Here is an 83,007-nt window from a genome sequence, read left to right as displayed (position 1 = left end):
GATCATTCTCCTCAATGTACTAAATGTTCTTTCTTTAATGTAAAGGGGTTTTGATCTATTTCATTGCTGACTATTTCAGCCAGATCAACAATCGTTAAACCAAGGTCTTTAAGGTCTTCTTCACTTAATTCATTTACTGATTCATATAAGAGCCAGGTCTTATCATTTTTAGTTCGAGTCGATAGATTCTCACGAAAACTCTTAACCTTCCTGGTTAAAGCTTCGTAACCTGGTGTGCTCACTTATTATCACCTCACGGTAATTTTTGTTATTATATCTGTGCCTTTGAAAACGTAAATTGATTTTCAGCTTTTTTGGCCATTTCTTTTAATATTTTTGTTTCAAAGGACTGTACCGACGTTTTATCAAGACCTCTGTTTGTAAATAGAACTTTTAGGTCTCCTTCGATCCAATATAATTCTCCATTGACCATATCATCATTAAAGAAATGGACCTCTAGGTATTCAGCTGGTCTACCGTAACACTTAATTTGTTCTTGCTTTTCTTTCTGATCTTTAGAATCCATATGTCTGTGATTTTTAATTTGAAGTGGAATAGAAATGTTGGAGTCTTTTAAATGAAGAACCGTTCCATCAATTTTCGAATTACGATCTTCTTTTGATGAGGGAATTTCAAACCAAAACATTAGGCAGCTGTTGACGAGGTTTCTAACGACAATCTCTTGAAAAATCGGCCGTCCTATTCTTTGAAAGAAATACTTGATGTAATTCCTTTCTACTTCGCCCCTATCTCCATAGTGTTTTGTTGCGTTATTGAGAAATCGGGTAATCTCTCCTGGATAGTAATGCTTCCAAATAAAATTTAGGATTTCAATTGGTTTAATAAATGGATCTCTTTCGATGAGTTTAAATGTAACGTACTTGGCCAAATAAAAATCAATGTGCCCTTTGCCATCTTTGCCTTTTATAACAGCATTATGACATTCTGCTTCAAGTCCATACTTAAACATAGATTCAGTCTCCTGTTCTCAATATTTTCTGATTCAAACGAAAAATACAGAGATCCTTAGACCTCTGTTTCTTCTGAATCGTATTTATCTCCAACTGCAGCGACCTTCTTAACAATACGATCGATTGTTCGAGATATTTTCATTTGATATGTGTTAAAATTCGCAGCTATTTCTTCTTGAGTTAATCCATTTTGGGTTTGTCTTAAGACTTCTTTTTCGAAGTCAGTGAGTTTAGCTTTTTCGATTGTCGATTTTAAGTCTAATAAGATGAAGCTAAAATCATCATTTGGATCAAAATCTGGTTTTAAGAATAATAATCCTTTAGCTGAGATGGTTTTTCCCGATTCCGTTTCAACTACATCACCTTTTAAGTGAAGAGGATTTGTGAAGTCAAACACATCAATATCGTATTCTGTACTCTGGGAGAAGTATTTAAGGTTATAACCGAACACGCCTAACAATGTATCTTTAGAATAAATCATATCGTGCTGCAGCTGACCTTTAATGCGAGATAAAATGAACCGGTTCCCTTCTTTATTCTTCAGTTTTTGTGTTACGAAATCATAGAATGGCTTATAACTTCTTAAAATTTCCCCCAACCAATCATCTCTTTCGAGATCTGAAGCTGTAATCGATTGAGGTCTAAGCAGAATTTTGTTTCTTTCTTCTTTTTTCAAGAAGTGAATAACATTCTCGGAAAAATCATTGCTATCTGAGTTCGTCAATGATTCTATAGATTGTTCTTTCTCAACTTTCTTTTGAAAGTACCGTTCATCTGAATAAAAAATGTACTCCGTTTTCTCTTGTTCTTCTTCTTTCTTAATTTCATCACTGGTTAATAAATATGTGGCCATACGATCTAGTGATTTGCAAACATTGTTTTGATGGGATAAAAAGTCTTTGGTTGTAATCCCTGTTTTAAAATAACCATCAAAATACTCGGAATAGAAATTAGTCTCATTTAGGATCTCTTCCACAACTTTTTTCCGTTCCTCTAATGTTGTTTTTTCAAAATCAATTTTTTTGTTAATTTCATGAACTGTCGTTCCATCTAATCTCCCTTTAAAGTTTCTCTGTGATGTAAAACTCATATATTTGTTCCTCCATAAATTTGTTCTATTTATTTTGAATTAATTTAATGTTCGAAGTTATATAACGATTATATCCGTAATTTTCCATATGTAAATTAATGGAAGGTAGAATTTATAAGTCTGCGAATCTTACACAATAACATTATGTAAAGTATTAAATCCCTTCATATCAATGTTTATAAGAGATGTCGACTTTTCATTGTTTTTGAATTTTACATAACATATAATTATCTTATAATATGTCATATTGGTTAGAAGGTGATCATTTTGAATATGGTTAGTCCCATTAGAGACAAAAAACAACTGGAATTACTAAAAATGTATTTGAGAGAAAAGAGCAAAAGAGATTACTTAATGTTCATGGTTGGAATAAGTTCTGCCCTCAGAATTAGTGATATTCTTAAATTGAAGGTTGGAGATATTTGGGATGGAAGGAAGCCGAAAGAATTCATTTATCTTCATGAAGAAAAGACAGGAAAGTATAAAAGATTTCCGATCACTGAGAACCTCCAAAAAGCAATTAGAGAATATATGAAAGAATATCAGCTTGACCAGGAATCCTATTTGTTTTTCAGCAGAAAAGGAAATAAACCCATCTCCCGTCAACAAGCTGCCCATATATTATCTTCAGCTGCAGATTACATTGGAATTAAAGAACCGGTATCAACTCATAGCATGAGAAAGACATGGGGATATTGGGCGTATAAAAAAGGATACTCTTTGGCTTTAATAATGGAAGCTTTGAATCATTCAAGTATTGCAATTACAAAGAAATACTTAGGTATTACACAGGAAGATCTTGATGATGTATATATGAGTATGAATTTATAATATATAATAGAAGAAACTCGGAATTATGAGGTGAATTATGGAGATTAAGAGAATAACAAGAAAAGAATTCGAAAGCTTTCCTAAATTTAAAAATGTTGAAGAAGCAATAAAGTTTTTCAAAGAAAAGTATGAGGATCATTTTATGGAACAAGGATTGGGCCCGTTTGAAGAATTTGAACTCGGAAAGTACTATCACCATTTGTTAATCCTTGATAAGGAAGGTTTTAAAAGGATGGGTGAATGGATGATAAAAAATAATCGGGCAACATTCCCTTCTGAATCATATTCTGAAACAAAAGGGATGAATGAAAGTGTTCAGCCGATATTTATTTTTGAAAACGGAAGGATCCAAGTATCTAGCTTAGCTGAGGATTAAAAAAGAAGCTGCCATTTTGATTTCCTCAACAACAATTAATAGCGAGGTAGAAAGTAAAATGGCAGCCTTTATTATTATTCCCTTTACTTTAAGATCTTAGCTTGAATATCTCTAACACCAAATTCTATACACTTGACATTAGCATTTAAATACACATCGATTTTATTCCCTTTAATAGCAGATCCAGTATCTTCAGCTGTATAAACACCATTAAGATGTTCATATCCTTTAGGAAATTTGATTTCTACTTTTGATCCTAAGGGGATTACATTCGGGTCCACTGCAATTGTACGTCCTTCTTGAACTTTCGTTCCTGTTGCTGTAACAGTACCCATTGAATAAGCTGTTGAAGTAAAATGCTTATATCCCTCATAAACCACCGATTGATGTTCTTTGACTCCAACCTTTGTGTTTATTTCCTGTCCCGGATAAATCAAAGAAAGATTTTTGATTTGTGGGTTAGCTTCGGCCAATTCTTGAAGAGAAATATTATTTTCCCTCGCAATTTTGGACATTGTGTCCCCAGGTTTCACTTCTTGAGCAAACGTGGGAGAAGCAATTAGCATCGATACTCCTAATGCTGAAACAGCAATTAGTTTTTTCATTGGGTTTTGCACTCTCCTAATATTTATTGATCCCTTATCTCTTTCTCGGAATCTTTTATTTTTATATCTCGGAAAAGAAAAACGTAAAATAAAATCCATATAAATTGCTATATAATTTAACGTCTGGTAATGTATCTTTAAAGCCAGTCATATGGTAGTCAGGAGTTTACCCCTCCTGACTTGTCGAAAGGACAGAGTATTGCATTTATTCCTTTCAATCATTCTCTCTTTTAGTCTGTTTTTTTCTGCAGACCAACCACCTATTATCTTAGGTCGGACGACTGAAATCGTAAGAGAGAAAAGATGAAGAGAGTCCTTCACCTCCTAAAGGTGAAGGATTTGATTCTCTTAAATAAAAAAAGCCCGACCTAAAGCCAGGCTCATAAATCTAAGAATAAGACACTTCATCTTTATCATCGCGAATTCTATTTAATGAAGGCTGCCGTAAAGATAAACCTCCATGTTCATTTTTGCTTTCTTGAAAATATTTAATCTCAACAATCTTCCCAACCACCAAGGATGGATCTTTCCAAAAATCAACTTTCCATTTCTCTTTTAATCCAGCTACGGCCACTCGATGTCCTTTGTAATCAACAATAATTGATCCACATTTACCACCACGTATGTCTTCCACAACATCTAAACAACGTAAATCTGCTTCTTCTTCTGGTTTTACTTTTAGAATGCTAGGAGATTTTTTCAATTCAAATATTCCATCCGATAAATGAATCATTAATCCTTCTTCCCCACGGCCAATTGCTTCAAGAAACAAGTCATCAATAACATCTTTGTCATTTCCAACATAGAATTTAGGAACAACCGAAATTAACGAATCTGCCGGCAGAGACTTCTTGATCGTTTCTTCTAAAAAAGAGCGTCTAGTTTTGTAAGGAACATCAAAAACACCTTTTTCATAATCATCAATTGGAATCATGTCGAACAACAAAAATCTAACGTCTTTTTTAATTCCGTGTTTCTTCAAACGACTTTGAGTTGCTCGGAATAAGTCCGATGAGGAAAGGTTATCTCTATTCACGTTTACGAGTTCTCCTTCATAAACAAATCCTGTCGGAAGTTTTTTCATTAACTCTTCGAGTTCAATTAATCCTTCGTATTTGGCACCGGTGGTTGTAATGAATTCGCTGCCTTCTTCCAAGTTCTTCGTTGTTGATCTGAAGCCATCGACTTTAAGTGAGACAATGAACTCTTCTCCTTTTGTAAGGTGTTTTTCAGGATTGTATTTTTGACCTTTCATAACCTTGTGTTTACTGATAAACCCTTTACCGTATACTTTATTCAAAGTAGTTGAAGAGATTCCAATCGGCAAATCTTTTGTTAATATAGATTTGGCCAGTTCCCGTTCTTCTTCTGTTTTAAGTTGCTTTAAAAAGATCTGAATTGATTGGATTATTTGATCAGATCCGGTATTGTAAAGAATTACGTAAGCCATAGCATCAAAGATGGTTTCAAGTTGAGTATAAGTCGGCAAACAAACTTCTTTTTCGATCTTCTTTTTTGCTAAACCCGTTTTAACAAGTGGGTCGTAAACAAACTTGAAAATCTCCTTTAAACCCTCCACATTTTCGTATTTTCTTAGTAATTCTTCTTTTCCTTTTCGGCTTGATTCGTTTTTAATCTCCTTAAAAATTTCAACATATTTCTTCATCATAGTAGTTGAGTCCTCCGATTTTCCTTTGGTTATTTCGAGTAACGAAATAATATTATCACTTCTTTTTTGAGTCGTACACACTGATTACAGAATATTGCAAAAATAATATCTAGATATTTGAATCTAGCTCTATACACATGCAGCCATTCTTTTTGCCATCCTTTTTCTTTTCTCAATAGCTTCATGGTTATTATTACGAGATCGTTTAATAACGGTTGTAAGTATCCAGTGATTTCTTTCTTTTACAAAGATGAATTCCTTACTATTTCTAGTAAAGATATGCCTCACATTACCGTTATTCACTATCTGCTTTATATTTAAGTTTCTTACATCACGCTTAATCCTACTTTCAATATTCTTACGGCATTCGCCTACTCTTTGTTCATATCGCTGTATTACGTGATTAGTAATAATAAAGTCTTCAAACATCCTATCTCCCTCCGATTAATGTATGTAGTAGTTGAGTGAAAGTGGTGCTGCTGAATTGGTTATCTAACAACACCACTTTAGAAATGTCTGATAATTGGTATGATTATATCTGGCTCTATTAAAACGTAAACCACATTAGCGAATTAATTTAATATGCCAATGCTAAAGCATTGTCTATTCGAAATTACTTACGTAATTTCTCATATGTTTATTTAATTTATTATTTAATATATTCATTAATAATTAATTGATATATAAAGACCATAGCTATTCGTAAGCATCCATGAAGATTAAGTTTAGAATTCTTACGACCACATCTAAACAACTATACGTTCTTCTCCAGTGTTGATTTATAAGTTAATTCTTATTGGCTCAAACACTTAAAGCACATGACAACGGATAACATTACTAATCAACTGCAAGTCAATGATAAGGATGATCAATGACGATTGATTAGTCTATCCATCGATCCCAGCGAAGATGAAGAATCTTCACCACCATTAATTGCTTAATGGTATTTGCAACGGCGAGATAACCTTGGAGTTATTTGATAAAGGAGTAAACTCTCAGCTTCAAATGTCTCCGTGATTATTGAGTTGTGCAATATATTTATATCTGAGAATGGTGAAACGTAAATTGGTAGGGAGAAATCAAACAAGAGTGAGGAAAATTCACACACGAAAAATTCGGGTGGAGTTGAAAATGATTGCCGCCTGCTCTGAGAGTTGGATCGAGGTTTGAAAAAGTAGCCGCCTACCCTTTCGGGAAAAAAATCGGTCTCGACAGGAATAACTGGAGGAGGTCCGTTCACACCAACCATCCCAAAACGCCCAAATTGTGTTGAAATTTAGGAGAAGGAACAAGAATTTTGTCATTCTTTGTTATAGAATAATAGTTAGATGGATATAATAAACATATAGAGAAAATAACCTATTGAGGGGGAAAATTTTTGTATTATAGGATTGGTACCATTAAGACAATAAAAGAAGGGGAACACAAAGTTGATATTAAAAGAGACTTCACTCAAGAAGAACAAGAAAAATATTTTCAGTACAGAAAGTACCTTGGGCTGCATATAAATAATAAGAATTTATATAATTTAATTGTAAGAAATGGAGAAGAACTTGAACATTTTTTAGATACGATTAAAGATAAAGACTCGTCAGAAATAGGCAGTCCAGATTATGTTGTATTTGAAGCGAATAGACTATTTATGAATTACTTATCGATGATTAGGACGTACATTGATCATATTCCTTCTTCGTTGTCTAAAACCTTTGATTCTAAAGTCAAAGATGAATTTGATAACTTTTTATCAGTTATATATGATAATTATTTTGAATATAGATTTTTATATAAATTAAGGAACCTGGCTCAACATTTCGGGATTCCAATTTCTAATTTAATCAGCAATGAACACGGCAACCATATAACCATGAGTCAAAGTTATTTATTAAGTTATAAAAAATGGGGTACTGTTAAAGATGAAATTAAAGATATGGAAGAAAGTATACCGGTTAAAGGATTAGCTCTCAGAATGAATGTAATCATGAATACGGTATACTTGTTTGTAATGAAGTTCTATGTTGAGGGTATTATTGAATCAATAGAATGGTTTGATTCATTACAAGGAGAATTAGGTGGTAGCACCATTCTTGCAGTTTCAGACTCAGCTGAAGAATATGGAAAAGGAAAATTTAATTTTCAACCTATGAATACTGACGAATTTATTAATGCAGTGCATGATTTAAATGAAAACCCAGGTATAAATATTAAATTGATAAAATAAAAACCCCATTGGACTTTCCAAATGGGGTTTTCCTTTATCATATTAAGTTGCTGCTCTATCTGCGACCTTATAAGTGGACTGCTCAGAAAGAGCATATGAAGCGCTAGATACTCCAACAATGCCAAGCAAGAGCGCTAAACAAATTGCAATTTTACATTTTTTCATTTAAATGTTTCCCCCTTTGAATTTGTTTGCGTGCTTCAATTGCCATTTGATAAAAATCGACCGCATCATGTCTGTCTTCTTTGTTGGTCAAAAAATCAGCAACAGCAACAGCGTATTCTTCCATATCACCATAAAGGTTTTTCTCTTCGAAGAACTTGAACACTTCTCTAAGTGTTTGTAAGTCGAATGATAAATAAAGGCCTTTAACCAGTTTTAATTTCTCGGTTACTTCCTGGTTGTTGTGCCGGGCAGCAACCTTCTGACCTTCCTGATATAATTCTAATGCAGCCTTTAAATCATTCTTCTTTGCTTTGACATATGCCAGATTAAAAATCGCTTTTGACTCATAAATGTGCTTTCGATCCTTATGAATTTCATAGGCGATTTGAAAATGTTTCTCAGCATTGTCAAGTTCTTCAAGGTTATTATAACATAATCCCACGTTAAAATGAGCTGAACCAATTAAATGTTGCTCCCCTATTTCTAGGGCATCTTTTAAAGCTTTTTCAGCTGTTTCTAAAGCGTCCTCATAACACATTTTATCTAGCCAGTTCCCGAAGATAACAAACTGACACTGGACCATTTCTTTTCCATATGTAAGATTACCCTGAGCATCTTTTTGTTCTTTAAATATAGAGTATGCTCGCTGAGCATAATTCATGGAGAAATGAGTCTCTTTCATATAGTAATAGACCTCTGATACTTTAAAATAGAACTCGGCCTTATCTGTATTTGCATTTGCATCTAATAAATCAAGATATTTTTCAGCTTCACGGTAATATGTTAGGGCAATAACTAAATCTCTTGTTCTGAAGTGATACATACCGGTAAAAAAATTATAATAGAACTCTATTGTATTCGTAAGAGATTCAGGGGCCATATTCTCCCTTGTCTTTTTAAGATCAGAATAAACACCATCTATATTTTTAACAGAGTCAGGTTCAAGATACGACAGCATTATTTCATGCCGCAGCTTTAATAGCTGAAGATAGACTGCTACTTTTTCATTTTTCTCCATCATATCGAATTCTTTTTCAACTTTTCTTTTCATTTCTTTTGCTTTCTCAACTCGACCCTGCTTTATAACAACATACCAATGATTAATGTCTGTGGTTACATAATGATATGGGATTAAATCCGAAACAGACAATCAAATACCTCCTTTTCTTTACATATATTTAATATTATACCACCAAAGGCTCATGCGAATAGAATCATTTTTTGAAAAATCCCTCAATTCAGATGAATACAAAGGTCAGAATAAGCATAAATAAGGACCATATCGTCTGATATGGTCTTTTAACTGGCTTTAGAATTTATGGTAAGTTGGTCTAAAAGGCTCCCAATGTCGTTTAATGACTTATAAATGACATCCAAACAGTTAATTATATGAGAATCAATCTCTCGCTCTTGAACATCTCCAAATACAAACTTCAATTCTTTATAAGACTTAGAGTACCTTAAATTAAAGAGATTTCCATCAATCACCTGAACAATTTCAACTTTCGGGTCCAATATTTGTTCATAAATAGTCTCCGGATGAACCACTCCTTCAACATTTTCAATGTAATTTAAGAACCCCAGAATCGTTTCAAGTTTAGAATAAGCTTCAGTTTTCATAACTTATCCCCTCCGATTTAGTAGTTGAGTAACTTACATTTAAAATTATAAAACGCAAACATAGGTTCGTACACTCTATTTAAGAAATTATTTAAAAAAATCAATAAAAACTGTTTAGAATTTTCGACTTGTGTACATTTATATTAGAGACATAAACAGTATTGTTCGAGATATTGAGCTTCAAAAAAGGAGATCAATATGAATAAATGAAAGATAATCGAACTAAATTAATCTGTTCTAAATGTAATTCTCCTATTATTACATATCGGAAAAAGAAAAAAGTCATTTATGAATGCTCTTATTGTGGTATTCAACCTGATGATTTAAACTTTGACGATCTTTCTCCAAACGATTGGGAAGATGATTATGAAGAAGAAAATATGTAATAATTGCGGGAAGATTATTGGTTCAAATGAAACTTGCTCTTGCAAGCAAAACAGAAATCGAAATCAATACCAACGCAAATATTATCAAAAAAATAAAGAATACTTAAAACCCCTTTCCACTGCACGTTGGAAAAAATTAAGAAGTCTCATCATCCACAGAGACAAAGGTTGCTGCCAACGATGTCTAATCAAATATAGCATCGTTAATTCTTCAGAATTGCAAGTTCACCACATAAAGCCTCGAATTGATTACCCCGAATTAATGTTTGAAGAAAGCAATCTTATTACCCTTTGTAAAACGTGCAACCTCCAATTAGGTACTTCCGGTGAACTTGATTTTAAACCAAACATTAATCTTGAAAATCACAATTATGACTTCAAACTTTAAGAGGTGATGTGATGGCTCGTCCTAGAAAGCCAGCTTCCCTCAAACAAGGACATTCAGAATCAAAAGCTCAATTGGAGGAAAGAGCCGAAGCAGAACAAGAGCTACTTGGAAATGATGATTTAGTGAATGAAATTCCTGAACATCTTGATGAATTAGCTCAAGAGTATTACAAATTCTTAACCACTGAACTAGAGATAAGTAATATCCTCTGCAATTTAGATATTCCTCTACTCGAACAAACTGCTGATTGTCTAAGTAAAATGAGGCAAGCAGATGAAATTATTAATAAAGAAGGACTTATTTTAAACACAATTGATAGGTATGGGAATGACTTAATAAAAGAACATCCCGCAGTTGCTACAAAACAGAAGTATCTTAATCAGTTTAGAGCTTTATCTACCCAGCTTGGATTATCTCCAGCATCAAGGGCTCAACTTGCGGGTTTGAAAATTGAACAAAAAAACGAAGAAGAAGATCCGTTACTCAAATTATTAAAAAGTTAATTATAATCCCTGCTGTTTTTTACTCCGATTTTCAGTGGGGATTTTTTCTATGTGCTCGTAGCTCAGGTGGTTAGAGCATCGGTCTGTTAAACCGAGTGTCGTAGGTTCGAATCCTACCGAGTACGCCATGAGGGTTTAGTTTAATGGTAAAACGTCAGTCTCCAAAACTGAAAATGTTGGTTCGATTCCTTCAACCCTTGCCAATAAATATAATACTGAGGGTGAGTGATAATATGGTTTCTTCGTATTTAAAAGCCCATCCCGCCTATCAGTATGCTAGAGATGTTGTTGAAGGTAAATTAACTGCCGGCAAGTACGTTAAAAAGGCTTGCTGCAAATTCATTTCTGACGTTCACAATCCTGATTGTGAATTTTTTATCGATGAAGATGAACTTAAGAAAATTGATGGCTTAACAAAGCTTATAAATATGGCCACAGGATTGAAAGCTGGAACGCCAACTCATGATGCTTTGGCTCCATTCCAATGGTTTTTCTTAGTCAATGCTTTATGTTGGAAGTATAAACAAAATCCAATTAAAAGAAGATATGAAAAGTCAGTACTCCTAATTGGTCGTAAATCCGGTAAATCATTCCTCGTTGCTTTAATTTTTATCCTCTTGCTCTTAATTGAACCAGAATACTCCGAGTTTTATTCCGTTGCCCCGGATAAAGAGCTTTCTTCGATAGTCAAAAAAGAAGTTGAACAAACAATTACAGCTTCTCACCCTTCTATCCAAAAACAGTTCCAAATAACAAGAAGTGAAGTACGGTGTTTACTCACAAAATCTAAATTCATTCCATTAGCTAACTCTGAGAACCGGATGGATGGAAGAAAAGCAAATGTTTTCGTAGCAGACGAAGTTGGAGCATTAAGAAACCGTTACCCTATTGATGCTATGCAATCTTCTCAAATGAACATGGTAAACCGTACCGGAATTCTTATTAGTACAGCCTATGAATCATTAAACAATCCTATGACTGAAGAAGTTGAATACGCTCAAAAAGTTCTGGATGATTTAATTGATGATCCCACTCTTTTCGCCCTCCTTTATAAACCTGATGATCCTAAAGATTGGCTATCTGACAAATCCCTCATTGAAGCAAATCCACTTGCTGAAGTTCTCGAAGATAACTTGGAATATTTAAAAAAGCAACGTAGAACTGCTTTAGATATGCCAAGTTCAAAAAAGAACTTCTTAACAAAGCATATGAATATTTTCGTTGATGGTGATGACTCAGAGGTTTATATCCCTTCAGATGAACTAAAGAAGAATATGATTACTACATATGATTGGACAGGTCGAGAAGTGTTTGTTGGTGTTGACTTATCTCAAACTACTGATAATACAGCTGTTTCAATGGTTACTTATGATCATGATAAAGATGAATACGTTGCTCAGTCCTGGGCTTTTATTCCGGAAGATAGTGCGGAAAATAAGTCCAAAGTTGAGAAGGTTGATTACTTTACCATGAGAGATAATGGTTATTGCTATTTCTGTGGTGATAAAGTTATCAGCCATAGGTTCGTTGAAAACTTTGTCTTAGATCTCGAAAAGAAATATGGGGTAATCATTAAGGGCATCGGTTATGACCGGTGGAACTGCGTTGCTTCAGCTAACCGATGGTACGAAGAAGGCTATGACACGATCGAAATTAAGCAGCATTCTTCTGTCTTGCACCCTGCTACTAAACTTGTAAAAGAACGTGTTTTGAAAGGCAGCTTTAAGTATCTACAAAACAGACTGCTGGAAATCAACTTTTCAAATGCTCGTGAGGTTAAGGATTCCAACCTCAATACTTACGTTAATAAGAAAAAATCCACAGGAAAAGTTGATATGGTTATCTCAATATTAAACGCTATGGCCCTATGGAATAAAGAAGTTGAAGAAAATTTAACCTCCAACTTTGAAGAAAGGGAACTAATTATTCTCTAAGAAAGGAGGATAACCAACCTAAATGGGGATTTTTTCGAGAAAAAATAAGCAGAAAGAAGACCGTTCCATGCAATATTCCTACGGTGGTGGATATTCTATTACTTCTTACTTTGGTGATGGTGGTCCAATAACAGAAGAAGAAGCTATGAGAATCCCCACTGTTGTTTCGGCTCTTGAGCTTATTACATCATCAATAGCATCATTGCCAATCTACTTATATAAAGAAGATCGCAAAGGTGCAGTAATTAAAATTCCTGATAACCGTGTTTCTCTTTTAAATGATGAACCAAATGATTTGATAAACGGCTATAACATGAAAAAGAGAATGGTTAAGGACTATTTACTGTATGGAGCTAGCTACATCAAGATCGAAAAAATTCGGAATGAGGTTACTAACTTCTATCCCTTGCCCATCAAATATATTTCAGTGACAACTTATAGTCAGGGATATAAAAAATGGGCTACGATCAATTATTTTTATAACAACAAAACTGGAACTTATGAATTTACTCCGGATGAATTGATTATTCTTACAAGAGACAGTGAAGATGGAGTTACCTCATCAGGAATCCTCCAGAATAATAGTAAGCTTCTTAGACTTGCCCTTGATGAAATCGAATACTCAAATGGAATCTTAAAAAACGGGGCCCTTCCTATAGGTGTTTTAAAAGCTACATCAAGATTAAGCCAAAAAGCAATTGATAACCTGCGATCTTCTTGGGAAAACCTCTATAGTGGACCAAAGAAAGCTGGTAAAACAATTATTTTGGAAGAAGGATTAGATTACAATCCAATTTCAATGAAACCAAGTGAAATGGATTTAACTAATTCTAAGAAAAACACGGTCTCAGAAATTGCTAGAGTCTTCAATATTCCAGAGTCCATGTTAAATTCCTCGGCCAATAAGTATGCTTCAAATGAACAAAATAACCTCTATTTTCTTCAATACTGTGTTGGCCCGATCATTTCTGCGATTGAATCTGCTCTAAATAAATCTCTCCTATTAGAAACAGAGAAAGAACAAGGTTATTATTTTAGATTTGATGTTTCTGAATTGCTCAGAACAACAGAAAAAGAAAAAATCGATGCCACTGTTTCTGCTGTAAAAGGAGGATTAATCTCTCTTAACGAAGGTCGTTCAAGAATTGACATGCCTGAAATTAAAGATGATTTCTTTATGTGGGGTCTGGGTCAAATTTTCTATAATCCTAAAACCGGAAAAATGACTATTCCAAACATGGGAGAAACGATTGATCCTAACAATCCACAACCTTCCGCACAAAATCAGAATCACCCCCCTACTCCATCTAATCTTGATCCAAATAAACCTCCAATTGAAAATGAACAAACTTCTGAAGATAAAGATGATTCAAAGATAAAAGATGAGCCAGTAGATCAATAGATTTATTGGCTTTTATTTTTTCAAGGAGGTGTAACTAACTTATGAAATTTGAGCTTTTATCCCGTAAGGTCGAGCTTCGAGCCAATAACGATAATGATTCAATGACTGTTTCTGGTTACGTCAATAAAACAGGAGAGTTAAGCGAAGTACTGGGTTCTGGAAAGAAGTTTGTTGAGAAAATTGCACCGGGTGCATTTACTCGAGCTCTGTCACGAAACCCCGACAATATTGACTTCCTTGCTGAACATAACAGCAAACATATTCTAGCTTCTACACGAAACGGTTCCCTTCGATTATTTGAAGACAGCACCGGTTTATATATGGAAGCAACAATCTCTCCTACTACATGGGGACATGATTATTACCAATTGATAGACGATAAAATCCTTCGGAATATGTCATTTGGATTTAGAACCTTAGATGATTCATGGGATGTTCGCGATGATGGTATTTACGAACGGACCATTAATGATCTTGAATTACTTGAAGTTTCCGTTGTACGAGACCCGGCCTACTCACAATCTACAATCTCAGCCAGAGGAATTGATGTAATTGAAGACATTGAAATTCCAACGAACTTAGAAGAAGGAGAGCAAAGAAATATGGATGAAATCAAAGAGCTCTTTGAAGGATTAGAAGAACGTTTATTAACTTCTCTTAAAGAATCAATCAATGAAATTCGTTCAGAACAAAAAGAGTTCATTGAACAAGCTACGGCTGAATTAAGAGAAAAAGTGAACGAACAAGATCCTGAAAAGGCTGCCGAAAATTCAGGCGAACAAACAGAAGTTAAAGATAATGACTCCGAACAAGATGAACCTGAAACAAAAGAAAAGTCTGAAAATGTTGATGAAACGAAACCAGATGAAAAAGATCCTAAAGAAGATAAATCTGATGAAGATCCTGATAAAGAGAAAAAACGTTCATTAGTCTCTGAAGAATTATCAGAATTGCGAAATAAATTAACTGGACTATCAAATTAATCAGGAGGTTTCTTATAAATATGAATTTGAAAGCGCTTAAAGAAAAACGAAATGCCCTGTTAGATGAAGCAGATGAACTACTAAAAAATGCTGAAAAAGAAGTTCGCTCATTATCAGCAGACGAAAAATCAAAATTTGATGAATTGACTGCTGATGTTACTGATTTAAACAACCAAATTTCCGAATTAGAAAGTCGCCAGAAAGATGGCGAGAAAAATGAAAAAACAATGGAGGAACGTAAAGTGGATAATAAAGAAAAAGAACTCCGCGGTATTGAACAGTATCTCCGTCGCCAAGATGGTGAAGAAGTTCGGGCTCTTCAAACAACTTCTCAAGGTGGAGCCGTAATCCCTGAGAATGTTGAAGGAACAATTGTACTTAAAATGGAAGAAACTTCACCGGTATTTGCTCGAGCAACTAAATTCCCATCTGTCGCTGGAACATTGAAAATTGCTAAGGAATCCCTTAACTCTGTTGCAGGATTTGTTGGTGAAGGTGAAGATGTATCCGAACTTCAAATCTCTTTTGATGAAGTTAAGCTTGCACAAAAACGTGTTGGTGCAGCAATCAGCCTATCTAATCAGCTGATTAATGATGCGGCTGTTAACATTGTTGATTACTCTCTTAACCTTCTCGGTCGCCGGGTCGGTAAAGCAGTTGAAAAATCAATTCTTGTGGGTGCAGGTGGAGAAGAATTCTCTGGTATCGTTAACGATGCTGAAGTTCAAAAAATCCCTGTCTCCAGCGCAGTTACTATTGATAACTTAATGGACCTCTATAACTCTATTCATCCTGAATTCCTAGCTTCATCTTCTTTCATTATGCAACGTGGTTTCTTCAACCAAATCGCTAAGATGAAAGATTCTATGGGCCATTACTACATGCAAAACGGTGTCGTTAACGGTAAATTAACCTATACCCTTTTCGGTGCCGAAGTCATTGTAACTGATCAACTTCCTGATGGAACTCCTGCGATCTTTGGTTCTGTTCAAGATGCTTATGCAGTATTGGTTAAGAAAGGATTCGCTCTTCAACACGTCACAGGTGATACAACACAAGCTATCCGTGGTTCTCAATTACTTGTTCTCGATGGTTACATGGATGGTGCAGTCTACAACCCACAAGCTATCTCTGTGTTAAAAGTTGATACTGCGACTACTTCTGCTTAATCATGTGAAAAACTTCACAATATAAGTGATTAGGAGCTCTTCGGAGCTTCTTTTCATTTATAAAATACTGATTTTATACATAACCAAAGGAGGTAATCCATATGCCAAAAGTTAAATTCCTACAATCTGCTTATCTCCCTTCTCATAAAACAGTCTTTAACCATAACGAAGTTGTTGAGATTGAGAATAAAGATTTGGCCAAGAGCCTTGTAAAGAATGGCCATGCAGAGGAAGTTAAAGAAACGAAAAAAGGCAAAAAAGAACCCAAAGTTATAGAAAAACCTGATGAATCACAGGTAGATAACAATGTTGAGTAATGTAAAAATCACTGAGTTAGACCTCGCCTTTGTAAAGAATTATCTCAAAGTCGATCATGACGCAGATGATGCTTTAATTTCGATGATGATTATTTCTGCACAGAATTATATTCAAACTTACCTCAATAAAAAGTTTGATGAATTCGATCCCCTTCCAGCTGAATTCACTATCGCAGCACTTAGCCTTATCTCCCAATGGTATGAACATAGAGAAATTCAGACTGCATCAATTTCATCTAAAAGTGAACTCTCATATGTATTTTCTGGTCTTCTTGACGTTTATAGAAATTGGAATGATGAATCATACGAGGTTGATGCTTAATGCCTTCTAAACGCCCCGATATTAGTGAATTAAATAAAAGAATAACCTTTTTAAAACAAACTCAAGGAAAAGATTCTTATGGGGCTCCAACTATGGTTTACAAGGAAGTTACATCATGTTGGGCCAGTGTTGAATCACAACAGCTGAAAGAATTCATAACTACTTACGGGACAGAACTTCAAAATATTATCACCTTCTTAATTCGGTCAAAACAAAGGGTCCCTATTACAGACGATATGATGATCTCTTTTCAAGGTCAAAAATACAAAATCGTTGAGATCCAGCCAGATCTAAAAAGTTCTATGTATGACTTAATCGTTGCAAAGGCGGTGTCTTAATGGGACTAGATATTGATACGTCAGGAATTGAATTAGCTTTGAAACAAATGGCTGGACGTGAAACCAAAGTTCGAAATCGAGCATTAAAAGCAGCTGCGCATGTTGTTGCAGAAAAATTAGAAGACAATACTCCAGTTTGGCCGGTAGATAAGCACAAACACTTGAAAGACGATGTAGTAATTTCCGGTGTTGATGCATTTGGCCAAATCAAAGTTGGATATAGCAAAGAAACTGAATGGAGAGCAAAGTTCGTTGAATTTGGAACAATGGGTGGATCAAGAATTGCTCCACAAGGTTTTATTCAACGGACTGAAGAAGAGTCTCGTTCAGAAGCCATGTCAGTTATGACAGACGAGCTCAAGAAAGGATTGGGATTGTGAGTTTATCAGTAAAAACAGTATATGACTTGCTGATGAATGATCAAGAAATTGGAAATCTCATGAACAAAGATATGATATTTTCAATCAACGTTCCTGAAGACTTTCAAAAAGTCGAAAATGCTCCGATTATTTGCATCACTCAAATAAGTGATTTCCAAAGTAGATTTGTTAGCAATAAAGCATTTTCTTCTGAAATTAGTGTTCAAATTACAGTTTGGGCTGCAGATCTAGCAAAAATCGATCAATTTAAAACTCGTTTAGACACTTTAATGGGTGAAAATAATTGGTCGCAATACACAGGAATGTTAGACAGAGATCCAACCATTGATTTGTTTATGTTAGCAAGACGTTATCGAACAACTGAAATATTAAACGATTTGAGCCTTCTCAAACATGAGTAGGCTTATTTTTTTTAAGGGAGGAAATCATTAGTGGCAACATTAGGTTTTGAAGAAGTCCAAATTGCTATTCTTAATGATCAAGAACAGGTAGTAAAAGTTCATAAAATTAACGCCCAAGTCGGTGGTGCTGTTGAAGCTAAAATTTCAGGTTTGGCTCCAACGACTAATACAGTCTATGCTTCCAACGTTCCATTCTATGTTTCTGCTGTCGGTGTTTCTAACCCTAAATTAGAACTTAATACAGCTGATTTAACAGAAGAAATGATCGCAGACATCTCTGGAGCTAAGACAAATGAAAATGGAATTACAACTCTTGGTGCTGATACAGTTGCCCCTTATTGTGCCGTAATTATGAAAACAAAAGGCCTGGCCAATGATGACATTTATATTGCCCTTGCAAAAGGTAAATTCGGTCACCCTGATGGATTCGATCTTAAAACAGGTGAGGACAAAGGACAAGAAGCTGATACAACCGATGGTGCTTTGACTGGTGAATTTGTTGCTCGCCATTCTGACGGTATTGTTTATGCTAAAGGCCGTACAAGCACTCAAGGCTTCACTGTGTCTGCATTTACTCAATTGCTCTTCCCCGGCTGGAATGGAACAACAGCTGAAGGTCAAACTTCAACTAACACTTCAACAACAACCCCTACTGAAACTTCTGATACTACTACTGCCTAATCACAAATAAGCTAGATGCCTTTGGCATCTAGTTTTTTATTTACATACCAAATAAACAAAGGAGAGAAATTTTCACGATGCTAAAAATTGAATTATATAACCCTGAACTAGACAAAGTTGAAACATTCACTGAAGGATTTGTCTCAGCCCGAGCATTACGTCGGGTAATCGAATTCGGAGTCAAGCAAGAAACAGAAGTTATGAATGAGCTTGAACAATTAGACGAATTGGTTGCTCTTGTCGCAAGCCTATTTAGAAGTGAAAAAGTCAATTTCGACACTATCTATGATGGTATTGCCTCTGACAAAATCGCCGAAGTTTTATCTGGAATCCTCCAAGATGTACTGGGTGGAGAAGCTAAAAAAAAGAAGGCACAGATGGAACTAGCGAAAGTGACGGAATAAAGTCATACCAAGATTACCTGGATAACCTCGATCAGATTTACAAAGATTTGATCGAGGCCGGTTGGTCTTATAAGGATATTGAAGAAATGGACATAAATGGCTTCTTACGCTTAATGGGAGACAAAAAGAAGAAAACAAAAACTGACGATATTGAAGAGTTCTTCAAATCGATTTAATGAAGTCATGGAGGTGGAGCGATGGCGACGACTGGAACCCCACTAGGAAATATGGTCATTCAATTATCAATGGATGGCACCCAGTTTTCTAATACTCTTCAAGGTATTAAGAGAGAAATTAGAGTTGCTCAAACAGCAATGAAAGCGAACCTTGAGATTCTTTCAAATGCTGGTGATGAATACGCTCTATTAGAGAATAAGATTAAAGATCTTACTCAAATAATGGATGCGAACAAACGTAAAATTGATGAGTTACGTAGACAACACCAGAATGCCATTCAAACTTATGGTGAAGGTTCAAAACAAGTTCAGCTATTAGCTTCACAAATCAACTCCGCAATTACCCGACAAGCTGCCTGGGAAAGACAGCTAAGAACTACCGAAGGTAGACTCGAAGATCTCAAATCTGGTACAGCAGATTTAAGACAAGAGATTAGTAACATTACTCGGGCTACTCAAGAGAATGTTGCTTCTTTAAATGCTAGTGGTAGGGTCTATTCGGCTCAACGTGCTAGAATTGACGGTTTATCCCAAACAGTTAACCATTACAATAACCTAATTGAAGCCCAAAGACAAAGAATCAATAATCTATCAAATACTTTTGGTGAGAATGATTCGAGGGTTGAAGCAGCAAGGCAAGAACTCCAAAGGTATACTGAACAACAACAACGGGCTCAAGAACGTTTAGACCAATTAAGAAACAGATTTGACCGTATCTCCCCTTCTGTTGGAGAACTTTCTGATAACCTCGGACAAGTTTCTTCAAGAATGAGAGAAGTTTCAGATCGAGCCAGAAAAACTGGAGAAAAGATTCACGATATTGGTTCAAATATTAAAGAGTCTGTAGTTCCAATGACAGGTGCCCTCACTCTTGGACTGGGGTTTGCGACTAAGAGTGCCATGGATTTTGAATCCCAAATGTCAGCTGTAAAATCCGTTATGGCCCCAGATGAAGTAAACAAGTATGGGAAAGCTCTTGAAGAACTTGCTGTTATCCAAGGTGCAAAAACAAAGTATAGTGCATTAGAAGCTGCCCAAGCTGAAGAAGAACTGGTTAAGGCCGGTGTTAGTGTAAAAGATATTATCAACGGGGGTTTAAGTGGTGCCCTATCATTAGCTACAGCTGGTGGTTTAGAACTAAAAGATGCTGCAGAAATTGCTTCAACAGCATTGAATGCCTTCAGGGATGATAATATATCTGTAGCTGACGCTGCCAATATTTTAGCTGGTGCAGCAAACGCTTCTGCAACTGACGTTGGTGAATTAAAATACGGTTTATCAATGGTTTCTGCAGTTGCTTCAGGTGTTGGTTTAAGTTTCAGAGATACCTCAACAGCATTAGCCGCATTCGCTCAAAATGGATTGAAGGGTTCAGATGCCGGTACCTCCCTCAAAACAATGCTCCTTAACCTTTCCCCTCACACAAAAGCTGCATCAGATATGATGGATTCTCTTGGATTAGCTACAGCTAACACGAAAGTGGCATATCAATGGTTAGTCGACCGTGGAATTAAACCGGCTTCAACAGAATTTAAAGATGTATCAGCAGCCGTTCAAAAATTAGCGAAAATCCAAGCTGGTCATGGAGCTTCAGCTGCAAAAGTAGCTAAAGAGTATGACAAATTAGCAACATATTCTGGTTTGGCTTCAAGTGCTTTCTACGATGAAAATGGTAACCTTAAAAGCATTTCCGAAATCGCTGCTTTACTCAAGGATAGATTAAAAGACTTGAGTAATGAACAGAGACAACAAGCTCTAAATACTATGTTCGGTACCGATGCAATCCGTGCTGCCAATATCCTTTATAAAGAAGGCGCTAAAGGCATGGATGATATGGCAGCTGCAATAGGAAAGATTTCAGCAGATGATGTTGCAAAAACTAAACTCGATAACTTAAAAGGAACAATTGAACAGTTAAAGGGATCAGTTGAAACTGCGGGAATTACGATTGGACAAAATCTTACTCCAGCATTAAAAGTCGTTGCTACAGTTATTCAAAAAGTTGTAGATGTATTCAATGCACTTCCTTCTCCTGTTCAACACTTTTTAGTTATTGGGGCAGCATTAGTCGCTGTCCTTGGACTAATTGCAACTGCAATCGGATTTACTATGATCGGTATTGGTGGAGCGATTAAAGGTTTCGGAGAATTCGGGGCCATTGTCGCGAGCGCCACACGGAAAATTGCTGAATCTGAAGCAATTATGGCAACTCTAGGTTCAGTCATGAACTTTGCTTTAGGGCCAATCGGACTCGCAATTGCAGCCATTTCAACCCTCGGAATTGCCTTTGCAGTTGCATATCAGAAATCAGAGACTTTCCGTAATTTCATAAATGGAATTGGAGCTTCTATTGGAACAGCCTTTTCAAAAGTGAAACAAGCTGTCTCCGGGATCTTTGCTTTATTTAAAGGTGATCAATCTAAAGGCAAAAGTCTCTTATCTTCTCTAATGCCTCCAGAAATGGTTAAAGTCATTGTCGATTCTGTAAATAAGATAAAATCGGCATTTTATAACATGACTGCCCCACTTACGAGCGCTTACGGCAAAGTTAAAACTGTTATAACTGGTATTTTCGCTTTATTCTCTGGTAACACCAAAAAAGGCACATCAATTTTATCAGGTGTCTTGAGTGCCAAAGACATTTCAAGTATCAGAAGTATGGTTGCTCAAGTTAGACAAGTAATCATGTCTGTTATAACTTATATCAAAGCGAAAACTACTGAGATTCGTGCTTTCTGGCAACAGAACGGTCCGATGATAACAAAAGCTTTTATCAATATCTTCTCAGGGATAGTTAAAACGGTTACAACTGTTATGACTACTATCTTCCAGATTGTCGGTCCAATCCTCAAATCCCTCGTAGCTCTTTTCAAAGTCTTACTTCCCCCAATTTCAGTCGTATTCAAATTGGTATTTACGGTAGCCTTGGCTCTTATTAAGTCAGTACTGAATAACATCAAAGGTGTTATTGATGGAACACTTAATATAATCATGGGTATCGCGAAAGTTTTTGGTGGTCTATTCACTGGAAACTGGAAGAAGATGTGGGAAGGTATCAAACAATTGTTCTTTGGAGCTTTCCAATTAATTTGGAATGCAATCCAATTAATGTGGTTCGGAAAAATGATTAAAGGCGCTGCCTTATTCATTGGATCCTTCAAAGCATTGTTTGTTGGTCTATGGAATATATTAAAGTCTGTTTTCAAGACTCCAATCAAGTGGATCGTTAATTTCTTGAAAGACAACTTTAATATCATGAAAAGAACAGCGAGTACAGTTTTTGGTGGAATCAAAACGGTTATCTCCAAAGTCTGGGGCGGAATCAAACTCGTGTTTACCACAGTAATTAAGTACATCGTTAAATTCTTAAAACTTGAATTTAACGGTATGAAAGTTATTGTGACTACAATTTTCAAAGTAATAAGCAAAGTAATCTCTACAACTTGGTCAGTGATCAAGAAAATCTTTGTTACTACTGCGAAATTTTTGTATAACACTGTGAGAACCCGATTTGGAAACATCAAAGACTTCATCGGAAAAGTTTTCAGCTGGATCTGGAATTTCGCTAAAAAAGCTTGGAGTGGAATTTCTAACGTAATCATCAAACCAGTTGTAAATGTCTTTAAAACAGTCGTTAAGTATTTCACCAATATTAAACAAAACGCCTTAAAAATCTTTGACGGATTAAAGAAAGGTGCTCAAAACATCTGGACCAAGATGGTTGACGGCATCAAATCTTTACCTCGTCGGATGGGTGATGGATTAAAGAATGGTGCTAAAGCAATCGGTAAGGGCGCCAAAGCCGTTGCTAAGATCTTGATTGAAGGATTGGCTAAAGGGGTCAATGGCGTAACTGGTGGTGTGAACTGGATCCTCGATAAAGTTCATGCCCCTAAGAAATTAAGAATTCCTAAATGGGATGTCCCAAAATATGCCCGTGGTACTGACAATCACCCAGGTGGACCAGCTATTGTTTCTGATGGTAAAGGCCCAAACAAACAAGAGTTAATAGCTCTTCCAAATGGCCAAATGTTCTTATCTCCTAAGAAAGAAACAATGTTGAATCTTCCTAAAGGAACATCGGTTCTTGATGGAAATAAAACAGCTGCTCTTCTTAAAATGGCACCTAAGTATTCAACTGGTATTGGTTGGCTTGATAGTGCATGGGATAAGACGAAAGAGTTTGCTTCTTCTGCAGCTTCTAAAGTGACGAATGCAGCAAAAGATATTTGGTCTTATGCAACTCACCCAACGAAGTTATTAGAAATGGCAATCTCTAAGTTCACTAAATTGGACGCTCTTAAAGATCCAACTCTCGGTATGGTTAAAGGCGCAGTTACATCTGTCAAAGACGGTGCCGTAAATTGGATCAAAGGTTTACTTACAGCTGATAACCCACCAGGAAAAGGTGTTCAGCGTTGGAAACCTTTAGTTAAGAGAGCATTAGAAATGAATGGTCTATCAACAAGTACTGAAATGGTTAATAAAGTTTTGAGACAAATTCAAACTGAATCTGGTGGAGATCCAAAAGCCGTCCAGCATGGTTATACAGATATAAACACGATTCGGGGCGATTTGGCTAAAGGCTTGATGCAAACTATCTCAAGTACATTCAATGCCTACAAGTTTAAAGGCCATGACAATATCTTTAATGGCTTCGATAACCTGTTGGCTGCCTTAAACTATGCAAAACATAGATACGGTCCAACTTTATCAGCATTAGGACAAGGACATGGCTACGCAAACGGAGGCATTGTTACAAAGGCACAAGTTGCGAATATTGCAGAGGGAAATAAACCTGAATCAATTATTCCACTTGATCCTTTGAAACGGACAAGGGCATTGCAGCTGTTATCTAAAACTCAACAGATTTTAGGTGTTCCTAACGGATCACAAGTAACAGTGAACAACGATTACTCTGAGGTTATTGCTCGACAAGATGCTCAGATTACCCTTATGCAGCAACAAATCACTCTGCTAACTCAATTATTGGCCAAAGATAACTCACTTTACTTAGATGGTAAAGAAGTTTACAACACCAATAAAAAGTATGCAGATCAAAAAACAAAATTAAGAAACTTAGCTAAAGGAGTGGTAACTACTTGAACGAAGTAACATTTAATTTTTGTGGTTTTAACTCCAGCACCGATCTTGACCTGATCGTAAATGACATCAAAAGAAATGTTGGCCCTGAAATATCAGAGAACGTCCAAGACGTTCCTGGTATGATGGGTAAGATTTTTCAAGGTAATAGCTATGGTCAAAGAGTATTTGAAATTGATGTTACGATCAAAGCTACTTCTGAGGCTGACAGGGTTGATAAGATTCAACGTCTATCAAATCTAATTACAATAACTGGTGATGGAGAATATCCAATGGTCTTTAGTGATGATGCTGAATACACCTATTACGGCCACTTCAGTCAAATATCTCAGGTATCAAGATTAAGCCAATCATCTTTTGATGGAACATTAACTCTCACTTTCTCCTGTTCTGACCCAAGAGGTTATGGTCAGTATATATCTCAAGATATAACTGAAAGCCCTGAAACAATCACCCCACAAGGTAACTCCGTAACATACCCTATCTTCACATGCATTCCTAAAAAGGACGTAACTAAAATCGCGATTTCTGATGAAGGTGACAATTACGTTTATATTGGTCAAGATGTTGATCCAGATACGGGTGATTCTCCAATCGATAAAGAACCAAGAGTTCTAAAAGATCCTTGTAATACTCTTGCTACTTGGACTGAAATCACTTCTTCTAATCTAACCTTCTATATTGAAAATGGAGTACCAGGTGGAACAATGACGAGTTCTCCTAACGTATTAAAACCTTCAAGTTTCGGAAGCAAAGTTGAGGGTAAATGGCATGGACCAGTTAGACAACAATGGCTTCCTGCAAGCTATAAAGATTTCCGGGTTCGAGCCAGAATGAAAATTGTATCTTACTATCCTCGAGCTATGGGAAAAATTGAAGTTTACTTACTAGATTCTAACGGAAAGCGTATCGGAAAACTTATGCTTAAAGATTTAGGGTCTACTGGTGAAATAACTATGGCTCAAGTTCAAGTTGGTTACGATTCAAACGGGGTTCATCATGAAATTTATGCTTCAAATGGATCCGTTAAGAAAAAGAAGAAAACCACTAAAACCATCAAAGTCAAAAATGGTACGAAAAAAGTGAAGGTTAAAGGAAAAACCGTTACACAACAACAATGGAAAACCATCAAATTGGATGTTGATAATAGCACAAGTACTTTTACTGATTTCTATGGTTACCTTCAGATGACTAAGATTGGAAACAAATATACAGCTGAGATTATGAAATTAGATGAGAATTGTAATCCAGCTTGGTCTAAGCCAATTAAAAAGACTTGGACAGATACAAAAAATACTTTTGGTGATGCTCTAGCTGGGGTCGCATTTTATACAGCTAAATACGATATTAAGGAAGACAAAGTAGATCCAGCTGTTTCATATAAAAATGACTACCTTGCTCTTTGTGATATTGAAGTATGGAATATTATTGATGGCGGAAATTCATCATCCTCAAAACCTGCAGTAATTGCTCGTGCAGGAGATGAAATTAAGATTAATAGTGAAGACAGAACAGTCTATAAAAACGGTGACTTGTTTATGGAAAACTTTTATATCGGTAGTAAATTCTTCGATATGGACGGTGGAGTTCCTAAATCTTTCGCCTTCGAACCGAATTTAGATGACGCAGAATGGTATATGGAATATACCCCAACAACTTTATAAAGAGGTGATAGCCTAATGTATACAATCCTGGATCCGGATCTTAGAGTTTGTGGGGTCCTTGATTTAGAAGGAAACCTTGGTTGCAAATTCTACAACGACTTGAGATCAACAAAGATTGCTGATGATCAAGGTAAAGTGTGGTTAGATACTTTACAACTCTCCGTACCCTATGGGTTTCCTCAAACAGATATGATGACATCTGGCTATCACCTTCTTGTAGAGGGTAATGACGGTTATCATTACTGCTATAGAATTTATAATTGGCAAGATGAAGCAGTAGGTCCCGTTCATGTCAAAACAGTTCAGGCATACAACCTTGCTATATGGGATTTTAACCATAAAATCGTTCCGGCGAAGACATTCAGTAATGCTAATAGTACTGATGCATTTTCTTATATCCTTCAAGGAACAGGATGGCAAATAGGAACAGATAACTTTTTTGGTGGAGACAAATCTTTAGAAATCGGTTCAGGAAACAATGCTCAGTATTGGTTAGATCAATTAATTAGCCAATATGAAGTAGAAGTTCGAGCTTATGTTCAAGTTTATAACGGCCAGGTTGTAAATAAACTCATTGATATTGTCCCTGAATTAGGAGAATCAAACGGCCGTAGATTAGAATACTCTCATGATTTAACAGGAATTACTCGTACCGGTGATGATACTCAATTGTATACCCTCCTCCATGTATACGGAGGAAATGATAAGAACGGAAATCCCACCACAATCTCTTCTGTTAATGGTGGTAAGGATTATGTTGTTGATGATGAAGCAAACGACTTATACAACAATGGAGGTCCTTACCTAGAAGGATATATTACAAACGATCAAATCCTCAACCCAAGTGGTTTGCTTGATTGGGGTAAAAAGCAATTAGCAAACTACAACCACCCTAAATACACCTACAATGTTTCTGTAGCCCACCTTGATTATGAAGTCTCCCTCGGAGATCATATCCGTGTTGTCGATTACTCTATGCAGCCAGAATTAACCTTATCGGCAAGAGTGATCCAATATGACGAATCGAAAGCAAATCCTGAAAATACTCAAGTTGTTATTGGCGAATATGTTGAAATTGCAGCTGTAACTCCCGCAGAAATTTGGGCGCTGCGAGCTCAAGCTTCTCAGGCCCAACAAGCTGCTGAAGAAGCAAAATCATATAAAGTAGAGTATTTCACTCCAGATGGTACCGATTTTGCTGATGGAACTAGCACAAAAAGAATCATTATTAGAGTCTATTCAGGAATGAAGGAAGTTACTACTTCAATTGATGATAGTAGTTACGTATGGCAGAAAATCAACCCCGATGGATCTCATGACTTAGAATGGGAAAGTTCGATGGTTGGGGTCGGAAACGTAATCACTGTAGGAAGTGAAGTTGCCGGAAGTACTATTAGATGCCAAGTTAATAATGGGATCTCAAGCCCTATTCTCTTTGCTTCTGAAGAAGACGCAGCTTATTTTGCTACTCTTCCCCTAACGAACAATAGTGGTGATGTTAATAAACGAGTAGCTCAATATGCACAAGTGGATGCTATCAACGGAAATATTTATTGGTCTCAGGAATACTCTGGGCCGAAAAAATCACAGTATGGTGGATGGCAATCTTACAACATAACAAGAACATCAATTGACGGAACATACAAAGATCAGATGTGGGTTATCGGTGGAGGTCATGGATCTCAATTTGGAATTGAACATGTTGGCAGTGACATTTACATTTGGTCTGCAATTATCGATACAAAAAGATCTACATTAAATGGCACTCACTACTGGGGTATTGCTAGATTTAAATACATCCCAAATAAGGTTATTCAATTTGGTGACTCTAATTTGCAATTCTATATGATTGGTTCCTCTACAAAGTACCACCGTATTAATTATGATGAAAAAAATCAATATATTTTCGCAAGCACCGGTGAAGTAGACTTCTATGTTTGTAAGCGATCAGATATTGAAAGAGACAAGTGGAAGCCAATCTATACAATGTCTGGCGACGATGTTGGATTTGACGGTAAAACTCAAACCTTCCAATCATCTGCCCTTGATTTTCCTTATGCTTACTTCTGCGCTGGCGATGTAAACGGTGAGGATCCAAGAATTATGTACTGCTGCGATATTCGTTCAAAATCGTTAGTCTATAGCATTAACTATACTTTCGATAAAGGAACAATTAATCAAATAGGTGAGTACGATGAACCGGAGTGCATCAGCTACTACTACGATACAGACGGTAAGAAATGGGTTATTCAAGGTTTTTCATGGGGAAATGAAGATACTTATGAGACTCAACGAACTAATCAATTGTATAGATTAAACGAGCATAAACGAGGTGAAGAGTCTTGATAATGGGAAGTGTTGATATTGCTTTTACAAATTCTTCTCAGGTTGCTCAGAATGCTCAAACCATTGCAACAACCACTCAAGAAAACCTCAATGAAGTTAAAAACAATATCGTTTATAAAATAGATATTTTATCTACGAACGGTACCTCTTTCAAGAACGGATTAATAGATACCACCCTCGTCGCCGTTGCATTCAAAGGTAAGGACAACATTACAAGCAGTTTGCCTTCTTCGGCATTTATTTGGACAAAAACAAATGCTGATGGTACATCTGATGACGAGTGGAATCAAGCTCATGTCGGAGTTGGGAATACCATAACGATCACATCTGAAGATGTATATAGTCGAGCAACATTTCAGTGTGATCTAGATATAGAAGATGAAGTGTAGTAAGGAGCGAATGTTTTATGGCTATCGTAGCAAGTGGTCAAACAACTATTATGGATATGAATGATGCAATTATTTCAGGTACAGCCCCCACCTCCCCCACTGTCGGTACCCTCTGGATTGATTCCTCTGTCTCTCCAAACGTTTTAAAAAGTTGGAATGGTTCATCTTGGGTAGTTCAATCCTTAGCATTATCAGGATTAGATCCAGCTGCCAATACAACTTTGACAAATACAACTAAGACAGCTAATGAGGCAAAATCTACAGCTGATGCAGCTAAAACAGCTGCGACAACAGCCCAAACTACAGCTAATGGGAAAAACAAAGCTTTCCGACAATCTACCCAACCAACTGGAACATTAACTGCTGGCGACTTATGGTTTGACACCGCTAACGGAAATAGAGTTAGCATTTACGATGGTTCGAAGTGGGTTTTATCGCAGTTTGGAAATGCTGCAGTTGATAATTTAGATGCTGGTTCAATTACTACAGGTACTCTAAAAGCAATTGATATTTCAGCTTCATTTGTTGATTCAAACGGTCAGGTGAATGGCACTTATTTTGATGGTGATGAATTTAGATTTATGAAATTTAAGTCGGGTGTTAGTAATCCAGATTTAAAGAACCCAAACACTTCAGATATTGAACAACTATCGAAAATATTTGTTGATGGGTTTGCTTATGCGACAAGTACTTCTGCTTATGGTCTCGGGTCTGCTGGTCTCTTCTATGAAGGTGTAGGAGAAGAAAATATAGGCGCATGGTCGATTGGTTCTAGCGCGGCAGGGACAATGACCGTAGTTTCTGATTCTAATATTGATATTGAAGTTGGATCGGGCCAAACCATTTCTTTATATGGAAATGTCTTTCTCGGTGGTGACTTGAACGCTAGCAATCACAATCTCAATAACGTCAACCATATTACAATCAATGACGCAGGTGGTGGCGAAGGCATTGAATGGCTTGGCGGTAACGGATGGAAAATCGTTGAGTCTGATAACAACCTATCTAATGTTTCAGCCGGAGCTTTACAGATTGCAAGTGGTGGTCAAAGAAGAATGTCTATTTCCACAGCTGGTAATGTGTATCTTTCCGGAACTACCTTCAAAGGAGAGTCGGGTGGGACTACTCATTTCGCTAGTCAAGGTGCAGCAAGACTGGTAAGTGATGGTGGTGCCGAATTCCTAGTCGGATCAGATGGTACAGGTTCACGTGTTTGGTCAATGGATATTTACAATAGAACCTATAGTTCGTCTCCAAACTTATATATCACAGGTGCTGGGACCCTAGGGAGAAGTACATCGGCTCGAAAATATAAATTATTAGAAGAACAGATTTCCGAAGAACTTCCTTACAACATCTTGAAACTTAATCCGAAGACTTGGTTTGATAAATCAGCTGTAGAACAATTAGCTGGGGCCATTGAGAGAAGTGAAGATCTCACTGACTCAGATATTCCTTACCTTGAAAGAATAGGTGGATTAATCGCTGAAGATGTTGAAGATGCTGGATTATCCTTATTTGTTCACTATAGTAATCCGGATGAAAATGGTCACCGTGAAGTTGAGGGCCTAATGTATGACAGACTATGGGTTTTGTTAATTCCATTGGTTAGAGAACTCTTTAATCGAGTCGAAACCCTTGAAGAAAAACTTAAAAGGAGATAAAAGCATACATGATAACAAGAATTGAACAACAAATGCTTGATAAAGGTATCTCTTCTTTTACTCAATATGATATGAACACTTTGATTGTAAGAATTGCCGACAAACTCGGAAAGCTCCCATATGAAATTACGGAAGATGTAATACTTCAACATCATAAAAATCTAAAAAATGATCTTCTCTCAGAAGCTTGTGAAGAAGAAATTATTAAAGGGTTCACAGCATCAAACGGTCATGTGTATAGAACTAATCGGGACGATCAAGTTAATATGATTGGTCAAAAGGACATTTTAGATGACACAGATTCTGCAGAACCAATTAAATGGAGAACAGAAGATGCTGGTTGGATAGATCATACAAAAGATGAATGGCTTCAGATATACAAAGAAGCTTTTGATTTTAAAAAATCCACCCTACTTAAATACGCTTCACTAAAGGATCAAGTAAACAACGCGACGACACATGATGAAATCGTAAAAATAACTGTCTGAAATAAAACTAAACTCTAGAAATATAGGGAGAGAATTCAATGAATGTAAACCCAATTGAATTACACCAGCTGATCATTGAGGATTTGAAGCAACAAAACTCTATTTTATCCGAACAAAGATCAACTCAGGTTGCTATTAATAAGTTGGCTCTAAAAAGAATCGAGGAATTACAAGGAACGGTTGCACAACTTGAGTTGAAAGTAAAAAATCTCGAAGAAGAATTAGGAAAATCAAGCAAAAAGTAAGGCACTCATTATTGAGTGCCTCTTTTTATGGAGGAAAACAGATGGAGCAAAAAGATTATGAAAGAATTGCTACGTTAGAAACACAACTAGAAACTCTATCTAAGGGACTTGAGAGAATTGAAACGAAGTTAGATGCTTACTCAACAAACTTTATTACAAGGCTTGAAGCAGACATCCATTTTAAAAATCTCGAAAAAGAAATTGATGAAATCAAACAAAACAAACGAGCAAATAGCGCACTAATAGTAAGTTGTTTATCAGTAATCCTCTCAACTGTTTTTGCGCTAATAAACTTAATTGGAGGTAAGTAAGATGATGAAGTATCTAAGTGATATTGAATGGTGGAAACACCTTGCAACTAATGTTGGTGGTGTTTTAACAGCGATTCTTGGATTTTTAAGCATTTTAAATCTTCACTTTGATTGGTTTAGTCCAGGATCGATTGATGCGTTTACAGCAATCATCATTGCTATTGGAACTCTATTTGTTGGTTCATTCTCGACAATTGTAAACACTTACCTAACTAAGCACAGCAAAGAGAAAGCAAAACAGGTTGCTGATAAATATGAAGAATTAGTTGAAAAAACAGCTCAAAAATCTAACTAAAGAGGCGATTAAATTGAATAAACTAATTAAAACCGTTAGTGCGCTAGCTCTTTCTTTAGGGCTAGCTTTTTCTTTTGTTGCTCCTAGTTATGCGTCTTCCCTTCCATCTGTTGACTTCATTGATGTATCACACCACAATGCCGAAAATGGGTTACCTCTATCATTTTATCAAACAATCAAAGGATCAGGAGTGCAAGGTGTAGTTGTTAAAGTTTCTGAAGGAAGCTATTACGTTGATCCTACTGCATCCGTTAATATTGCCAATGCTCGTCAAGCAGGTATGATTGTCAACGCTTATCACTTTGCTCGTTATACAAGCAATTTCGCAGCGAAGAAAGAAGCGATTTGGTTTGATAAAAAGCTTCAGTTGGTTGGATTTGATAAGAAAAAAGATGGCTATGTAACCATTGATGTTGAAGCTTCCGGTCTTGGCACAGCCTCACAAGTAACTGAGTACACCAATACTTTCATCAAACAAATGAAAGCTCTTGGTTATAGTCGTGTAGATTTGTATACCGGATCTTATTACTACAATGGGCAGCTGATACCTAGCAAACTCGTAGTAAATAAACCTTGGTTGGCTTCTTACCCAGCAAATCCAGTAAAGAACAAACCTACTGCCAAATTCATAAATGGAAAAGGTGCTTGGCAATGGGCTTCTGATTATAAATTTATCGGTATGTCTAGATACGGTAATTTTGACGTTTCAGAAGATTACGCAGGTAAGTACACAAAGAAAACGTCATCTACCCAAGTGGTTACAAACGGAGTTGGAACCATTAAGGTTGTTTCTTTAGTAGATTACATGAAATCTAAAGGAATGAATGCTTCTTTTTCTAACCGTTCCAAACTGGCTGCAGCTTATGGAATTGCAAATTATTCAGGAACTCAAGCTCAAAACCTCGCTCTTTTAGAGAAGATTAAAACTGGAACCCCAGTAGCAAAATCAAACACTTCTAACAGCAAGCTAACAACATCCACTTCTAAATCTTCTTCCTCATCTTCTTCTAAGACAACAACTTATAAAGTTAAATCAGGAGATACCCTTTCAGAAATCGCTGTGAAGTATAAAACTTCTGTTTCTAAAATCGTGTCTCTCAACAAATTAAAGAACCCTAATAAGCTTTATATTGGTCAGAAATTAAAAGTGCCGGTGAAAGCTTCTGTTGCTAAGAAAGCTGCCTCCAAAACTTATTACACAGTGAAAAAAGGAGATAGTGTTTCTAAGATTGCTGTTAAATACAAAACCACTGTTTCTAAAATCAAAAGTCTAAACAAACTTAAAAACCCGAACAGGATCTATGTTGGACAAAAACTTCGGGTTAAGTAATCAGTCTGGCTCCTACTTTTTGTAGGAGTCCTTTTTTTACTATGCTCCCCTCCCCTGGATCATCAGATAGACATAAAATTTCAATTTTATAATAAGGAGTCGGTCAAATGGCTAAAAGAAATGCGATTTATAGCGATGAATTATATGCTCAAGTTAATCGAGAAAATAAGGACCTCCTTGATGATTACATATTGGAAATGAAATCACGGAGAAAAAGTGAAAAGACCATTTATCAGTATACGGCTGATATTAAGATGTTTTATTGCTGGGCCGTAAAGAATCTAGGTAATAAATCGATCTTAAAAATGAAGAAACGTGATTTTCGTAGGTTCTTTCTCGAGCTTCAAGATTCAGGTACATCAGCTGCACGAATAAACCGTGTTCAATGTTCTCTTAGAAATATGCTTGAATTCGCAACGGAAGATGAAGACGAATATGATTATGAGATTAACGCCATGAGAAGCATTAAAGGACTTCAAAAAGAAGAAGTTCGAGAAATCTTCTTCCTTACAGATGAACAAATAAGGCTAGTCGTTGATTATCTATTGGAGAAAGGTAAATATCAGAAGGCTCTTTATTTGACTCTATCCTATGAATCAGCTGGACGGAGAAATGAAGTATACCAAGTTAAAAAGCACGGATTCCTTGAGAACTCTAAAACAAATGAGGTTGTTGGAAAACGAGGTAAGAAATTTAAACTCTTATATTTCTCAAAGTCTAAAGAGATTGCACGACTTTACTTTGATCAGCGTGGAGAAGATGATATTGACTCCCTTTGGGTTGTTGGGAAAGGAGAAAGTAAACGACCGGCCACATATGAAACCCTCTATAATTGGACCGTAAGCTTCAGATCAATTCTTGAAGAATTAACTGGAGAGTATATTGCTTTTAATCCCCACAGCTTTAGGCACTCAGCCCTCACTAACTACCATGACGGTAATCATTATGTCCTTAAAGAATTAGGCAAAGACAAATTTGATTTAAAGGTCCTTAAAACTCTAGCAAACCATACGAGCGTTGAAACAACAGAAGGTTACCTTCCTGACCGTGATCAAGAAATTCTTGAAGAAGCTTTCGGAATTTAAGAAATAAGTCGCAGGTCCAAATTATCATTTTAAGGATTAATTCTTCATGACCACCCCTTCTTAATTTTCCCATGGTAATATTTTGATATTAAACTATTAAGAAAGGATATGGTCATGAAGGTATTTGAAGCGAAAACACTTCTTTCAGAATCAGAAAATCGAGCAAAAGAATATAAAGAATTAAAAAGCAAAATGGTCAAATTAAAGAAGGCCTTTAAAGCTGTTGCTGACTTAGATGATAGTGAGTTTTCAGGAAAAGGTGCCGATAATATCAAATCATTTTATGAGGATCAAGCCGGCGTTGCTGATCAATGGATTGATCTGATTGAAATGAAAATTGCTTTTTTAACAAGTATTCCTGGTATCTTGGAAGACGCTAACTTATCTGATGCATACATAGAGGAATCCTTCTTAGAACATGAGTTGGTTAATGCTAATACTAAATCAAAGGCCATCATGTCTGAACAGAAAAAAGCAATCAAAGACATCTTAAATGATATACAAGACATCCTTCCCCTAGATGTTTTTTCAACAGAAGACTTTAAAGATAAATTATCTTCTGCTGATAAAGAACGAAAAAACACAGTCGAGAAAATAAGCGAAGTTGATGAAAACTTAACATCTGAATATGCTCTATCAGAATCCAATGAACAAATGATTCAGGCAGATTACCAGGCCTTGATTGGGGCAACTTCAAAAAGTAAAAGTGCTTCGCCCATCTATTATGATGCTAAAGCATATAGAGACAGTGAAGTCCACAAGATGGCTGAGGATGTTAAAAAACAATCGACTGATTATATCTCCTTTAAAGATCAACAGGCTGAGCAAAGAAGGATTGCAAAAGAACAGGAAGAGCTTGCAAATCGCCCATGGTACGAAAAGACATGGGATGTTGTTTGTAATTTTACAGGAGAAGTCTCTGGATATTATGATTATAAAAGGGCTGCCGATGGAGTTGACCCTGTAACCGGTGAAAAGCTAACTGAGGGACAACGAGTAGCAGCTGGGGCAATGGCTGCTGCAGGTTATGTTCCTATTGTGGGATGGGCCGGTAAATTAGGGAAAGGTGTAAAAGCTGTTTATTCAACAGGCAAAGCTATCTCTAAAGCCGAAAAGGCCCTGGAAGTATATAAAACGCCTAAAACATTCTATGCTCTTCAAAACTCGAGTAAAGGGCTATACGGACTTGCTTCGGCGAATGGCTTTAGTGAAGCTATAACCGGTCGAGATATGTTTGGGAATAAAATATCTGATGAACAACGGCAGAATAGTCTTAATCAGGCTCTCGGCGTTCTTGGTGGATTTGGATTACGTGGAGTGAGCAAAAAGTTAAATGCAACAAATTCTAGTGTTTCTAAAAGACCGTCCTGGCGACAATCTGAAATCGATATTGGCAAAGAGTATCCTGGATATAAAGATCAAGTATCTTTCAAAGATAGAACTGAAGTAAAACATGGGACAAAGAATAGTTCTCGACCAGACTTTTATGATACTGGGCATAGTATTGAAGTGAAAAATTATAAATTGACCACATCATCAGGAAGAAGCAATCTTGTTAGAATAGTCTCCAATCAATTTAACAAAAGATTAAAAGACTTGCCTGAAGGAACCAAACAAACTGTTATAATAGACGTACGTGGTCAAGCTGTATCAAGAGATATTTTAAGAGATGTTAAACGAAAAATAGACGAAAGAACAGATAGTAAAGCTGAAATAATATTTAAAATGGATTAGAGGTGTAAGATATGGCTGTAGGTTTTATGGTTGACTGTTTTTTCTATGAGGCCGGACATGGTGATTTTGTTCATTCATTCTTCTCAACAATCTCATATCACCTAGAAAAAGATGGTTGGGGAACAAAATACCCTCTGTTAATGAATAACTTATATCATGATAAATTAGAGTGGTCAGACGTTCCAGCAGCAAGAGAAAATTTAAAAGAAATCGAAGGAGAACTTTCAAAACTTTCTCCTGAAAAGGTTATTTGGGATATTGAAGACTTAACAAAAAACCCTCCTTGGGGAGATAACATAAGTCCAAAAGTAACCAACTTATCAAATTATTTTGCAACAAACGACGGCCAGACTTTCTTCGAGGTACTCTATAAAGCGATGGATGCTTCAGAAGAGGACAAATGTGATATGACTATCCGAAATGTATAAAGACCCTTTATTAAGGGTCTTTATTTTAATAAATATTTCTTCCAACCTTCTGGGATAGCTCTATCCGGCGGTCTGTTGGTATTAAAGTACTCTCAATATTAGCAGAATCACACTCGAAGTTAGAAATTTTGGAGTCTAAATCAATAAAGAAAGATATAGGTACAGTAAATTCCACCCGATATAAAGAAGCAGGAATAGGAATATCATGATAGATTGCTGATACAATATTTGTTACGCTTAAATCTGCTGAAATTAAAACTAAGTCTTCTACGATTAGTTTTTCTTTAATTATTAAATTACTTATATGGCCTTTAGTCGCGTGAACATCATGAATATCCAATGAAAACGGAGAAGTGGCGACTTTTGAATTGATTTTATTTAATGACTTTTTCATTTCATCTCTAACAATAAGCAAATGATCATATTCATTTAATAAGCTCAAAACGTCTTTATTATTCAATTGATCTTTAAATTTATTTAGTTGAAAATACGTCGTTTCATTTTCCATATTTTCTTTTATGTGATGGAAAATTTCATTATGCATCTCAAGGTGACTTTTAAATCTTTCATCCTGATTGACCAGATCTTTAATACTTCTATATAATACAAAATTATCGCAATCCTTTAATAACTCAGGATGTAGTACAGAACTAGAGTCTATACAAGTTAAGTCAAAAAAGTCATTTACATTATTAGTAATAAAATAACAATTTTCCAGACTATTTTCTTTTACAAAAGTTGAATAGGTTAACCAAAACACAGCATCTCTAAACTCGTTTTTTTTCTTTCCATCAAAGAACGGTGCTTTTCTGTTTATAGCTCTTTCAATCAAATCTTTCATAAGACTATCATAGGGTTCTAAAATTTCTATTATCCCTTCTTGTCGGAGTTCATCATAATATTGGTCAAATTGCTGTTGGCATTGTTCCTTTGTATAAGGAGATTTAACTTCTTTCTCTGTCCCCATGTAATCTTTAATTCCATCATTAAACTGCTCAAAATGAGAAAACAATTCATCGATTTTTTCAAAGTATTTATTTTTGGTTTCTGCGTAAACTACGGATGATATGTATATTTTGGATCTTTCATGTAAAAATTCTGAGTCATATCCAGTTTTCTCTATGAATTCTCTATCCATATGTAAACTCATTCTTACCATATCTATTAATTGTTTATTGTGGTTATTTCTTAGAAATGGATCACTAAATAAAATATTTGTATCTAAAAAGAAGTTCACTTCTGCACCCCCGATAACTGAAATAAACAAAAAGGACCTAAATGGTCCTATTAATTTTTAAATCTGTTTAAAATCATATCGTGTTTTCCAACCTGTTTAGAAAGGTAATCAATGTCTTTTGTAATATCATTGGTTTGTTTATCAATTTTCTTGAGAAGAACAATTACGTCTTCGTTAGTGTTACTTTCTTTCTCTGTCATCATTTCTAGACGCTGTTCGATATTATCAAGGCGTTTTTCAACAGAATCAAATCTCTTATCAATCTGCTCAAATCCCTTGTCGAACTTCTCAGATAGAGATTGCATAAGTTTTAAAAGTTCATCAGTCATGTAGATCACTCCTATAAAACATTATACATTAATTTGTAAGGTATCTCATGAAATAATTTACGGATTTTAATATTGAATATTCCGAAAATTCGAGAGCCACTTAATGTGACTCTCCTATTATGTAATTCACCACGCTATCAGTAATCCATTTCAATTGTTCCCCTTCAATTTTTCCAACTTTGAAGATCAATCGATTGGCATTGATCGTATAAAGTTTATTGGTTCTTACAATTGAAGGTTTGATTAGCTCGATCTCTTTCCAATTTTCTAGGACCAAATCAAATTTGGTTCGTGGTGGTTGGCTTGATAATTTTGCAATCGTAACATCAAATTCATTTGGACCAGAATAACCAACTATTATTCCAGGTCTTCGTTTACCACTGTCAGGATCATGATACATCCAAATATCACCCTTAGAGTGATTACTCATTAATATTCATCTCCTTCATCCAGGATCTGAATACCTTTATTAAAATAAAGATCATACATCAAATCGAGTAATTTCCATCTTTCAGCCGGTTCCATATTTTTAATTTTTTCAAGGAATTCATATGCTGTCTCTTCCATCGTTTTTCTCCTTTCATCTATCTCTTACATTATTAATTATACCATTTATTGGAAGTTTCGTACACTCTTTTTTGTAAGTTCTTGTCGAATTTTGTCAGTATAAGTCAATAAAAAATGGCAAAGCTTATTTGGCTTCACCATTTACGGATTCATATCTCTTAGCTCCTCCACCAAGAAAATATTCATCATAAACTTTATCCAAGACTTTTTTCTTTTCTTCTTCAGGTAACTCTTCAATAAGCTTCAACATTTCATCTGCTGTATATTGTTTCATGATAATCACCTTCAAATTAGACTGATTATCTTTATTATAACAAATGGTTGAACTTTGATTAATTAATTTTAAATTCTTAAAGGTCTGGTTACCCTCTTTCTTATTTGTTTCTTGTTTAGTTAGCATATTTGAACAAGTAGCCTCCTTCGCGATACTTATAACCTGCAGCAGTTTCTTCTCCAGTCTTAAGAGATCGCTTAACCCATCCAACGTTTGTGATTTTATTTTCAGTTACCCAATTAAAGGTTTCCATAAGACCATCAATGGTTTGAATTAGTTTGCCATCTTTGTAAACTTCAATTTTTCTCTTCTTAGCCCCACGTTTCTTATGAGAAGGTTTTTCTTCTACTACCATTATGTTTTTTTCTGCTTCAATCACCTTCTTAATTTGATCGTTGTTAAGCATTGCTGCAGTTTTAATTCCAAGATCTTTGGCTTCAGAAATCAATTGGGATCTTTCAATCGCATAAATCAATTGAGTCCGGTTCATATCCCAACGACCAGTAATGTTCATTTCCTTTGCAATATTACGTAGTTCCTTAACAGATTTCGCGGATAATTCAGTAGTTGTCATTTAAGTTACCTCCGATTTTATATAAAAAATTAATTTGATTTATCTCTCTTACATAAATTATTATACCATTTTATGGAAGATTCGTACATACGTTCGCACGGTTAAATTCTATTTTCATGGTCTTAAATTGGATAATTATAAGAAGGTTCGGATAAAAAATCATATTCCTTCACCAAAAAAAGATGCTTTACAGCATCCTTTCTATATTTATTCAATTAAACATGTTTATAACGATGCAGAACATCCAAGTGAATACACAGAACATAACAAAAATGATCATCCACATAACATCTGATTTTGTAGAGAGCTCGAAATAATCACAAACGGATTCAAAAGCTGATTGAATAAGAAATAGAAACGGAAAAGTTAAGGTTCCGATTTTCTTCCAAACTGTTACACTCTTTTTCTTGGAAATTTGTAAAATAAAGTCCATTATGGTATATTCTCCTTATCGACAAATCCTTATTAGAAGGTCAGGTGTGGGAACACCTGGCTTTTTATTTATTTATTTTAACGACTTTTAACTGGCCATACTTATCTTTGTAATAGAAGTAAGTGTAGGTTCTTCCTTCCTTCAGGTGTTTTCTGTACCATCCATTGTTTGACATTAAGACTTTATACTTCTTTCCAACTTTAATCTCAAAGAAAGTAGGATCGGCATATCCGTTAAACTTACCTTTAACATGGTAGACCTTTCTTTTCTTCGTAGCATCAGCTTTTTCTGGATGAACCCCAGCGACAGTTGTAAAAACAAGTCCAGCAGCGAGTACTCCAGCAATTAATTTTTTCATTTCTCATTTCTCCTTTTGTTATAAAATCAACATTTTATGTCTCTAAAAGCATTTAAATGGCTTCTGTGAGCTTCAAATCATTTTCAATATATTCCCCTTCAATAAAGTTTAAAATGAAATCTGAGGCTTTCTGGGCGTGTTGTGAAGCCGATATTATCAATCCCCTATCTTCTTTTATCCGGCATAACCAGTTATGTAAATAAGAAACGGAATTTTTTTGTTGATTTTGATCTTCAATTCCTAACATTGAGAGAATCATATTTGCTCCGATCTCAGCGACTAATTCTTCTTTGGAATAACTTTCACTTCCGAAAATAGTTTGGCCTGGGGCGTCCTCAAATCTCTTGAGTCGAGTAATATGTCCAGTGCTGTGAATCATTTCATGAAATACTGTTGAGTAATATTCAGTAACATTCTCATACTGGTTAATAGATGGCACAGTTATTGAATCAAGAGTTGGGTTATAATAAGCTCTATCTGAGCCTACTTTTATATTAATTTGGCACTCTCTTTTGTAAGCGCTTACAACTCTTTCAGCAGATTCAATCGGATCGTTTATAAAATCAGCAGTGTCATCTGCTATCCCATCGACATCTGAAGCATGGAAGACGTTATAATACCTGAAGATAAAGTTCGGACGATCTTTTTCACGATCTTTTTCACTTTCTTCGTCCTCTCCTCTTTCAACAGGCTTCCAAAAATATATTTTATAAGACTTGCTGCCTTTTTTCAGTTTGACTTCAGGATTTTTCCTTTGAAGTTCTTGGATCTGTTTAAAGGTTAAATAGCTGCCTCCTTCCAAGAGTAAAAGGTTTATTCCCTGATAAGGAATTTTCGTGATATAGTTTTTAGGCATTCCTCCTTTCCAGGGTTTTCTCCAAGGTGCTGGACCTCCATTCTCAATGGCTTCCTCCAAAGCCCGGATGATACGATCTTGAACATACTCATAAACCTTCGACACAATATGACCTCCAATAAAGTAGTTGAATTATTTATCTCTTACATAATTAATTATAATCCAACATATGGAAATCGTACATATTTTTTTGTAGAGATTTGTCGAATTTTGGCAAGAAAAAAGGGCAGCCTAAGCTACCTCAATTTTCTTAAGTTTCCTTGATGGAGAAGCATAAACACCAGTAGCGTTTCGGCCATTCGTTAAGTTGAAGTTTTTTGTATCAACGGTTAACTTTGATTTATCTGTCAGGAGATTTAGGCTAACATCATCCTCTAAAGTAATCATGTCTAACAGGTCTTGCTTTAAGCAGTATGAGTTTTTAAGGATCGTCCGGTTACCCTGGAATGCTTCTAGATTGATTTTTGCGATCCGGTTATTCGAATATGCTGCAATAATAAACTTATGAGTGCTATCTAAAATAGAATACGAAACAATAGTTATATTTTTATCCCGAATCATATTCGGCAGATACGTCCCAAGAGCATTGGCTCGTGTCTCGTCAATATCCTTAAGTTCGACTTTATGACAAACTCGGTCGGATCCAAAGATAAGGATCTCGGCTTTATTTTCTGTTTCAAAAACTTTTAAAACTTCATCCCCAGGTTTTAGATTAGGTTCCTGATTCCCTTTAAACTTGTAGCAATAACCTTCCTTAGTGAGATAGATTGTTACTGCATAGTTCGGTACCTCTTCTACAAGACGAACTGGTTTAACTTCTGTAAGTTCAACTATTTTTGTTCGTCTCTCTTTTCCGTATTTCTCCTTAGTTTCATTCAAACCCTTAATAATGATTTGATTTATTTTATCCTGGCTTTTGACGATCATCTTATAATTCTCGATTGTTTTCTCGAATTTATCAATATCCTCAATTTTCTTAATGATGTACTCTCTATTAATGTTTCTCAACTTCATGTTGGCCACTTCTTTAGCTTGTTCGAAGTCTATTCCAAAATGCTTTTGAAGATTTGGTTCAATCTGATCTTGGCTTGATCTTCTAATGATTTCAATGGCTTCATCAATATCCAACAATACCTTCTCAAGACCTTGGAGTAAGTGTAATTTACGAGTCATTGTTTCAATATCGTGAGACAATCCACGCTTAATACAAGTTGTTCTCCATTCAAGCCATTTATCAATTGTTTGCCAAACTCCTAAGACTTTGGGAAGATCATCAACAAGCATATTCATGTTCGCTGAAAATGTTGATTGCAACGGAGTGAATTTATAAAGCTTTTCAAGCAGCACATTCATATCTGTATTTCGACGGGCAGTTATAGTGATTAGCATTCCCTTCAAGCCTGTCAGATCTTTAACATCAGTTACTTCTTTTAGCTTGCCAGCTTTATTTAATTCAACGATTTTTTCAATGATTGCTTCTCGAGTTGTCGAGTATGGAATTTCAGTAATGTGTATCTCATTTTTTACAATTTCAGCTTTCCCTCGGATCTTAACTGTTCCCCGACCTTCCTCGTTCATTTGGCGAAATACATTATCTTCTTTAACAATTAATCCCCCAGTTGCAAAGTCTGGAACTAGAACCGTTTTTTCTCCCGTCTCAATATACTTAACAATAGCTTCGGTTAATTCTTTTAAATTGAATGATGGAATAGACGAACTAAAACCAACACCAATCCCTGAATTTGAGTATGCAAGTATTGAAGGGAACTTAACAGGAAGTACTTCAGGCATCTTCATTGTTCCATCATAGTTATCTATAAAATCAACAACATTCTTATCGAAGTTCTGCATCATATCAATTGAAATTTCAGAGAGTTTTACTTCAGAGTATCGATCAGCTGCCGGCATTAAATCTCTTGAAGTGTATTGTCCAAAGTTTCCTTTTCCTTCGAGCATGGGAATGATATGGCGATCTTTTTGGACCATACCAACCATACTTCCATAAGAACTACCATGAGGGTGTAACTTCATAACCTGTCCAGCAACATTTGCTGATTTCGTGAATTTAAAGGCTTTTTGTAAGTACATAGAATAAAGTATTCTTCGATGAACAGGTTTAAGTCCATCTCGAAGATCTGGTAGAGCTCGATCGAGTAAGATATAGGCAGAATACTCCATCATATTGTTTTCAATGATTTGTTCTATGTTTTTGTTTGTAGTAGTCAAGTTAAAGTTACCTCCTGGTTATTGAAAATTCTCATTACGTAATCTTTATATCTAGTCTTTCTAAAACGTAAATGAGAATAAAAAAGATTGGCAATTTAATTGCCAACCTTAGAAAAGCTATTAAATTGCTTCTTCAACATACTTATAAAGATTTTCTGAAATATATTCTCTTCTGTTATCAACGCTGCTACCCATCCAAGTTTCTAAGGACTCAATCATATTTTCAGCGTCTTCAACTGTCACTTTTATAAGGTTCCGTGTCTCTTCATTCATCGCTGTTTCAGCCATAGTAACTGCATCAAGTTCCCCAAGACCCTTACAACGAGCAATTGTGTATTTACCCTTTAAAGTGTTGATCTTTTGGTCCTTTTCACTTTCTGAATAGAAGTAGATCATTGAATCATCTTCCAATTTGATTTCATAAAGTGGTGTTTGAGCTATATAAACATAACCTTCTTCAATTAGCTTCGGCATTAGTCTATAGATCATTGTAATGATTAAACATGCTATTTGAGCTCCATCAGAATCTTGGTCAGTAGCAATAATAATCTTTCCATAACGAAGGTTATTAATATTAAACGTATCAAGGTCCTTGTTCTTTTTGTCAGTTTGAATACCACAACCGAGAACCTTAATCAGATCAGTGATAATTTGGTTTTTAAAGATAGTCGTATAATCTGCTTTAAGGCAGTTCAAAATTTTTCCACGAAGTGGATAAGCTGCCTGATAAACTGCATCTCGAGCTAAAACAATTGAGCCTAACGCAGACTGGCCTTCAGCAATAAAGATTTCAGAGTCTTTGCCATGCTTCTTACAGTCGACCAAGTTCGCCACTTTATTTCCAATACCATCGACCTTTTCACTCAGCTTCTTTTTGAGCTGCTGTTTAGCCTTTTGAGACTGAGTATTATGTTTTTGAACTTCAAGTAAGTGATTAACGAATTTTTTGAAGCCTTTTTCATTTTCTATTTGGAAAACTTCGAGAAGTTGGGTAGTATGCCTTTGGGCTAATTTTCGATAAAGCTTCTTATCAGTTGAAAGTTTGGTTTGGTTTTTAAATTCAACTTTATTTGATAAAGCCACCAAGACAAAACTAACGCTCGATTCAATGTCTTCTGTTGTAAAAGAATTAATTCCTTTAGGGAATAACTTATTTTCTCTCGCATATTTATTACAAAAGGTTTTTATCCCAGTTATAACGCCGTCATTAAAGGAACCCCCATCAGAAAGGTAGGTTAAGTTCAAATAAGACTCCTGGATTGGATCGGTTGTTGTTGAAAAAGTAAGCTTTATTTGAGTTCGTTCTCCATCTTCTTCGTATAAAGAATCTGGTGCTGTAATCACTGGAGAAGTTGTTGTGCTGCCAATCAGTTCCTCAAAATACTCTTCAACACTTTCATAATGGAAAGTCTCTTCTTCACCGTTATGAATGAAGATTAATTTAATCTTATGTGAGCCAATAGCAAACCTTCTTACAATTTCTCGGACGACATCTTTGTCATAAGTAACCACGGGATAAACTTCAGGATCCAATTTAAAAGTTATAACTGTACCGTGGCGGTCTTCACTTATTTTTTCTTTTGTTAAGTCCTGAACGAGTTCCCCACCATTTTCAAATTTTAAGGTGTGTTTATATCCATCGTAATAAGATTCGATATAAAAAAACAACGAAGTAAAGTTGAGAACTGTCGCCCCTACACCATTAGTACCAGTAGTAGTCTGTTCGCTCGTTTCATATTTTGTAGAGGCAAACAGGGTTCTAAACAATAATTCATAGTTTTTAACACCATCGGTTTCCCCATCAATGGGTATCCCTCGACCGGTATCTGTAACCCGAACAGTTTGAAGGTCATCAAACAATTCAAGGGTAACTATTCCTTCATCAAAATTATTTATAACTTCATCAGTTCCATTAGCAAGGATTTCTTTCAAACCATGATAATAGTTATCTGCTGATCCATACCAAATTGCAATTTTTTCTCTGGACTTCTCTCTATCGTCCAATCTTTTAATCTTGTCTTGATTAGTAGTAGTCAAGTTAAGCTTCCTCCTAAAATCTTTTCCCATATATTGGGACTAAGTTCTATAAACATTATATCCTTCGTTTATGAGTTCGTAAAACGATTTTAGGAGTATTTTTAGGTTAATTTTTAATTATCTAACCAATTATAAAACGGCACTTGCCCATTTATTTTCTTCCCTTTGAAATCAATATTTCCATACTTTAGATTTCTTTTATGAAGAGCATTATCAAGACAAGTTCTTAAATAGGCTCCAAAATTTTTCACATCTGGGGTCTTCTCTACTTCGTCTAAAACCATAATGCAAACTTCTTTAGGCAAACCTTTTTTCATATATTCAGAGATTAAATTATGTATAGTTTCTTCTCTTGTTAACAATTTGTTAACAAGATTATTCTCATTATTATTAAAGTTATTTTTAATAGAGTTATTATTATTAGTGGTTCTTTTTGAACTATCCGGATGGTTCAATTTGACCTCTCTTGATGGTTCAAAATGAACTTTCCCGGAAAGTTCATTTTGACCTATCCGTTCATTACTGGAAAGTTCATTTTGACCCATCCAGTTTTTATCTATGTTTTTGGCTGTTTCCTCTGCTTTAATTAAAAGGTCATCAACTTCATTGTTTAACCGATAAATATCTTCTTCGGTATACTCCAGCATTAGAGGATAGAGGATGTTCGACTTGTTCATCCCTTCCCTTTTTTCTTCTAACAGTTCGTATTTTGCTAATTCTTTCTTTGCTCTTTTGAAAGTTGAATCTGAGAATCCTAGAAGCTCTGAACCTTTTTCGATGCTTAAACGAACGTAATACCTTCCGAGTTCGTCTTTCCAATTGTTCATCATACTGAGCTTGATTCGGTCGATTAAAATTATGTAGAGTTTCATGGCATTCGGATTCATAGTTTTGTACTTGTCTCCGATCAGAAGAACTTTTGGAACCTGGTAAAATACCAGAGAGTCGAGGTTATTAGCTGTGAAATATTTACTCATTTTTGTTGCTCCTTTTTGTTGAAGTCCGAAGCAACACCTGATATAATTGAATTAAAAATAGCCAAAAGCAATGAAAAGGCATATATGTAGCCCTGTTAAACTTTGGTCGGTTTGCTCAGGTGCTGCCAAGCGAAAAATAGTCTAGCGCCAACTAGGCTATTTTTTATTATTATAATACTTTGTTGAACTTTCGTAAATGAGTATAAAAAAATCCTCCTTTATCGTCGAAAGAAGGAAGAAATGGTTGACATATTGGGTATGTATTAGGTAAAATGTGAATCAGTAGTTGAGTTAAAGTTATTTATCTCATAGTCCTACTCTTTTTCTCCGATTAGAGTGGGATTTTTTATGTTCAATTTTAGGATTCATAATCATCATCATCGAAAAATGCTTCTAAATAATCAGTCTTACCACAATTGGTACAAACTTTATCACTATTAGAGGTTTGATTGCAAAGCTCACAGTAGGCTTTTCCTTTTCTAACATCATCAATAACTTCTTCTACATATTCTTCCGGAATTCTAATTCCTTCTTTAGAGACCCCTTTAATCGGTTTAGTATTGAATTCATACTTGAATAAGGTTTCTGTATCAACTTCTAGAGTTTTCCCTGAAATTTTCTGAAGTCTATCTTCCCAAACAGGATCTCCAATGTATACTCCTGACAGATCAGTGTTTTCATTTCTATAAATGTCAGCAGCATTTCTTCTTATTTTGATTTTCATTTTATCCCCCACAGAGTAAAGCTTATTAATCTCTCTATATTTATTATAACATTTTATGTAAGAAAATAAATAAAAAGTGAGCGAAAAAGCCCACTTTTTCAATAAAAAATTAAATAATTTTTTCATCATTGTAATAGTGATCAGAACATAACGCAAGATAATAACTCTTTTCTTCTACAAATGTTTCTCCAGATCGAGAGACTTTTCCATCAACAATTCGAGCATTATACTGAGCTATCTTAGAGCACTTAGAAGCTTCGCAACCTCTTGAGATTCGGTTTATGTTTTCGGAGGGTAGGATGGTTAAAAGGTGACTAGATGAGTCAAATAACTCTCCTGTGAAGGTTAGATCAAGACCATAAAAATGAATAGGTACGTGGTAGCTTTCTGATAATGAAACAAATTCTTCAACGGTTTCTTTAGGAAGAAATTGAGATTCATCAATATAAATTGTTTGGGTATTTGTCATGAATATAATGATTTCTAATAAAGAAATATTTTGTTTGAATTGATCCTTGTTTAAGTTAATTGATCTTAGGCTGCGTCCATCTCTACTTTCAATTTTTCCTCTTGAAAAAGTATCTTCGGTTAAACTAACTGAAAGGGCAACTTTTTCTTTAGGATCAATTAAGTAATCATCTATTAACTTTTTAGACTTTCCAGAACCCATTAAACCAGTATTAAAAGTTATATCCATAGATAAAGTCCTCCATTGTAAGATTTAACTTTGTAATTATATCCGTACAATTGAGAACGTAAATGAAAAGACCAAAAAAGGTCCAGCTTAATAGCTGAACCCTTAATTAAAAACTTATTAGATTAAGATTGAAACTTTACGGAATGCTTCTTTGCTAGCACATGCTACAGGTTTATTCTTGATTTCTTCTTCAGAAAAATCATACTTAATATTTTCTAACATGCTTTCATAATCAATAGAAGAAGGATCAATTTCAACTCCAAAATCTTCTTTAGCCATCTCAATAGCTTTTAGAGTTTCTTCTTTAAGCAATTCGATAGTAAGTTTTTTCATGGTTAATTCCCTCTTTCTTAGTAGTTGATTTGTTATTTATCTCTCTTACATTATTAATTATACCATATATTGGAAGTTCTGTACATAAAAAATACAGAATTTAGGTAAAAATTTAATAAAGACAGCCTTTTGGCTGTCTTTATTCTTCGTTCCTAATTATCCTATCTATCTTGTGAACTGTCTCATACAACTCTTTTTCAAGTTCCGGAACAGGACCATCCTTTATAAAACTATAAGACCTCATAATGAGATCTTGAATCTCGAGTAAGTCTTTTTCTTTAATTTCAATTTTCATAAGAACCCTCCTGAATCATCTGGTAACTCAATTGTTTCAATTTTTGCTTTAGAAGGCTTTGGAGGATCGTTTTGGACTTCTTGATCAACTGTTTCATATACCGGAGTTGAACGAACAACCCCTCCTCGTTTTTCTTCAAGGTCTTTCTGAATCAATTCTCTTAAATACCAAGCAATCCCTCCGGTTCGGTTCTTAGCGTCCTCAAGAGCTTTACAAATTTCAGGGTACTTCTTCTTATTCCAATTGATCTGATACATGAAGTTATCTTCGCGACTCACGCAAACATCTCCTCAAACTTCCTACCGTATTTTAGAAGCAATCCAACTGAATTAACGTAGTAAGATGGTTTATCCTCACCCAGTTCGGCAGAACTTACAGTGGAATATCCAACATTCTCTAAGCATTCTTTCATTTCTTCTGCTTTACCACCTGTACAAACAATAGGGTAGTCATAATCGATATTGCTGCAAGTCTTAGCAAAAGTCTTCGCCAAATCCATTATTGAATTGTCGATCGTCCCACCATTAATAGTATGGCTATCCATTTTACTTATAGACCCATTGATTAAATAAAGGACGTTTAATGTCTTAGAACCAGCATCTACAATGACGCAGTTTAATGAATCTGAGAAGTTTAGGGCTCCTAATCCCTCTGCAGCCATCACGATATTATGTACAGTGAATTTGAATGACTTTCCTTCAACGATAACTTCTCTTTCTCCTTCAAAATGTTGAACGAAATATTTTTTATCTGTAACCATACTTTCATATGGGCAAGTTAGAATTAAGTTAAATTCTTTCTTTCCAGTCTCTTTAAAGATTGTATAGAGAGCATATACTAATCGAATTTGACCTTCCATATGGCCTTTTCTTGTATTGCCGAAATACATTTGTTCTTCACGGCCGAAATAGAAGTTCTTAACGGTTTCTCCAACATAATAATCAAGGCCGTTGTACTCTACTCTTTCCATTCCCTCGTAATCTTCTAAAGGCTTGTAGCTATGGAGAATAGAAGGGAAACTGCCGACCTTAATTTGTTTTTTGTCCTTATAAGCGTACTTCGTACTAAAATTCCCAATATCAATTACAGTAGTTAGTGTCAAGTTAAAGCATCTCCTTAGTTTTCTTTAGTTGGAACTCATTTCAATTATAATGGAAAGTTATTCATACGTAAATAATTTTTTAAATAAACTCTTAAATAAATTATTATCTAATCGCAAAATGAAAAAATGAACAGAAAAAATATTTTTTTTAATTCTTGACTAATTTAAAGAAAACCCTTTTATTTTTATTTCCCTTAACTTATAATGGACTTTGAATAGGATTTGGTCCATTTGTAGGATATTGTAAAAATTCGAAAAGTTGGTAATGTTTCTAAACTTCGTTTTAAAAATTTTACGAGGAAATAACATTAATTTAACGATTTTCGGATGTTTGTGTCCTATTCGTTTGTGTTATATATAATAATAAATAAAGATAATTAGTGAGCTTTAAGCAGAATCACTTTGGTTCTGTGGTAAGTTCTTACAAAAATTATAAATTATCGAAGAAATGCTATTTATTACCACTTCGTGTTATGTTATAATAATTAAAGCAAAATAAAAAGCCCTACCTTGTTGGCAGCAAGGTAAGACTTTGAATAAGATCTTTTTATGTTAAGCGATCTCAAGGTATTCTTTGGCGATAACAGAACGTAATTTTTTCTTAAGCTTTATGACTCTCTGGTTGGCAGCCTGACGAGTCAAACCATGCTTTTTAGCATAAGCATTAACAGGATTATTTTTTACGTCAATAATAATTTTAAGTAAGTCCATTTCGTCTTCTTTGACGTTTTTCAAAATGATTGAAAGAAGTTCGTTAGTGGCAATGTTATCAAAAGATGTGTCGTTGGCAGCGAGCATATCTTCTATCTTGAGATCGTCATCACCTATTGGTGAAGATATTGAAAAGACTCCATTGCTTTGATTCTTTTGAGCATAACGGGAATATGTAGCATTTCTTACCCCTTTTCTTAACTTCGGGTACAGATATGTTGTGAAACAGTATCCTGTGTCTGAATCATACGCTTCGTAGGCCCTCCATAATTCAAGCTCCAACTCTTGCTGAAAATCTTCCTCTTCAACTTGATTAAACATGAACTTTGAATTAGCTTGTTTCATAGTCTTATAGACCATCGGCAAAAATCTTTCCCTCACCTCTTCAAATGTCATTTGAATTGATAATCCATTTGAAAATAAGATTTCTTTCTTCTTCACTAAGTCTCGTCCTCTCTCTATATTGCTATTTCATGTTGGTGGATACAAGTAAAACCAAAATTTCCATATCCATCAGACTTAATGATTATATCTAGAGAAATAGAAACGTAAACGAAAAAAATATTATTTTTTTAACTTTTTGTTTGAGCCTTTTCACAGATTGGAAGTCTTCAGAATAGGTCTTTTTTGGTAGTACTTACAATAATTATTATATTACATAAGTACTAGATCGTACACCTATTTTTTTGATTATTCCCCATAGTCGAAGGATTATGAAAGTTTAGTTTGTTTTGTTGATATGACCTTTATTATGTTGACCGACACGTTAATATAATATCATAATACGGTGATCGAGGGAACATTTGTTCCTATTTTTTAGCGAATAAGAACGGATATATGAACATATAGACATGTAAGGCTCAAATGACCTTATTTAACATAAAATATTCATTTTATGTATATCTTTAACTTAATAAATGATACCCCATCATTTAGCAAAAGAAAAGGAGGTATTTACCTCCTTGCTAAACATTCCTTATTAGAAAGATTGAACTCTTGAACTACCCTATTGTCAATGATTCTCTTAAATATTGTACAATGGTCAGGTTTCTTCTTACATAGAGCACAGTTTTTGTCTTTGAAATCTTCAAGATCTTTTGGGCCATCGAAAACACCAATATTGGAAGCCTCATAAATCTCAAATTCCAGTCTCGGGTTTTGACTATCAATATAAACCCTTTCTGCAACTGGTAGAGCCACATCGTCATCAAGATAAACGCCGGCTTCCGTAAAAACATCGAATGGGACCTTCAAGAAATTGTTTGGGTCTTTTCTCTTGCGATCTAAGAAAAACTTGATTTTTACAAACACTAACTTTCCTTTTTCAGGTTGTTCCCACTCTTGTTCATTCATTTGGTCTTTTACATAATCAGTAAAGAAGGATTTGTATATCTTAGTCTCTTCTGATGGATATGCCTGAACAAATTTACGCCGGCCATTTGAAGAGACTTTGTAATTTAGATAGTTGTTAACTGATGGTGGTAATGGTGAAACTAACCGTAGGCTCTTCATTTAATGTCACCATTCATAATATTAAGAATGTCCTCGATAACCTGGTCCTTATCCACTGAAACAATAGTGTAATCAACTTCAAGTTCGAATCCTTCAAAATCTCTTTCATCCGCAGCTAATCTTCTTAAAAGCTCGTCTGAGTTATCTTTTCTATTCAATCCCCTGGCTAATCGAACATCGTAAGGAGTCATTAAATAGATTCCCACAACATTGTTCGAACCGTATTTTTCAGTTAGATCTCTATAACCAGAAGGCTCTGTAATCACGATTTGGTCTTCAAAGAGTTTTATATCTTGGCTATTGATTGCATAGCTCCAGATGTCTCCGAACGCACTTCTAAAGCTATTCTTTGCAACTAATAAACCTGATTCATCAAGCCACTCAAAATAATCTTGAGTAACGAAATGATAATCAACCCCATCAATCTCATTTGGGCGTTTTGGACGAGTTGTATAGGATATAACCATTTGATGACCTTGACGGATTAATGTCTCTAATGCTGTTGTTTTGCCAGAACACGTTGCTCCAAGTAGAACATATATCATGATTCCTCACCATTGTAATTAGCAACGTAATCGAAAAAATTCATCACTTTAATTGATTCTTCAAGTTCTTTGCTGTTAAATGGGCCGTCGTAGTTTGCAATTCTATCGCCTTCCCTATCAAAGAAAACCAATGTATGAGTCTTTTCAATTTCATATTCTTCAATTAGCTCAGGATGTTCGTCAATTGACAATTTCTCAAATTCGCTGCCTTGTAAATCTGCTGCGTTTATTTGTCTTTCCAAGAAATCATTGAGTGGATCGTTCACTTTATATATCCAAATAACCTTAACCATAGTGTATTCCTCCGATTAGTAGTTGAGTAAGGGATCCTCCGATCCCTTTATGAGCGTTTCATTAACTTGTAAATGAAGTAACCAATAAGAAAAATGATAAATAGGTTATAAGCTGTGATTAATGTACAAAATAAAGCAATAGCCAATACATACTTCATCTTATTGTTCAGTCACCACGAGGTCTTTATCTTTGTAGTACTCGACGGTAACTAAGACAATATAATATTCCACTTCTTTTTTAGTCTTCTTCGTGATCGTGTGGGATTTAAGGTATTCACCATGTTCCGCCTTCTGTTGGTCTACAATGGCTTCTGCAGCTACTTTAGTATCCGCAAAGTATTTAGTAGTGGTTTGCATAGTAGTTGTCATATTAATTTCCTCCGATTTATTTAATGATTTAAAGTATTAAAATGAAAAGATATGATGAAGGATCATATCTCCAAAATAGCCAAGAATAAAACCAAGACTGATCCATCCTAAACAAATCAGATAACCAATTGAATGAATTAAAAGTGTCTCTAAGATTTTTTTGATCACTAAGTTTACCCCCGGACATAACCGAGTTTTGGATCCTCTTGCCGGCGATAATTCAACCGGTTCTTTTCTTTATACAATTTTAAAATTTCTTCCTCTGTCATTTGTGCAGCAATGAGAATATTCGTAAAGAAATGCAAAGCATCAATGACCTCTTCCTTAAATAGCTGCTGCTGTTTTTCAAGATCATAATCTTCTTTTTCATACTTGCTGGACCATTCTTTAGCATAAGGAAGTTCATGAAGAGCTTCACTGAGTTCATCAATCGTCCAAAGCATCATAGTCTTGATGTATGTGGCTTTTTCCTGAAGAGTCATGTTATCAAGGTCATGACCCATACGTTTTTGAAACTCTTTCTGACTATCAAGAATAAATTGATTCATAGTAGTAGTTGAGTCCTTTCTCCAACTTAAATAATATTTTATTTATATTATTATTTAAGTTGTTATTTAATTCTTTATATTTATATCTGGTTATTGAAAAACGTAAATCATTTATTACATTATTTTTTAAATAAATTACTTATGACCGTCATGACTGAGGGTATTATATCGGTTATAACAGAAATGTAAATCATGACTGCGATATTTTGCATTTAGATGGTTGGTTATATTATTAAAGCAAACTAATTTCCTTGTAGAGCCCTGTAGAAGCAACAAAAGCCGCAGATTACTCTGCGACTTTAGCCATTTGAAGGTATAACTTCTCGGAGCCATAACCTTTGATTTTCATTGTGCTGTGCTTAAATTGAGTTCCTTTTGTCCGAAGGACGAATTCTTCTCCACGCCTAAAGCCAACCAGAACAAGTTTACTTCCTCGTTCGAACCAAGATGGATCAAGGACTTCTTTTTCTTTACCATGCACTCGAACGACCTTTTTATCATAGTGAGCAAACTGACCTTTAGAATATCTTACAGTTACAACGCCAGCATCTTGAGTTAGGACATGGACGAGAGACTTCTGCTTGTTTTTTTCAACTACAGTTCCAGCAATAACATCGATCTTGTATTGAGGGACATCATTTCCTCTTCTATTTTTTTTGTATCCAGTTATGACTGGGTTAGACGGCAGATCGTTAAAATTAGCAATATTAAAGTAGTTGTGTAATGGCATGTAATCTAACTCATGCTTTTTAGAGTAGAATAGTAATGTTTCCATTTCCCAAGCTTCAATTGTTCCTTGGCAGTGTTTGGCCCAGAACTCTTTCATTTTAATCTTGTTAAATTGTTCAGCAGCTTCAGGAGAAGTAACCCACATTCTTAATGGTTCGATAATCTCTTTGTAAGCTTTATCGAAGGTTTTCTGATCAACACAAAGTTTTCCGTCTTTAAATTCATAATCAACTTGATAAGGGTACGCCTGTAAGAAATCCATAAATTCTTGTTCGATTTCTCTTGTCATAGGGACTTTATTTCTTCCAAAAAGTTTATTTCTAAACTTATAGACTTCAAGCTCAGTTCCAAATCTTTGCTTATCAGCTAAGTGAATTATAGTTGGTAGTTGGACCATTGTAAGCTTTTCTTTTTTAGGGGTAATTGCCTTAACAAAGTCGATCATTAAGAGTCGCCTGTTTGGATAAAAAGAATCAAAGCAACCAGCTTTTATTAACGAAACAACTTTAGCTTCAGAAATTAGACCAGGATCGACTATCTTCTTAAAGAAGTCCCCAAAGCTCTTATAAGGCCGATGTTCAATGATTTTTTCTATTGCATCTGTTCCTAAACCGGCAATCGGCTTGAGACCGAATAAGATCTTATTCTCTTCCTCTAAAGGTGTGAATTCTTTATTTGAAAGGTTAATGTCCGGGTTTAAAATATCACCTTTCATATCTCCAACAGCTTTAGCAATTGCACCGTATTTTGTGCCTTTCTCAGTTTCACCTATCATCCCCGCGTTAACTGATAAGCAAGCTGTCTTCCAATAAATCGCTCCATATCTATGGCAGATATTCATTTCAATCATTAAGATCATTGTGTACCCAGCAATATGAGGTAATGAGAAAGAGTATCCAAACTGAGGTTTAAGTTCTTTATTCCAAACATAGTCCAGGAATACTTTACGAGCCCCAGTTTTTTCTCCACCTTCATAAAATTTAATTCTTTGATCTTCAATTAATTTTTGGTTTGCCTTTGCAACAGCTTTCCGGAATTTATTAGCTTGAGTTAGGCTGAACCCAGCAATTCTTTCATCCATAGCAAGCAACATTAGCCCTTCTTGAGTATCACAAATGCCATACCTATCAAGTAAATGTTCCTCAAGAATCTTAATTTCTTCCTCATTCAAACCGGCTGTTTTCATTTCTTCGTACCAATCTTGAATGTTGTTTTTGAAACGAACATATTTATCAAGTGGCTGCTCTCCATCAGTACTCAATCTCATTAAAGAGTTGCCAGCGCATAACTCATCAAAGGATCGAGGATTAATTTTAGTAAGTGCCTGTTGCCCAACAGCTGTCTCAAATTGAAAAGCATTCAAAACATGTCCTTCAAATAGTAAATCGAACATTCTTGGTGATTCCATTTCAAGAACATCTGGATGAAAATATTTATTGTAAGTTTCTCTCAATGAGCCTTGCCATTCAATTTTTCCATGTTCCAAAAGAAGATCTAAAGCTGTTCTAATTCTATCGAGAGCATTAATGGACAGGTAATCTAATTTGAGCCCACCCATATAGATACTGTCTTCTGCATCAAACTGAGTGATAGGCAGCCCAGAAGTTGTTTTCATCATGGCATTTTGTTTTATATATCCATCAGGGAAAATAATAACTCCTGAAGCATGTTGGCCACGGCCGGAAATTAATCCTTCAATAGAGAGCATTGCTTCTTTTAAACCTTCATACTTTTCAACTTCACGGCAGAATTCTTTAGCCGGTTTAGTTCCTTCTTTTGGGTTTCCGTAAAAGCATTCGTGCAAGCTCCAGATGCCACCCTTACGAGTAGGAATTAGGTTAGCAATATTATGAGCAATATCTTTATCAATTCCTAATCCACGGCAAGAAGTTAACACAGTTGAACGAGTACCCTCTGTTGTAAAAGTCCCCATGTTCAAGACGTTCTCTTCTCCATAGTGCTCTTTTGTGATTTGGATAATTTCATGGCGCTTTGATCCTTCAGAATCTAGGTCAATATCGGGGAGTTCTGGCCGTTCTTTTGATAAGAATCTCCAATGAGGTAGGTTAAATTTCATTGGATTCAGCTGAACAATGTCTAAAAGGTAATTCAGATAAAAGCAACATGCCGATCCACGGCTCACACCAACTAGCGAGACTTGCCACATCAAATCAACCACATCTTTTGAAAGGACAAAATAAGATGAAAGTGGCTGACCAAGATTTTCAGTAATATGGTAAAGCTCATCAAGCTCAGTATTTATTCTTGAAAGGTTCTCTTTATTCAGATCTTGTTTCTTCGCAACCATACCTTCGGCAATTAAATGAAGATAATAACGATCGATGTCGTATCTGCTTTCAGCATATTTTCTAATGTATTCGTATTCCATATAGTGAGGAACAAATAGTTGGCTCATTTCATATTTCGGAATATGAGCTTTCGGAACTTTAGTTTCTTGGGCAAATGTAATTGTTCCAAGTTTGGATCTTATCTCATTCGTATTATCAACAAGAACATCTAATAGTTCCTCGTCAAAGTACTCAAGCAATTCTTCATATCCCATAACGTAAGTTGTGGCGTAAAATTCATCAACTTCTCTCTCCCCTTCTGATGCTGTAAGGTATATTTTATGTGCCGGAGCATATTTTTTATTTAGATAATGGGCATCAGTAGAGACAATACATTTAACGTTGTAAGCTTCCGACACTTTTAGCATCATTTCATTAGCTACTAATTGGTCACGGTTTTTTGATGGCTGCAGTTCAAAATAAAGATCTTCTCCAAAAACACCTTTTAACCAAACAATGAAATCATGTACTCGTTTTTTATTTTCAGGAGTAGGATTATCATGATATGAAATTAGAGACTGAGGAAGTTCTCCACCAACACAAGCTGTACAAGCAATAATTTCCCCTTGGTACTCCTGCATTAAAGACAATAATTCATCTTTGTACGTAGGAACACGTTCCATTCCACGGTAGAAGAAAGAGTTGTACCAAGCTTTAGAGCTAAGTTTTTTCAGACCTTCATATCCTTTTTGTGACTTGGCGATTAATATAAAGTGGTGAAAACTAATCTTTTGGTTTAATGATTTTTTCTCCATGGTATCTTCTTTATCAACCAGGTAAATTTCATTGCCGAACCCTAGTTTAAAATCTCCAAGACGCTCTTTATTCTCTTCAACATACTTATGAGCTTTTACATGGGATGATAAAGTTTCGTGATCTGTTATAACTACTCCACTCAATCCAATCTCATGGCAGTAATCAATCAATTCTTCTGGTTTATTAATCGCATCTCTTAGTCGAAAATTTGATGCATCAGTGTGTGAATGAGTTAAGAAAGGTTTTTTCTTATACTTTTCTATACTTCTATTGATACTTCGTAGTAGTCGAGCCATTGTTAATACCTCATTTCTTTTGTATTACAAAGTATTTATATCTGGACCAGCAAAAACGTAAATTGGATGACTGAAAAATGTAAAAAAAATAACCACTCAGATGAGTGGCTATTTGTTAATCTTCTATTTTTTTATTTTTGTTTTTAAAGATGTGTGGCTGCGACACAAAGTATGTCAGCTTAATCTTCTTATGCCCTTTTAAGTACTTATCAATGAAGTAATTAAAGAATTGAACGTCATCTTCTAAATTAAACAAGTTAGAAGATCTTTGAAAAACGTTAATTCCAATTACTCGTTTCTCATTGTCGAATATAAAATGAACTGCTGAGATACATTCGTCACTTGATAACATAACTTGTCTTTCACTTGAGATCCACCCTTTATCATACTTGTAAAGTAAGTGTCTTAGTTGCATTTCGAGTGAAGTATAATAAGGTTCATCAGAGTCAGGAAAGGTATTCCTGGTCTGAGGATTAATCATCGTGAAGGATTCATACAAGATCATTTCATCATTTTCTTTTAAATATTCAAGTTCGCCTACAGATGGGATTCGAGGAAATTGTAACATTACTCATCTTCTCCTCGGCCTGCAAGGTGATCCATATACTGTTTTGAGGCAATTTTCCATTCTTCAAGTTGATTTTTATATTCTTGGAACATTTTTTGAAACTTAGTTGGCCCTTCTGGAGGGTTGGTTCCATTAATATTTTCACGGTAGTCTTGATAAATAAAGTCTTTTTCATTCCATTCGAATTTATCTGAGTTTTCTTCTGGGAAGTACAGGTTTGTGGCATGTCCATTTCGAGCATTCTTGATGTAATGGAAACTTGGCATTTCAAAGTCGATCAGGTCTAAATGAGCAATAGGATATGCCCGACACAGCTCAAGATACATTTGATATGCAATAATGTTATCTGACTTCGGTTGAATCTGGCGATCAATACGCTGCTTGCAGAATGCCAATAAATCTTTAACATTCATTGAAGCATAATAAAAGTTATCATGGTTTTTATTCAGAATAAGTCGAGCATCCATAATTGAAATCTTCCTAGAATCAATCATTTCAGCATAAAGCTCACGACATTGACGAGTAAGATCTTTGTATCTTTCTAAAAACTCAGGGGAATTTTCAATAGACTCAGGAATAACTGCAGTTGTATGAGATAACCAACGATCCCCTGTACATTGAGCCGAGAACGAAAATGTTCTATGACGAATTAAATGGGTTACGTCTTGGACTGAAATTCCTTCAATTCGGAATGTTAAACGAATCGTTTCAAGTATTGAAGGTAGCGTTTTAAAGGTAAAGGCTTTTTCAATATCATCAACCACCTGTGCCATGCTATATGTTTCTTCAGGTTCATCAGCCCAGGTAGCATTCACATATCCAGGGAGGTAATGAATGATGCTTTCCCAAGGAGTATAATCAACAAGAGTAACTTTAATATTCTCTAAATCATTTTTGAATTCAAAATCAGGCTTTTCACCAAAGCGAATTGGCATAGGCAATTTAACAGGCTCAAGGTTATTGTTTTTAGGCATAGTTTAATTCCTCCGATTTTTCAATATTTTTTTCAATAAGAATTACAATATATTTATATCTAAAAGTATGAAAACGTAAATCGATTTAATAATTTTTTATTGGTTTTTTTCAATAAATTTTAATTTCCCCTCAAAAACAACTTCGTACTTTGTAAGTAATCCTTCTTTATTAACCGAGAAAGCACTTTCCAGTTTTTTATCATCATGTGATGTTGCGAACCCCGCGACAAAAGATAAAGCGAACTCTTTACTTCGGAAAGTATCCATCCTTGATTCTTTAAATCCGAATTCATCCTCGTGCTCATAAACAATAATGAAGACTGATTCATTCATACGGCAGCACCTCTTGTAAGTTCATCCATTGCCTCATTTGCTAATCTATCAGCAAGTTCATTATCCGGGATTCCTGAATGGCCTTTAACTTTGTTAAAAGTGATAAACGGGAATTGTTCGACCAGTTCAATTAATTCAATCCATAACTGGCGATTCTCCACCGGCTTTTTACCAGCTGTAACCCATCCGTTATTCATCCATTTTTTATACCAACCTTGGTTCATACAGTTGCACAGATATGCAGAATCAGTATTGATTTCTACAGGGATATTAGTTGTTTTTAATTGTTTAAGGGCTTCAATAGCTGCACGAATTTCCATCATGTTATTAGTCACGTTTCTAAAGCCAGCCTTAATGGTTTTAACGTGGTCACCATATCGAAGAACTGCCCCAAAACCTCCGACATTGTTATCTTTTCCGTTATTTCTTGCTGCGCCATCGCAGTAAATTACTACCTTTTTCATTAAAGGACTCCCTCCTTGACAAGATCGTTGGCAATTTCCTCAGGAGTCTTATATGTTGTGTCTACAATGATCTTCTTCATTGGGGACTTATCAAAATAAAATTTATAAAAATGCTTATGCAAAGTATAATCAAGAATTTCGTGGCCGGTCTGAATGCATCGATCTATCAGGACCTTTGTGTCACAATCAAGGTAAATTACGAGTACGTCTTCCATCTTAGCTAGGTGTTTTTCTAAATCATCATAGTTATCCCATAATTGAGGATCCCGACTAAACAGGTCGCAGTATGTTTTAAAACCAATCGGTCCCCTATCGACTACAATATGTTTGTAGCAAGTGGCTTTATTTATAGCATGTTGTAAAGTTGATTTTCCCGAACGATCAACACCTTCAAGGATGATGATTTTTGGCTTAACAAATTCAGGCGTCGGCGCGACAACACAAGTAGTTGAGTTAGTCATAATTGTTATATCCTCCGATTTCTTTAATCTCTTTGCTTTACTTTGTATTTATATCTGGTGATTCGAAAACGTAAATTGAAATATAAAAAAGACTACTATAGCAGTCTTTATTGGCATAACTTTTATATCCGACATAACTTTTATATCTGCTTTATAAAAAACAAAAAAGGCTGGAGACAAATCTCCAACCTTTTATATAGCTAACAAATCTATTGATTTCATAAACTTTTCAATTCGAGTGATTACTTCATCAACTTTGTCTTCAGGGAACTCAAACCACTCTGGTTGCTTAGTTTGACCAGTCTTTGGTGGAAGTCTGTATTCTTCAAATTGAGAGTGAATCAATCTTTCAACTGCTTTACCATCCTTACAAGGGAAAGTAGCGACGACTTCCAAGTCTCTTGAGGTATATGTATTCATGTTTGCTTCAGCATAACGTTCTTGCCAAGGCCGGGTAGTCATACCAATTTTGAGTTCATTTCTAACTTTAGGGTGTCTAAAAATATATATCCATTGGAGACCCCCATAATCATCATTTTCGGGCTCGTCAGAGATTACTTCTGATGAATATATATATTTAATCAAATCGGATCTCTGTAGCTCTATAAGGGCCTTACAAACATAATTTATGCATTGCTCAGCATAGTAGGCTGAGTTAGGTGGTTCGATAGCTGAAACATCAACTTCTGAATCATAATATTTCAAAACAAGTTCATCTATAACTTCCAAGCCTTCTTTGTAGACTATTTTAGCTTGTCCAGCTTTAACTACCGTTGCTTTTATTCCATGCCTAACATGAGAGTGCCAATTAAAGAAGCCTTTCAAGCCAGGACATATAAAAGCAATGTACTTATAATCTCCAGACCTTGCACTCCTTCCAAGTATGTTTGTGGCTGTTAAAGCTTCATATTGGTTCATAGGAATATTGCCGTTTTCATTAAACAACCTGATCATTGAATTTGATAATTTTTCCGTATCCATAGCAGAATAATTTTAACATAAAATAGTGTTTTTATTATAGAGTCACTTTCTTGTTTTATTCTTCATATGCTGAAAGCATACAGTGGTGATAAGATATTTAATGACAAGGATGTCCATAAATAACGGTTCCATTTTTTGATGTTTTTTTGTGACATAAAATTAACGAATAATAAAACAAAGAATTGTGCTTTTAAATGTACAAATTTTTGATGCGACGATGAACAGCCGTACTGGACACACTATAACTTTGTTGATACAATCACTATATATTATATATATATTACGTAGTAATATTACGTGATTATATTACATGATAATCTTACACTGTTGCACTGTTGCACTGTTGCATTGTTGTACTGTTGTTTTGGTGTTTATTCGTTATCGAATGTATAAAAGATTCGTAAACGAATAAAATAAAATAAAAAAGACCGAAGATGTTGCCGCATCTTCGATCTGGTAATAGACTAGCTCCTGCAAGGGAGTGGGTTTACCAAAAGCCTTAATTCATGAGTAGGCATGCCCCAGACGACCAAATCTTGGCATGCCTACTTTTTTTCGTTAGAGTAAATTGTATAAGAAACATCTACGATCTGTACAACCACACCCACTATTTGGGCAACTAAAGCGATTATTGTAAGGGTATCTATTGACATATTCTCACCCCCTTTTTTCCAGACATGGAGGTGAACCTAATCCCTTACAAAAGCCGTATCTATTACATACTTATACTTTAGATGAAACCTAAGGAAATTACAATATAAATAGGTTTGTTTCCTAATTCGAATGCTTGTGAATTTTATTCAAGCAGATTTCATCTTTCGTATATGTGTACATTATATATAGGATCAAACATTTTGTATACTTTTGGTAGAAAAAACTTTCTATTCTTTCATTAAAAGAAAAAGAAGCCGAAAAATATCGACTTCTCAACCAGAAAATCAACAGGCAGAGTTAATTATCAATCTCTAGATTTGACCTCAATTGCTTTCTCCAACCTTTCAATTAAGTTTAAAACACGTTCTTGTGCCCCATCATTAATACTTTTCATTTGTTTTGTTTTATTTCCGAGTTCGATTTCGCTATTGGAATATTGAAGTACAGAAACCGTATCAGCAAGTTTAACGATTAGATAAGCAATCGTCCCCTCTTTTTCTTCTTTGAGGAATTGTTCATAAGCCTCAGCGTACTCAGGCATATTCTTTTTTAAGCTAGCAACTTCTGCTTGTTCAAGGATTTCTGTTAAGTCTGGATTGTCTACTTTCGTATCGTATGGTACATCTCCTAAGAAAATCTCTGGAATATCATGAACAGCAGCGAACTCTAAAGCCTTGAGTTTAATATAATCATCAATGTTGTACATCTGACAGATCTTCAGGACCGTTGTAATAACGTAAAACGTATGTTCAGCAACATTTTCGTGTTTGATTTTCGGCCGATTATTGTATCGGATAATCTCTCCAAGTCCTAAGATTTGTGTATCTCCTAAAGTCCGTACTTTTCCACGGTTGTAGTAAGTCATAACTGTTGTGTCTCCTTTTTGTGAGTAATTGAGTTAAGTTATATCTGTTATAAAAGTTACGAGGGAAGTTATCCCTCGATTTTTCCTGCTTTTAAGAACATATCTCGAATCAGATCTTGTTTACCGTCAAATCCAACGATTCTTTCAATCTCATTTTCATCATCATCAACAAGTACCAAGACTGGGGCTGCCATAATACCAAACTTCATAGCAGCATTTATTGATTCATCATCACCATTTGAAAGGTTATAAGTTATATCTGGCTCGACTCCTAGCTCAAAAGTATGGAAGTTCTCAAGCATCTGACAAGGACGGCAAGCATTTTGTTTAAATTTAATTACTTTCATGATTGGTTCCTCCATATGTACTGATAGGTGATTATTGAATAAAACCAATAAAAAATTATTTAATCAGCTATCTTTTGATATTGATTATTGAATTTATTAAATAAATTATTCAATTAAACCTTCATAATAGATTTCTTGACCAAGTATGGCAGCTTCCAATTCCTCAACCGTTTTACACGCAGCTTTTCCGGACTCAGCTAGCATTAAGTTGAACATTCCATCTTTACCGAGTGTGAAGGCCACATAAATTACTGGAACACCCGATGCATAAGCATGTCCGGCTTCAAAAATGGTTCCCATATCTTTATCATCAGTGATGGCAATAACAAGCTCTGATTCTTCAATTCCTCTTACATTCATATCAAAAGACTTTTTGCGAACTTCAGGCGATGATATTGGACCGATTGCTGATTGTTTTCTTGGTGAAAAGTAAGTTAATCCATGTTTTTCAAGTAATGTCTCAACCAAAGCAACACGAGTGATTTGATCTGGCTTGAAAAATGGCGCAGCAATATAAACATGTTGTTTCTTGCCTGTAGATAATGATTTAGTAGTTTGAGTCATAATTATTCCTCCGATTTAAATATGGTGTTTTCTCTTTATTTATATCTGGTGATTCGAAAACGTAAATTAATGTCGAAACTTTTATTACGTTTTTTCTAAAAAGCTATTTTGTCTATGATATGATTGTTATGACTACTATAATCGGAGGTTATAACTGTTATGGATGTTTTCGCTGGTGTCGATGATGTAGCCCGAGAACTTGGGTTATCTCCATCAACTATTAAGAAGTACTATCTCTTGATAGAAGAGAACGGATACAGATTTACGAGAAGTCGCACAGGAAAAGTAATCTTCTCAGAGAGAGATTTGGAGATTTTTAAGCGACTGATTCAGATTAAAAACGAAAAAGGAATAAAAGTTGTAGACGCTGTTAAGACAGTTATATCTTCTATAACTGATGTAACTGTGTGGAAAGAGTCGGCTGCCACCACTGAATTTGAAGAACCACCGGTGGATATAACAGTTATGAAAGAAACAATGGAACAAATGCATGAAATTATAAAAAACCAACAGAAACAAATAGACCAGCTGTTAGAAAGCCAAAATCAAACTCAAAAGCTTTTAGAAAGTGGCTCTACAGATAGAGACAAGTTATTACTGCAGTCAATTAGAGAAACCCAGGAATTAAAACAATTGATCTTAGAAAACAACAAGAAGAAAAAATGGTGGCAGTTCGGTAAATAAAGATAGCCATAACAATTACAACTACTGCTGTAACTGTTATGGCTGTCGTTGTGACTGTCATAACTGTTGTACCTAAAAAATAATAGTTTCTGCGGTAATTTCGTCAGGTACCTCAATAAAATCATATTGGCCAGATTCATTTCTTTCACAGTCAACCAATACTAATTGAAGAGTTCGTTTATTACCATAAACGTTCACAGATGGGGTACCAACGAAATCCATCGTGATTTGCCTGTCGAAATTATTTTTAAGACTCTCATATAATCCTTCGGGTGCTCCGTACATAACAAACTCAACACCATTTTCATAAAAGGTTAACATGGAACCTTTTTGACGGATAAAGTTCTTATTAATTTTAATTCCGACAAAGGCTAGTAGGGGTTCTTGAACTTTCCCACCAAATAAGTGTTTATTATCAGTAACATCTTCAATTAGAGACCGATCAACGTTTTCCTTTACTATGAGGTCAACCTCATAAACAAACTCATTCTGCTCAACTTCATGTGTTCTTTTTTTGAACTCCTCAAAGTTATCTTCAGGGATAGAGATACCAAAAGCATTGGCATGTCCTTGAGCAAACTCAACTAAGCCAGTTTCATTGCACCAGTCTTTAAGAGAAGACAAAACTTTTTCATCTCCACGTCCCGATCCAATATATTTCTTATCTTTATAATAGAGCACTAAAGCCGGCTTCTGATATTTTTTCGCAACTTTATTAGCGACTAAACCGGTAATCGCAGCTTCATCGGAAGAATCAAGTAAAGCAATTGAAATTCCACCTTCATTGTATGTACTGCTCCTAAGTTTTTCTAAAGACTTTTTAATCATTGAGTTCTGACGGCCCTTAACTTTTTTCATCATATCAAAGGCATATTCATATAGATCTTGCTCAACTAATATCTTATCGAATTTACCGGTCTTTTTATTTTTCTTCCGTTTCTCTACATTCCAAACTCGTCCATCACCGATCTTATTTAAGGCTCTGAACAGCAGGTCTTTTTCATCTTCCGTCCCAACACGAACAACAGCATTAATCATTGGAATGATAGAGAAAGAGAGATCTTTTGGTGCAATGCCTTCTAGGCTTCCGAAAACATCCATTACAGCAACTTTAACCAGAGGATTATTGATTGTCTCAAGACCACGGAAGACTAGATTTCTGACCTCATTTTCACTTATATCTGAAGTATCTCCAATTTGACCGATAGCAACTAAGTCGAGTAGATCATCTGCATAATGAGTATCTAAAATCCTATCTAAGGCCTGGCAAAACTTATAGGCCATACCTGCACCAACTAAATTCTTATTAGTGCTTTTATTCTCGTCTAATTGGTTATTAATTAAAATTCCGTGCGTCGGCATCTTATCTACTTCATGGTGATCTAGGACGATAATGTCAATTCCCATGTAATAAAGCCTTTGAAGTTCATCAACATCATTAGACGCTGCATCAGGAATAATAATTAAATCTATTGATGAGTCAGCAATCTTTTGAGAAATTTCATCGGTTAATCCATGAGCTTTTCGATCATGAAGAAAATATGAAACATGCGAATCTGGTTCGATTTTTTTTATATATTGATAGATTATTGATGCAGACGAGAATCCATCAGCGTCAGCATCAACTAAAATACCGATGTGGTCGTTTATAAGCAAATGAGCAAGAAGTACATTCGCTCCTAGTTCAATATTATGAAGATCAAAAGGATTAAGATCCTCGCTGCTGTTAGGATTAAGGAATGTATCAATATCCTTAATATTTCTATTCTTCAATATGGTGTCGATGATGTCTCCATTGTAAGAACTGATTTGTTTAATCTTCATTGGATTCACCAACAATTTTATTAGTGATTCTCAGGAATTGAGGGTGGATGCCTTCTAGCTCTAACATATCTTTGATTGCATAATTCATTCTTTTGATTTGCTCTTCCTTTTTTTCAGCTGATAATTTATTTACATATTCAATTTCCTCACTGTTTAAAGGACGATCGATCTCTATTTTTATAACACTTCTCATAAATTTTTCCTCCTAGTAGTTGAATCTTCGTTATTATATCTGGGGTTTTTAAAACGTAAATCAAGCTACTAGGATTCGGTTATGGAATAATTTCATGAAAGTTTCTGGGCCTTTATCTGAAGGGCTGTCTTTTAAATCGAGAAGACCTTCAACATCCCACATCACACTTGTTTCGAACCTGGAACCAAGCTTATTAATAAAAACACTATTGATTTTCTCTATGTAGTATTTTTCTTCGATACTCCCGACTTCTGTGAATTCTTTATCTAGTGCAATTATGACTCGTTCGATGCCTAAGTCATTTATTATTTCTAACTGAGTATCAGTGAGAGTCGACCCACTTAAAGCTACAGCAATAGACATATCAGGAAACATAGTATCTATCTGCATGACTGACTTTTCAGATTCACACAAGATGATTGCTCCGTAATCTGTTATTTGTTCCAGGTTAAAATTTAATCCATAAAGGCAAGCGCCGGTGGGGTGCTTTAAAAAACGATTTTTATAAAACACGGGCATATATTTTTTTCCGGAGTCCACTAATTCCTGATTTAAGTTCCTGGCTCGGACCCCAATAAGATTTCCTTTAAGATCATAGTGAGGTATGATTATTTGGTTATCTAAAACTGAGTACTTAATATTAAACTTCTTCATTGTCTTTGGAGAAATGTTGTCTTCTATCCAAGACTTATGATAGTAGTCATAATAAGAATCAAGGATTTTCTTATCTAACAGCTTAATTTCTGCTGCCATATCTTTTTGCTCAAACTTTTCAAAAAAAGACATATCCACTTTATCAGAGCCATATTTTGAATTTCTGTATGATAATCCAAATCTCTGACAAACAAATTTAAATGACTCAAAAAAAGTTAACCCTTTTATTTTCCCTATTAATCCGTACAGGTCCATGTGGCCGCATTCCGTAAAGCAATAAAATGAATGAGAGTTAGAATAGTAGGTAAGCTTATGGCTATGACCGTTATGACAGATCGTTTTGCATATAATATTTGAACCTTTTAATTTTGGTTGGGCTCCTAACTCTTGAAGTAAGGTGAATATGTCATTTTCACTCAAGGATTGTTTTACTTCGTTGGCATCCAAACCAATTCACCTCTTAACCCTGTTTAAGTTATTTTATCTGACTAAATAAAAACGTAAAAAAGAGAAGAATTATCTTCTCTTAAAAAACAGGCACTTCTTCAGCCGAATCTTCAGTTGCTTCGATAGCATATTCAATATCCATTGGGTGAACATCTAGCAAATTAAAATCGTAGTCTGTAACGAATAATGGTTCTTCTCTCATAGTTCCTAAATTCATGTAAGTCCAGATAATTACGTTACTGTACTTTCCTCCACGATTTTTATAAACCCAATGAGAGTAGTTTGGTTTTTTGTTAGTAAAACCGGATTGCAAAATATGCTTTAGATTATGGTGATCTGAAGCTCCCGCCCTAAATGTAAGAATGCCAAAGTCGACTTTATCTGCCGTGGCTTGTCCACCACGAAGAGCCGAAGGGTCTCTATTTTCAATCTCCTTCGAACCTCTGTTTAACTGAGTCGAAGAAGCAATAAAAATATCGTACTTCTCAGCAAGAATCTTTAATGATGATGAAAACTGATGAAGAATCTGGTCTTCCCGAAGATGATTCCCAAATGCGCTTGCCATTGTTCTGGAGAGTTTCGGGGTCATTTGAATATAGTCGAAGGCACACTCTTGAATATTGTTTTCAATAATATGTCGTTCAATAATTGTTTCAATATCTGAAATTGAGAAATCATTTACATATTCACAGAAGATAGGGGCCCTCTTTAAAATTTCGATTGCTTTTTTGAGCCTTCTTAAAACTACTTCAGAATACTTGCCATCTTTGATTACGTCTTCATCGACTCCAGAAATGAAAGCAAGCATAATTGTTTGAACTTCTCTTTTTACAAGCTCTGTTGATATGAATAGAGTAGGGATTGATGGGCCATTGCTTACATATTTGTTTTGGTCAATATCAAAAATTTCGTCACACGAAGCATTACACATATCAGCTAATGCTTGACGAGTTTTACCAGTACCCGTACCAGCTGAACGCAGCATAAGCTTTGTTTTCCGTTTTCCACGGAATATTGTGTTATAGAACTTGTTCGTGAATGGGTTCCCGTACTCGGGATCTTCGTCTAACTCATCTAGAAGAGTATCCAAGTCATCACCGGCCATAAAGCTTTTTGTCTCTTGGCCGATATTAAATTCATCTTTAATCTTAGTCAACTTAATTGTGTAATGGTCGATTATTTCATTAACAGTCATGTTGTCTATTTTTTTCATTCCATCATTCCGAACCTTTAAGTCAGTAGACTTCCAATCATAAAGGTCTGACACATCAATTCCATTTAATACGTAGTGTCTTAATAAAGAAATCTTTTTCAGTCGATCATAGCTGCTTTTAAAGGTATTTTCATTTGCATGAGCTATTGATTTTCTTATATAAGATAAACCATCATTTTTTTCCCAGATCTTATAGTGCTGAGGAAAAGAAGCTAGGTAATTATCGAGGTCAATTTCATCGATCTTAGTGACTTTATAATTTGAGTAAGCGATATTATATATCGAAGAAAACACAATTTGGTGAAATTCATGAGCAAAGTCTTTTTCTGTTATGATAATCTCGGAATCTCTTAAAAGATGAGGGTTCTTACAAAGAGAACCGATAACAGAATAGACCGCACGAGTAGGGTTTAAAGCTTTCATTACATTATCAGTAGTTGAGTTAACTTCTGTCATTTCAATAAATCCTCCATGTTTATTAATTTCTTGTCTCTATATCTGTTTTGAGACAGGGAGGGTGGCTTTATTTGAACCTTTTGGGTTTCTATTTTTTTAACCACCATATTCTCTCTTCTTCTTTTGAGATCTTTATAGTAGTCAATCATTTCATCATAATAGTGGGGGATAAGAGCTAAACCATACTTTGTTTCCAGCTGTATTTTTTTGATCCTTACTATGTAATCAAGAGCGAAGCCTATATTCTTATAAGTGTACCCTCGTTCCTCTTTAAACTGTTTGATTTGCCTAAGCATTAAACCTGTAGGAAAAGAGATACCAAAGACTTCTTTGCACTTGTTATAAAGGTTCTCTCGATCTTCGACTTCTTTAACTTTTTGCTTATAACATGCAGGGCAGTAGTTTTTGCTTTTGAATTTTTGCATAACAGATTGGGGATGTTTTTGTCCACATGTTCCGTAGCATTTAACTAATCTGTTGCTCATTTCAAACGCTCCTTTATATTTTTGTTATTATATCCGGGTCGCTTGAAACGTAAATTATGTAACAAAAAAGACGGCCATATATTGGCCGTCTAATTTATTAATACCTAGTTTTAACTTTTTTATCAACATATGATGATAATGTTTCAGCAAATAAATCGAGATTGTCTATAAGTTTATATAACTCTGTTTTGGAAAGCCTAATTCGATCTCGTATGCGTATTTTTTTCATTGTACTCCCATCAGTTACTACTTCAATTAAATCAGTATTCTTCAAGTTATGTTTTAATGAGTCCTCGTCTAATTGCCAATTATGATGTTGTATACAATTCCTAATGATTGTATGCTTTATTATTTCGTTTCTTAACTCTTTATCTTGTTTACTTAGCCTACTCATTTCATAATCTAAAGGTTTTGTTAGTCTAGATAATTTATCTGTAAAACCGGTTCGTTTGTAATCATCCCAAACATCACTAATAATATTATTGATTGTTAGCCAATCATCTCCATCCATATCCTCATAAACATGTTTATTAAAATCTAATTTGATGCTTTTCTTTGATAACTTCAGTTTGCTTTTGTTACCATTCTCTAATACTTCTCTTAACAGCTCGAAATAACAATTGTCCATAAAATCATGCAAAAGTTGAATTAACATACATTGATTGTAACCAAGTATTTTTTCTGCGATTTCTTCTTTTATTTTTTGGTTTGAAATTTCATCAATTGCTTTTAATTCTTTTTCAATATTAACTTTGTAAGAGTTGATATCCTTCTTGAAATCATCCACTGTATCCTGAATTATATTACGTCCTTCGGAATTCTTGGGATCACTTATATTTTCAGGTATAGGCAACTTTTGTTTTTGTTTGGTGTATTTTAAAGTATTCTGCTTTAAGAACGGCAAAAAGGGAAGGAGTAACCTTGACGCAATAAATGACGTGCCATTATTTTGTTGTTTTACATGATAAACCCAATGGCCATGGCTACTAACGTTATAATTATTGTAAAATAAGAAAGGAGGTAACCATATAGCCCCGATTTCTCCATCGCCTTCCCATCCCTCATTTTTAAATATTTTCTTTAATTCAGCTATCAATTCTTCCCCATTTGGTTTCTCCATAGGTATAGGCTCTATCATATCTAAATAATCTATATGTTCATACTCATAAACAAACCATTTTTCTAATGACTTCATAAATGTTCTCCTTCTCTAATTTTTCATAGCTCATGACCATACATATCCATTTTTCCTCGATTCTGGTTATGTTTATTTAATTATAAAATAAGTATTTTATAATTAAAAACCCCGACATCGGAATAATGTCGAGATTTTTGTCATAACCATATAGCATACATACACTGCTATGATTCTCATAAGATGGGGTCGGTAGAATCATAGCAAGAGATTGCTATTTTCTTAGGTTAAATCAGTCGATTAAAGTTGAATTATGACTGTTTCACTTCATAATTGTGATAAACCCAAACAGGGTTGGTTCCTAACAAAGCCAGTTTAAACTTGCTTAATATCTTTGTGGCTTCCTCGGTAAGACTGATTGTATCTCCGTCTTCATTACTTGAAGCAAACATAATATTCCCACAGATCACTACATCCCAATCGGTGATAGATGGATTTGGGGTGTTTTTTATAATAAGGGATGGCATTGAGGGCTCTTCCTTTAAAAGAAATCCATCGTCGTACCACACGTCTAACTCCTCAATGCTTGTCAAAGCAAGAGTTCCTTGGATTTCTTTCTTTAGAAGATCATAAGTGCTGCCCTCGCCCTCCTTAAAATTAATCAATTCTCCTGGCTTTAAAGTTGCGTAGTTGAGCATTTGTGTCTCTCTCCTTAAAGTTATTTATCTCTTACATTTAAATTATACAATATCTGGAATATAACGTACATATGTTCGTATTTAAAAAGCCAAACTTTTTAGGTTTGGCTCGTTTCAATGCTTTTAGATAAATATTTGAGGAGATCATATAGTTCATTTGGAGTTAGATCAATTCCTCTTACCTCACCGGTGATCCCAAGATCATTAGTAATTCCAAGGTGATCTAGAACATTAAACACTAACTCCGAGCAAATTAAATTGTTGGGATTGTTGAATAAATTCTTTCCTTTGAGGTGGAATAGGTTTTTAATGATATAACCAAAAATTTGTGCATAGTCATATTTCTTGCCTATATACGCTTTGCTAATCTCAACAACTTTTTCCTGTTGTTCTGAACTCAATCCTAAATCAAGAATCTCATAATAAGAATATTCTTTGGAATTAAACTTTTTAACTCTTGAAACAATATTTATATCGGCTTCAAGAATTTCAGTATCAGATACAGTAATGGCCACATGACTAAACTTTCCTCGATGATCAAATAACCTAATCAGTTTAGAAAGGATACCTTTTCTTCTTACAAAGATAATATTTCCTCTAGTCATTCTTTAAACACACTTCTTAAGAAATATAGTGCAATAAAGATAAAGTAAAGACCCCAGAAATCAATCTCGTAATTGAAGATTCGTGATATGCCAAACTGAATCAATACACTAGGAATGGCTAAATAAATAAGTAAAAGTAAAAGGTGAATAATAAACATAATTAGCTCTCCCTTCTGAAAATCTTTATTATTTTATCTGGCCGAATGAAAACGTAAATTACTTCAATAAAAAATTAAATAAAAAAGGAGCCGTTAACGACTCCAATATTTGATGCTGCCTATTAAATTATATAATTCTTGTTCAGTTAATTTTTGTTGATTGAATCGCTGTTCAAATTTAAAAGCAGCTATGACATCAGCGCCACAATCCAAACAAATTTTCTTTATTCCTTCAACTGCCCCACAGAATTTAGGATAAACTGAATTACCACTCCCAAATATAAAAATTTCTTTTCCATAAAGCTGTAAATGGTTTTCAATAAGATATTCTTTGAGTCTCTTAGGTATTTTTCCGTTACCCCAAGTATATGAGCCAATAGCCAAACGGTTGTTATTAGGGAAAGGATTGTTAAAGTCTTCAATGACTTGAAGATCCCTTTTAGTGTGCTCTTGAATAAACGAAATAAAGGTTCTAGTATTACCCGTATTTGAAGCAAGAATAATTGGAAGATACCCCATATCATAGGTCATCCCAATCATTCTTTTGCTCATTCGCTTTGCCATAGTTTACTTCTTTATCCTCAAAGAAATCTCTTTTTGTGTTATTCAAGTTATCGGGATCGAAGGCTGTTATCCAAGGCATAGGATTTTTCTTTGCTGCGAATATTTGGTCGAGTCCGAGGTTGTCTAGAATTAAATTCGCCCGGTACCCGATGTACTCTTTTACTTCTACAATATCAATATCAGGAGTGTTCTTATAAAGATCCTCACAGAACTCTCTTTCAAGTTGTACAAGTTTAGTGAAGAAATCATATACAAACTCAGAAAACTCTTCAGTATTAAGTTCAGGATATTGAGTTAGAATGTCACGTACCAAGATTGTTTGGAAGTAAGAGTGCTTCATTTCATCACGTTGAATATACTGAATAACAGTTCCGGTCCCAAACATTTTTCCGTTTCTATTAAAATGATAGAACGGTGTAAATCCATTTACGAAACATAAACCTTCTAGGCCACTCATTGCAACCAATCCTTTTGCAAAAGTCTCCGGAGTAGGATTTTGGATGAACTCATCAAACAGATCCATCATTAGCTTGTTTCTTCTAATCATGAATTCGTTCTTTTTTGGTCGTTCAAATACATCTAAAGAGACAGCTTTAGAGCTAACCGAACTTAGAATATATGTGTAAGATTCGTTATGAATTGTTTCCATTGCAGCTACAAAAGCCATAAGGGCTTTAATTGCAGAATCTCTAATATAATATGCAGCAACATTATCAAAATATGTAGCAATAGAATCGAGTACAGCCAAAATTCCGATAGCATTTAAAAACAACTCTTGTTCCATTTCGTTCATTTCAGTAGCCCACTGTACTTTATCCTTACTCATGGATACTTCATCCGGAATCCAGAATACTTCTCTCATTTCTTTAATAAGTTCGTAGTAGACTTGATTAATAATGTCATCCCAGAAGAGAATACCACTTACATCATCGAACATTCTCTCGCCTTTGTTAGGTAAATTCTCGTTAAAAACTCTCACTTGTTTCGTCAATTGTTCCATATAAGCGTTCCTCCGTATTCATAAAAATCTCTTAATATTTATATCTGGAGTATTAAAAACGTAAATCAAAAAAGGGAGCTTTCGCCCCCACTTCTTTAATATATTAAGCTGAACATGCCAGGCATGAACTTTCATGTTTTTGATCCCAAGATCGAGTGTAGTAAGAAGTTTTCACACCGGCTTTCCAGTTTTCCATATGAAGCTTATAGAAATTCTTAGCCTTAATGTCCTGAGGAATATAGAAGTTATGAGAAATAGCTTGGTCTACAAACTTTTGACGAGCAGCGTTGTGTTTAATAGCCCAAAGGTGAGCTAATTGTTTTTCATTTTCGTATTCCATTTTCATAGTTGGTTTGTAGAAGAACCATGTTTTTTGATTTAATTCCGGAACCAAAATAGGAAGGTGGAAGTCTTTTTTTCGTTCAAAGTAGATAACATCAAAGATTGGGTCGATTCCTGGAGTTGATCCAGCAATAACTGATGTTCCACCAGTCGGGGCAATAGCTCTTAGGTATCCATTTCTCATGTACTTAGAAGCCAATTCTTTAACTTCCAACCACTCGGGAGAGTTTAAATCACGTTCTTCAAACCATTCTCCAGTTTGCCATTTCGAACCTTCAAAAACAGGATAGCTACCTTTTTCTTTTCCTAATAAAGCTGAAGCTTTAATGCAATTCAACATGATTTTTTCTTCAAGTTTGGAGATATATTCAATAGCCTGTTCTGAATCCCACATGATTCCTTCTTGAGCTAATAAAGCAGCAATACCTTGTTCTCCTGCCCCAACAGCACGATACTTCATATTTGTGTATTGAGCTTGAGGAACAGGGACCTTTAAGAGAGAAATAACGTTATCAAGGGCTCTCATTTGAATTTTGATAACTCTCTCTGTTACTCCATCTTTTTCTGTTCTATTAACAACCAAGGAACTGAGGTTGCATGTTACTAGATCACCAATTTGTTTATGAATGATTACTTCTCCTGTTTCCCAATTAATCGTCTCTTGAGTTACAAACGAAGGTGACATATTTTGAGCGATTTCAGAACACAAGTTAGAAGAATAGATCATTCCTGAATGAGAGTTTGGATTATTACGGTTAACCGTGTCACGATAAAACATATATGGAATTCCAGTTTCTAATTGAGCCTTCATGTATCTCTTTTTCAATTCAATTGCTGGTACACGTCTCTTATCTAAATTGTTATTATCAACGCATAAGTAATAGTGGTAAGTCCAAGCATGATCAATTGGATTTGGTGTTTCTTTTTCACCAAGTTTTTTCTTATCGTAGAAGTCTTCAAGACTGAATCCCATCTTTTGTTTGATCTCATGAGGATCAAAAAGATAGAAGTCACCACGTTTTTCAACTTGTCTCATAAATTCATCCGGAATACAAAGACCAGTGAAAACGTTGTAAGCTCGTTTTGATTTATCACCAGTATTGAGACGAAGATCTATGAAGTCTTCAATATCTTTGTGCCATATATCTAGATACACAGCAACGGCTCCAGGTCTTTGTCCTAACTGATCAACGGAAACGGCCGTGTTATCAAGTTGTTTAATCCATCCTAGTATTCCACTGGCAGCGCCTTTATGTCCTCGAATATCTGATCCAGTTGCTCGTAATTTTCCAAAATAAATACCAATACCGGCACCATTTTTAGAGAACGTAGAAACATCAGTGTTATCATCAAAAATTCCACGAAGTGAGTCTTCAGTTGTTAGAACAAAACAACTTGATAAACCACCGGTAACACGGCCAGCATTCATTAAAGTTGGAGTAGCAAGTGTAAGGTAAAGGTTAGAAAGCGCCCAGTATAGTTCAATTGCTTTCTCCACTCGGTCTTTTTCCTCTGGCATCATCAGGTGAAGGGCAGCAATCATAAATCTTTCTTGTGGCAATTCATAAACTGATTTGTCAAAGTCTTTAACACAATAGCGACCAGATAGTGAATGAAGCCCTGCAAAATCAAATAATTCATCACGTTCGGGAACAATTGAATTTCCGGCCTTAACTAATTCTTCTCGCGTGTAATTAGCAAGAATATCGGGAGTATACAAGCCTTTTTCGGTGAGAGTCACGATAAGACCATAGAAATCACCATACTTCTCTTTTGAATCATAAGATCTATTTTTAGAAGCTCTTTTATATAACTCTTGGAGCTTTACATAACGGGCAAATCTATTCCAGTTAGTGTTTACAAGGTAATCAGGCGACACGTATCCAGAATCATTCTTAATGTCATTTGTAAGAACCAAAGCATTTTGAATGAGAATTTTCGTAATATCTTTTGATTCGATTTCTTCTCTTCTCTCGATTGTCCGGACCACTTTAGAAATGTAACTCTCTTTTGTGGTTGGATTAACCTCAATATTTTCGAATCCACGTTTAATAAATGAAATCAATCTTTCTCTATCAAATTCCATTCGTCGTTCACGTTTTTTATTCTTGTCTTTAATTACAACTGTCATAACCTATTTCCTTTCTTGCAGTAGTTGAGTTAAAGCAAGAGAGGACGACATAATCATCCCCTCGCCAATTATTAAAGAATTTCTTTCATTTTTTGAATTGCAACGAATAACGGCTGAACTTGTTCTTTGGAAGCATCGGTTAACTTATTGCCGGCTCCAAATACTTCATCTACAATTCTATTAACTTCATCCATACGATTTGCTTTATGGAACTGAACACCAAGCTCACGAGCTTCTTGCATCAGAGCATCATAATCCAGCTGTTCTTCTTGTAATCCAACTGATTCTTTTTCTTCTTTCAATTGAGAAGGATCAATTAGATTAATTGCATCAGTAACGGCTTTTTTATATGCTTCAGCATCCAAAGGAATTACTGGAGCAATACCTTCAAATGTTGAACCGGCTTGCCATTGAAGTGTTTCTCGAAGATGTATTACACGATGTTCATTCATGTGTTCATCAGTTGTAACTGTCATGAACAAGATGTTATCAACCATTTTGTTGATTGGAGCCATGACTTTATCTTTTAGATCTGGAACATACTTTTCAAATTGATAGTATTGTTCTTTGGTCTTTTTATCAGTTACAAGAGTCATAGTGTCGTTTACCTGTTCTTGAAGGACACCTGAAACAGGAATCTTAGTTGTGACTTGAGTTGCGTGAGCAATAAACACAGGAGTGTAGCCTAGTCGTTCAATTTGCTGAAGATTTTTCTTCCAATCATTTTTAAGATCAACCCAGTCTTTTCCCCATTCAACCTGGCCGAACTCTGTTTTGTCATACTTTGAAAGGATATATGTTTCAAGCATTGCGTAAAGGTTTTCTACCGTATCAATGCAAACAACATCGTATCGTTCTTTAATTTTTTTGTTCTGCAGCTGAGCTAAAACTTGAAGATATTCAATCCAGTTTGAAACGTACTGAACATTGGCACCAACAAGCACTTTATGCCGTTTTTCTGTGGCGATAAATAAAACTCGATCTCCATAGAGCTTATGAACAAAAGATGTTTTACCGATTTTAGGAACACCATAAATAAATGAAGTGTAGGATGCTAAATCCGTACTTGCCTTAATCGGCTCTAAATTTAATAAGTTAATTGCCATAGTTGAGTTCCTCCGATTTGTTTAATGTGATTACTTTTTATTTATATCTGGTGCTTGGAAAACGTAAATTAATTAATAAATTTTGCCGGTGTTTTTTTATTCTTCCTGTATTTTTTCTTTATCAATTCATATGGATAAAGCTCGTTGATTGAAACGTACCAGGTATTTTTCCCATCACTTGCTTGGAAAAAATCAGAATGACCAGCATCATGTAAGATGGTAACAATCTCACCTATCTCAAATTCATGGCCACAAAATTGTCTGATTATAATTGCTTTATCACCAACTTTATAAGAATTTTTCATCTATTAACCTCCGTCTTCTTTCAAGTCCTTTTGTATTCTATCTGGATAGTGAAAAACGTAAATTAAAGCACAAAAAAGAAACAAGGAATTATCCTTGTCTCTTGTCGTTTTCTTCATTAAACTTTTGCTTTAACCATTCAGCTGTAATTAATGCCTGGGGAACAACATATGAAGAGTTTTTTCTATATTTCAGAACCATGATCAACATAATTAAAGCAAGAGCTTCATTTAAGGCTTCAGTAATCATAGTCCCCCATGTACCGAACTTGATAAAGATCATAATGGCATTAACGAGCATAAAGATCAAAGCGACATTTAGAGAAAGCCAGAATAATACGCTCATACCATTTACGTCTTTTATTACATACGTTTTTCTTATTTGAGGTAGGTAACAAATTGTCAGGAACACCGTTCCTAGTACTGGCAGCCAATTCAATAGAAAGTTTATCATTGGGGAGCCACCTCTTTTTCAACTGATTTTTTTAATTCATCAGTTTTCTTTTTTAAAGCAGCTACTAAATCATCTACAGTAGAGAATATTCCACCATTTGTTTTCTTGATCAAGCCAATAACATAAAGATTACGATATTGGAATTGGTTTTCGGTAATATCATCAACTAATGTTAGAACCTTTTTAGCATTGTCATTTCCTAACTGCCGAACATCAGTATACAAACCAAGGATAGGTCGTCCAGTTGTTGAGAAAATTCCAATCTCTGCAGCAACACCAGAATCAATTTCTACCCCATCTAAAACGGCAACTAAAATATCACTTGATAGGAGGTGTTCTGTATCAGCATCGGCGATTTGTGTACTTGTTGCACTTGCTTTTTTATCATTAACAACAACATTCTCTTGTGGGAGATATACCTCAAGTTCAGGGATTTCTTCTCTGATTTTTGCTGCTAATGTATCGTTAAAATTTCGGTCTGCGATTCCAAATAAACCGTTAGCTAAGTATAGTTTCATTTTTATCAACCTCGTCTCATATTTGTTCAAAGAGAAGCCAACGAGAATTTCTTCTCATTGGCCTGATTAAAATATTAAAAATCTGGCATATCATCTGTATTTGGAGCATCACTAAATGGGTTATCATCTTGTGGTGGTTCCATTCCAGTTGGCAGAGATCCAGGAGGAAGATCATTTCCGTTCGAACCAAAACCACTTGGTGGTGTATCTTCAGCTGGTTGAGAAAGCTCCTGAAGCTTAAGTTTGCGGATTTGAAGAGCTGTTTCAATTTCTTCTTCTGTATAAGCTTTATCACCAAAGTAAGGAATTTCTCCACCGATTACTTCAATATTGTTTACATAGTTCGTTACCTGACGAACTTCTGCTTTTTCAGTAGATCCAAAGCCATGTGAAACTTGGCTTTCTGATTCTTTAACTTCGTCCACAACAGCATAGTTATTAATCTTGAAGTTTAATTGACCAGTAGAACCTGCAGGGTATAAATCCATAAATGCTTCAGCAAGTTCTGGACCAACAATCGTATTTTTAAGTTCAATAACTTCATTTCCCCAACCAACAGTGAAACCTTTAACTTTGTATTCTCCAGTTGGAAGGTCATTCTTAATAACTGGTTCAAATCCTTGAACAACTGTATCAATCGTTGCAATTGCTTTATCTGGTCGATCATTTGTTTCATCTAAACGGTTAAAGAAGATTCCTTTAACTTGGTTAAACTGAACAAGGTTTCCCTGTGCATTGTAGTATTCATTTAATGTAAGTTCTCCATTAACTTCAATTCGATCGGCTGCATCTGCCCCATCATCTTCAATAGTTTTGTATTCATTTTTTACAGTTTCAATGCCTTTAAAGAGTTTTGATGATTCCATCATAAACACTGAAATTTTGATTTCCTGAACATGGTTATCAAATTTTGAAAGAACAACCAGGTTACCAGACATATACTTATTGCCTTTTTTACTTGTTTTGACCTCTAAATCTTTTGATTTAAGGGTGCCGATTACTTGAACATTATTTTGAAGTTGTCTTAATTCTTTATTTTCCATGTAATTTTCCTCCGATTTTATAGTAGTTGAGTTATTTATTTTATAAGACTCCCATGAGTTACGAGAAAATTTCCTTCAATAGATTTTCAATTTCTGATGCTTCAGATTCCTCTGTAACTTCTTCCTGAACTTCATCAAGAATTGATTTAAGTTGATCCATAAGAATAAGAAATTCTAAATCACCGATAGCTTGCATAGCTTCATCTTGATCCATACCAGCTTGGCGAAATTGAAGATAAGCGTAGAGTTTTTCGATTTCATTTAACATAAGAATTTCCTCCGATTTGTGAGTGATTTTTATTACATATCTTTTATATCTTGGATTTTAGAAACGTAAATCAAAAAATAAATAATAAATTATTTATTTTTTAAAATAATATCTAACCCCAGATTTATTTTTTGTATTTATATCTAATCGACCGAATACGTAAACAAAAAAAGAGAACTCTTTCGAGTTCCCTTACAGCTTTCTGAAATCAACTGATTCAGAATAATATCCGTTAGATTCACCTAACCATCTTAGAGTTACATAACCATTGATTGTAGCAAATTTATAGAAGGTCCATGTTGCTGATCCCCAATCAGATTCACCAACTTGAGAAATTTCTTCAGCCATTGTTATTGGAGATCCAATTAAATCATCTAAATCACCAATAATCTCTTCTAAATAGACTGATTCGCAGCAGTCTTGCTCATGATACATTATATAAGATTCTCCATCCGAGGTATGAAAGATTAATTCTCCCACACCCTTTTGTTCAATTTTAGTAAGAGTTTTTCCGATAAGTACTTCAACGTCAGTATAGCTATCCCAATAAGACATATTAATTCCTCCGATTCGTTATCTATAGTAGTTGAGCAACTAAAAAAGAGCTCCTATTGAGCCCTTTAATTAGCATAAAATCTGAATTTTATATCTGAATTTAGCTTTAATCCTCTGATTTTCCGTCTAAATATCCAATACCATAGGATAAAAAGAAGCAAATAAACGTTATAATAAATGAAAGCATTGATCTTCTCCTTCGTTTACCAAGACTTCAGCATGAAATCCTAATTTTTCATCGTATTTCAACTCTACAACCGTCAAATCTGGATTGAAGTTGTGGTATTCCTCTAAGAACTGAATAATGCCTTCCGAGATCTGAGTTGTTCCAAGAAATTGTCTTCTTAAAGGTCCATAACGAACCTCAGCAATAAACCCTTTGTGATTGTTATATGTTAGTTCTTTTATTTCAACATCTTCTGGAGAAGTGGCTGCGTCATTTGAAATAAAAACACAAATTCCATCTACAATTTCTTGCTCATTTAATATTAATCTCATAATCAAAATCTCCTTTTGTAAGTCTTAGATGATTTGTAAGCACGGATGATAGCAATGACAATGATTAAAATAATGATCAAAGCGATGACATCAACGATCCAGGCAATAGGTGAAGCTCCATAGGAAACATAACCTGGTCCTCCGACTGGATGATAGGTGTAACCCCAGGGGTGCATCATGCTTGTCATGAACATTCCCATCGTAAAACCGTTATAATATCCAAACCAACCTGAAGGAGAAAATCCTGCATTGTAGTAATGATTAACAGAAACGGTTCTGCCACCAACATAAGCTTTTGTGGTTCTTCCACTATAGGTTTTTCCTTTTACCTTTGATGTAGCGCCTGAGAACGACCCTGATGATTTTTTAACAGAACTCTTCTTAGATAGTGTTGATTTTGTTTTATTTGAAGATTTTTTTGTTAAAGAAATTGATTTGGATTTTGATTTATCCGACTTTGTAGATTTTTTAGATGATCCACCAAAGAATGATTTAAAGCTAGAACTAAAGCTAGATTTCCTCGAACTTGAGCTTGATCCTGAGCTTGATCCTGAGCTCGAGCTAGAACTTGGTTTAGAATAACCGGATTTATAACTTCCACTATATGATGATCCAGAACTCCGACTACCACTACTGAAGCTGGATTTAGATGAAGAAAATGATGAAGAAACCCTAGCACTTCCACCACTAAAGCCAGCTGCTTCTGATATTGTAGGTGGCAACAGTAAACCGAAAGTAACGACTACTGCCAATAAGGATTTAACATATTTAAGTTTCATTTGTATTCCTCCAAGTAATGAGGCCGCCTAAGCGACCTATTATGCTGATTTTGAATCGTCAACGATAAACGTAAAATTCTTAACAACCGGTGATCTTAACATCGCTGCATCATCAGCCATCGCTTCACTCATGCTTTTCACAACTCTAATTCTTTCATTTTCGAATTCCGGATAAGATGTGAGAATAATATCTCCAATCTCTGGTTCCACAGGATTTTCAACTGTTAAGTACTTTGTAGGAACTTTTTTAGATAAAGCCCGGTATAAAGCGATCGCTTTACCAATATGCTCATTAAAGGTATCTCTCGGATCGCATTTAGCAATACCTTTTGCGTAAATTCTTCCAGACCTATAACCTTTTAATAGAACTGTTACGACACGTTTTTTTCTATTGATGTGGTATTCAGGAACAGTAGCATAAGATCCAACTTCATATCCATCGCACATAGTGGAATCTTTTAAGTTTTCAAGGTCTGACTTAGCATCTTCAATAACTTTCTTTCTAGCAGTAATAACTCTAGGTGACTTATTAGCTCTCTTAGTGAGTTCTTCTGCTGCTTTGGAAATAAATTCGTTTAATTCAGTAGTAGTCAAGTTTTTGAAATTTACCTTCTGCATAATATTAGTGTTCCTCCGATTTTTTGATTTGATTTTCAATTTCTGCTTTGATCTTTGGTTCAGGTTGTTGCCAACCTTCCGGTTTAAGTATCTTTCCACTATTGCCTAAGTCATATCTCGGTTTACCATCCGGAAATAACTTGGCCATGTTTGCGTCTTGAACAATATCAAAGAGTGGTTGTGGTTTAACTCCAGCAACGACAAATGATCCTTGAACAAAGTAATTAACATCAGTTAATGCATCCATTTGGTCAACAAGAATATCCTCAACCGGACCTTTCTTAATCACTTTAGATTCTGCAGCAGTAATTCCCCGGATTAACTCTGTTACCAACCCATAAAATTTTGTTTTGTTTCCACCTGCTGTTGCATATAAGAATTCAACTAACTCTTCAGCCGTCCAGATGGTTCTGGCCAAAGCAACATCTTCAGGAATAGATGTTGGTTTTTCTGAGATTGGGTGATGGAATGCTCGGTGAAACTCTTCAACTTGAGATTTGGCATAGTCTAAACCTTTTTCTTCTTTCAT

94 protein-coding genes and 2 tRNA genes are annotated in these 83,007 nt (G+C 35.1%); 33 read left to right on the top strand and 63 right to left on the bottom strand.

The annotated features are described in order from the left end of the window. Positions 1-11: 11 nt before the first annotated feature. The 3 genes from KXZ66_RS22105 to KXZ66_RS22095 are packed head-to-tail and all read right to left on the bottom strand — an operon-like array spanning position 12 to position 2,061. Positions 12-242, bottom strand: a complete 231-nt coding sequence (locus KXZ66_RS22105) for a hypothetical protein (protein WP_043940302.1) — start codon at positions 240-242, stop codon at positions 12-14. 29 nt (positions 243-271) lie between these two features. Continuing rightward, complete coding sequence (locus tag KXZ66_RS22100; RefSeq protein WP_043940301.1) at positions 272-970, bottom strand: hypothetical protein; 699 nt, start codon at positions 968-970, stop codon at positions 272-274. 56 nt (positions 971-1,026) lie between these two features. Continuing rightward, the gene (locus tag KXZ66_RS22095; RefSeq protein WP_043940300.1) at positions 1,027-2,061 is read right to left on the bottom strand and encodes a helix-turn-helix domain-containing protein; all 1,035 of its coding nucleotides are present in this window, start codon (positions 2,059-2,061) and stop codon (positions 1,027-1,029) included. A gap of 267 nt (positions 2,062-2,328) precedes the next feature. On the opposite strand from KXZ66_RS22095, the gene KXZ66_RS22090 reads away from it, so the two are divergent. Together KXZ66_RS22090 and KXZ66_RS22085 are read left to right on the top strand one after the other, a co-directional pair. Next, on the top strand, positions 2,329-2,892 hold the full coding sequence (locus tag KXZ66_RS22090) for a site-specific integrase (RefSeq protein WP_013603294.1): 564 nt from the start codon (positions 2,329-2,331) through the stop codon (positions 2,890-2,892). 37 nt (positions 2,893-2,929) lie between these two features. Continuing rightward, positions 2,930-3,268, top strand: coding sequence for a hypothetical protein (locus KXZ66_RS22085; protein ID WP_043940298.1), 339 nt, complete (start codon positions 2,930-2,932; stop codon positions 3,266-3,268). An 83-nt stretch (positions 3,269-3,351) separates the two neighbouring features. Here KXZ66_RS22085 and KXZ66_RS22080 read toward each other — a convergent pair whose 3' ends face one another. From KXZ66_RS22080 to KXZ66_RS22070, 3 genes are all read right to left on the bottom strand, one after another. Continuing rightward, complete coding sequence (locus KXZ66_RS22080) at positions 3,352-3,873, bottom strand: 3D domain-containing protein (RefSeq protein ID WP_052500196.1); 522 nt, start codon at positions 3,871-3,873, stop codon at positions 3,352-3,354. A 388-nt stretch (positions 3,874-4,261) separates the two neighbouring features. Then, on the bottom strand, positions 4,262-5,542 hold the full coding sequence (locus KXZ66_RS22075; RefSeq protein WP_043940297.1) for an ATP-dependent DNA ligase: 1,281 nt from the start codon (positions 5,540-5,542) through the stop codon (positions 4,262-4,264). Between the two features lie 129 nt (positions 5,543-5,671). Next, on the bottom strand, positions 5,672-5,971 hold the full coding sequence (locus tag KXZ66_RS22070; protein ID WP_043940296.1) for a hypothetical protein: 300 nt from the start codon (positions 5,969-5,971) through the stop codon (positions 5,672-5,674). Positions 5,972-6,920: 949 nt separating this feature from the next. Between KXZ66_RS22070 and KXZ66_RS22065 the strand changes: the two genes are divergently transcribed. After that, a complete protein-coding gene (locus KXZ66_RS22065; RefSeq protein ID WP_009968507.1) occupies positions 6,921-7,760 on the top strand; it encodes a hypothetical protein in 840 nt (279 codons plus the stop codon). Between the two features lie 151 nt (positions 7,761-7,911). Here KXZ66_RS22065 and KXZ66_RS22060 read toward each other — a convergent pair whose 3' ends face one another. Then, a complete protein-coding gene (locus KXZ66_RS22060; RefSeq protein ID WP_043940295.1) occupies positions 7,912-9,075 on the bottom strand; it encodes a response regulator aspartate phosphatase in 1,164 nt (387 codons plus the stop codon). A gap of 149 nt (positions 9,076-9,224) precedes the next feature. Beyond that, positions 9,225-9,545 (bottom strand): hypothetical protein, encoded by a 321-nt coding sequence (locus tag KXZ66_RS22055; RefSeq protein ID WP_009968675.1) that lies wholly within the window; start codon positions 9,543-9,545, stop codon positions 9,225-9,227. Positions 9,546-9,751: 206 nt separating this feature from the next. On the opposite strand from KXZ66_RS22055, the gene KXZ66_RS22050 reads away from it, so the two are divergent. From KXZ66_RS22050 to KXZ66_RS21910, 29 genes are all read left to right on the top strand, one after another. Continuing rightward, positions 9,752-9,931 carry a hypothetical protein gene (locus KXZ66_RS22050; RefSeq protein WP_009968676.1) on the top strand — a complete coding sequence of 60 codons (180 nt, stop codon included), beginning with the start codon at positions 9,752-9,754 and terminating at the stop codon, positions 9,929-9,931. Next, positions 9,912-10,319 carry an HNH endonuclease gene (locus tag KXZ66_RS22045; protein ID WP_052500195.1) on the top strand — a complete coding sequence of 136 codons (408 nt, stop codon included), beginning with the start codon at positions 9,912-9,914 and terminating at the stop codon, positions 10,317-10,319. Before KXZ66_RS22050 ends, KXZ66_RS22045 begins: the two co-directional genes overlap by 20 nt. Positions 10,320-10,330: 11 nt before the next feature. Next, positions 10,331-10,822 carry a phage terminase small subunit P27 family gene (locus KXZ66_RS22040; protein ID WP_043940293.1) on the top strand — a complete coding sequence of 164 codons (492 nt, stop codon included), beginning with the start codon at positions 10,331-10,333 and terminating at the stop codon, positions 10,820-10,822. Between the two features lie 51 nt (positions 10,823-10,873). Next, positions 10,874-10,950, top strand: a tRNA-Asn gene (locus KXZ66_RS22035). Position 10,951: 1 nt separating this feature from the next. Beyond that, positions 10,952-11,025: transfer RNA gene (locus KXZ66_RS22030), tRNA-Trp, on the top strand. A gap of 30 nt (positions 11,026-11,055) precedes the next feature. Beyond that, the gene (locus KXZ66_RS22025) at positions 11,056-12,756 is read left to right on the top strand and encodes a terminase large subunit (protein WP_043940336.1); all 1,701 of its coding nucleotides are present in this window, start codon (positions 11,056-11,058) and stop codon (positions 12,754-12,756) included. A 22-nt stretch (positions 12,757-12,778) separates the two neighbouring features. Then, positions 12,779-14,158: a phage portal protein gene (locus KXZ66_RS22020; protein WP_052500194.1), complete on the top strand. Its 1,380-nt coding sequence runs from the start codon at positions 12,779-12,781 to the stop codon at positions 14,156-14,158. A 41-nt stretch (positions 14,159-14,199) separates the two neighbouring features. Beyond that, positions 14,200-15,141: an HK97 family phage prohead protease gene (locus KXZ66_RS22015; RefSeq protein WP_052500193.1), complete on the top strand. Its 942-nt coding sequence runs from the start codon at positions 14,200-14,202 to the stop codon at positions 15,139-15,141. A 20-nt stretch (positions 15,142-15,161) separates the two neighbouring features. Then, positions 15,162-16,310 (top strand): phage major capsid protein, encoded by a 1,149-nt coding sequence (locus tag KXZ66_RS22010; RefSeq protein WP_052500192.1) that lies wholly within the window; start codon positions 15,162-15,164, stop codon positions 16,308-16,310. A gap of 101 nt (positions 16,311-16,411) precedes the next feature. Further along, positions 16,412-16,627 carry a hypothetical protein gene (locus KXZ66_RS22005; protein ID WP_013603368.1) on the top strand — a complete coding sequence of 72 codons (216 nt, stop codon included), beginning with the start codon at positions 16,412-16,414 and terminating at the stop codon, positions 16,625-16,627. Next, positions 16,617-16,949 (top strand): head-tail connector protein, encoded by a 333-nt coding sequence (locus KXZ66_RS22000; protein ID WP_043940292.1) that lies wholly within the window; start codon positions 16,617-16,619, stop codon positions 16,947-16,949. The genes KXZ66_RS22005 and KXZ66_RS22000 overlap by 11 nt, the downstream gene beginning before the upstream one ends. Then, on the top strand, positions 16,949-17,287 hold the full coding sequence (locus KXZ66_RS21995; RefSeq protein ID WP_013603366.1) for a phage head closure protein: 339 nt from the start codon (positions 16,949-16,951) through the stop codon (positions 17,285-17,287). Before KXZ66_RS22000 ends, KXZ66_RS21995 begins: the two co-directional genes overlap by 1 nt. Further along, a complete protein-coding gene (locus KXZ66_RS21990; protein ID WP_013603365.1) occupies positions 17,287-17,667 on the top strand; it encodes an HK97-gp10 family putative phage morphogenesis protein in 381 nt (126 codons plus the stop codon). Before KXZ66_RS21995 ends, KXZ66_RS21990 begins: the two co-directional genes overlap by 1 nt. After that, positions 17,664-18,068 carry a hypothetical protein gene (locus tag KXZ66_RS21985; RefSeq protein ID WP_043940291.1) on the top strand — a complete coding sequence of 135 codons (405 nt, stop codon included), beginning with the start codon at positions 17,664-17,666 and terminating at the stop codon, positions 18,066-18,068. The genes KXZ66_RS21990 and KXZ66_RS21985 overlap by 4 nt, the downstream gene beginning before the upstream one ends. Before the next feature lie 30 nt (positions 18,069-18,098). After that, positions 18,099-18,749: a major tail protein gene (locus KXZ66_RS21980; protein ID WP_009968606.1), complete on the top strand. Its 651-nt coding sequence runs from the start codon at positions 18,099-18,101 to the stop codon at positions 18,747-18,749. A gap of 77 nt (positions 18,750-18,826) precedes the next feature. Further along, positions 18,827-19,153: a phage tail assembly chaperone G gene (gpG, locus tag KXZ66_RS21975; protein ID WP_013603363.1), complete on the top strand. Its 327-nt coding sequence runs from the start codon at positions 18,827-18,829 to the stop codon at positions 19,151-19,153. 197 nt (positions 19,154-19,350) lie between these two features. Next, the gene (locus KXZ66_RS21970; RefSeq protein ID WP_106074206.1) at positions 19,351-24,435 is read left to right on the top strand and encodes a phage tail tape measure protein; all 5,085 of its coding nucleotides are present in this window, start codon (positions 19,351-19,353) and stop codon (positions 24,433-24,435) included. Beyond that, positions 24,432-26,096, top strand: coding sequence for a distal tail protein Dit (locus KXZ66_RS21965; protein ID WP_106074207.1), 1,665 nt, complete (start codon positions 24,432-24,434; stop codon positions 26,094-26,096). Before KXZ66_RS21970 ends, KXZ66_RS21965 begins: the two co-directional genes overlap by 4 nt. A gap of 15 nt (positions 26,097-26,111) precedes the next feature. Continuing rightward, positions 26,112-28,442 (top strand): phage tail spike protein, encoded by a 2,331-nt coding sequence (locus KXZ66_RS21960; RefSeq protein WP_043940290.1) that lies wholly within the window; start codon positions 26,112-26,114, stop codon positions 28,440-28,442. A 2-nt stretch (positions 28,443-28,444) separates the two neighbouring features. Then, complete coding sequence (locus tag KXZ66_RS21955; protein ID WP_043940289.1) at positions 28,445-28,831, top strand: hypothetical protein; 387 nt, start codon at positions 28,445-28,447, stop codon at positions 28,829-28,831. A gap of 17 nt (positions 28,832-28,848) precedes the next feature. Further along, complete coding sequence (locus tag KXZ66_RS21950) at positions 28,849-30,495, top strand: hypothetical protein (protein WP_106074208.1); 1,647 nt, start codon at positions 28,849-28,851, stop codon at positions 30,493-30,495. An 8-nt stretch (positions 30,496-30,503) separates the two neighbouring features. Then, the gene (locus KXZ66_RS21945; RefSeq protein ID WP_009968709.1) at positions 30,504-30,983 is read left to right on the top strand and encodes a DUF4376 domain-containing protein; all 480 of its coding nucleotides are present in this window, start codon (positions 30,504-30,506) and stop codon (positions 30,981-30,983) included. A gap of 38 nt (positions 30,984-31,021) precedes the next feature. Next, on the top strand, positions 31,022-31,228 hold the full coding sequence (locus tag KXZ66_RS21940) for a hypothetical protein (protein ID WP_013603356.1): 207 nt from the start codon (positions 31,022-31,024) through the stop codon (positions 31,226-31,228). 41 nt (positions 31,229-31,269) lie between these two features. Next, complete coding sequence (locus KXZ66_RS21935; protein ID WP_009968664.1) at positions 31,270-31,539, top strand: hypothetical protein; 270 nt, start codon at positions 31,270-31,272, stop codon at positions 31,537-31,539. Between the two features lies 1 nt (position 31,540). Continuing rightward, positions 31,541-31,834: a hypothetical protein gene (locus KXZ66_RS21930; RefSeq protein ID WP_106074209.1), complete on the top strand. Its 294-nt coding sequence runs from the start codon at positions 31,541-31,543 to the stop codon at positions 31,832-31,834. A gap of 13 nt (positions 31,835-31,847) precedes the next feature. Further along, positions 31,848-33,164 carry a LysM peptidoglycan-binding domain-containing protein gene (locus KXZ66_RS21925; protein ID WP_181190201.1) on the top strand — a complete coding sequence of 439 codons (1,317 nt, stop codon included), beginning with the start codon at positions 31,848-31,850 and terminating at the stop codon, positions 33,162-33,164. Positions 33,165-33,271: 107 nt separating this feature from the next. Continuing rightward, a complete protein-coding gene (locus tag KXZ66_RS21920) occupies positions 33,272-34,249 on the top strand; it encodes a tyrosine-type recombinase/integrase (RefSeq protein WP_106074211.1) in 978 nt (325 codons plus the stop codon). A gap of 114 nt (positions 34,250-34,363) precedes the next feature. Continuing rightward, complete coding sequence (locus tag KXZ66_RS21915; RefSeq protein ID WP_106074212.1) at positions 34,364-35,983, top strand: ribonuclease YeeF family protein; 1,620 nt, start codon at positions 34,364-34,366, stop codon at positions 35,981-35,983. A gap of 11 nt (positions 35,984-35,994) precedes the next feature. Next, entirely contained in the window at positions 35,995-36,411 is a 417-nt protein-coding gene (locus tag KXZ66_RS21910) for an immunity 70 family protein (protein WP_106074213.1), read from the top strand. 25 nt (positions 36,412-36,436) lie between these two features. On the opposite strand, the gene KXZ66_RS21905 is transcribed toward KXZ66_RS21910, so the two are convergent. The 33 genes from KXZ66_RS21905 to KXZ66_RS21745 all read right to left on the bottom strand — a co-directional run bounded on the left by KXZ66_RS21905 (position 36,437) and on the right by KXZ66_RS21745 (position 63,748). Further along, complete coding sequence (locus KXZ66_RS21905) at positions 36,437-37,648, bottom strand: PIN domain-containing protein (protein WP_106074214.1); 1,212 nt, start codon at positions 37,646-37,648, stop codon at positions 36,437-36,439. Positions 37,649-37,698: 50 nt separating this feature from the next. After that, a complete protein-coding gene (locus KXZ66_RS21900; RefSeq protein ID WP_106074215.1) occupies positions 37,699-37,977 on the bottom strand; it encodes a hypothetical protein in 279 nt (92 codons plus the stop codon). Between the two features lie 100 nt (positions 37,978-38,077). Beyond that, the gene (locus KXZ66_RS21895) at positions 38,078-38,407 is read right to left on the bottom strand and encodes a type II toxin-antitoxin system PemK/MazF family toxin (protein ID WP_009968519.1); all 330 of its coding nucleotides are present in this window, start codon (positions 38,405-38,407) and stop codon (positions 38,078-38,080) included. Continuing rightward, positions 38,407-38,544 carry a hypothetical protein gene (locus tag KXZ66_RS21890; RefSeq protein WP_013603347.1) on the bottom strand — a complete coding sequence of 46 codons (138 nt, stop codon included), beginning with the start codon at positions 38,542-38,544 and terminating at the stop codon, positions 38,407-38,409. Before KXZ66_RS21890 ends, KXZ66_RS21895 begins: the two co-directional genes overlap by 1 nt. Positions 38,545-38,668: 124 nt before the next feature. After that, positions 38,669-38,944 (bottom strand): hypothetical protein, encoded by a 276-nt coding sequence (locus KXZ66_RS21885; protein ID WP_106074216.1) that lies wholly within the window; start codon positions 38,942-38,944, stop codon positions 38,669-38,671. After that, complete coding sequence (locus KXZ66_RS21880; RefSeq protein ID WP_106074217.1) at positions 38,934-39,392, bottom strand: Rho termination factor N-terminal domain-containing protein; 459 nt, start codon at positions 39,390-39,392, stop codon at positions 38,934-38,936. Before KXZ66_RS21880 ends, KXZ66_RS21885 begins: the two co-directional genes overlap by 11 nt. 497 nt (positions 39,393-39,889) lie before the next feature. Beyond that, positions 39,890-40,183, bottom strand: a complete 294-nt coding sequence (locus tag KXZ66_RS21875; RefSeq protein ID WP_009968711.1) for a hypothetical protein — start codon at positions 40,181-40,183, stop codon at positions 39,890-39,892. 52 nt (positions 40,184-40,235) lie between these two features. Next, entirely contained in the window at positions 40,236-41,144 is a 909-nt protein-coding gene (locus KXZ66_RS21870) for an ArdC family protein (RefSeq protein WP_043940279.1), read from the bottom strand. A gap of 126 nt (positions 41,145-41,270) precedes the next feature. Then, positions 41,271-43,265 carry a DNA gyrase subunit A gene (locus KXZ66_RS21865; protein WP_052500202.1) on the bottom strand — a complete coding sequence of 665 codons (1,995 nt, stop codon included), beginning with the start codon at positions 43,263-43,265 and terminating at the stop codon, positions 41,271-41,273. Between the two features lie 120 nt (positions 43,266-43,385). Beyond that, complete coding sequence (locus KXZ66_RS21860) at positions 43,386-45,302, bottom strand: toprim domain-containing protein (protein ID WP_082044621.1); 1,917 nt, start codon at positions 45,300-45,302, stop codon at positions 43,386-43,388. Between the two features lie 113 nt (positions 45,303-45,415). After that, positions 45,416-46,279, bottom strand: coding sequence for a replication initiator protein A (locus KXZ66_RS21855; RefSeq protein WP_052500201.1), 864 nt, complete (start codon positions 46,277-46,279; stop codon positions 45,416-45,418). 358 nt (positions 46,280-46,637) lie between these two features. Continuing rightward, entirely contained in the window at positions 46,638-47,003 is a 366-nt protein-coding gene (locus tag KXZ66_RS21850; protein ID WP_020846156.1) for a hypothetical protein, read from the bottom strand. Positions 47,004-47,112: 109 nt separating this feature from the next. Beyond that, on the bottom strand, positions 47,113-47,700 hold the full coding sequence (locus tag KXZ66_RS21845; RefSeq protein ID WP_043940325.1) for a thymidine kinase: 588 nt from the start codon (positions 47,698-47,700) through the stop codon (positions 47,113-47,115). A gap of 117 nt (positions 47,701-47,817) precedes the next feature. Further along, positions 47,818-48,033: a hypothetical protein gene (locus KXZ66_RS21840; RefSeq protein WP_013603337.1), complete on the bottom strand. Its 216-nt coding sequence runs from the start codon at positions 48,031-48,033 to the stop codon at positions 47,818-47,820. Between the two features lie 139 nt (positions 48,034-48,172). Continuing rightward, the gene (locus KXZ66_RS21835) at positions 48,173-48,328 is read right to left on the bottom strand and encodes a hypothetical protein (RefSeq protein ID WP_009968683.1); all 156 of its coding nucleotides are present in this window, start codon (positions 48,326-48,328) and stop codon (positions 48,173-48,175) included. Continuing rightward, the gene (locus tag KXZ66_RS21830; protein WP_009968681.1) at positions 48,325-48,606 is read right to left on the bottom strand and encodes a hypothetical protein; all 282 of its coding nucleotides are present in this window, start codon (positions 48,604-48,606) and stop codon (positions 48,325-48,327) included. Before KXZ66_RS21830 ends, KXZ66_RS21835 begins: the two co-directional genes overlap by 4 nt. Then, positions 48,603-49,430 (bottom strand): ParM/StbA family protein, encoded by an 828-nt coding sequence (locus KXZ66_RS21825; protein WP_013603336.1) that lies wholly within the window; start codon positions 49,428-49,430, stop codon positions 48,603-48,605. Before KXZ66_RS21825 ends, KXZ66_RS21830 begins: the two co-directional genes overlap by 4 nt. Positions 49,431-49,982: 552 nt before the next feature. Continuing rightward, a complete protein-coding gene (locus KXZ66_RS21820; RefSeq protein ID WP_009968495.1) occupies positions 49,983-50,582 on the bottom strand; it encodes a sigma-70 RNA polymerase sigma factor region 4 domain-containing protein in 600 nt (199 codons plus the stop codon). Positions 50,583-51,095: 513 nt separating this feature from the next. Next, entirely contained in the window at positions 51,096-51,653 is a 558-nt protein-coding gene (locus tag KXZ66_RS21815; protein WP_095375017.1) for a RusA family crossover junction endodeoxyribonuclease, read from the bottom strand. Further along, a complete protein-coding gene (locus tag KXZ66_RS21810) occupies positions 51,650-52,198 on the bottom strand; it encodes a nucleoside/nucleotide kinase family protein (RefSeq protein ID WP_106074218.1) in 549 nt (182 codons plus the stop codon). The genes KXZ66_RS21815 and KXZ66_RS21810 overlap by 4 nt, the downstream gene beginning before the upstream one ends. Continuing rightward, positions 52,195-52,491, bottom strand: a complete 297-nt coding sequence (locus tag KXZ66_RS21805; RefSeq protein WP_013603333.1) for a thioredoxin family protein — start codon at positions 52,489-52,491, stop codon at positions 52,195-52,197. The genes KXZ66_RS21810 and KXZ66_RS21805 overlap by 4 nt, the downstream gene beginning before the upstream one ends. Before the next feature lie 159 nt (positions 52,492-52,650). Then, entirely contained in the window at positions 52,651-52,860 is a 210-nt protein-coding gene (locus tag KXZ66_RS21800) for a hypothetical protein (RefSeq protein WP_009968550.1), read from the bottom strand. Between the two features lie 173 nt (positions 52,861-53,033). Continuing rightward, the gene (locus KXZ66_RS21795) at positions 53,034-53,408 is read right to left on the bottom strand and encodes a dUTPase (protein ID WP_013603331.1); all 375 of its coding nucleotides are present in this window, start codon (positions 53,406-53,408) and stop codon (positions 53,034-53,036) included. A gap of 286 nt (positions 53,409-53,694) precedes the next feature. Continuing rightward, positions 53,695-57,537, bottom strand: a complete 3,843-nt coding sequence (locus KXZ66_RS21790; RefSeq protein WP_106074219.1) for a PHP domain-containing protein — start codon at positions 57,535-57,537, stop codon at positions 53,695-53,697. Positions 57,538-57,652: 115 nt separating this feature from the next. Then, entirely contained in the window at positions 57,653-58,105 is a 453-nt protein-coding gene (locus KXZ66_RS21785; protein ID WP_013603329.1) for a hypothetical protein, read from the bottom strand. Beyond that, a complete protein-coding gene (locus KXZ66_RS21780) occupies positions 58,105-59,079 on the bottom strand; it encodes an FAD-dependent thymidylate synthase (RefSeq protein ID WP_013603328.1) in 975 nt (324 codons plus the stop codon). The genes KXZ66_RS21785 and KXZ66_RS21780 overlap by 1 nt, the downstream gene beginning before the upstream one ends. 96 nt (positions 59,080-59,175) lie before the next feature. Then, the gene (locus tag KXZ66_RS21775; protein ID WP_013603327.1) at positions 59,176-59,412 is read right to left on the bottom strand and encodes a hypothetical protein; all 237 of its coding nucleotides are present in this window, start codon (positions 59,410-59,412) and stop codon (positions 59,176-59,178) included. Further along, positions 59,409-59,876 carry a ribonuclease H family protein gene (locus KXZ66_RS21770; RefSeq protein ID WP_020846152.1) on the bottom strand — a complete coding sequence of 156 codons (468 nt, stop codon included), beginning with the start codon at positions 59,874-59,876 and terminating at the stop codon, positions 59,409-59,411. The genes KXZ66_RS21775 and KXZ66_RS21770 overlap by 4 nt, the downstream gene beginning before the upstream one ends. Continuing rightward, on the bottom strand, positions 59,876-60,337 hold the full coding sequence (locus tag KXZ66_RS21765; protein WP_020846151.1) for a hypothetical protein: 462 nt from the start codon (positions 60,335-60,337) through the stop codon (positions 59,876-59,878). Before KXZ66_RS21765 ends, KXZ66_RS21770 begins: the two co-directional genes overlap by 1 nt. A gap of 192 nt (positions 60,338-60,529) precedes the next feature. After that, positions 60,530-61,318: a GIY-YIG nuclease family protein gene (locus tag KXZ66_RS21760; RefSeq protein WP_106074220.1), complete on the bottom strand. Its 789-nt coding sequence runs from the start codon at positions 61,316-61,318 to the stop codon at positions 60,530-60,532. 958 nt (positions 61,319-62,276) lie between these two features. Continuing rightward, positions 62,277-62,837 carry a YfbR-like 5'-deoxynucleotidase gene (locus KXZ66_RS21755; protein ID WP_106074221.1) on the bottom strand — a complete coding sequence of 187 codons (561 nt, stop codon included), beginning with the start codon at positions 62,835-62,837 and terminating at the stop codon, positions 62,277-62,279. 68 nt (positions 62,838-62,905) lie between these two features. After that, the gene (locus KXZ66_RS21750) at positions 62,906-63,184 is read right to left on the bottom strand and encodes a thioredoxin family protein (RefSeq protein ID WP_009968567.1); all 279 of its coding nucleotides are present in this window, start codon (positions 63,182-63,184) and stop codon (positions 62,906-62,908) included. A 105-nt stretch (positions 63,185-63,289) separates the two neighbouring features. Beyond that, on the bottom strand, positions 63,290-63,748 hold the full coding sequence (locus KXZ66_RS21745) for a nucleoside 2-deoxyribosyltransferase (protein ID WP_106074222.1): 459 nt from the start codon (positions 63,746-63,748) through the stop codon (positions 63,290-63,292). Positions 63,749-63,907: 159 nt separating this feature from the next. On the opposite strand from KXZ66_RS21745, the gene KXZ66_RS21740 reads away from it, so the two are divergent. Continuing rightward, positions 63,908-64,432: a DUF3967 domain-containing protein gene (locus KXZ66_RS21740; protein WP_106074223.1), complete on the top strand. Its 525-nt coding sequence runs from the start codon at positions 63,908-63,910 to the stop codon at positions 64,430-64,432. 72 nt (positions 64,433-64,504) lie between these two features. On the opposite strand, the gene KXZ66_RS21735 is transcribed toward KXZ66_RS21740, so the two are convergent. From KXZ66_RS21735 to KXZ66_RS21630, 22 genes are all read right to left on the bottom strand, one after another. Next, on the bottom strand, positions 64,505-66,256 hold the full coding sequence (locus KXZ66_RS21735) for a DHH family phosphoesterase (protein WP_013603318.1): 1,752 nt from the start codon (positions 66,254-66,256) through the stop codon (positions 64,505-64,507). Then, a complete protein-coding gene (locus KXZ66_RS21730; protein ID WP_106074224.1) occupies positions 66,246-66,449 on the bottom strand; it encodes a hypothetical protein in 204 nt (67 codons plus the stop codon). The genes KXZ66_RS21735 and KXZ66_RS21730 overlap by 11 nt, the downstream gene beginning before the upstream one ends. A gap of 60 nt (positions 66,450-66,509) precedes the next feature. After that, entirely contained in the window at positions 66,510-67,550 is a 1,041-nt protein-coding gene (locus KXZ66_RS21725; protein ID WP_106074225.1) for a hypothetical protein, read from the bottom strand. 79 nt (positions 67,551-67,629) lie between these two features. Next, positions 67,630-69,219, bottom strand: a complete 1,590-nt coding sequence (locus KXZ66_RS21720; RefSeq protein ID WP_106074226.1) for a DnaB-like helicase C-terminal domain-containing protein — start codon at positions 69,217-69,219, stop codon at positions 67,630-67,632. Continuing rightward, entirely contained in the window at positions 69,216-69,704 is a 489-nt protein-coding gene (locus KXZ66_RS21715) for a hypothetical protein (protein WP_106074227.1), read from the bottom strand. The genes KXZ66_RS21720 and KXZ66_RS21715 overlap by 4 nt, the downstream gene beginning before the upstream one ends. Positions 69,705-69,801: 97 nt before the next feature. Beyond that, the gene (locus KXZ66_RS21710) at positions 69,802-70,899 is read right to left on the bottom strand and encodes a hypothetical protein (protein WP_106074228.1); all 1,098 of its coding nucleotides are present in this window, start codon (positions 70,897-70,899) and stop codon (positions 69,802-69,804) included. Between the two features lie 251 nt (positions 70,900-71,150). After that, the gene (locus KXZ66_RS21705; RefSeq protein ID WP_043940314.1) at positions 71,151-71,537 is read right to left on the bottom strand and encodes a DUF3846 domain-containing protein; all 387 of its coding nucleotides are present in this window, start codon (positions 71,535-71,537) and stop codon (positions 71,151-71,153) included. Between the two features lie 98 nt (positions 71,538-71,635). After that, positions 71,636-72,142 (bottom strand): YiiX/YebB-like N1pC/P60 family cysteine hydrolase, encoded by a 507-nt coding sequence (locus KXZ66_RS21700; protein ID WP_043940313.1) that lies wholly within the window; start codon positions 72,140-72,142, stop codon positions 71,636-71,638. A 251-nt stretch (positions 72,143-72,393) separates the two neighbouring features. Continuing rightward, a complete protein-coding gene (locus KXZ66_RS21695; RefSeq protein ID WP_231573543.1) occupies positions 72,394-72,864 on the bottom strand; it encodes a flavodoxin domain-containing protein in 471 nt (156 codons plus the stop codon). Next, positions 72,821-73,864: a ribonucleotide-diphosphate reductase subunit beta gene (locus KXZ66_RS21690; RefSeq protein ID WP_043940311.1), complete on the bottom strand. Its 1,044-nt coding sequence runs from the start codon at positions 73,862-73,864 to the stop codon at positions 72,821-72,823. Before KXZ66_RS21690 ends, KXZ66_RS21695 begins: the two co-directional genes overlap by 44 nt. A gap of 103 nt (positions 73,865-73,967) precedes the next feature. Beyond that, on the bottom strand, positions 73,968-76,337 hold the full coding sequence (locus tag KXZ66_RS21685; protein WP_013603309.1) for a ribonucleoside-diphosphate reductase subunit alpha: 2,370 nt from the start codon (positions 76,335-76,337) through the stop codon (positions 73,968-73,970). Positions 76,338-76,408: 71 nt separating this feature from the next. Further along, on the bottom strand, positions 76,409-77,443 hold the full coding sequence (locus KXZ66_RS21680; protein ID WP_009968592.1) for an AAA family ATPase: 1,035 nt from the start codon (positions 77,441-77,443) through the stop codon (positions 76,409-76,411). Positions 77,444-77,511: 68 nt separating this feature from the next. Next, complete coding sequence (locus KXZ66_RS21675; RefSeq protein WP_043940310.1) at positions 77,512-77,748, bottom strand: hypothetical protein; 237 nt, start codon at positions 77,746-77,748, stop codon at positions 77,512-77,514. 88 nt (positions 77,749-77,836) lie between these two features. Beyond that, positions 77,837-78,199, bottom strand: coding sequence for a PQ-loop domain-containing transporter (locus tag KXZ66_RS21670; protein ID WP_013603306.1), 363 nt, complete (start codon positions 78,197-78,199; stop codon positions 77,837-77,839). Continuing rightward, entirely contained in the window at positions 78,196-78,717 is a 522-nt protein-coding gene (locus KXZ66_RS21665; RefSeq protein ID WP_043940309.1) for a nucleoside 2-deoxyribosyltransferase, read from the bottom strand. Before KXZ66_RS21665 ends, KXZ66_RS21670 begins: the two co-directional genes overlap by 4 nt. A 74-nt stretch (positions 78,718-78,791) precedes the next feature. After that, on the bottom strand, positions 78,792-79,760 hold the full coding sequence (locus KXZ66_RS22745; RefSeq protein ID WP_052500197.1) for a hypothetical protein: 969 nt from the start codon (positions 79,758-79,760) through the stop codon (positions 78,792-78,794). A gap of 58 nt (positions 79,761-79,818) precedes the next feature. Then, positions 79,819-80,028 (bottom strand): hypothetical protein, encoded by a 210-nt coding sequence (locus tag KXZ66_RS21655; RefSeq protein ID WP_043940308.1) that lies wholly within the window; start codon positions 80,026-80,028, stop codon positions 79,819-79,821. Positions 80,029-80,220: 192 nt separating this feature from the next. Further along, positions 80,221-80,583 carry a DUF7448 domain-containing protein gene (locus tag KXZ66_RS21650; RefSeq protein WP_043940307.1) on the bottom strand — a complete coding sequence of 121 codons (363 nt, stop codon included), beginning with the start codon at positions 80,581-80,583 and terminating at the stop codon, positions 80,221-80,223. A gap of 168 nt (positions 80,584-80,751) precedes the next feature. Then, complete coding sequence (locus KXZ66_RS21645) at positions 80,752-81,081, bottom strand: DUF2653 family protein (protein WP_043940306.1); 330 nt, start codon at positions 81,079-81,081, stop codon at positions 80,752-80,754. 2 nt (positions 81,082-81,083) lie between these two features. Further along, positions 81,084-81,860 carry a hypothetical protein gene (locus KXZ66_RS21640; protein ID WP_043940305.1) on the bottom strand — a complete coding sequence of 259 codons (777 nt, stop codon included), beginning with the start codon at positions 81,858-81,860 and terminating at the stop codon, positions 81,084-81,086. Between the two features lie 39 nt (positions 81,861-81,899). Further along, complete coding sequence (locus tag KXZ66_RS21635) at positions 81,900-82,478, bottom strand: hypothetical protein (RefSeq protein ID WP_043940304.1); 579 nt, start codon at positions 82,476-82,478, stop codon at positions 81,900-81,902. 4 nt (positions 82,479-82,482) lie between these two features. Continuing rightward, positions 82,483-83,007: a pyrophosphohydrolase domain-containing protein gene (locus KXZ66_RS21630; RefSeq protein WP_043940303.1), complete on the bottom strand. Its 525-nt coding sequence runs from the start codon at positions 83,005-83,007 to the stop codon at positions 82,483-82,485.

The sequence above is a fragment of the Bacillus sp. LJBS17 genome (assembly GCF_019334685.1).
In the GTDB taxonomy this organism is placed as follows: Bacteria; Bacillota; Bacilli; order Bacillales; family Bacillaceae; genus Bacillus; species Bacillus subtilis.
The sequence above is the reverse complement of the archived record's forward strand: the minus strand, read 5'-3'. Positions and strand labels throughout refer to the sequence as shown.

Bases quoted from the DNA above. Each gene is read 5' to 3' on its own strand.
- KXZ66_RS22100 (WP_043940301.1), bottom strand. From the start codon at position 970: ATGTTTAAGTATGGACTTGAAGCAGAATGTCATAATGCTGTTATAAAA.
- KXZ66_RS22095 (WP_043940300.1), bottom strand. From the start codon at position 2,061: ATGAGTTTTACATCACAGAGAAACTTTAAAGGGAGATTAGATGGAACG.
- KXZ66_RS22085 (WP_043940298.1), top strand. From the start codon at position 2,930: ATGGAGATTAAGAGAATAACAAGAAAAGAATTCGAAAGCTTTCCTAAA.
- KXZ66_RS22080 (WP_052500196.1), bottom strand. From the start codon at position 3,873: ATGAAAAAACTAATTGCTGTTTCAGCATTAGGAGTATCGATGCTAATT.
- KXZ66_RS22075 (WP_043940297.1), bottom strand. From the start codon at position 5,542: ATGATGAAGAAATATGTTGAAATTTTTAAGGAGATTAAAAACGAATCA.
- KXZ66_RS22070 (WP_043940296.1), bottom strand. From the start codon at position 5,971: ATGTTTGAAGACTTTATTATTACTAATCACGTAATACAGCGATATGAA.
- KXZ66_RS22055 (WP_009968675.1), bottom strand. From the start codon at position 9,545: ATGAAAACTGAAGCTTATTCTAAACTTGAAACGATTCTGGGGTTCTTA.
- KXZ66_RS22050 (WP_009968676.1), top strand. From the start codon at position 9,752: ATGAAAGATAATCGAACTAAATTAATCTGTTCTAAATGTAATTCTCCT.
- KXZ66_RS22045 (WP_052500195.1), top strand. From the start codon at position 9,912: ATGAAGAAGAAAATATGTAATAATTGCGGGAAGATTATTGGTTCAAAT.
- KXZ66_RS22040 (WP_043940293.1), top strand. From the start codon at position 10,331: ATGGCTCGTCCTAGAAAGCCAGCTTCCCTCAAACAAGGACATTCAGAA.
- KXZ66_RS22025 (WP_043940336.1), top strand. From the start codon at position 11,056: ATGGTTTCTTCGTATTTAAAAGCCCATCCCGCCTATCAGTATGCTAGA.
- KXZ66_RS22020 (WP_052500194.1), top strand. From the start codon at position 12,779: ATGGGGATTTTTTCGAGAAAAAATAAGCAGAAAGAAGACCGTTCCATG.
- KXZ66_RS22015 (WP_052500193.1), top strand. From the start codon at position 14,200: ATGAAATTTGAGCTTTTATCCCGTAAGGTCGAGCTTCGAGCCAATAAC.
- KXZ66_RS22010 (WP_052500192.1), top strand. From the start codon at position 15,162: ATGAATTTGAAAGCGCTTAAAGAAAAACGAAATGCCCTGTTAGATGAA.
- KXZ66_RS22005 (WP_013603368.1), top strand. From the start codon at position 16,412: ATGCCAAAAGTTAAATTCCTACAATCTGCTTATCTCCCTTCTCATAAA.
- KXZ66_RS22000 (WP_043940292.1), top strand. From the start codon at position 16,617: ATGTTGAGTAATGTAAAAATCACTGAGTTAGACCTCGCCTTTGTAAAG.
- KXZ66_RS21995 (WP_013603366.1), top strand. From the start codon at position 16,949: ATGCCTTCTAAACGCCCCGATATTAGTGAATTAAATAAAAGAATAACC.
- KXZ66_RS21990 (WP_013603365.1), top strand. From the start codon at position 17,287: ATGGGACTAGATATTGATACGTCAGGAATTGAATTAGCTTTGAAACAA.
- gpG (WP_013603363.1), top strand. From the start codon at position 18,827: ATGCTAAAAATTGAATTATATAACCCTGAACTAGACAAAGTTGAAACA.
- KXZ66_RS21970 (WP_106074206.1), top strand. From the start codon at position 19,351: ATGGCGACGACTGGAACCCCACTAGGAAATATGGTCATTCAATTATCA.
- KXZ66_RS21960 (WP_043940290.1), top strand. From the start codon at position 26,112: ATGTATACAATCCTGGATCCGGATCTTAGAGTTTGTGGGGTCCTTGAT.
- KXZ66_RS21955 (WP_043940289.1), top strand. From the start codon at position 28,445: ATGGGAAGTGTTGATATTGCTTTTACAAATTCTTCTCAGGTTGCTCAG.
- KXZ66_RS21950 (WP_106074208.1), top strand. From the start codon at position 28,849: ATGGCTATCGTAGCAAGTGGTCAAACAACTATTATGGATATGAATGAT.
- KXZ66_RS21945 (WP_009968709.1), top strand. From the start codon at position 30,504: ATGATAACAAGAATTGAACAACAAATGCTTGATAAAGGTATCTCTTCT.
- KXZ66_RS21940 (WP_013603356.1), top strand. From the start codon at position 31,022: ATGAATGTAAACCCAATTGAATTACACCAGCTGATCATTGAGGATTTG.
- KXZ66_RS21935 (WP_009968664.1), top strand. From the start codon at position 31,270: ATGGAGCAAAAAGATTATGAAAGAATTGCTACGTTAGAAACACAACTA.
- KXZ66_RS21930 (WP_106074209.1), top strand. From the start codon at position 31,541: ATGATGAAGTATCTAAGTGATATTGAATGGTGGAAACACCTTGCAACT.
- KXZ66_RS21920 (WP_106074211.1), top strand. From the start codon at position 33,272: ATGGCTAAAAGAAATGCGATTTATAGCGATGAATTATATGCTCAAGTT.
- KXZ66_RS21915 (WP_106074212.1), top strand. From the start codon at position 34,364: ATGAAGGTATTTGAAGCGAAAACACTTCTTTCAGAATCAGAAAATCGA.
- KXZ66_RS21910 (WP_106074213.1), top strand. From the start codon at position 35,995: ATGGCTGTAGGTTTTATGGTTGACTGTTTTTTCTATGAGGCCGGACAT.
- KXZ66_RS21900 (WP_106074215.1), bottom strand. From the start codon at position 37,977: ATGACTGATGAACTTTTAAAACTTATGCAATCTCTATCTGAGAAGTTC.
- KXZ66_RS21895 (WP_009968519.1), bottom strand. From the start codon at position 38,407: ATGAGTAATCACTCTAAGGGTGATATTTGGATGTATCATGATCCTGAC.
- KXZ66_RS21890 (WP_013603347.1), bottom strand. From the start codon at position 38,544: ATGGAAGAGACAGCATATGAATTCCTTGAAAAAATTAAAAATATGGAA.
- KXZ66_RS21885 (WP_106074216.1), bottom strand. From the start codon at position 38,944: ATGCTAACTAAACAAGAAACAAATAAGAAAGAGGGTAACCAGACCTTT.
- KXZ66_RS21880 (WP_106074217.1), bottom strand. From the start codon at position 39,392: ATGACAACTACTGAATTATCCGCGAAATCTGTTAAGGAACTACGTAAT.
- KXZ66_RS21875 (WP_009968711.1), bottom strand. From the start codon at position 40,183: ATGAAAAAATTAATTGCTGGAGTACTCGCTGCTGGACTTGTTTTTACA.
- KXZ66_RS21855 (WP_052500201.1), bottom strand. From the start codon at position 46,279: ATGAGTAAATATTTCACAGCTAATAACCTCGACTCTCTGGTATTTTAC.
- KXZ66_RS21850 (WP_020846156.1), bottom strand. From the start codon at position 47,003: ATGAAAATCAAAATAAGAAGAAATGCTGCTGACATTTATAGAAATGAA.
- KXZ66_RS21845 (WP_043940325.1), bottom strand. From the start codon at position 47,700: ATGGATATAACTTTTAATACTGGTTTAATGGGTTCTGGAAAGTCTAAA.
- KXZ66_RS21840 (WP_013603337.1), bottom strand. From the start codon at position 48,033: ATGAAAAAACTTACTATCGAATTGCTTAAAGAAGAAACTCTAAAAGCT.
- KXZ66_RS21835 (WP_009968683.1), bottom strand. From the start codon at position 48,328: ATGAAAATTGAAATTAAAGAAAAAGACTTACTCGAGATTCAAGATCTC.
- KXZ66_RS21815 (WP_095375017.1), bottom strand. From the start codon at position 51,653: ATGAAGAGCCTACGGTTAGTTTCACCATTACCACCATCAGTTAACAAC.
- KXZ66_RS21810 (WP_106074218.1), bottom strand. From the start codon at position 52,198: ATGATATATGTTCTACTTGGAGCAACGTGTTCTGGCAAAACAACAGCA.
- KXZ66_RS21805 (WP_013603333.1), bottom strand. From the start codon at position 52,491: ATGGTTAAGGTTATTTGGATATATAAAGTGAACGATCCACTCAATGAT.
- KXZ66_RS21800 (WP_009968550.1), bottom strand. From the start codon at position 52,860: ATGACAACTACTATGCAAACCACTACTAAATACTTTGCGGATACTAAA.
- KXZ66_RS21795 (WP_013603331.1), bottom strand. From the start codon at position 53,408: ATGAATCAATTTATTCTTGATAGTCAGAAAGAGTTTCAAAAACGTATG.
- KXZ66_RS21790 (WP_106074219.1), bottom strand. From the start codon at position 57,537: ATGGCTCGACTACTACGAAGTATCAATAGAAGTATAGAAAAGTATAAG.
- KXZ66_RS21785 (WP_013603329.1), bottom strand. From the start codon at position 58,105: ATGTTACAATTTCCTCGAATCCCATCTGTAGGCGAACTTGAATATTTA.
- KXZ66_RS21780 (WP_013603328.1), bottom strand. From the start codon at position 59,079: ATGCCTAAAAACAATAACCTTGAGCCTGTTAAATTGCCTATGCCAATT.
- KXZ66_RS21775 (WP_013603327.1), bottom strand. From the start codon at position 59,412: ATGAATGAATCAGTCTTCATTATTGTTTATGAGCACGAGGATGAATTC.
- KXZ66_RS21770 (WP_020846152.1), bottom strand. From the start codon at position 59,876: ATGAAAAAGGTAGTAATTTACTGCGATGGCGCAGCAAGAAATAACGGA.
- KXZ66_RS21765 (WP_020846151.1), bottom strand. From the start codon at position 60,337: ATGACTAACTCAACTACTTGTGTTGTCGCGCCGACGCCTGAATTTGTT.
- KXZ66_RS21760 (WP_106074220.1), bottom strand. From the start codon at position 61,318: ATGGATACGGAAAAATTATCAAATTCAATGATCAGGTTGTTTAATGAA.
- KXZ66_RS21755 (WP_106074221.1), bottom strand. From the start codon at position 62,837: ATGACTTACTACAACCGTGGAAAAGTACGGACTTTAGGAGATACACAA.
- KXZ66_RS21750 (WP_009968567.1), bottom strand. From the start codon at position 63,184: ATGAAAGTAATTAAATTTAAACAAAATGCTTGCCGTCCTTGTCAGATG.
- KXZ66_RS21745 (WP_106074222.1), bottom strand. From the start codon at position 63,748: ATGACTCAAACTACTAAATCATTATCTACAGGCAAGAAACAACATGTT.
- KXZ66_RS21740 (WP_106074223.1), top strand. From the start codon at position 63,908: ATGGATGTTTTCGCTGGTGTCGATGATGTAGCCCGAGAACTTGGGTTA.
- KXZ66_RS21735 (WP_013603318.1), bottom strand. From the start codon at position 66,256: ATGAAGATTAAACAAATCAGTTCTTACAATGGAGACATCATCGACACC.
- KXZ66_RS21730 (WP_106074224.1), bottom strand. From the start codon at position 66,449: ATGAGAAGTGTTATAAAAATAGAGATCGATCGTCCTTTAAACAGTGAG.
- KXZ66_RS21720 (WP_106074226.1), bottom strand. From the start codon at position 69,219: ATGACAGAAGTTAACTCAACTACTGATAATGTAATGAAAGCTTTAAAC.
- KXZ66_RS21715 (WP_106074227.1), bottom strand. From the start codon at position 69,704: ATGAGCAACAGATTAGTTAAATGCTACGGAACATGTGGACAAAAACAT.
- KXZ66_RS21710 (WP_106074228.1), bottom strand. From the start codon at position 70,899: ATGAAGTCATTAGAAAAATGGTTTGTTTATGAGTATGAACATATAGAT.
- KXZ66_RS21705 (WP_043940314.1), bottom strand. From the start codon at position 71,537: ATGCTCAACTACGCAACTTTAAAGCCAGGAGAATTGATTAATTTTAAG.
- KXZ66_RS21700 (WP_043940313.1), bottom strand. From the start codon at position 72,142: ATGACTAGAGGAAATATTATCTTTGTAAGAAGAAAAGGTATCCTTTCT.
- KXZ66_RS21695 (WP_231573543.1), bottom strand. From the start codon at position 72,864: ATGGCAAAGCGAATGAGCAAAAGAATGATTGGGATGACCTATGATATG.
- KXZ66_RS21690 (WP_043940311.1), bottom strand. From the start codon at position 73,864: ATGGAACAATTGACGAAACAAGTGAGAGTTTTTAACGAGAATTTACCT.
- KXZ66_RS21685 (WP_013603309.1), bottom strand. From the start codon at position 76,337: ATGACAGTTGTAATTAAAGACAAGAATAAAAAACGTGAACGACGAATG.
- KXZ66_RS21680 (WP_009968592.1), bottom strand. From the start codon at position 77,443: ATGGCAATTAACTTATTAAATTTAGAGCCGATTAAGGCAAGTACGGAT.
- KXZ66_RS21675 (WP_043940310.1), bottom strand. From the start codon at position 77,748: ATGAAAAATTCTTATAAAGTTGGTGATAAAGCAATTATAATCAGACAA.
- KXZ66_RS21670 (WP_013603306.1), bottom strand. From the start codon at position 78,199: ATGATAAACTTTCTATTGAATTGGCTGCCAGTACTAGGAACGGTGTTC.
- KXZ66_RS21665 (WP_043940309.1), bottom strand. From the start codon at position 78,717: ATGAAACTATACTTAGCTAACGGTTTATTTGGAATCGCAGACCGAAAT.
- KXZ66_RS22745 (WP_052500197.1), bottom strand. From the start codon at position 79,760: ATGGAAAATAAAGAATTAAGACAACTTCAAAATAATGTTCAAGTAATC.
- KXZ66_RS21655 (WP_043940308.1), bottom strand. From the start codon at position 80,028: ATGTTAAATGAAATCGAAAAACTCTACGCTTATCTTCAATTTCGCCAA.
- KXZ66_RS21650 (WP_043940307.1), bottom strand. From the start codon at position 80,583: ATGTCTTATTGGGATAGCTATACTGACGTTGAAGTACTTATCGGAAAA.
- KXZ66_RS21645 (WP_043940306.1), bottom strand. From the start codon at position 81,081: ATGAGATTAATATTAAATGAGCAAGAAATTGTAGATGGAATTTGTGTT.
- KXZ66_RS21640 (WP_043940305.1), bottom strand. From the start codon at position 81,860: ATGAAACTTAAATATGTTAAATCCTTATTGGCAGTAGTCGTTACTTTC.
- KXZ66_RS21635 (WP_043940304.1), bottom strand. From the start codon at position 82,478: ATGCAGAAGGTAAATTTCAAAAACTTGACTACTACTGAATTAAACGAA.
- KXZ66_RS21630 (WP_043940303.1), bottom strand. From the start codon at position 83,007: ATGAAAGAAGAAAAAGGTTTAGACTATGCCAAATCTCAAGTTGAAGAG.